This is a genomic window from Vibrio sp. 10N.261.51.C6, assembly GCF_041471785.1.
Taxonomy (GTDB): Bacteria; Pseudomonadota; Gammaproteobacteria; order Enterobacterales; family Vibrionaceae; genus Vibrio; species Vibrio crassostreae_C.
Genome location: NZ_JBFRPB010000064.1, coordinates 1 through 115343 on the forward strand (window position 1 = coordinate 1; position 115343 = coordinate 115343).

The following is a 115343-nucleotide window of genomic DNA, read 5'->3' on the forward strand; positions in this document are numbered from 1 at the left end:
ATTGTTAAAGAGCTTTGCTTGTCGAAACTTTCTTTTTACAAAGAAACCCTTGAAAGCGGACGTGAATTCTAGCGATTTAATCTTAAGTGTCAAACACTTTTTAAAATTAATTTCTTTCGAACTTTCCGTCTTACTGATTACCGCTGAAGCCTTATGGCATCTGCCGTGGCAGTGAGGCGGCATTATAGAGATCATCGAAAACATGGCAACCCCTTTTTTGATAAAAATTCAAAAAACTTGCTTAAGTGGCTACTTTTACGTCAAAAGGCTCTTTCGTAGCTCAAAGCTCATACAATAATGGGTGTATTACTTAAAACTTTGCGATTAGATCTTTCGAAAAAGCCTCTATATCTAGCTCAATGCTCCATTTCTCACTCACTTCTAGGATGTTATCTAGCGATTGCTGAACTGTTTTTATCGTCAATGTGTTGTTGTCTAGGTCGTATACCTGTTTTTGCGTGGTGTAATAGAAATAAAGGATGGTCAGCGCGTCTCGGTCGCCTTGCTCAGCTTTGGGTTGAATACGCTTGAGCTTACGATAGATTTGATTATGGATTTGTTTAAGGTTCCATACATAAAGCGCTTCTTTGAAGTAATCATGCCCTTTCACACGGCTCGCGATAAATGCATTCAATGCGACTGATAAGATCACACCTAATACGTTCAAGTGGAAATTACCTGTCGATTCGCCTGCGATTGATTGCCCTGAACCGAATAGCTCGATCAGTATGGTTCCGAATACAATGGCGAACACTGCGAGTGACCCAACCAACGAAACCAACAGCAGGTTCATCTTCTTTCTATATTCTTCTTTATTGATCTTCTGTAACTTCATCGACTACTTCCTTATGTAAGTCACCTAATAATTTGCGCATACTATCTACGTAAACATTGGGTCGCTTCAACCCTTACCATCTTGTAATGTGGTCATTCTCTATTTAATACGCAGAGTTCTTCTGGTTGGCGCTATACGCAACTCTATTTGACTTCATTAATAGAAAAGAGTTACATACCGCCACAATTTTGGTTATTCATCAATTCATGTTGATAAAGCCCGTTTCGCTTTATCACATACTGACAAGGTACATTCCATGCGTTCATTTGTATTACGCGCTCGCGCAGCCCCTACAGAGAGCAAACTTATCTTAGAAGGTGTTGGGCAAGATGCTCATACTGAGATTCTGGCTCATACTCTGATGAACACGATCTTCGTTGCTCAATCTCACCGTGAGAATGTCACCGTACACCTTGTATTAGAAAGTACTAAAGACTTTTCACGTACGATCACTTTCGATTCAAATGAGATCACCAACATTGGTGGCTTTCATGAATCGGCATTGTTATCAGCGGTAGTAAGAGCGGTTGATGCTTCTCAAGGTATGACCAAAGAGCAGACTCGTCAGGTTGAACCGGGAATCGTCGTTCGCACTATGAGCTTTGAAAAACTAGTCAAAGAACTGGCTGAAGACCACCAGCTATACATGATGGATAAGAAAGGTGACTTTATCCGTGATGCAGAGATTGCTGAAAACCCATGTTTCCTTCTTACTGATCACATCCCTATGCCGAAGAAAAGCTACAACAGCTTAAAGCGCTTAGGGACAGAAAAAATAAGCTTAGGCCCGAACATGCTGTTTGCTTCTCAGTGTGTTGTGTTGATCAACAATGAGCTTGATATTCGCGGTTTCTAATCTCCGAACTAATAGTCTCAACGCAAAAAGAGCTCAACTATGTGAGCTCTTTTTTATTATCTATCTCTTTGTATCAATGGTGTTATCTCGAAATCAGACCTGATTAACCAAAGATGAAGCTGTATAGGAAGCCTGCACCCATCGCCATGCTTAGGATAACGAATAGGAATGCTGCAATCATTTGGTTCTTGAAGATTGATTTAAGCAGGATAACTTCCGTCAAACTTGCACCTGCACTACCAATGATCAATGCCATAACTGAACCCAGCGCCATGCCTTTCTGTACTAGAGCTGCACTTAGTGGGATTACCGCTTCAGCACGAATATACAGTGGAATACCAATCACGGCTGCTACTGGAATCGCATACCACATACCTTCATCAGCGTACTGTGCAATAAGGTCTGTAGGAATGAAGCCGTAGATGAATGAACCAATCGCGATACCCATCATTAGGTAAGGGAAAACTTGTTTAAAATCTTTCCAAGTTGAGAACCAAATTCTCATCCAACGGCTAGGTTCTTTCTTCTCTACGATTTCAGCTGTTGCGCTTCCATCCGCTGAACAGCATGAAACCGTTACTTGTGGCTCTTCTTTTTTAGAATCGCAGCAAGATGTCTCTTTTGCCATTACTGGTGCAGGTTCGCCACATGCACTTGTACCACATGAAGATTCCGCTTTAACCGGTGCTGCTTTCTTAGGATCAGAATCACCACAGCTAGTGCCACAGCTTGAAGCTGAACCTGTTGATTCATACGCTTCAGGTTTTACGTAACGCTCAAAGCCAAGCTTCTCAAGTGCGTAACCAGCCACTACAGACACCGTCATTGCTACAAGGAAGTAGAACACAGCAACTTGCCAACCGAAGGTAATCACAAACAAACCAATGATCACTGGGTTCAATAGTGGGCTACCAAATAGGAACACCATCATTGGACCGAAACCCGCTCTTGCACGCAGCAATCCTTTTAAGAAAGGAATGGTCGAACATGAACAGAAAGGTGTAATTGCACCCAGTAGTGCTGCTACTACATAACCCTTACCATTACGTGAGCTCAGGATAGATTGAATCTTTTCTGGTGTAAGGAACTCTTGAAGAATCCCAACAATGTAGCTGATCGCTAAGAAAAGGATAATTAGCTCTACTGCTAAGAAAGCGAACATATCAAGTGCGTCTTTCAGCATTGTTAACATTTCATTGCTCATAATTAACTCCAAACTGGATTGAAGGTCGGGCTCTATGAGAAAAGTAACCAACCCTTAATTTCGAATATTATCGAATTATAGAAATAAACAGCTCCAGAACAAGAATTATTTCGATAAAAATCGAAATGATTTTCGAAAACACAGTTTTTCAATAACTTACACAGACACCGTTTTTAAATTTGAATTCGACATACATTTCGACTAACATCGAAATTAAATCTTGAGGAGTTAATATGAACTTAGAAGTCGTTGCGAAAGCACTTAAAGAGTTGGGGCACCCTATTCGCCTAACCATTTATAAGAGTGTCGTTAAAGCTGGCTACCAAGGCATTGCAGTTGGCGGCCTACAAGAAGAGCTAGGCATTCCCGGTTCTACCTTGTCTCACCACATATCAAGCTTGGCGTCTGCGGGCCTAATCAGCCAAAGACGAGAAGGAAGAACTCTATTCTGCGTGGCGGAGTATGAGTGCCTAGAAGGTGTGATTGATTTCTTACAAGACGAATGTTGCGTAAATGAACAGTGCAACTAATGCACCTTTGAAGATCGAACAAGTCTGGGCCGAGTATCAGCAAGCATTAAAGTCATTCCTGCATTCAAAGGTCAACAACTCTGCGGATGTAGACGACTTGCTCCAAGATATCTTGATTAAGACCTATCAGAACTTAGATAAGGTACAAGATGCTAGCAGTGTTAAGGCTTGGCTGTTCCAGTTAGCCAACAACACCATTATCGACTTCTACCGTAAGCATGCACGCCAACAACGTGATAGCCAAATTGATGCTGAAGATCTGTGGTTTACCGATTTAGACCACGACTCTGAATTTAAGCAGAAACTTTCATTGTGTATTGAACCTTTTATTCAGGCATTGCCAGAACAAAGTTCATCGCTACTGCTTGCGGTCGACATCAAAGGCCAAAGCCAAAAAGAGATCGCAGAAGCGCAGAACGTCAGCTATTCAACGGTTAAATCCCGCGTGCAAAAAAGCCGTGCTGATCTTAAGAACCTGTTTGAAGAGTGTTGTAACTTGTCCCTTGATCAACAAGGCAATGTGATTGATTGCGAGCTTAAGCCGAACGCCAGCTGCGGCAAGTGTTAATCGTTACATCGAATCCGTTATTTCAATAGAACAAAGCCAGCAATTAATGCTGGCTTTGTTGTTTTCATAATCTGCAAATCACTCTTTACTTAAGCAAATCTAGAGCTTGAGCGAACCGAACTATGCTGCTTCCGCTTTTACCACAGGTTGATAGCGCCCCGGTTTATGATTCATTGCTAGAATCAAGTTGGTGACTATCGCACCAAGCACAGACAGAAGAACCAATGACACATCAACAATGAACAGAGAAAGCACAACAATCGTGCAGTCTAATGCCATCTGAACCTTACCTGCTCGAATTCCAAAACGTTCTTGTAAGAACAACGCCAGAATGTTGAAGCCACCTAAGCTCATCTTGTGACGGAAAATCACCAGCATGCCGGTACCAATCAAGCCACCACCAAGTAAAGCTGCATACAATGCATGAATTTCGGCAATTTGAATCACGTGATACAAGTGATCCACGGCGAACGAAACAATCGAAACCGCGATAAACGTATTGATTGTGAAGCGCCAGCCCATACGAGCAACCGACAAAATATAGAAAGGTAAGTTAAGTGCGAAGAATACTTGGCCAAAGCTCAAATCTGTTACTTTGGTAATGAAGATCGCTAGACCAGCCGTGCCCCCGGTGAGCAAACCGACTTGGTTGAAAAAGATGACGCCGAGTGAAACCAATGCGCTACCTAAGATCAGTGCCAGTAAGTTTTCGCGAAGATTATGATCTTTATCCATGTGAATGACTCTCCCTGAATCTTTTAACATCGCGTTTCAGTAGTCTTGAAACGATTTATGCCCAAATTTACGATGTTTGACAGATAAGTCGAGTGAACGAGCAATGTTGCTTAGTGATTAGTTTGTATATTAGTTTTTACAGCTTTGTGAAACTTTAAATTAAACAGCTAGTTATAAGCCTTAATTTAGACTTTCATTCTTAATTAGATACTTGTTTCTATTAACTAACGAGCTTCAAGTTTTCTTATTTATTGAGCGCGTTTTATACCAATTCCAATCAAGCGACAATCTATGTATAAAACGCATAGACTACATCACAAATGGTCATTTGATACATACCCGACTCATCACTATGATGCGCGACTTCTTACAACATTGAGCGCATGTCAACACCGTATGTTTTCACAATCTCTTTTTGCCCAACTTGCCAGAATGACGTTATTCCTCGTCATTAGTTTGGTTATTGTGCATCACAGTCAGCCATTGATTGATCTCTTGGCTCAGCATGCCGTAAGCAGTGGTTGCCACCAGCAGTCAGGGCATGATCATTCTGGGCACGAACATCACCATGAGATGACTGACCAACACATGTCAGCGCAAGACCACTCACATCACCACCATTAATTTAAGAGTATTAGAATGAGCATTTTCCGTTTTCCTTTACTGGTATGGCTAGGGATAGGCACACTTATTATCAGTCTAGGGATCAGACAATCATTCGGCATTTTCATGATGCCAATTTCAGAGCATTTCGGCACGGGTCGAGAGTTTTTCAGCTTCTCTATTGCTCTACAAAACTTATTGTTCGGTGTGTTCCAACCTTTTGTTGGTATGGCCGCTGACAAATGGGGAGCAAGACGCATCATTATTGCTGGCGCATGTGCTTACGGTTTGGGTTTACTTCTTACCTCTATTTCTACCGAATCAAGCATGCTTTACGTTTCATTAGGCGCATTAGTTGGCCTTGGATTGAGTGCGACGAGCTATGTGATCGTGCTAGGCGCGGTAGCAAAAGTAGTACCTGCAGAGCACGCAGCGAAGGCATTTGGTTTAACCACAGCAGCAGGTTCATTTGGTATGTTCGCGGTAATTCCGGGCGCGCAATACATGTTGAACGAATTTGACTGGCAGAGTGCGATGCAAGTATTTGGCGTACTTTGTTGTTTCATGATCTCTTTTGCACTGTTTATGCGAGCGCCGAAATCGGCAACCAATAAACAAATTGAAGACAACCAGACACTGAAAGAAGCGCTGTCTGAAGCGTTTGCGAACAAAAGTTACTGGTTAATTCACGCGGGCTTCTTCGTGTGTGGTTTCCACGTGATGTTCATTGCGACGCACCTACCAAGTTACTTAGCAGACAAAAACCTACCGGCGAGCAGCGCAGCAATGGCACTGGCTTACGTTGGCATCTTCAACATCTTCGGGTCTTACTTCTGGGGTGTGATGGGCGATAAGTTCAGCAAGCGTCATGTAATGTCGGCACTGTACTTAGTGCGTACCGTGGTTATCGGAGCTTTTGTCACTTTGCCTGTTACTGAGTCAACCGCGGCTATCTTCGGTGCAGCGATTGGTTTTTGTTGGTTGGGTACAGTTCCGCTAACTTCTGGCTTAGTTCGTCAGATCTTCGGTGCTCGTTACCTGTCAACGTTGTACGGTTTGGTGTTCTTTACTCACCAAGTGGGTAGCTTCTTAGGCGCTTGGGTTGGCGGTCGTATTTACGATTACTACGGTTCTTACGAGCCAATCTGGTGGTCAACCGTGGTACTTGCATTTGCGGCAGCGCTTATCCATTTACCAATCAATGACAAGCCGATTGAGCGACTGAAATTGGCAATGGCTTAACGTTTAACACTGACTCCCCCACTAGTGTAAACAACAAGTCGTTCCAATAAAGCGAGTGAGTATTGAAAGGAAGCATCCTGAGATACTCACTCGCTTTTTTGTTGGTCGCGATAATAGAAACTATAACTAGCGAAACTGGCATAAAGCTCACTGAATAATAAGACTATTCTCTTGGTTTTCATTTATAGTATCCACCCGCTCCTTTAAAACTAATCCGCAGGCTTATGGAATACATGGATCAGACTGTCCTTATCGCAATGGCACTTATTTTTGTCGGCTCATTTGTGCAAACCGCAATCGGCTTTGGTTTGGCCATTGTTGCAGCTCCACTGCTGTTTTTGGTCTCTCCTGATTATGTACCTGCACCTATCTGTTTAATCGGTCTGTTTATCTCGTTATTCAACGCTTTTAAACATCGAGCAAATATCTCTATTGGCGGATTAAAAATCGCATTGCTGGGCCGCATTCCGGGGTCACTGGCAGGTGGTGCTTTGTTGGTGATGGTTTCAACGAGCGTGTTATCACTATGGTTGGGCTTATTGGTAGTATTTGCCGTGATTGTTAGCCTACTGCCCTTTAGACTCGAACCAACCCCAACTAAGATGGGTATTGCGGGGTTCTTCTCTGGGTTCTTTGGCACCAGTTCTGGTATTGGTGGTCCACCGATGGCACTGCTACTCCAACACCAAGATGCCAATCAGCTTCGTGGTAACCTTTCTGCGTTTTTCGTGTTTAGTTCGATCATTTCGTTGGTTGTACAGATCCCAATTGGCTTCTTCACGCTACACCACTTGATCATCACTATACCTTTGCTGCCTGCTGCTTGGTTGGGTTACAAAGTGGCGTTAATGACGACACAAAGCATCCCTAAAGAGAAGATACGCATTGGTTCATTACTGCTATGTTCTCTCAGTGGCTTTACGGCAATCTGGCAGGGTTTAGCTGGCTAGTTATTGGCGATAAAGACAAGAAGAAGAAAGACATCTTAGAAAACCAACACAAACACCCAGTAGATAAAAGGACGCTCTATGACTTACGACGAATTCAACGCATTCTGCGAGTCACTGCCTGCAACCAGTTATGTGATGCAGTGGAATAACTCGCACGTTTGGAAAGTGGGTGGCAAGGTGTTTGCGATTGGTGGTTGGGGACCGAAAGATGAGCCTGCGTTTATCTTCAAGGCGTCCGATCAGAATTTCGACTTTCTCAAAGAAGAGCCGGGCTATAAACCCGCACCCTACTTTGCTTCACGCGGTATGAAATGGATTCAGCTGTTTGAAAGCACGCCACAAAGGGATGAGGAGCTGAGATACTATCTCATTGAGTCACACCGAATTGTGTCCTTAGGTCTAACCAAAAAGAAGCAAGCAGAGCTAGGGCTCAATCAGTAGCGTTTATTACGTACTGCTAATCTGAGCCCTTCTTTTGCAGTGAGGACGGATCCCTAAGAAGTCTGTTTCAAAAATGCAGGTAAATAGCGTTCTATTTTTTGCTCTGAGATAAGCGGTACCAATAAATAGATCAAACCCGCAAAGGCAATAGATCCGGCTAAGTCTTCTGGTCGATGCATGCCAAGCCAAACACGGCTATAGGCGACACCACCAGCCCAAACCAGTAAACCGCCGACTAGATAAAAGCGTTTCGCCTCTAGGAGAAGACCACCAAAGAACGCCAAACACACACCGACGAAAATCATATGTCCAGATGGGAAAGAGTAGTCAGTTTCACCCAACCAGTGACGCGTTCGCCACTCGCTCACCTTATCTTGTACAGACTCAATCGCAGCATTCTTTTCAACCAATGGTAATTCGTAAAACACTTCCGGCATATCAACCACTTCCTGCGTCACCAAATACTCAGAATAAGGACGAGGGCTCTCAGTGGAATGCTTTAAGAAGGTTTTCGCTGCAAAGCTAAGCACCAACAACAAGCCGAGCTGCAGACAAAGACTGACTAACTTCGCTTTGGAAAACTTCATCGTGAACAATACTAAAGACAAAATCGCTAGTGTTACCAAGAACCCTTGATTGCCCGCAGAGTAAGTCACAAACGTTATGAAGGCGCCATAGAAAGGCAAAGCAGCACTTCCAAGGTCGAAGTCAGATCCAAAGATCAAAAAGGGTATGAGGGAATACAAACTTAGAACGAGCAGTAATAAGCCTTTGGATTTGTTAGAGAACAGAGAAGTCATGGCTAAGATCTTTTAGATAAAGTGGTCGGATGCTATCGCAGCTTAGCATCGTCAATATCAATTTTATGTCAAAACGGTCAGTCAGCCGTCATGGTGTAACAATATTCGATTAATGGACCTCTTGAGTATTGATTCGGTGAACAGCCACGCCAGCACCAATAATGTTCAACATCCATTTATGTTCATAGAGATAGCAAAAACCACTGAAACCAGACGAGACAAAGGCATCATCCCATTAATAGACTACCGGACGCGTTCTGCTGATAAAGTGAACACTTACCGGATTATAAGGCCAGAATCTTAAAAACTTTGCTGTCAGTCCTTTAAATCCACTATTGAAAGGATTACCATCTGGTCTGCTTTCAAAAGCAAAACAGATTATTAATTTTTATTCTCAGGGCGGGGCGAAATTCCCCACCGGCGGTATGTCCTTAGCAAAATCTAAAGATAAGCCCGCGAGCGCTCGATTCGTCGAGGTCAGCAGATCTGGTGAGATGCCAGAGCCGACGGTTATAGTCCGGATGAGAGAGAATGAAAACACACTCGTTTAAGTTGGAAAGGCGTACCCGCGTGAGTTGGGTTCGTACCTCCAACTTAGGCGGGTGCATTTCGTTTTGGATAAAACCATAATGAGCTAAAGTTGACTTGTAATGAGTAGGCTTTGTTGTGCTCGGTTGAGATCCCTCATACAGCCCTGATTCTGGTGATATTTTAGGAGTTTAACCATGAATCAGTCTTCACTACTTGCCGAATTTGGCGAACCAATCACTCGCGTTGAAAATGCACTGCAAGCTCTACGCGAAGGTCGTGGCGTACTTCTACTTGACGATGAAGATCGTGAGAACGAAGGCGACATCATCTACTCAGTAGAACACCTGACGAATGCTCAAATGGCGCTTATGATCCGCGAATGCAGCGGCATTGTGTGTCTGTGTCTAACTGACGAGCAAGCGAACCAACTTGAACTTCCACCTATGGTTGTTGATAACAACAGCGCAAACCAAACTGCGTTTACCGTCACTATCGAAGCGAAAGTTGGTGTAACAACAGGTGTTTCTGCCGCTGACCGTGTAACAACGATCAAGACAGCTGCAAATCCAACAGCTAAGCCTACTGACCTTGCTCGCCCTGGCCACGTATTCCCATTGCGTGCTCGTAAAGGTGGTGTACTTGCTCGTCGCGGCCACACAGAAGGTACAGTAGATCTTATGCAAATGGCTGGTCTTCAATCTGCCGGTGTACTTTGTGAAGTAACCAATCCGGATGGTACGATGGCAAAAGCGCCAGAGATCGTTGCTTTCGGCAAACTTCACAACATGCCAGTACTGACCATTGAAGATATGGTTATGTACCGCACTGAGTTCGACCTTAAGCTTGCGTAACGTTTAGTGCTAAACGCTTAGCTCTTAAGCTAACGAAACTCAGAAATGAACATTGAAAGGTCTCACTCTTACTGCTTTTTCTAGTTAAAAGTATATAAAGGGTGAGGCCTTCTTCATTTCCTACACAGAAATCTAAGTTCCATCTCATCGCCCACGACTAACCTCTCAAAAAATCCTGCAAAATATGAGAAACATTCACTAGAATGGTGAAGTCATGCACCATCATTGATCATCCATAATTACAGGGAAATCATAAGCAACTGAAATATAACACTTATTTATTTTGGCACGGTGTCTGCACTACCACTAAGTAGGTATACAAATATTAGGAGTTGAATATGTTTGTAGTTATTTCAGTGGGTTTATCCCTATTAGTACTTGCAGCCCTGTTTCATTTCTCAAGGAAGAGACAAACAGCGCTATCACACAGGTTTGAAACCTTAGTTCTGCTTAGAGAATTATTGTTGTTATCACGCAAACATCGCGCGGCAACGCACTATGCTCTAGCTTATAAGTTGTCTAGCGACTCGATTCGCAAAGTGAACAAGATTTACGACAACATACTTGAAGTATCTGAACTGCTTCAGTCCCATGTGTCGTTTGATAGCCGCCCTATGTATCGCATCTATCACCTCAAGCTCATCGCCATGCACAGCGACTGGCAAAACCGTAGCTTGGTGCGTAACCAATCGATTCATGGCAAAACGATACGTCACAGCATGTTCTTAATGGATGAAGTGATGATCATCTGGCTTATTCAGTCTGAGCGTGAAGACATGAGCCGTGAGTACCACATGAATTGGCAACAGATCTTAGATTGCATGGAGATCCTGACCAAATTACGAATGTGTATCCCTGATATGGAGAAGCCTGAGGAGTACGCGAGATTCAAATTCTACGCCTCTCAGACACACAGAAAACTCAACCAGTTATCGATTATCTGCCCTCTTAGTAGTGGGTCACCGGTTTGTACGCGAGCGATGCATGCACTCTCAGAGATCGCATCAAGTAACGAAGCGACCCAACCGGCAGATAGCATGTACGAATTAACCAGTGATATCTCTAGCGTCGTGTCGCAAGTTTACGACCAAGTATTATCCGACATTACGAGAAGCTTGTATCAGCCTTTACCAGACGTAAACGAAAAGGTAATAAATACCCGATTATCCGTACATCATTACATGTAAAGACTTCGTGAGAGGAGAGCGTGCTGGAACTCTGAATTATTGAGTTCAAATCCGATATCACCATTGATATCGGATTTTTGTATTTATGAGCTTTTAAAATTCTATCGCTATGTATCATTGCCTATGAAGTTTCAAACATCGCCAGATTTGATATCGCTAGACCAAGCTTCTGCGGCAAAATCAATGAACTGACGAACAACCGGCAGCTGATAACTACGAGACAAATACACCGCCCACAGCACACTACTCGGTGAAACAAACTCATCCAATATTCGTATCAATTTGCCATTCGCAATCAGTGGGTTGGCTAAGTCACAAGGTAAACGAACCACCCCTTTTCCATGCTGTGCAGCGCGAGTTAGCACTCCAACATCATTGGCCTTGATAGTGCCAGACACCTCAACCGAATAGTGCTGATTATCCTTAACGAAATCCCACTTCGAGACATTCAAATGACGAAAGCAATTGTGTTGTCGAAGCGCTTCGACCGTTTCAGGCTCACCATGTTTGTCCAAGTAGGCTTGCGAGGCACACACGACTGAATCAATTACCATTAGCTTTCGAGCAATCAAGCTATCGTCAGGTTGGTCAGTATAGCGAAGGGCAATATCGATTCTTTCATCCACCAGCTGCGCAAAACGATCCGATGCAAACAACTCGACCGTGATATTAGGGTGGCGCTCAGTGAACTGTTCAACCACATCCAACAGCATGTTTTGAGTTAAACCAATGGGTGCAGCAATTCGAATGGTTCCAGAAAGATCCTCGGTTTGATTAAGTGCAGTGACTTCTAGCTCTGCGGTTTCATGGAGAATTTTCTCACAGCGTTGCAGAGCGATTTCCCCTGCCGCGGTTAAGCTCACCTTTCGAGTCGTCCTATGTAATAGCCTCTGCTTCAGCCACCCTTCTATCTCTTGAACATGACGTGAAACCTGCAACCGACTCATGTCCAAATGCTCAGCTGCTTGGGTGAAGCTGGCACAATTCGCAACTTCAACAAAGCTACGCATTGCCGTCAACCTATCCATCACACTCTCCTTGAACTATTTCGCAGCTAATCGAACCTTATTAGATCACTATATAGATACAATCTACATCATTTTGCGATATTTATCGCAACCTAGTGAGCTATTAGACTGCAATGGCTGTCGAGAAAACGACTCAATAAATTAGATAATTGGAGAGACATTATGAAAATTGCAGTATTAGGTGCATCAGGTTGGATTGGTAGTCACATCGCTCAAGAAGCTCAATCTCGTGGTCACGAGGTCGTTGCTGTTGTAAGAGATGCAAGCCGCGTGGAAACCAAAGGCATTGAAGTTCGTTCATTTGATTTACAAGATGAAGCCGCAAGTCTAGCAAACGCACTATCCGGCGTTGATGCAGTCATTACTTCGATTGGCGGACGCGCTCTAGGTAATCACGACATCGTAAAAAGCACAGCAACTAAGCTGCTTGATACACTACCAAGCATTGGTATCGAACGTCTACTTTGGGTTGGCGGTGCAGGCTCATTAGAAGTAGCGCCAAACGTACCGCTAGTGACTGTTCCTGACTTCCCTGCGGATTACAAAAACGAAGCGCTAGCACAGGGCGAAGCTCTTGAAGTGTTCAAGCAATCTAATAGCGAAGTTAACTGGACGTTCGTTAGCCCTGCCGCAGAAATATTCCCGGGCGAGAAACTATCGACCTACCGCACTGGTGGCGATCAACTGCTCACCGACGAAGATGGTAACAGCAAAATTTCAGTCAGCGATTACGCTATTGCGATGATTGATGAACTCGAAGCTGGCAAATTCCCACGCCAACGTATTGGTGTTGCGTACTAGTCAGCTCATATATAAAAACTAAAAAAAGCCGCTTGTTCAAAACAATGCGGCTTTCTCATCTTTTACTGAGCATTCCTTTAATCCAATGGCAGATGCCCTGTTTTCACTAGGATAACCGTCTCTTCTTCCACATAAGGAAAATGCTCACTCATGTGTGGGCTGCGCATCCATGTGTGTTTTGGATACTCACCATGTTCGTCTTTAAAGGTGCCAGAAAGTACAAATATCTCTTCACCGCCAAAGTGGCGATGCGGCTGAAAACGTTCGCCAACCGGCCACTTCACTAACGCGACATGCTCGTGTTCGAACTCATGCAGTGGCATCACTTGTAAGCCGCCAATACCCTGAAGCCATTCTGTTTCCAAAGTATTAATACGAACTTGAGTTAAGTCTCTCGCGTCAAACTGGTTGAGCTTAACCAAGATCGTACAGCCATTTTTGCTGGATGGGGAATGCGCGCTGCCCGGCGGATTACGGATATAAGTGCCCGCTGGGAAATCTCCGGTTTCATCAGAGAACACACCCTCTAATACGAAGATCTCTTCACCTTGCGGATGTGGGTGCTCAGAAAACGAAGAGTCAGGATCGTACTTCACCACACTAGTCGTGTGGCCCGATTCTTTCTCTTCTCTTTCAAGTGGCTTACGCCATACCCCTTTTGCAGGGCTCGCGACCCAATCTAGTGGTTCGGTTTCTATAACCAGTCTCTTTGAAAAGTCCATGTTGAGCATAATGACGACCTTACTCTAAATATTGTTTTAATTATTATTGTTGTCTTTCTAGTTTCTATTCTACGCGAATACTCATCAAGGAGGCCATCTCGCTGCTATTTTGCCTACGCGACAGCCACCTAAAAAGAATCCTAATTAATTACGACCAGCAATCACACCGCCATCAACATCCCAGATTGCACCCGTTACCCAATCTGCACTGTCTGACAGTAAGAAAGAAATGCTATTAGCGATGTCTTTCGGCAAACCAACTCGACCAATAGGATGGAACGCGTTGAAGCCTTCTAGCGCTTGATCCACTTCTTCCGGTTTGATGAAAGATTCGTAAATCGGCGTTTTAACCACAGCCGGAGACACCGCATTTACACGAATGTTATGTTCAGCCAGTTCCATTGCCATGTGTTGTGTTAATGCGTGCAGGCCAGCTTTAGCCATTGAATAAGCAGAAGATGGCGTCGCTTTGATTGCTTGCTTGCCCCACATAGAACCAACGTTAACCACACTGCCACCGCCATTCTTGATCATCAATTTACTTATCGCTTGAGTAATGAAGAAGGTTGCCTTATTAAGCTGCATGTATTGCTCGTAATCCGATTCTTGGTGCTCAATAAACGCTTTAGGGTTGAAGTAACCCGCCGCATTAACAAGGTAACCAATACCTTCATCTAACGACTCAAGGTGTTCGATAAGGCGAGACACACTCGCATCATCATAAAGGTTAGCTTGCCAACCAGAAGCATGGCCTAGTGATTGAAGTTCTGACACCGCTTTATCTAACTTAGTTGGGTTATTGCCGACAACCAACACATGGATGTTTTGAGCGACTAATTGCTTCGCTGTTTCAAAGCCCATACCGCTCGTGCCACCGATTACTACTGCAATACCATTTTTAGTGAAGTTCATTTTTTTATCTCCTAAGTCATGTGAACGTGGTAATCTTAGGCCTTGAACTAACACTATGAATAGTAAGTACAAATCGGTTAGGTAGGTACTTATTGGTACATCTTTATGAAAAATCAGGAAAACTTTTTTTCAAGAAAATCAGCACCAGAGCGCTCAGCTCGCATGGTAGAAACCATCTACGGCTGTAAATGGTCGCTAACGGTTTACCAATTACTGGCAAATGGCATTAATCGCCCTGGTGAAATGGTGCGCTCAGTCGAAGGGTTATCAACCAAGGTATTGAATGAATGCTTGAAGCGAAATGTGGAGTTTGGGATTTTGGATAAGCAGATGTTCAACGAACTTCCACCAAGAGTTGAATACCAAGTGACGCCGTTCGGCGAGAAGTTTTTGTTGATTCTAGAGCAGTTGGAAAACCTACAAAACGAAATCGACGAGATGTAAGCCCACGCTAATCCGCTCTATTCCAAATAATGGACAGCACGCACTATTTAGCTGACTGGCATTTGCTCAAAACGGCCTTTCACAAAATCAATGAAGGTTCGAATTCGGCTCGGTTGATAGCGGTCTCGATGATAGATCGCTGAAAAGTCCACTTTCGGCACTATCCACTCATTAAACACCTGCTCCAATTGCCCATCATTGATCTCTTGCAAGCAATAGATGGTTGGAACACGAATAATCCCATTTCCCGACTTAGCGCCCTGCACCAACACTCGCCCATTTTTACATTGCAGTCTGCCCGTCACATGAACATCGAGTGTTTTCTTGGTGTCATCAAGCGCTTGAAAACTCCATTTACGCACCGAGCCAGTTAAGCAGTCGTGATGAATCAACTCTTTAGGGTGGTTAGGCTTTCCTTTGCGAGCAAAATACTCTGGGCTCGCGAGTGTTCCCATCTCTATGTCCAATAGCTTCCTCGCAATAAAGCCCGCATCTTCAAGGCTCCCCATACGAAAAGCGATATCGAAAGCGTCTTCAATCAAGTCGACTCGGTTACTACTGAAATCAAGGCTGATGCTGATATCTGGGTAGAGCTGCATAAACTCATTGACCAGATCCGCGATGATCACTTCGCCTAAATAACCGCCAACACAGTTTACTTTTATATCGCCGCGCACCTCTTCGACATCGTCCACCGCAGCAATCAAGGCTTGGTCTATATTATCTAAGGCTTGTTCACATCTCGCGTACAGATCTTGCCCCGCGTGCGTCAGCCTTAAAGTTCGAGTGGTGCGGATAAACAGGGTCACTCCCATCTGTTTTTCTAGGCTACTCACTTGGCGTGATACGTGGGAACGAGACACATCCAACTCCTCAGCCGCTTTGGTGAAATTACCTAAACGAGCGATCAGCACGAAAGAACGAATATCAGACAGGTTAATTTGATTAAGCATAGTCGCCAGCTTACTAATGGAGTTATGAGATAGACGCTTTATTGTTGCATCACAGCAACAGTGTTTCAAGTAAAGCACTATATATCAACAATGTTATTTTCCTTAATATACCTCCATCGCAACGAAGCAAGACAACAAACACTTGATTCGAATGCACTTAAACAATACGTCGTAGCCAACCGACGCAATAAAAGTACAGAGGAAATAAAATGAAAAAACTAATCGTAATTACAGGTGCAAGCTCTGGTATTGGTGAAGCAATCGCTCGTCGTCTAAGCGATGAAGGTCACCCTCTGCTACTTTTAGCTCGTCGTATTGACCGCCTTGAAGCGCTGAACCTACCAAACTCTCTATCTGTGAAAGTAGACGTAACAGACAAAGCGTCTTTTGATGCAGCTATCGCACAAGGTGAAGAGAAATTTGGCCCTGTAGATGCACTTATCAACAACGCTGGTGCAATGCTTCTTGGTCAAATCGATACGCAAGACGCACAAGAGTGGAAGACAATGTTCGATGTAAACGTAATTGGTCTTCTAAACGGCATGCAATCTGTACTTGCTCCGATGATGGAACGCAACACAGGTACTATCATCAACATCAGCTCTATCGCAGGTAAAAAAACATTCCCAAGCCACGCAGCTTACTGTGGTACTAAGTTCGCGGTACACGCTATTTCTGAAAACGTTCGTGAAGAAGTGGCCGCTTCAAACGTTCGTGTTACGACTATCGCACCGGGAGCTGTAGAAACTGAACTTCTGTCTCACACAACCTCTCAAGAGATCAAAGACGGTTACGATTCTTGGAAAGAAGACATGGGCGGCGTATTGGCAGCTGACGATATTGCTCGCGCTGTATCATTCGCTTACCAGCAACCACAGAACGTTTGTATCCGTGAAATTGCTCTAGCACCAACTAAGCAACAGCCATAGGCCTTTGCTATCGCGACTAAATCAGCGATGAACTAAAAAAGCGCCACGACTTAACAAGTTGTGGCGCTTTTATTTTGATTCAATCTAATTGCTAGCAGTAAGCGAGATTAGAACTCAACGCGGTAAACTGATGTGCTACCGCTCACTTCATTGCCGACAGCGATAAAGTGGCTACCTGAACGCGTAAAATACTTAATTGATTCAGGACCTAGGTCACCCGCTTTAAAGTTGTAAGTATCGTTGTCGCAATCACCGTCTTCATCAACCTTAGTGCACACTGGTTGTGTGAAGTCTCGGTTGTTCAAGTAGCTGATGAAACTTGCGTTTTTAGGCTGTGTTACGTCGTAAACCATGATGCCACCTTGGCGCTCAAGTCCAATAAAGGCATAGTGCTTGCCGTTGATCTCCGCCACTTCGATCGCTTCAGGTTCTACGCCTTTATCATCACTACGATCGTCACCGCTTTGGTTGTTATCATTGGTGCTGTTGAAGTTTGCAGGATCTTGCTCAAGTACGATTCGAGCAAAATCATCGCCGCTATCAAACACTAGCTCGCCTGACTCATCCCAGATAGAGAACGAGCGGCTGCCGAATGCTTGAACCTTTTGGTCAGCAGCGAGTGTCCCTTGTGGCTTAATCACTTTAAGACGTGCAAGTTGCTTGTTGTCTTTCAATGCGCCTGCTAATGGGTGGTTAGCGTCAACGTCTAACTTCTTGCCGCGTACTTCATCGACATGCGCGATACAAAAGTCTTTCTCTGTGGTGTAGTTTTCGGTGCCTTTATAGTCATCGCCATCCCACTCAAAGCCTTTATCGTCACACTCTTTATGCGTTGTCTTGATGCCATACTCGCGGCCGTCACCTTCGTTCGCCGTCACGATGTAGGTATTGCCATCGACACTGTAGCTGGTGATGCTGTCTGGCATGTAAAGCCCTTCTAACATCGCGTAGCTTTGTAGGTTGCCGATATTTTTGTCTTTATTCGACGCATCCAATTGCGCGCTATCCCAAGGTTTGCCGCCTAAACCAAGAATCGCATCCACCTCTGCAGTTGCGACATCAATCGCTGCTAGTGCGTTGTTCTCTTGCAGGGCAACGTAGAGTTTGCCGTTGTCAGTAAACGTTAGGTATTCAGGCTCTAGGTCTTGCGCAACGGTCGCATCCGGAGCTGAAATTCGAACCTTATCGGTTAATTCCTGGTGACGAGGCTGACCTTGGTTAAATGCCTTGAAATTAATCTGAGTGACCTTCGCTTGCATCGGCCCATTCGCTAAATCCACCAATGTCACCGAACCTTCAGGATCAATGCTGTAATCCGCATTCGGCTCACCTTCATTTGCAGAAGCAATGTAGCGACCATCTTTCGAGAAGCTCACCATGTCTGGCAGTGCGCCAGCTGTGTAAGTGGTGATCAGCTCTAGTGTGTCTGAGCGATACAGAGCAATAATGCCATTTTGTTGCTTGTCCGCATTCTCAATCACGACCGCAACTAATCCTTGATGAGTCGACACGCTGTTCGCTGCACCAATATCAATCCCAGAAGCTGTAGCGGCTGATTGAAGGTCGATAGAACCCTCAGATGTCGGTGCGCTATCAGCGTTCATCGACAACACATCGACTTTCTGAGCTTGAGCGTTAACCACATAAAGCTTATCGGTACATGAATCGTAGCTGACGATTTCGGCTGCAGACGTATCAAACGGAGCGTCGGCGATTGAACGGCCAACTAGGCTGATTCCAGTTACCTCAGTATTGGAAGCGCTTGGCTGCTCGATGGATTGGCATTGAAGGCTAAAAGCATCAAGTGATGTTTGAGATGGCGTAGCAGTCGTTCGTGATGTTGAAGTTGATTGAGAACACCCAACTAGAGCAGAACTTACGGCGATAGGCAGTAATAGTGTCAGCTTATTAAATTTACGATTCATATATCCTCCATAATTTGAATCGCGATCATAGAGGCCGCTTATGACAGTTATCTTTCCCTTTTGTTAACAATAGGTGACGACAATCGGTTTCTTTTACCCATAACAACAGAAGGTTAGAATGAGCATTTCATTAACAAGCACACAAAAAAAGGCGCACAAGCTGGCTGGTGCTTGAGCGCCTTTAGTAAACTGAATAGGGAGATTAGAAGTTGTAACCACCACCGATCATGAATACCCATGGGTCGATATCAACGTCTGTTGAGTACTGGTTACCCGCTGTATCTTTATACTTTGCAGTTGTATCTATATCTGCATACCAAACCGATGCGTTCAGAAACCAGTCTTCATTGATCATGTAATCCACGCCAATATTTGCTGCAAGCCCCCAAGAGTCATCAAGAGACAAATCACGTAGTTGAGCGTCTTTACCAGTTCCGTTAAATTTTTCATCAAAGAAGAACGTGTAGTTAATACCTGCACCTACATAAGGGCGAATTTCACTGTTCGCTTCACCAAAGTAGTACTGAACCATAAGTGTAGGCGGAAGGTGTTTAACATCTGCAATATCACCTAGTCCAAGTAAATCAGTAGATACCGTATGTGAAAATGGTGTTGCTGCAAGAATTTCTAAACTAACGTTATCAGTGAACATATAGCCAAATGTTAGGCCAAGTTGAGTATTTGAATCTACAGATAGCTCAGAACCTGGTGAGTTTAGTACATCACCACTGCTGTCGTTTGGAGATACCATTGCTGCACCTGCACGGATGATGAAATCACCTTCTTTATGAGCAAGAACATTGGTTGACATAAGAGCCGCAATAACCGCAATACCACATACTGTTTTTTTCATTATAATTTCCTTTGTAGGGCTTTCTTTACTTGGTGAATGAATAATCATTTCTTATTTTGCGTGCAAGGTAACATACAATAACCCTACTTTATTGATGGAAATCAATTTGTGAAAAGTTGTGATTATTTATGTAAATTTATATCGAGCCGATCACTTTATTCCTTCATTTTATTGACAGTTTTGTAATGCAGCTTTTCCGTGCGTCATTTTGTTAATCCAAACAATTCACTCTATTCGGATCTTTTTTGGATCAAAATAGAGCAAGCCAATATCTCACGCGCATCATTTTGGTGCAGAACAACAAGAATCAATCTCGCCTCGTATAATATTCAATGAGTTACATTTGGCTTAGTGCTTGCAAGTCTATGTTAATAATCATAAATACATTGAGGTTCTGACTATGCAAGACACTCTAACAATCGTTCTGGCCGGCGGTGTTGGCTCTCGGCTTTCTCCCCTCACCGATAACCGTGCAAAACCTGCGGTACCTTTTGGTGGCAAATATCGAATCATCGATTTCACACTCGCGAACTGCCTGCACTCCGGACTTCGCCAAATTCTGGTGCTAACTCAGTACAAGTCTCACTCTTTGCAAAAACACTTACGTGATGGTTGGTCGGTGCTTAACCCCGAGCTCGGCGAATACATCACCAATGTTCCCCCACAAATGCGAACCGGTGATAGCTGGTACAGCGGTACTGCCGATGCGATTTATCAAAACTTGTATCTGCTGTCTCGCAGTGAAGCCAAGCATGTGGTGGTGTTATCTGGCGACCATATCTATCGCATGGATTACGCGCCAATGCTCAAGCAGCACAAAAAGAACGAGGCCGACCTAACCGTGGCGTGCATGGAGGTTTCGATTGACGAAGCCAAAGAGTTTGGTGTGATGGAGATAGATGAGTCCCTACAAATCAATAACTTTACCGAAAAGCCACGTTACCCTGCATGTGTACCTGGAAGGCCAACTCGAAGCATGGCTTCAATGGGTATTTACGTCTTTGATAAAGAAGTACTGACACAGGCATTATTGGCAGACGCAGAAGATCCAGACTCAAGCCACGATTTCGGTAAAGACATCATTCCCAAGTTAGTCGGCAACAACAGTGTTTACGCGTATAAGTTTGGTGACGAAGAAGGTCGCGTAACCCAAGATGCTTACTGGAGAGATGTTGGTACTATCGACTCTTATTACCAATCGAATATGGATCTGTTAAAGCCAGCTTCGCCTATCGATTTATATCAACCTGATTGGGCAATTCGTACTTACGAACCGCAGCTGCCACCCGCACGAACCATTGCTTCGGTTGAAGGTAACCAAGGAATATTCATCAACTCGATGATAGCGAATGGCGTTGTAATTGAAGGCGGCTCGGCGCAAAACTCTATCTTCTTCCCTAAAGTGAAAGTCAGCAATGCCGCGATTGTGATTGATAGTATTCTGTTTGAAGATGTTGAGATTGGAAAAAATTGCCACATACAAAACTGCATCATCGACAAGAACGTTAAGGTGCCTGACGGAACCCAGATCGGTCTTGATGGCCTTGCCGATGCGAAACGCTTCCACATATCAAAACAAGGCGTGATTGTGGTGCCCTCTTCTTACCAATTTGAAGAGTAACCTTTAACGTGGGAATAGCTTTTCTTTAAACGAAAAAAGGCAGCGAATTCGCTGCCTTCTTATTTACTCACACAGCTTCAGTTAAGCCTTAACTGTCCATGTATTCGATTAAACAGAAACCTTAGAAAGGCCCTAACTCAATCATTTGAGCAATCACAACAGAAACCAAAGCGCCTACCGACCAGAACAAGAACAGTGGTAAGAAGAAACGAATCCACTTGGTGTAAGGTACTTTTGCTATAGCCAATACCGCCAACAAGCCACCATTGGTTGGGTAAATATAGTTAGAAATACCATCACCCAATTGAGAAGCCAGTGCCGCCACTTGACGAGTCACTTCACCAATATCTGCCAACGGAATAATGATTGGCATGGTGATCACCGCTTGGCCACTGCCCGATGGAATGAACAGGTTGATCGCAGCCTGCGAGAAGTAGATCCCTGCTGCTGCCACAAGTTTAGAGCTACCAGAAATGATCTGTGCAAGATAGAAGATAATAGAATCAACAATCTTCGCGTCTTCCATAATGGTTAGCACTGAACGAGCAAAAAAGATGATCAGTACCGCGATCAATACGTCGCTAACACCTTTGGTCCAATACTCACAGATCTTGTTCGGAGATAAACCCGCCACCAAACCCGGAATAATAGCCATCGCCACGAATGCACCCGCAATCTCGGTGAAGCCGAACCCCATCGTCAACGTGCCGAAGATCATGTATGCGAATACGCCCAAGAACGCGATGCCCGCAAGCTTTTCACGTGTGGTCAGTGTTTTCGCTTCAACATTTGATTCATAGTGGTAACCCGTGCCGTGTAACAAGCCTTTGGTCGGATCTTGCTTAACTTTGCGCGCGTAGTTAAGCACATACCATGCACCCGTTAACAACATGAACATACCAACAATAAAGCGGTACCACATGCCTGAATACATAGGCAGTTCAGCGATAGTGTGTGCAATACCCGTAAAGAATGGGTTAGCCAAAGCGGCCGCGAAACCGGCACAACTTGCCAGTAAAACAACGCCAAGTGCCGTAATCGCGTCATAGCCAAGCTTGATACAGATCGGGATCATCAAAGAGATGAAAATGACATCAAGTTCACGCATACCGGTGAAGGTAACGTTGAAGAAGATCGCCGTCATGATCACAGGCGCAATCACGTATAAGCCTTGCTTCTTTAGCTTAGTAGTTAGTGCAACAACGGATGCGTCTAACAGACCCATGTGTTTGATAATGCCAAAAGCACCACCCACAAATACCACAACGCCCATCACGCCAGAAGCGGATTTGAAGCCTTTAAAAAATGATTCGAAAAAAGAGGCTAATGTTGTTGGGTTGCTGGTCAATTGTGTGTAGCTGTCTGGGTCGATAACCGTGCGGCCATTCATGACCACTCGCTCGAATTCACCAGCAGGGATGAAGTAAGTTGCGATTGCAGCAACGATCACCATGATAACCAAAGAGAGAAACGGGTGGTTTACTTCTTTCTCTGTCGGCGCTGTGTTACCAGCTTGAGATGTAGGTACGGATGTGGATACCGTAGTCGTCATATAGACTCCTTATTTGTCAGCAACTAAGGTTCACTTAGCCGCCGAGAGGGATTTTTGGAAAAACGAAACCCTTCACGCAGAACATAGTTCACGCTAACTAGGCTGTTTCTAAAAGGCCTTTGATAGATGGTGCTCTCAAATGTACATAGTGAAGTAGTGAGAACTACTCTCTTTGCGTCCGAGCAAAATGCAGATGTTCGGCCAAGTCAGGCCAAACTGAATGAGGTCATTACAAGCAGATAAACAGAAAAAGACTGTTTGGGTAATGCGTTTTTTATCAATTACAAAGACAAGCGGCGCATACTAGCACAACAAGTCATTAATTGTCAGAAAAGTGTGAGTTTCGTCATGCTTTGGTGAGCAAAAGAAAAGCGCCCACTAATAAGTAAGGCGCTTTTCTGCAATCGAATCGAGTTACTTAGGTGCTAATTCGTAGTTTTCTTGCATCTCATGAGGGGCAATCCCGTACTCATAATCCGCTAAGTAGCCATCCTTATAGACCTTCATTCCCTTCTCATCCCAGCTCACTTTGATCATCGCCGTGTTGCCATCTTCACTGCCTAACAGCTCCAGCATTTCTGCATCAATCTTAATGGCTTTGATGGTTTTAATACGCTTAAACGGCTTAAATTCAGTGGCCGAGAATACGATGGCCGAGCGATAACGCTTAAGCTTGAGTCCAATCGCAAAGATTCTCGATTGTTGCTCAAACTGCAACATATTGATCTAGGCTCAATTGATGAGTCTCGCATTTCAGAACTTGTGCGATTCAAAGTCGAAACGCCGGTTCGCTATGAAGGTGACATTAATTATTGGCGTCAGGGCGTCGAATTTCCTGTCGATCAACTGGCATCCAATAAAGAAGTCGATATTCGAGCACGCATTACCATACCCGAGTCTCAACTCACAGCAGGAGAGTTTCACTTCAATATGGAGTGGGCAGTTGAGTGTCTATAAATTAGTAACTTAAGCTGAGTTTTTAATCAAAGAAAAAAAAGTGAGTGAGCTGGAAAGAAAATCAATGGAGTGACAAGTTCGGAATTATAAAACCGATAAAGAGAGATTCACTGGGAATTCGCTGTAGGTTAGCGCAAATTATCAAGGATGGAGTTTTTTTGAACATGTCTTTAAAACACGAAACATAATATGCGATCAGTTCATCGGACTTTCAAGGGAGTAACAAGAGAATATTTGATAACACTGAAGTCAATCACACATGTGCTAATTCTCAGTTGGTTAATCTATGCGATGTTTGCTACGTTTAAATGACACAGTCATTGGAAAGGTATGATTTATGAAAATAAATGTTCAAACACATCATGTATCAATTAACGACGAGTCACGCAAAGACATCGAAGGTAAATTCGAGAAGATATCTAACCATTTCCCATCACTGATCAGTTGCGACATCATCATTACTAAAGAACACGGTCAACATCAGGTTGAAGTATTCACCAACTACGAAGGTGTACGAGTAACAGCAAAATCGACAGACGATGTTATGTACCCAGCTATCGCTGCAGCACTTAAGAAACTTGAAGCGGGCCTAAGTAACCGTAAGGGACAATTGAAAGCCGACCTACACGAGAAACCAACAAGCACGAAGCCAGAGATTGCTTCGGACATCATCCAAGAGATGAAATTGGTATAAATCGATAAGTAGTTAAAGCGAAATAACGAATAGACACTTATTAAGAATTTCAAAGCCAGCACATGTTGCTGGCTTTTTCGATCTTAAAGCCAAGCAAACCTTCCCTTCTTTACCGTCTCTCGAATTCAGCTCAACCCCACATCATTACTAACGCCCTTAAGTTCTTAGCAGCTATAACAATCACTTGTGGTATTTGATACAGTTATAAGCAGAAATTTAGACCACAACGGAATGTTTATTATGAAGAAAATCGCGTTGATACTTTTCCTTGCTACTCAATTAATGGCTTGTACCGAGGTTGGCAGTGAAGCTTGGTGTGCGGATATGAAAGAAAAGCCTAAAGGTGACTGGACGGCTAATGAAGCGGGCGATTTTGCCAAGCACTGCATTTTCTAGGCGGGTTGTATTTAGCAGTTCAGTACACCCCACTCAATGAAGCAAGTGAGTAGTTGCAGTATGGTTTACTTATCTCTGTAAAACGGTACAAACAAAAAATCGCATAAGTTAACGCTTATGCGATTTTTGTATGGAGAGATTCCTAGCTAATTTGTTAGGAACTTAAAGAACAATCATCCCATCTCGATAAGTCAGTGATGGTGCTACATCTTGACCAAGTAAGACTGGGCCATCGAGGTCGACGATTTCAGATTGAACGGCGATAGGCAGAGCTGCACGCATCGCCAGCGATGTACCGAGCATACAACCCGACATCAGCGTAAATTCTAGCCTTTGAGCTTCTTCAGCAAGTACCAATGCTTCGGTCAAACCACCTGTTTTATCGAGCTTGATGTTGACCATTTCATATTTGCCTAACAAAGATGAAAGTTGCGAAGTGGTATGACAGCTTTCATCAGCACACAGTGGTATCGGGTGCTTGATGTGCGCCAATGAGGCATCGTGCTGTTGGGGTAACGGCTGCTCGATCATCGCAATATCAAATTCTACCAGTTGATTGAACAACTCTTCGAGATTCAATCCTGTCCACGCTTCATTCGCATCCAATACAATTTGAACATCTGCCGCAGCTTCTCGTACCGCGCGAACACGCTCTACCACCTGCTCGCCGTCAAGCTTCACTTTCAGAAGTTTCGCACCATTCGCGACATAGTCTCGAGCCTGAGTCGCCATGGCTTCTGGCGTGCCAATCGAGACTGTCATTGCAGTCACGATTTGAGCAGGCAACTCAAACAAGCTATTCGGAAACGTCTGGTCGTTCTGCTGAGCTTCAAAATCCCAAAGCGCACAATCGACCGCATTGCGCGCTGCCCCTCCGGTCAATAAAGACTGAAGATGATCTCTTAGCTCTGCCGGATCAGTAACGCCTCGTTCAAACATAGCTTCAAGTGCGCTAGACGCTTGTTGGATTTGCGCTAACACAGACTCCGATGACTCGCCGTATCGTGGGTAAGGCGTGCATTCGCCCTGAGCTCGTTTGCCACCATGTTCAATGTAAACACGAACAACGTGACACTCAGTTCGACTGCCACGAGAGATGCGAAAAGGCGTTTGCATCGCGATAATAATGGGTTCAGCTGTAATCTTCATAATTTCACTCGGTTGATGTTCACTTTAACAAATGGAAACGTAGAAATGATGAAGTCGTTAAAGTGAATGTCGCAAATGATCAGTAATGTGTTGTACACCAAAGCGCACTGGGTCCGTCACTGGCACTTGATAGAGTGTGGTCCATTCTTGGCACAATGTCTCAGCCTCTTCAATGCTAATCGCCGACGTGTTCAAGCAGATACCCACCAGCTTCGCGTCTGGATTAGTCAGTCGCGCCGCTTGCAAGTTGGCTTCAATCGTCTGTTCTATGCTTGGTAATTTAGCATGAGGAAGGTTACGAATATGTGGTCGCCCAACTTCATGACACAGCACTAAGGCATCAGCTTGTGCGCCATGTAAAAGACCCAAACTCACGCCTGCAAACGAAGGGTTGAATAAAGAACCTTGCCCTTCAATGATGTCCCACTCGTGGTCGGTAAAATCGGGGCTAATCGCTTCAACCGCACCTGAAATAAAATCCGCAACCACTGCATCAATCGCAATACCGCTGCCTTCAATCAAAATACCCGTCTGCCCTGTCGCTTTAAACTGAGCGGATGTACCTGACTCTTTAAGCGACTTTTCGATAGCTAAAGCTGAAAACATTTTGCCGACTGAGCAATCTGTCCCGACAGTAAGCAGGCGCTTACCTTGACGAAGCTTACCGTTACCAACATTAAGAACACCGTCAAAATGGCGTACATCATGAAGCTTAGTCAATCCTTGTTGCTGCATGTCAGCAAGCGGTGAAAATTCACTCAATCGTTGGTGCATGCCAGATGCAATCTCATATCCCATTTCTGCAGCGGCCATAATGGTTGACTGCCAAGAATCAGGAATAACACCACCCGGATTTGCGGTACCAATCACTAGCGTCTTCGCGCCCTGCGCTTGCGCCTCTTGCAGGGTCATATCCGTTAAGCCCAGTGAAACGGTATCACCCGTTAAACGCAGTTGACCTAGGCAGATTTCTGGTCGCCATTGATGAATACCGCGAGCTGTTTTTGCAGCGAGTGGGTCAGTAACATCCCCAAGAAAAAGAAGGTAAGGTTGAGCGATCGACATGAGTATTCCTAATTAATAAGCCCTTGTATGGGTTTACTTTAATTAAGAACTTCGAAGCTGCCGAATGCCTATTTATGGCGAGCCTATAACCTTAAGTTATAGGGTGAGTATGGATTTTCAATGAAGCGATAAATTGCTTAACGGAAATCGACTGAGGGGTGTGCTCTGCGCAAAGCATCGATACCGAAAATTGGATGTCTGGTTGAAGCGGCAACACACAGACCGCATCGTCATTTTGATATTGCTCTGCCGTCCACGGATCAACAATCGCAAACCCCGCTTGGTGCTTGACCAGTTCCGCAGCGGCGCTATACCCACGTACAGATATCGGGTGGTGATAATGCTGCTCACGTGCAATAAGGCGTTGATGTAACAGGAGGCCTAATGGATCGCGGCTATCGAGCCCGATGATTGGCAGCGGATAATTGATCAGATCATCTAACGTTAATTCCGCGGGGAAATGATCAACCGTATTGGAAGGAACCAAAACCTTTAGTGATTCGGTTAATAGCGTTTCACTTAATATCGCAGGCGGTGCTTCATCGCCAAACGCGATAGCAATATCAAGCTCATGCTTTAATAACCCAGCACACAGCTCATCACGGTTTGCAGTCAGCAACTCAAAAGAGAGCTCTTGCTTACTGCCATTTTGCTCGCGAGACATTTGGGCGATTACCGGAGTCAGTAATTTAGTCGCTAAAATCGGCGGCGCACCAATGCGTAAATGCTGATGGCCTTGCTTCACTTTGTTGGTCAGAGATCGAAATTGCCCCAATTGCTGATACACCTTTTCCGCTTCTGGCAGTAAGGTTTTTGCCTCAACCGTTGGCACCAACCGCCCTTTAACTCGTTCGAATAAGCCAAACCCAAGTTGTTGCTCCGTGTGCGCCAAAATACGGGTCACGTTTGGTTGCGACACATGCAAGCTGCGCGCGGCTCCAGATACGGTTCCGGTCTGCATAATGGCGTAAAAGACTTCCAATTGTCTTAGGTTCACATTGATGTCCTTATGGTTCGCGAAACAAATCTAGGGGTTGGCTTTTCTTGTATTAGCTAAGCTGTTTATCGGTCTAGCTAGCGTTTTGCGTGAGTCTATTTTAGTAGCTCAGCTATCGTAGGTTGAAGTATCTCAGCCCAAGTTTGATAAGCCTTCGCATTCAAATGCAGATCATCACACGAGTACTTGTTCGACAACAGCTTATTAGGCGACAATACTGAATTCACATCTAAGAACGCAATGCCTTGCTGTGTACAGTACTCGCTTAGCTTGCTATTGAGCAGTTCAACCGACGGATTTAAACCTTGCAGTTTAGAGCCAACATAAAGCGTTGATTGCACCAATATGCGAATCTCATTTTCTTGCCACACCTTAAGCATATCAATGTAGTTCTGGTAGATATGGTCGACATCATAACCCTGAGCTAAATCGTTTATCCCTGCCATAAAACACACCAGCTTTGGCTTCACATTCAACGTGGTATCAATACGGCGCAACATGCCAGTTGTGGTGTCACCCGCTAAGCCACGGTTGACCATCGAAACATCGCGAAAGATATCCGCCCACGGGGCCCATTCGGTGATCGAATCACCAAACATGACTAGGTCTGCACTTGGGGAAAAATGGCGGTGATTATCTGATGTCATGATGTAACGACTCATACTGTGGCCTCGTTGCTGAATCTCAGACTGAAGAGCGACTGCCTTGAGGATCTCGCTATCTGGCGTGGCGCTATCAAATTGAGCTAGCAATCCTTCGATATGAGGCTTAAAAGGGCTAAGACGAGTACTCAGTTGATGATGTTCTTTAAGGGAAGATAACCTCTCTAGTAATGCATACAAAGAGCAGTTTTGACCAACTTCTTGGAATAACTGATAGAGATCGAGGACAGAGTGTTGCTGTAGCGCGGCAAGTAATTGCTTGTCTTCCATGGTGTTATCTAACCCTTCAATTATCTGATGATGAACTCAAGATAATATCCGATTGCGTACGGGATAGATAACACTAGAAGCAGAGAATTACTTTTCTTTGATCAGCAGGTGATTACGGTTATCGCGGCTTTTCTTAATCAGCTCGTTGCTCTCATCCATTTCATCTGACTTAGCAAGGCGATCATAAAGCAGCACGTTAACTGTTGCAGCCAAGTTCATGCAGCCAACCGTTGGTACGTACACAACATGATCGGCTCTGTCGGCGACATCTTGAGAAATAGAGCCGTCTTCAGGGCCAAAGATATAAATGGCATTTTCTGGGTGTTTAAAACGCGGTAGTGGTGTTGCACCTTCTGCGAGTTCTACGCAAACGATCTTAGTTTCTGGATCAAGATTGTCTAAAAACGACTCAACACCAGTCAACGGGATAGTACGCGCAGCACTCTTAGTATCGGTGTGGAATTTTGCGGCTTTTTCGTAGCGTTGCCCTGTGTATTTAACTTCGTCGACTTGGTAACAACCAGCCGCACGCATAACAGCACCAACGTTTGTCGGGCTCTTTGGGTTAGTTAAACCAATAGTCACATGGCTTTTGTTCATGAATCTTTCTCACTTAACGAATAGACATAGCAGGGTGCTACAAAGCGTCGCATTCTAACAAAGCAGCGTCGAATTCAAAAGCATCGATACAAACTCACTTTTTCGCGCTTAAGCCTCTAGTTGCAAGGCTTCTCACCCCAAAAACCTAACCGTCATCATATTTATAAAACAAAAACACTCTAGGATAACAATTAAACAACAAGCCCATTTACATTTTGAAACCACATTAATAATGTGTTGAAAATTACATGAGACAATCACACAGGAAGCGTGACATGACCCTAACCATCAAAAACCGCCTTTATATTCTCTCTTTTATTCCACTGCTACTGATGGCAATTGGGATGATGAGCGTGACGTATATGAAGAGCACCGAGCTAACCGCACAACAAGTAGAATCGACGCGTAGCAATATGATGGCGATGAAAGAAAAGGAACTTAAAGCGTATCTGCAAATGGCTCAATCTTCTATTAGCCCGTTCTTGGAAAGAGGTGCAACATTAGAAGAAGCCTTACCGACATTAAGAACTCTCGAATATGGCGAGTCTGGCTACATCTTTGGCTACGACTCTAAAGGCGTTCGAGTAGTTGTTGGGCAAAATAACGATGGCATTGGTAAAAACTACTACGACCTGCAAGACAAAAAAGGCAACTACCTGATTCGTGACTTGATCAAGAACTCAAAGCTTGGTGAGTTCACCACCTACTACTTTCCAAAACTTGGTCAATCAGAAGCTCTACCGAAACTGAGCTACTCGATATTCGTTCCCCAGTGGGACTTGATGCTAGGCACAGGTTTTTATACTGACGACATCGATGCTGTAATCGCAGAGATGAAAGAGAGCTCGAATGTCGCGTTACAAAGCTCATTGACGGCGATCGCTATATTCTGTGGTTTGATTGCCCTAGTAGTTGCTGCGTTTGCCGTTGCCGTCAACCGCACAATCATGCGACCACTCGAGCAGTTTGATCGTTCAATCAGCGCATTCGCGAGTGGCGAAGCCGATTTAACCGCTCGAATGGAAACCTTCAAAGCGCCTGAGTTCACTAAGCTCAGCGAGAACTTCAACGCCTTCGTGGCAAGCCTTCAAACCATCATTCGCAGCGTAAGCGATGTCGGTCAGCAAGTCGTAGCCGAGACATCTAGCATGTCTTCTCGCGCTGCGCAGGTCGACGAGATTGCTACTGGGCAACGTGAAGAGACTGAACAAGTTGCAACGGCGATGACTGAAATGACCACAACGGCGCAAGAGATCTCGAGCAACGCTAGCCAAGCGGCGGATTCCGCTAAACTTGCAGAGGGCAATGCCAAAGAAGCGCAACAGATAGTAAACGCCGCTGCAGATTCGGTGGCAGGCCTAGCGAGCGAAGTATCAGAAGCCAACACTGTCGTGTCTCGTTTAGAAGGTGATGTGCAGAATATCTCCTCTTCGTTGGCGGTCATCCAAGACATTGCCGAGCAAACTAACCTACTCGCGTTGAATGCCGCGATTGAAGCTGCACGTGCAGGCGAACAAGGTCGTGGGTTTGCTGTGGTTGCCGATGAGGTTCGTAAACTGGCAAGCCGTACTCAAGAAAGCACTGGCGACATTCACAAGATGATTGAGCAACTTAAAGCTGCCTCAGATGCTGCTGTGAAAGCGATGGATTCAAGTCAAAACCGAAGTGCGCAAACCGTGGAAGAAGCGAATGCCGCAGCCAAAGCACTGGCGAAGATCCAAGCGTCGATTGATACCATCATGGACATGAACTCGCTTATTGCGACAGCCACTGAACAGCAAAATATTGTAGGACAAGAAATATCTCAACGCATCGTGGTGATTTCTGACCAAAGCTCACAATCGGCAGAACTCGCGAATCAAAACCGTACAGGTAGCCAAAACCTCAACAGTCGTGCAAATGAGCTGTATCACTTGGTGGATCGCTTCACCGTCTAATACATTTTCGGTCTAGTAAGCCGTAATCAAACGATAATTAATCCTAAAACACGTCGGGCTTCAGAATCTCTATTCTGAAGCCCGTTTTTATCGGTGGAGGTTTTAAGCCATACACTAATCCAATTGCTCAGAAAGGAAGTCCACCAGCAGGCGAACCTTTGAAGATAAGTTGCGGTTCTGAGGATAAAGCGCCCAGATCCCTTCTTTGTCATCTCGATAATCGGACAGCACCTCAACCAACTCACCAGAATCAAGGTCTTCACTCACATAGTATTCAGGCAACTGCACCAAGCCAATGCTCTGCTTAGCTGCGTCTAACAAGGCTAAACCACTGTTGCACTTAATGCGTCCGTTAACACGAACTGAGCGAGGGCGTCTATTTTCTTTGAAACGCCAATGTTCAAATCCACCGACTAAACATTGGTGATTATTTAATTCTGATAATGTATGCGGCTCGCCATAACGTTCAATATATTCAGGGCTTGCACATACATAAAGTTGGCGTTGAGACAGCCTCTTTGCCACAAGGCTTGAATCTTCCAAGCGGCCAAGACGAATCGCAACATCAACACCCGAATCGATAAGATCGAGCTTTTGATTGGTCAGCATCAGCTCAAGCTCTACTTGCGGGTGAAGCTTTAAGAATTGATGCAGTATTGGGGCGAGTTGGCGCTCACCATAAGTCACAGGCGCGGTGACTTTCAGTAAGCCTTTGGGTGTGGATTGCATCTGCGTGACCGCAAGCTCAGCAATTTCTAAACCTTCGACCAACAACTTACATTGTTGGTAATAGAGTTGCCCAGCCTCTGTAAGAGACACCTTTCGAGTCGTTCGATTGAGCAGTTTCACTGCGAGTCGTTCTTCGAGGTTTGCTACTCTACGACTGATTTGAGCCACCGACGTAGCGAGCTTCTGCGCCGCACCAGTAAAGCTTTCACGCTCTGCCACTGCAACAAACTCACTTACCCCTTCCCAATTGGCCATGCCTTTACCTTATGCTGAACTTTGGTTACCCATACAGTGTATTGAAGTTAGATATCAGTGTCACCTTGCTTGATATGCGCTGTGCATTAATCTTCGGCACCTATAGTCATTCCCTTACAGAACCATATTTTTGTCCTAACATTAACCTCATCCCCTATTGCTAGGGTGAGAATCTCTAAAACACTGGTACAACAAAGTAAGGTATCCCTTTGAAGAAGTTAATCATACTTGCATCAACTCTTGTACTCAGCACCACTGCGTTTGCAGCAACTAAAACAACAATTCAAGAAACAACGCTAAAATCTGATACATTTGTTACTGAAGCGGAAGCATACGATGCAGGCACCAACCTTATGGATGAGTTAAGCGCAAAAACACCTTTTGAGCTTTCAAGAGAACTGCCACAGTTCCAACAGACAACCAAATACGATTCGTTCAAGATTGATGATGCAAATATGGAAGTGAAAAAGATCACTAACATGAACGGCGACATCCACTACCAAGCGAACGTAAAAGTGGACTACCGTTACACATACAAAGACGGTCTTAGCAGCTAACACTGAGTGATTGATCAGGTCTAAAAACTGATCACCTAGTCAAAAAGAAAGTCCGCACTCATAGAGTACGGGCTTTTTTTCGTTCAGCGCTGATTAATGGAATTCAAACGAGCAACCATTATCGGCTCATATGCGTCTGTCTAATTTTGAAAATTACACTTCAAACTGAGACACAAGGCTATCTAGCGCTTCACACTGTTCAGCCAATGCCATACATGCATTTTCTGCGCTGCTTGCCATCTCAACCATTTGCATGGTGCTTTCAGCGATGCGTTGAACATTCTTATTCACTTCTTCAGACACTTGAGACTGTTGCGAAGCCGCCGTAGCAATTTGTGTGTTCATGTCATTCATCTTGCCAATTGAGTTTCGAATCTCACTCAATGAAGACGCTGCAGTTCCTGCTTGAACAATGGTTTTCTCGCCACTCACTTTGCTTTCAGTCATCACGCCAACCGCATGTTTAGCCCCCACTTCTAAGCGTTCAATCATTGATTGGATTTCGCCTGTACTGTCTTGAGTTTTGCTCGCAAGCGCACGAACTTCATCAGCCACAACTGCAAAGCCACGACCTTGTTCACCCGCTCGTGCCGCTTCAATTGCCGCATTCAAAGCAAGTAGGTTGGTTTGCTCTGCAATGCCTTTGATCACACCAAGGATTGAGGCAATGTTCTTCACGTCTGTGTCCAGCTCTTGAACAACACCGCCCGCGTTCTCGATATCTTGCGCAAGGCGTTCAATCGAAGTCACGGTCAAGCCAAGCGTGGTGTCTGCCGATTCCACTTCATGATTGGCAACATTACTGGCGGTTGCCGCATCTAATGCATTACCACTCACCACTTCACTGGTTGCTTGCATCTCATGAACCGCCGCCGCGACTACTTCACTTTCACGCTGTTGGTTCGATGAAAATTCAGCAACACTTTGCGTTAACGATTTAATGTTTTCCATCTCAGCGCGTACCGCATTCGATGTAAAAATAACTTGTTCGACGGTGACATGGATCTTGCCAACAAACTGGTTGAAAGCAGAACTTAAACGAGCGATCTCATCATTACCTTCGACCTTCATACGTTGAGACAAGTTACCGTCACCCGATGCGATCTCATTCATCGCTTTCTCTACGTTCTGGATTGGCTGAACGATAAACCGATTGGATAACCACATAGCGAAAAGTGCAGCGAAAACAGCAACGGCCATACCCACTTCAATGATCAACTTACTCGATTCAATAGAGTCATCGGCTTGCTGGCGAAGCTCTTTCTGTTTCAATTCGATCAGAGTTCGGATATCGCGCAGTTGAGTACGAATGATCGCAAACTCTGCGTCAAGCGCTGGCGAGTAATCAATATTGTATTGGTCTGCGTTTGCTGGATCAGCGAACATTGGCTCGTGCAGTGCCACCCACTTGCTCATCGCGTTAACAAGCTTTGCTAACTCGCCACGTGAAGATGGGTCCAACACGCCCGCTTGATACAAGGTTTCGACACTTTCAAAACGAGGAACCGCTTTGTAAGCGTTGTCTTTAAATTCAAATTTTTGGTACTCAATCGCCGCTTGGTCTTTCGAGAGTAATAGACCTTGAGCAGAAGCGATAACTTGATAAATGTCACGATACCCATCTTCCAAATTGTCTAACACGGGCTGAACCACATTATTGAGCTCATTATTAATCGCAGCTTGAGCATTTGATCTGATAACGTTGAGCACAGTAACGGTAGAAAAAACAATCACAATCACCAACAGCGGGATCGCGATTTTACTCTTAATCGAAAGATTATTGATATTCATTGGGATTAATAACCACACTTCAAATAGGGATGCGCGCGCAATATACAGCACACATATAAAATCCCGCTAAGCTTTTGTGAGCTTCATCTCATAGCAAACGATACCGTAAATTCGTGTGATGCTTTTTCAATCAAAGGTTAACTTTCGGCGACTAAAATACTCTCTGATTTAGACTTATTTGCCGCTGATACGCGCAAATACTGGAGAAGTGTTAGAAATAACACCATAATGTAGGGCTCTAAAATAAGTAGGTAAGAACATGAAAATTTGTGGTGTTGAAATCAAAGGTAACGATGCAGTCATCTGTCTTCTTTCTCTATCAGATGGTGTATTTAACATTCCTGATTGCCGAGTTTCTAAAGTTTCAATTAGCGACGCAAACGACACACAGAATATGAAAGACTTTCAATTCTCTTTTGCAAAGTTAATGGAAGATTACCAAGTAGACAAAGTTGTGATTCGTCAGCGCCAAACTAAAGGCAAATTTGCTGGCGGTGGCTTTGGTTTCAAACTAGAAGCAGCGATTCAACTGATCGACGGCCTAGACGTAACCGTTGTATCACCGGCTGACATCAAAGAGAGCCTTAAACGTAACCCTCTAATGATGAAGTTCAAAGAAACTGGCCTTAAACAATACCAAGAAGCGCCGTTTACTACGGCATACGCTTGCTTGATGAAGCGCTAATAAAAAGTCGCTAGCCAATATTTGATACAGAAAGAGCCTGAATATTCAGGCTCTTTTTTGTTTCTAGTAATCAGCTTTAAGTAGAATTAGTTTGCTATACAGACTACCTCTCTAACGCTGTTCGTCTGCGGACCTTAATTAACTCCGGCTTCCTCACCACCAAATACACAGCTGTTGCTGACAACGCGAAGCCCATTGCCCCGTAGAAGTCGAACGATTCCCCAAAGATGAGCCAGGCTTGAATTGCTGTCGTCGGTGGCACCAAGTAAAACACTGATGCCACACTTGAAGATGCACCGTGCTCTACCATGTAAAGCAGCAAAAGGATTGCAACACAAGACAGAACAACCACCAGCCAGATTAGAGTTAGCGTGAATTCTACAGTCCAGTTTACTTGCATGGTTTCATAGCGCATTGCGAACGGCAGAAACAACGCCGCAGAAGCCAAGTATTGCACCATCGCACCGCCGACCATATCTGTCCCCTGACAGAAGCGCTTCTGATACAGAGTGCCGCAGGTAATACCCACCAAAGAAACCAAACACAATAATGTTGCCAAGCCTTTTTGGTCGTCTGACTGCCATTCAATATTACCCATCAACACCAAACTAATACCCGCAAAACCAAGCGCTAATCCCAACCACTGTGCAAAATTAAAACGCTGCGAAGTACAGCTGATCATAATCAAGGCGGTCAGAATCGGTTGTAAGCCAACAAGTAGAGAGCTCAACCCGGCGGGCATACCCATATCAATCGCCAGATAGGTGCCACCAAGGTAGAAACCATGAATCAAGATGCCAACCACACTTGCGTGGAAGAATGCTCGACCACGAGGAATACGACGCTTAAGGATTGCAATCAAAACCAAGAACAGCGCCACGTTGGCCACCATCCTCAATGAAAGTAATGTTGCGGGTTCCGCGTATTCCACACCAAGACGTGCGCCGACAAAACCTGACGACCACAATATTACAAACACAAACGGAATCATTTTAATCAGCATTACAAACCTCTGGTCAACTCTTCATCAATGCTGTTACCTTAGTTGGGTACAGATAACTAATAAAGATACAGATATAACACTTTGAATGGTTACAGATTGAGAGTGAGCAACGAGGGAGAAAAACGTGGAAGCAGAACTCAGCGGCAATAAATACCTTGCTACCGAACAACATATTAAGGCTCAGATCGATAAGGGGCTCTTTCATCCAGACGATCGCCTTCCCTCGATCCGCCAGTTAAGCGAACAGCTTGGCGTAAGCAAAAATACCGTAATTCGCGCCTATCAAGAACTGGAAGCCACAGGCTGGGTTTATTCAGTACCTAAATCTGGCTATCGCGTGAAAGCACCGAACACCACCAGCTGGGATGCATCAAGCCAACCTCAAAAAGTCGATCTATTGTCTGTCACTAAATCGGTACTCTCTCGTCCAAAAGGTCGTCTGAAACTATTAGCAGGCTCGGCCCACCCGAATATCAACAACCCTGCGATTCGAAGTTTGTATGCCGAAATCGGTCGCCATAGCCGTTTACAAACTCAACTTCCCGGTTATTACCAACTGCCTCCTGGAGACGAACAATTAGTAAAGCAATTGTTAAAGATCACCCATGATCTTGGTGTGCCTGCGGGATCGAAAGAGATTGCGATTACTCATGGTGCTCAACAGGCAATCAGTTTGGCACTACGTGCGCTCACCAAGCCCGGCGACATCGTGGCGGTCGAGTCGCCCTGTTATTTCGGTAATCTACTTTTACTTGAATCACTTGGCTTGCAAGCCCTTGAAATCCCAAGCAGCGTTAGCCACGGTATTGATATCCCATCACTACAGAGTGCGTTGGACAAATGGGAAGTGAAAACCTTACTGCTAACGCCAAACTTTACTAACCCAACCGGCTCAAGAATGCCATTGGCGAATCGAAAAGCATTACTGGAGATCACCGGATCTTTACCAATTATCGAAGACGATGTGTTCGGTAGCTTGGCATTCGACACACCAATCGCGAGCCTCAAAGAGCTTGATGATCAAGATAGAGTCATCTACGTCAACTCACTGTCTAAAACATTAGACTCACGCTTGCGAATCGGTTGGTTACTATCTGGGCGCTACCAACCTTTGGTCGAAAAGTACCTTTTATGCGACAACATGGGCAGCTCAAATCTGATGCAATCCGCGGTAGGGCAATTCCTCACTACCGGTAAATATCGCAGCCACTTATCCAAAATGAAACGGCTCTACCAAACCAACCAAAAGCAATTCCAAAGCCTGTTAATACAAGCACTAGATAGCCACCCACACCTTGTCGGGCAATACCACCTATCAAAACCGGAAGGCTCTTTTTTAAACTGGATAACACTGCCTGAATCGGTCGATAGCTACGCGGTCTATCAAGACTGTTTAAAGCATAAGTTGGGGATTTTACCCGGAACAGTATTTGGCACCAACGACCAATATAAACACTGCTTGCGCTTTACTGTTGCCAACATTGAAGAGAGCAAAGAGTGGAAAGAAGGGGTTGTGACACTAGCGAAAATAATCGCTAAGCACGTGCGTTAGGTTACCTTTCTAATTACCATTTAGACCAAAACAACAAAGCCCCATTCAACTGAGTGGGGCTTTCATCATTATCATATCTTGAGTTGCTTAAATACGATGGTTAGTTAAATACGATTACCCTTGCCAAGCGAACTGTTCAAAAACTTTGTCGACTGGCGTTTTAGCAACGTGGTTTACGTAATTACTGATCACTTTCTGAGACAGGCCAAGAATCACTTCTAGCACTTGTTGCTGACCGTAGCCCGCTTCGAAAAATGCTGCCATTTCACTTTCAGGCACATTGCCGCGGTTACGTACCATGCTCAGCGTAAAATCATGCAGGGCTTGCAGCTTTTCAGTGGGTAAATCTGTGCGATTACGCAGTGCTTCGGTGATTGCAGGATCAACCTTCATTGAATGTGCAATGCCAGTGTGTGCAGGAACGCAGTAGTGGCATTCGTGTTCAACGTTGATGGTTTGCCAAACAACCGTTAGCTCTTCAGCATCGAAAGATGAGTCACTAAACGCCTGATGAAGCTGAGTGTAAGCCTTAAGTGTGTTTGGAGATTCAGCCAACACACCAAACAAGCCCGGCACTCTGCCCATCTGCTTTTTAGCGCCCTCAAGAATAGGTTGGCTTTGCTCTGGCGCGGATTCTACTGAGTGAATTTTGAAGTTGCTCATTGCTCTATCCCTATCAATTTTCGGTTCTAAAGTTATTCAATCACGGAGCAATTAATGAATGTTCTCCGTTGGTGTGAAAACAATATAGATCAAACAAGAACGATCGTTCAAGCGTTATTTTGAACACTCGTTCAAAATATACATTGAAGCCTGACGGATATCTTTTGTTCATAACGAGAAAGCCCAACAGGCAACACCTGATGGGCTTTCTCTTTTTCTCAATTTTTTGCAAGCGGCTACCAATATTCTGCGTGAGCCAAGCCTTTAACACAACTCGACTTGCCACTTGTTACTTGTTACTTGTTACTTTGATTTCACCACCAGTTAACAATTGAGCCAACCAACCGTGAGGGAAACTCAATTCAAAGGGCGCTGGGACCTACTCAACGGTAATTTGCCCAAAGCCCACTTTTGAATAGTAGTCAGGATCACCGTACGTCACTGCAAGCTCAATACCCTGCTCTTTTAGAAACTGCAAACCGAAGTTAATCAGGCGCTGACCAATACCACGCTTTTGCATCTGAGTGCTCACCGCCACTGGCGAAAGCAAATATGCCTTGGTTTCATCATCAAATGAAAGCGGCGTAAAGATAATCGCACCCACAATCGTGCTATCCGCATCCGACTCACTAGAATCGTCTTCAATTAGCTCATAAACATACTTCTTTTTAACTGAATTTTGCCAATTTCTAAATCATTCAATAATGGACGAACGTTAACTAAACGATAAATAAACTCACCGAGTGAATACTTAAATCAACCACACATATACACCAGAAATTCCTGCTTAAATTTTTTAGAAATTAACCCCTAACTTTACTGAGTATTTTGTTAGTCTTGGAAACAATTATTTACAATCCAAACAAAATTTAATTGGATCGCTTGAGGTTGTTTTTCTTGAATATGAAATTATTCGGCAGTTCTTTGATTCTGTCAGGAACTGCATTAGGGGCTGGCATGCTCGCTATTCCCATGGTGTTGGCCCAATTTGGCTTCATGATCAGCTCAGTGCTGATGCTACTTATCTTTATCGGCACCACATACTCTGCACTCCTCCTGGCAGAAGCATGCACTAAAACTAAAGACAACAGTGGCATGAGCAGTGTTGCTTACCTCACTCTGGGCAGCAAAGGTAAACACTTTATCAATGCACTCTTTTACCTGTTGCTAGTATGCATGTTGATCGCTTATATCTTGGGTGTCGGTGACATCATTCATAAGCTACTGCTCGACGTTGGTGTCGATGTATCAGCATCCGTTGCGTATACCATTTTCAGCCTATTGATGGGTGCTATCGTCGTCTCGGGCAAGTCTTATATCGACAAACTGAATCGCGGGCTATTCATCTTGATGGTCGTGATGCTGTTTATCGTTATCGCGTCGTTGTTTAGCAACATTCGCCTTGATTACCTTACTCAAACCAGCCAATACACAGCCAATGATGTGGTGCAATACAGCGCGGTTATCTTTACCAGCTTTGCCTCTATGGTGGTGATCCCATCACTGGTGATCTACAACCGTGAAGCGACTCAAAAGCAGATCCGCAATATGATTCTGCTTGGCTCAGTGATTCCATTAATTTGCTACCTGACTTGGTTATTCGCGATTATCGGCAACCTCGGCACAGACGCGATCAGCCAGTTCCACAATATCTCTGAGTTGATCTCTGCGTTCAGCGGCCAATCTGCTTGGTTGAAAGTGGTGATCGCTCTGTTCTCTGCTCTAGCCTTGGTGACTTCTTTCCTCGGCGTGTCGATGGCGCTTTACGACCAAAACAAAGATGCGGTGACCAACAACAAAGCGTTGGCTTATGCGCTAACCTTCATCTTACCTTTGGTATTAGCTGAGCTGTTCGCTAGCCAGTTTGTAAGCATGCTGGACTATGCAGGTATGGTGCTGGTGTTCCTAGCTATCTGGGGCCCACTCGCAATGGTAGTTAAGGTTCGCAGACCTGACTTCCCTCACCTACAAACCGAAGGCAGCTACACAGCAGCCGGTGGCGACACGGCATTAATGGCGACATTTGGTTTTGGTGCGTTGATTTTCGTGTCTTGGTTTATGGGGTAGATCCCCATTGAATGGACTATCTGTTGCCATTTAGAAGACAGCAGATACAAATAGCCCGTTAGTCCTGCTATTAAAAGTAGAGACTAACGGGCATTTTACTTCTTATTGAGTGCTTGCTAGTTAGCTCTTAAACGTACTCGCAATATCTTTCAATGAAGCTGCTAACTGAGCTTGTTCTTTGGCTGTTGCAGCTATTTGCGTTGCACCTGTCGTAGATTCTGTCGACTTCTGCTCTACTGCCATGACGTTTTGAGCAATATCTTGAGTCACTACCGCTTGCTCTTCGGTAGCGGTTGCGATCTGCTCAGTCATGCTAAAGATCTCGCTCACCGATGCTGAGATACCTTGTAAGGTGTGTTCCACCTCTTTTGAATCCTCAACCGCTTTAGACGACATCTTCTGACTGTTATCAATCACATTAAACGCGGTTTGCACATCAGACTGTAACGAGCTGATGAAACCTTCAATTTCAGCTGTCGACTGCTGAGTACGCTGTGCTAACGTGCGAACTTCATCAGCCACTACCGCAAATCCACGACCTTGCTCACCCGCTCTTGCCGCTTCAATTGCCGCGTTCAATGCTAACAAGTTAGTCTGTTCAGCGACGGACTTAATCACATCAATCACACTGTTGATGTTATTACTGCTCTCGTGTAAGTGCGTGATCTTTTCCGCTAGATCATTAATTTCAGATGCCAGTTTTTCGATAGAGTGGTAAGAGTTTTGAACCGTACTCAAACCTTCTTGAGACTGCTCATCGACCAGTTTAGCGGAACTTGCTGTCTGCTGAGTTTTAGTCGCCACCTCATTTACCGTTGCTGATAACTCTTCTGTCGCCGTCGCAACCAAGCCAATTTGGTCTTGTTGTTGCACTAGCGTGTTCGAATTGTAGTGACAGGTTTGTGAGGTTTCTTCAGCGGCTGAAGCTAAGGTCAGACTCGACTGAGACAGGTTGTCGATAACGTTTGAAAACTTCTCTAGCGTTTCGTTGAGTGCCGAAGAGATCTGTCCAAGCTCGCTGTTGCCAACGAACTTAGCGCGAACTGTTAAGTCGTTGTCATTACGAACCTTAGACAACATCACTGTAAGATCTTTTACTCTCATCGTCAGGTCGCTGATCGCCTTATAGCTCACGAAGGTCGCGAACAAGGTTATCAAAGCAAACAGACCAATACTCATCATCATCGCAGACTGCGCCTCTGACATTTTTTTCTCTGTCAGTGCGATAAGCGACTCTGCTAGGCGGTTTTCTGTTTTCTTTAGCTGAACAATACGAGCGGTAGATTGCGAGAACCAGTACACAGGATCAACATCAAAACCGCTCATCTTAGATTCAGCCAAACCACGAAGCTTTTCTACTTCTGCCACCGAACGATCATTCAATTGCTGTTCAAAGAAACGAACGTTATCTGGGTTACTCAATACCTCAAAGTTTGAGAAATAGGTATTTTGCTCAGTCACCAAAGAGATGAATTTAACCAACATGCCTGGGCCAAATTCATTTTTAGAGAAGGTATTATTTAGGACAGCACGCTCGATACCCGCTCGCTCTTTACCTTGTAAAAAGTTGTAGTAAGCGATGGTTTCAGTGGTGATGGCAGCATCAGAGCTAAGCTCAGCAATTAACGCCGATACGCTCAGCAGCTTTGCATTCAGTTTGGTGTAGTAACCCAAAGCTTCAGACAGAGGAATCGATTGAGAATCCACTCGATTTCGAATAGAAGTAATTTGATTTAGGCTTTGGCTTATTTCAGTGTTCAGCCGAGTGATCTGCGGTAAATCGATTTCAGCAGATTGCCAGTATTCAGTTTTCAGATTACGTCTATTATCTGCACTGGCTCTTTGTGCACGTAGTTCACTGACAAACTTAGTGCCCTGTGAGCCGATAAACCCAGCCGTCATTCCACGCTCTTTTTGTAACTCATGCACAAGTTCACTGTACACAACCGACAAACGGGTAAGTTGGTTTAATGAAGACAATTCACTGGTGGTTTCTACGCCTTTTGAAATCGCAGAAACGCTAAGCCATAGAAATCCCAAGATCGGTAAAATAAGCAAAGCGATGATTTTTTGCTTAAAAGACATATCGGTTAATTTCATTATCATTTCCCTAGCAGCTAACAAATCTTTTCAGTCATCTAACTCGCACACCCTTAATAAGATGCGCCTCAATTGTGACTGTATAATTATTCAACTTGATCAATGTGCATCAATTACCGTGCCACACAGATCGCGATGCGATGAAGGTAACATTTAACCTTACAAAATTCATTGATTTACCGATAAAACTGTTAGCTAAGCGACCTAACGATACCCAAAACACATGCGACAACATTTTATTGACGTAAGCGACTGAAATCTGACACACTTTAACTACCCAAAAGGGGTAGGCCTGCACCAATTATGTGCTCAGAGAAAACGATATATTCAGAACTAACTATAGATTCAACGCTCACCAGCGATTGATTCACAACTAATCAACTCCCTATTCTGCGCTGATTAACTGTCTATTCCTCGTTAACTAAATATGTATAATGCCGAATTATCAAAGTAGAGATTCGCAATAAATATGCGACAACAACTGAGAGATATTGTATGGATTGTCCCGCTTGCGAAGAACATATCGGTTGGGAATGGGTAGAAGAAGCGGCTATTGAACCCAATGAGGAATTCGATTGTCCAGAGTGCGAAGCAACATTGATGTACACCATCGATGAAGGCACCTACTACGGCGCTCAGCACAAGACCGTAGAAGTTATTGATGATTAAGATTATTTCCTGATGATCTGGATGTTTTATTAACTCTTTGATGTTCTAAGCCTGCGCAAAGCAGCTAAACACACCTTTACTAGAACGGGCGTTCAGCATAAAATATTGAACATATGTTCAGATTAATGAAGTAGATGTTATGGCTAAGACCGCTAAGTTCGATAGACAAGACGTAGTAGATAAAGCAACGAACCTGTATTGGGAAAAGGGCTTTCATGCGACTTCTATGCGCAACCTACAAGACGTGATTGATATGCGCCCGGGCAGCATCTACGCGACTTTTGGCAGCAAAGAAGGCTTGTTTAAAGAAACATTGGCTCGCTATACCGAACTTGGCATCCTTAATCTGAACCGCTTCCGCAGCGAAACGGGTTCTCCAATCAAAGCGCTCGAAAATTTCGTAAAACGTGCGGTTGTCGAATCAAAACAAAGTTCGCCAAATGGCATGTGTATGCTGGCAAAAACGGTAGCAGAACTGACTGATGAACACGCCGAATTATTAGAAGAAGCAAAGAAATCACTCAAAATCATGGAAGGTGAGTTCGCTAAGCTGATCGCAGAATCACAAGAATTGGGTGAGATAAGCAAAGAGCGTGAACCGACTCAGCTTGCTCGTCATGTTCAGGTTCAGATCGCAGGCCTGCGTACCTACGCCAAAACCTGTGACGATATCGATTTGCTTAATTCTATGGTTGAAGACGTATTTAAGTACCACCCTTTTTAAGGGTTGAACTTATAGATTAGTAAGCGATACAAAAAGACTCCACTTTCACCTTAACCAGCATGAGCGGAGTCTTTTTAGTTTTGATCTAGTTAATTTTATAGATGATAAACTTTGCGGTTTAAGGATTACACCTTTCTCATGATCAACGCCTGAGCATTAAGCATCGCTTCCTTAGTACTGACATCTAAGGTTTTCACGTTCGCAAAGCGTTCCACTTCTTTAATCGCCACATCGTGAGCAAAGATCACCAGCCTCGCCCTTTCAATATCTTTCTGCGTGATACGATTGCCTATTCCGTTGGCACCCTGCGTTTCGACTTTAATCCGAACCCCAAGATGATGCGCCGCCTTTTCTAAAGACTTCGCCGCTAAGAAAGTGTGGGCAACACCAGATGGACAAGAAGTGATCGCCAATACATCTGCTTGCCCTTCTTCCGTTACCGAACCACAGGTCAACTGATTAGAATTCACTTCACCTTCGACCACGTTCTTCTTCAGAAGAATCACGATCAGGGCTGTCGTTAGAGCCCCCGCTAGTGTGCCAACGATATAGCCAATCTTGCCATCAACCACTGGCAACACTATCCATCCACCCCATGGTGCATGGTTCACTACATGGAACATAAAGCCAACCACGTTACCGACAATGCCACCAGCAACAACCGCAGGCAGAACGCGCGCAGGATCGGCGGCAGCAAAAGGAATCGCACCTTCACTGATACCGATCATACCCATGATACCTGCGGCTTTGCCTGCTTCACGTTCGTCTCGCTTGAACTTCTTCGGTGAAAGGAAAGTCGCCAAAGCCATACCCAGTGGCGGCGTACAAATCGCAATGCCAACGCCACCCATCAACCAAGGCTGAGTATTCACCTGCGTTTGAGCAAACAGTGTAGCGACCTTGTTGATTGGGCCGCCCATATCAAAGGCCGTCATCGCGCCTAAAATACTACCGAGTACCATTTTTCCTGAGCCAGCCATACCCGTCAGCATTTGATTCATCTCAAGCATCACTTGGGCTATCGGGGAACCAATCACCCACATCACAGCACCACAGGTTACAAAGGTGCCAACTAACGGATAAATGAAAATAGAGCTCAGCGAGATCATGCTGTCTGGCAGTTTGATCTTCTTAAGTAGATTCACCACAAAACCAGCGAAGAAACCGACCACAATTGCACCGAGAAAGCCGGTATTGTATTGATTCACCGCAACCCAAGAACCAATCATACCGGGCGCTAAACCCGGTTTGTCGGCCATTGAATACGCGATGTAACCACCGAGCACCGCTGTAAACAGGGTTAACCCCGCGATGCCCATCTGTGCGATATCTGCTAACACACCGCTTTCAGGTACTGCACCATGACCCGAAATCATCACCGACAAAGACAAAAGCACACCACCTGCAACCACGAAAGGAATCATGTGTGAGGTGCCGTATAATAAGTGTTCTTTGAGGCGATTAAGAGATTGTGCCCAAGGGCTTAGTGGTTCGACATACACTTCATGATGGCTAGATGCGTAGCTATCGAACGATTCTGAATTGGCTTCAAGAAACAGCTCTTGAGCTTCCTCGACAGACTCCACCGCCTTTAATTTTGTAACAAAGCCATCTTCAATAAGCCTGGTCGAAATCTGAGCCAGTACCTCGATATGGTGGTCGTCGTTGTTGTCTGGTGAAGCGAGCATAAAGAACACATCCGACAGCTCGCCGCCGTCTGCGCCATAATCGATGCCAGAACGGCTGATACCTACCGCCACCGCAGGTTTAGCTACGGCAGCACTTTTCGCGTGTGGAATGGCGATGCCATCGTCAAAGCCAGTATTACCGATGGCTTCACGCTTCCAGATGTCGTCAAGGAATTCACGTTTATTAGAGAGCTTACCGGCACGGTCGAGCAGTTCAACAAGCTCTTCAAATACCGCCTGTTTTGAGTCTGCTTGTAAATCCAAACAGATAATCTCGGGCTCGATAATGTTGGTGATATCCATATGCTGCTCTGCCTCGCCTGATTTCAGACTGAAGTAATTACGTAAGTGATAAGGTTAATAAGATGAAAAGATTAACGGTGTGAAGGCACTCAATATATAGGACGAAAGGTGCATTAACTGAATTATTGTAACCAAGAACTCAGAGTGTGACTTTCACCTTGGAATAAAAAACGCCAATCCATAAAATCCACAGAACCCATAACAATATCGTCCCTCTCCCATGCGAGCTTTCCATACTGGAGTTCCCATGCAAGATAGCTTTTGCCGGGTAGCTTCTGAAAGGTAGCTTATGTAACGTAACAGGGACGAGATTAAGCCGAGAATAATAATGAGAATTGTAGCGGTAACTGCGTGCCCTACAGGCATTGCGCATACTTATATGGCAGCTGATGCTCTAAATAAAACAGCCCCTAAGTTCAACGTTTCAATCAAGGTTGAGACGCAAGGCGCTATGGGTATTGAAAACTTACTGACAGCCCAAGATATTACCCTCGCAGACAAGGTGTTGATCGTCTCTGATATCGACATTGAACAGCCAAGCCGCTTCGACCCAGCTAAAACCTTATTCATTCCCATGGAAGAGGTGTTGTTGAGTGTCGATAAAGTCTTTATTAAGCATTGTCGAACCTAAACCTTTCATGAACGAATATCAGATCACCTTCTTCGTTGACGATCCTGCCGCAAACTCACATGTCGCGCAGCCGCTGACTCGCTTAGCGAAGAAGTTCAAAAGCAACATCCGCATTATCAACATCACTCAAAATCGAACCGCTGATCTCTCCAAATCCGTTGCGATGCTGCAAGTAGGTTTACTTCGTGGTGATTTGTGTCAGATAACCGCGGTTGGTATTGATGCGGAGCTTGCCTGCTTCGTTCTCAAAGATGTCATTGCAGAGCATTACGACATGGTTGGTTCGCAAGTGAACCATGAGTTCTCTAGCGATCTAATCCAGCGAATGCCACAGATATGCCCACCTTGTGATATCAAATGGCACCACGCTAAGGCGCAAACCCAACTGACCAAATTTGAGTGCTTAAAAGGGCTCGCTCACCTTGTTTATCCAGAAGATCCAGATGAACTGATTCTAGCATTTATTAAGCGAGAAGAACGCTCTTCAACCTGCGTGTCACCGGGTATTGCACTGCCGCATGTGATGTTTGAATCGACTCAAGATCTCTCGATTGCGGTTATCGTCAGTGACGACCCGATTGACTGGGCATCACGTATCGGCGAAGTGCATGTAGCCATTGCTCTTGTTCTGCCAACCAAGCCACAGCGTGAACACATTGTCGCGGCGACCAACCTAACCAGAAACCTGCTTCACGATCAGGTCAATGAGCGTCTGCAAAAGACCCGAAGCAGTGTCGACCTGCAAGCTCTGCTGATGTACATCTCGTCACGCCTGATTTGATTACCAGCTCGTTAGTTCTAGATGGATCCTCGATATTCAGTCGGGGTTCTTCCGGTGCGGTTTTTGAATACTCGGCAGAAGTAATTCACATCCTTAAAGCCACAACGTACCGACACTTCATTGAGCTTGAAATTGTATTTCTTGAGCATGAACTTGGCGCGGTCGATTCGCACACGTGTAATATATTCAGCCAGCGTCATGTGGCCTTGTTGACGGAACATTCGCGATAAGTGATTGGATGAAATACTAAAGCGCGAGGCAATGCTGTCTCGGGTGATTTGGCGGTGGAAGTTCTCTTGAATGTAGATACAAATCCCCTGATACACATCCTGCACTCGGCTGTGAGATTTTTCGACAGGCGCTTCCAACATGGTTTTACTGTATTGCAGTAGAGCTTGCAGCAATAACTCATCCATCGGCTGCTTGTTACTCTCTCTCGCTAACGAACTTAGCGCCTCCAAAATGTTATCAATCGCAAACCCAGAACGAGTCTGAATACTGTGCTTTTGGATATCGTAGAAGCTCTCTTCCCCTTTGCGCTTGCTCACCAAGCTTAAACCAAGCTGACGACGCCCAAACAACATACTTAGCACTGAGCAATCAGTATCCCAATTAGGTTTATTCCAACAGTTAGGTGGGATGAAAATCGCATCTCCTGCTTTCGCAATAACGTTAGTGATCTTACGATCATGACTCTCCATCTCATTAATATACTCTCCGTCTAGCACCAGCTCTAAGCGCGGAAAGTTCACCTGATAACTGCATGCTGAAGGCGTATGAAAATCTCCAGCAAACCAGATGTTGTGAAACGGTTCTCGCTCGTTTAATACCGACGAGATTAGGTCATGAAATATCATTGTTTCGAACTCTTATGGGCAGCAATAAGGCTACGGAAATAGATATACCTGTAACTGAAACATAGCGCTATTGAGCAAAATCACAATTTGAGATCTAGGTTACAAAAATCCAGTAGTAGAAATAAATATCCAGTCTAAGGCCAGATTTAGAACACCGTTATCATGATAAGAAAATTGACCTAACCCCTTATCAATAAAAGCCTTACCACCTCATAAAAGCTGTCAACACTCCCCCAAAACAGCACTCCTAAACGATCAAAATCACACTCCATTTAGAAGGCAACAATCATCCAGTAAATGCGTTTTTTCTTCACTACAGAAGGCAAGCCGTAGATTCCAGAATACCCCTAACAAAATAAAAACAGAGTAGGGGTTCATTATGATCACGACATTGATCAATCAAAATTTGATTAAGCTTTCTCTTAGCGCTAATTCAAAAGAAGACGTATTTAAAGAGCTGATAGACGTGCTTTACGCACAAGGCAGAATCTCAGACAAAGTACAGTTTCTTGCCGACATTAAGGCTCGTGAAGAACAAGGTAATACCGGGTTTGAAGAAGGTATTGCTCTGCCACACGCGAAAAGCAGCGCGGTGGTCAAACCCGCGGTTGTTATCGGTGTCCATCAACAGGGTATCGAGTACGGCGCAGATGACGGCCAGCCATCAAAACTGTTCTTCATGATCGCTTCTCCTGATGGCGGCGATAATCACCATATCGAAGTATTAGCAGAGCTTTCTTCAAAACTGATTGAAGAAGGCTTTATCGAAAGCTTCATGAATGCTCAATCTGAACAAGAAGCATTAGAACTACTGCTTAGCAAACCTGAGCCTTCAGAAACGGAAAACAACGTTGAAAAACAAGGCTTCATCATTGGTGTGACAGGCTGCCCAGCTGGCGTTGCACACACCTATTTGGCAGCTGAAGCGCTAGAGAAAGGCGCAGCGGCTCTTGGCTACGATGTTAAGGTCGAAACCAACGGTTCTATCGGCGTTAAAAACAGCCCAACTCAAGAAGAAATTGAACGTGCCGACGCGATTGTGGTGGCTTGTGACAAGCAGGTCGACATGGCTCGTTTTGCTGGCAAACGCGTTATCAAAACCAACGTAAAAGCGCCAATCAAAGACGCACAAGGCTTGATCAAACAAGCACTCAACGCGCCAAGCTACCAAGCTGAACAAGCACCGACTAACCAATCTGTTGCAGAGAAAGCCTCGCAAGCACGTTCAGACCTTTATCGTTACTTGATGAATGGCGTATCTCACATGATCCCATTCGTAGTGACAGGCGGCCTTTTGATTGCCCTAGCACTGGCTATTGGTGGCGAGCCAAGCGAATCTGGCATGGCGATTCCTGCTGGCAGCATGTGGAACCAAATCCTAGAAGTGGGCGTGGTTGCCTTCACCCTGATGATCCCAATCTTGGCCGGCTACATTGCTTACGCGATTGCTGACCGTCCTGCTCTAACCCCTGGCTTGATTGGCGGTTGGATTGCCAACAACGGTTCTTTCTATGGCGCTGACGCAGGTACTGGCTTCATTGGCGCAATCATCGCCGGTCTATTAGTGGGTTACTTCGTTAAATGGATTACCTCGTTTAACTACCACAAGTTCGTTCAACCGCTTGTGCCTATCATGATCGCTCCGATCACTGGTTCTCTATTCATCGCAGGTTTGTTCATCTTCGTCATTGGTGCACCTATCGCTGGGTTGATGGATGGCCTAACTGCCCTACTTACTAGCATGAGCACAGGTAACGTGGTTCTGCTTGGCATCGTATTGGGTGGTATGGCTGGTTTTGATATGGGTGGCCCATTCAACAAAGTGGCGTTCCTATTCTCAGTCGGCATGATTGCCAGCGGTCAAACTCAGTTCATGGGTGCAATGGCATGTGCTATCCCTGTCGCTCCGCTAGGTATGGCTATCGCAACCAGACTTGGCCGTAAGTTTGACCTGTTCGAATCTTCTGAAATCGAAGCGGGTAAAGCAGCAGGTGCGATGGGCTTAGTAGGTATCTCTGAAGGTGCGATTCCTTTCGCGGCTCAAGACCCGATGTCGGTTATCCCAGCCAACGTACTTGGCTCAATGACTGCTGCGGTTATGGCGTTCTCATTCGGCATCACCAACAGCGTTGCTCACGGTGGTCCAGTGGTCGCTCTACTTGGCGCAATGAACTACCCACTGCTAGCACTGGTATGCATGGCGTCTGGTGCGGGCGTAACTGCGGTTACTTGTATCGCACTTAAAAACCTACGCAAAGCCAAGCTAGCAACAGCAGCGGCTTAAGCCATTTCAACTCCAATGGCTTGAGCCCACTCTACTCTCGCATTTCATTAAGCCGAGTAGAGCTCAAGCCATGTTTCCCTTCATGGTGATTTCGATGTCTGATTTTTCTTTAGCGAACGATTCGTTCGTACAACGTTTTTTCTACCCTATGACTAATGTGATTCAAAACTACGCATGGGGTAGCCCTTCTTCGTTTAGCCAACTGTTTGGCATAGATAACCAGTCTGGTGAGCCGCAAGCAGAGATCTGGATGGGCGCTCACCCTAATGGTTGCTCAATGGTAAACGACAACGGGCAGCAGACCACATTATCGAGCTTGATCTCTAAGAACCTAAACCTGTTTTTAAGCGAGAAAGTTGCAAGTCGTTTTGGCGAGCTGCCTTACCTATTCAAGGTGTTAGCTGCGGAGAAGGCACTGTCTGTTCAAGTCCACCCAAACAAGCAGCAAGCGGAATCTGGCTATGCTCTTGAAGAGCAGCAAGGTATTCCGATGACCGCAGGCAATCGTAACTACAAGGATCCGAATCACAAGCCAGAACTGGTGTATGCCCTAACCGACTACAAAGCAATGAATGGCTTTAGGTCGATCAGTGAGATCCTTGAGCATTTTCATTACCTCGACATTCCTGAGTTACATTCGATGGTAAACGATCTCGCGGGCGATCAAACACCCAATGGCTTAGCCTGTTTTTTTGCAAGCTTATTGTCTTTGGAAGGTGAACAAAAAGGCATGGCGCTGACCATGTTGATCATGAAGGCCAAGCTTTCTGATAAACGTGTATTCCAATTGATTTCAGAACTGGAAAACCAATACCCAGGTGATGTCGGCCTGTTTGCTCCGCTACTATTGAACGTGATTACGCTAAAGCCGGGGCAAGCCATGTATCTGGACGCTGAAACCCCTCACGCTTACATCAAAGGCACAGGCTTAGAGATCATGGCGAACTCAGACAATGTGCTGCGTGCTGGGTTAACGCCTAAGTACATGGACGTGAATGAACTGGTTTCTTGTACACGATTTAACGAAAAGCCCGCGGATAGATTATTGCTCAGCCCGATTGAGCAAGGTGATGTGATGGAATACCAAATCCCTGTCGAGGATTTTAAGTTCTCTATCGTGCAAAATTCGCATCAACGCCAGATCACGACCGAAGGTGCCGAGATCCTACTACCTCTCGACGAATCTATGGTGCTTACTCACCAGTGCGGCGAAACCTGCGTGATAGAGAAAGGCCAATCGGTATTCATTCCTGCTTATGCTGAGAGCTACAAACTGGACTGCGTTGGCCGAGTAGCGCGTGCTTACAGCTAGCTCCCTTAGAACTCAGTACAAAGTCTTACTGCCCTGCTCATGCGGGGCATTTTTGTTTCTGATGAGGCCGCTCGGCGTGTCAAAAACATAATCAAAAACACCATCAAATATGACCCATCTCACACTGGATGAATGATGCAAATCACACTTAATTTTGCTTGGTACAAATGTACAGTGAAGGGCTTTTATTTGCTATTTCGCGAATGCCGTTAATCTATTAATTTTAATTCAAGAACTTCAATAGTGAATGAGTTAATAAATGATCACACAGCTAACTAACGTCAACTTAATTAATAACAACCTTCAAGCGAATAATAAAAAAGAACTGTTTGAAGAATTGGCAAGCATGTTATTTGAAAACAACCGAATCAGTAATAAAGAAGCCTTCTTGGCAGACATTGAAATTCGTGAATCTCAAAGCATCACCTCAATGGACGGCATCGCTTACCCACACTCAAAAAGCAAGGCTGTAACTGAGCCTGCCATTGCTGTTGGTGTTAAGCGTCAAGGTATCGAGTATGGCGATGAAGACGGCATCAATCCAACCGTATTTTTTATGATTGCCTCACCCGATAATGGTGCTGACCATCATATTTATGTACTACAAGAACTATTTGGAAAATTCAGCGATGAATTTATTCAAGATATCCATAACGCAAAAAACGAACATCAAATCCTTAATATTTTAATTAATTCATAAGGCGTAGAAAATTATGAGCACCCTAACAACTCAAGCTACGAATACCAATAATAAGAATACTAGTAGCGACTATAAAAAAATCCTTAGTACCATGAAAGGTCACCTGCTTTTCGGAACCTCACACATGCTGCCTTTTATCGTAGCCGGTGGTGTTCTGCTGGCTTTAGCGGTCATGGCATCAGGCAAAGGTGCGGTTCCAGCAGACGGCTTACTAGCAGATATCTCTAACATCGGTATCAAGGGCCTTGTTCTTTTCCCAATCATTCTCGGCGGCTTTATTGGTTACTCAATTGCAGATAAACCAGCACTAGCACCTGCGATGATCTCTTCTGGCATCATGGCTGACATGGGCGGCGGTTTCCTTGGTTGTATCGTGGCAGGCTTTATCGCCGGTGGCGTGGTGTTCCAACTTAAGAAGATCCCACTTTCTGCGAACATGACGGCTCTAGGTGCGTACTTCATCTACCCGCTTCTAGGTACGTTAATCTCTGCAGGTATCGTACTGTGGGGCATCGGCGAGCCAATCAAACTGTTCATGTATTCAATGAACGAGTTCCTAGCTTCAATGGCTGGTGCATCTAAGATGGTTCTGGGCACAATCCTTGGCGGTATGACGGCGTTTGATATGGGCGGCCCTATCAACAAAGTCGCGACCCTATTTGCTCAAACTCAAGTAGACACACAACCTTGGCTAATGGGCGGCGTTGGCATCGCGATTTGTACTCCACCTCTAGGCATGGCGTTGGCAACTTTCCTATTCAAAAACAAGTTCTCTAAACAAGAGCAAGAAGCAGGTAAAGCAGCAGCAATCATGGGCTCTATCGGTATCTCTGAAGGGGCTATCCCATTTGCAGCGAATGACCCAATGCGCGTACTTCCTTCAATCGTTGCCGGTGGTATCGTGGGCTGTGTATTCGGCTTCATGACAGACGTTCTACTGCACGCACCGTGGGGAGGCCTAATCACTGCGCCAGTATCAAGCAACATTCCAATGTACGTGGTCGGTATTGCGCTTGGCTCACTAACCACAGCCGTTATCGTTGGCTTCTGGAAACCTGTCGCGGTTGAAACCGAAGAAGACATGATTGAAGCGCCAGTACAAGCTCAAACAGCTCCTGTAGCAGGTGAAGGCGAGTACGACATCGTAGCAGTAACATGTTGCCCTTCTGGTGTTGCACACACCTTCATGGCAGCGAAAGCACTAGAGAAAGCAGGCTTAGCCGCTGGTCTTAAGATCAAGGTAGAAACTCAAGGTCAAAACGGCATTCAGAACCGCATCACTGACCTAGATGTAGCGAACGCAAGACTGGTTATCTTGGCTCACGATATTCAAGTGAAAGACGCTCACCGCTTTGCTAACGCGAACGTGATTGAGTGTTCAACCAAGGAAGCAATGAAGAAAGCCGCGACTATGGTGGCTATCTAAAACCTAAGATTATTTAAAACCAAAGGTTATCTAAATAATCAATAAATTAGTGAATGTTCACTATTGATAAAGTAACTACCCCTAGTAACTAAAATCCCCATTCGTCTAGTCAACGAATGGGGATTTCTTTTTACAAAACAACTCGTAGGATCAACAGAATCAGCTCTTAGGATCGAGCGTCTCTTCTGTTTCTAAGTCGAATAAGTGACATTGGCTTGTGTTGAAATGCAGCACCGTCTCTTCACCACTTCTTGCAGTGCGATCGGCATCAAAAGGCACGCGAGCCACCAGCTTATCTACACCGAGTTTAAAGTAGAGATACAGCTCATTACCCATCGACTCGACCACATCAAGTCTGTGCGTTTGGGTATTCACTTCAGACAAAGGCGCATCGTGATTAGCCAGTTGAATGTGCTCAGGACGAACGCCAAACCACAGCCACTCATCGAGTTTCTCTCGCGCGATAGCTTGCTTGTCTTGTGGTAGCGTCCAACGTGCGCCACTTTCTGATACTACATTCATTACACCGTCAATCTCGTCGACTCTCACCTTGATAAGGTTCATGGCTGGCGAACCAATAAAACCCGCGACAAACTTGTTTGCTGGGTACTGATAAAGATTCATTGGCGTATCGACCTGCATGATCTCACCTTGATTCAGCACACAGATACGGTCGCCAAGGGTCATGGCTTCCACCTGATCGTGTGTCACATAGATCATGGTGGCGTTCTGCCCTTCTTGCTTCAGGTTATTGTGCAGCTGTGCAATGCTGACACGAGTCGAAACACGCAGCTTGGCATCCAAGTTAGACAAGGGCTCGTCAAACAAAAACACATCTGGCTTACGCACCATCGCACGCCCTAAAGCAACACGCTGCCTTTGACCACCCGACATTTCACCCGGCTTATTATTTAGCAGGTGTTCGATATCCAGAGTCTTGGCTGCATCTTCAATTCGCTCATTGATTTCATGCTTTGGCAGCTTCTGTTGCTTTAGGCCAAAAGCCATATTTTCATACACCGACATGTGCGGATAAAGCGCGTAGTTCTGAAACACCATAGAGATACCGCGATCTTTAGGTGGCAGCTCATTCACACGCTTATCGCCAATATAGACATCGCCTTCTGAGATATCTTCAAGGCCTGCGATCATACGAAGCGTGGTGGATTTTGCGCAGCCAGACGGCCCAACAAACACCATAAACTCTCCTTCGCGAATATTCAGATCGACACCGTGCACGGCCTTAAAACCATTTGGGTAGGTTTTCTCTACCCCTCTCAGTGTGACTTCAGCCATAACCTGTCCTTAAATCAATTCGTTAAATACTATCTTTGTAATCTGTCGTGAAACGTTTTAGCCACGTTCTTGCAGTTGATTGAGCTCAAAGTGGGCGACCGATGCGATAACCAGATCCGCCACTGGCTCTAACTCGCTGTGCTGCGCTGTGCCCGTCAACACACCGACATTGCTTGCGCCTGCGTTACGGCCAAATTCCATATCCGAAACCGTGTCACCAAACATGATCACCTCATGAGGCTCAATGCCACACTGTTCGCAGAATGCATTGAGCAGTGCGGGCGCAGGTTTAGGTTCGATATCACCATCAGAGTAACCAACATAATCGAACATCTCGCTCAAACCCGATTGCTCTAGCGTGTAGATGGTTGAGTCTTTGGTATCCGCAGTCGCAATGCCTAAAATCATGCCTTGCTGCTTAAACAGGCCAAGCTTTTCAGCCACTCCCGGTAGGGCTTCAATCCAGCTTGGATTCTCTTCGACTTCGTCATTGAAAGCCGCTTTAGTCACCTTAGTGAACTCAACGAGCGAGACATTAGGTTGCAGCATGTTAAACCACGCTGTTGCGGTATCTTCCACTGGGTTTGAGGCTAATAGTCCATAGTTATCAACCACATCACCTTTCACGCCGATGGCCAAGAGTAACTCAGCAGGTGTGACAGTTTGATTACCTTGGTGTTGGTCACTGTAAGATTTCACACGCTCACAAGCACCACGAGAAACGTTAAGCCACATCCTGTGGAACTCTAACAATGTGCCGTCTTTATCAAATAGCATCGCCTTAAACTTCATCACGGCTCATTCTCTCCATTAGTTCTCCCCAAGTACGCACTAGGGGTTGGTTAAATTCTGGTTGTTTGCCGTCGAATACGGCGTTGATGCAGCCTTCAAACTCACGTTCGTCAGATGTAAGTTGAGTGCTGTTGATTAATGCTGAAGAAAGCGCTCCGCGACGAATATCAACTCGGCACCAACGGTAGCCTTCATCAATATGGAGACTCTGCAGCTCATCACTCAAAGCGATTCGTTCAACAATCTCACCATCCACCACGCACTCCGCGTAGTAAGGGTTTTCTGAGTCAGAGACGGCAATTCGGTATGTTAGTGGTTGGCCTTGAGAGTCGTTGCCCGGTAGCAAGTCGCCTAAGTTGATGTCAAACTTCAGGCCGCAACGTCGCTCCAAATACACTTGCCCATTCCGCAAACCAGACAAGATGCCTTCGCCGCTCAAACCATGGCTGTAAACGAAAGTTGATGGGTCACCGTAGATAGAAGGTTCATCCGATTTTGGATTGCGTTCATGGGGTTCAAGGTGTGAATCACTGCCGCCAATCGCCGTAATGCGTTGGCCACAATTCCACATTTCATTGAGAACCAATAACGCCTCTTCGGTCGCTTTTGGCGAGGTCGACCACGTTGGGTCACAACACACTTCAAACGTAGACACTTGGCTAAGATCCACTTGATCGTAATGCCAATGCCACGGCTTCATCATCGGGTGATTAATGCCAAGGGAACTGTATCCACCATTGTGTCCACTTCTAGCTAAATTCAATCCGGCTTCCATCGTCGCTTGGCTGCTGTGCTCAACGTCTCTAAGGTCTAAAGACTTAACCGGGCCATGCACATTAAAATGCCCGAGATCGGTCGTGACTTCTAACGCTGGTAAAAACAAACATTGGTTTGATACAGGCAGCTTAGGCTGGCAGATGTTGTGCTCGGTGAAGAAGAAGAAATCGAGCACTTGTGATTCAACAATATCTTTGGCCGCGGCCAAGGTATTGTGACCATCAGAAAGCTGAGTGTGGGCGTGTAAGTCACCACGATACCAGCGAGAGTCAGAATTCAGCATATGGCTGTAATCAAACTCGATATCGTGCTCACTTGTCACTGTTGGGTTCAGTTCTAACTCACTCTCAATTCCGTCAGTATTTAGCTCATTAGAATGATTAACTAACTCATCAGAGCAATGCACATCGACTTGATACTGCATCGCACGTTCAGTTCGAAACTCACCTTCGAGATTGTAAAGCTCCAAGAACCATTCGCCCGATGGAATCGCGCCGTCAATCGCGCCTAGACCAGAGTTTTGCGGTTGAATCGTGAGTGACTTGTGCGCCTTTTCAAATAGCACTTTGCCACGAAATGCTTGGTTGGCATCATACGCCGATGCGTACAAGAATCCTTTTTTCACCGTTGTGCCGGTAATCGTTACGCTGTGAGAACCTGCTGGTACATCAAAGGGGATATGTACTCTGCCAAACGGCAGCTCACCTTGAAATTGGGTCATTGTCTTCACCAAATTCGTCCTAATTGAAGGACTGGGTCAAAAAGAGGCCCACCCGAAAAGATGGGCCTTTATGTATGCATAAGATAGTTTTAACCACTTTACCGATTAAGAACGATTCGCTCGGTCTAGTGCACGTTGTGCTTTCTTAGCTGCTTGTTTTAGCGCTTTATCAGCAGGCACGTTTTGGATTTGAATTTGGTCTGCAGCTACCTTCAGCGCATCCATGATCTTACCGTTGGTAGGGTCAAGGAAATCTTTGGTCGCCGTGTTTGCTTGCTTCAAAGGAATCAGAGCTTGCGGATTCTCTTTAGTGAATGCTTGGTATTCTGGTACTTCAGAAACGCTGTTACGCACTGGGATATAACCCGTGAACATTGACCATGCCGCCGTGTTCTTCGCATTGGTGTAGAACTCAACAAACTCGAACGCACCTTTTGCTGCTGCTTCGTCTGTGCCTTTTGGCATTACGTAAACCAGCGCACCCGCTTGTGGAGCAGAAGGGTTTGAACCCCAACCTGGTTGCGTAGTGGCAGAAAGCTTAGTGAAGTCCAAATCACCTTGGTCACCCGATGAACCGGTGTAACCCAACGCGTTGTCTTTCATTACGTCATCAATGGTTTTGTACCAGTATTCCCAACCTTGACCGCCGTAGTGAATACGCATGATTTGATCATCGTGGATCCACTTACGGAAGCTGTCCCACACTTCAACCCATTCAGCCGAGTCGATGAGCACTGTTTTGCCATCATCACTGATGATCTTCGCGCCGTTAGAGAAAGCCGCGTCAATCATGTTGTCTTGACCCCACATTGGCTCCCATCCGTAAAAAGTCACGTTGCCTTTGTCATCACGTTGGGTAACTTTCTCCGCGACCTTAGCCACGCCTTGCCATGTGTTTAAGTCTTGCTCGGTAAAGCCGTTATCTGCCAATACCTGCTTGTTGTAGTAAAACACTTGAGTCGTACCGTAAGCAGGTAAGCCGATGATGGTGCCGTCGTCTGCGGTCACTTGGTCTTTAAACGCACCAATGAAATCAGAGAAGTTAAACTCTTCATCCATGAAAGCCGTTAGGTCGCGACTCAAACCACGTCCGTGCATTGCTTCCGCACGACCTGAATCTAACAGCACAAGTTCAGGGGCTGTTCTAGATGCTAGACCGGCTTGCAGCTTCTGGTAAGTTTCTGTGTAGTTACCTTGCAATGCTGGCTTCACCACATACTCATCTTGGCTCGCGTTGAACTCTTCGATGAGCTTAGTCATCATTTGCTGTGGCTTAGTACCACCGGAATACCAAAAGTTAACTTCGGTTGCGGCAAGAACACTGCTAGAGAACATAGACGCGCTTGCTGCGCCAGCACACACTAGTGCGAGAGTTTTTAATTTCATTTCCGTTTACTCTTTTACGCCGTTATCGGCGATACCTGAAAGAATCGTCTTTTGACAAATGACGAATAGAATTAACAAAGGCAATACTGCAATGGTGCTCGCCGCCATGATTTGCGACCAGTTCAATCCATAGTTACCTTCGGCAATAAAGTAGTGACGAATCCCGGTCGCAATCAGGTTGAGTTCCTGAGTGGTAATAACCAAGCTAGGCCACATGTAGCTGTTGTAATTGGTAATAAAAGTGATGAGGAACAGTGTTGCGACTGCTGCTCGGCATTGCGGTAAGATGATTGCCCATAAGATTTTGAGCTCACCTGCACCATCAATTCTTGCCGCTTCAATCAGCGACGGATGCACCTTGATAAACACTTGGCGTAGATAGAACACTCCGAAAACTGATGCCGCGTTCGACGCCACCAATCCCATGTGTGAATCCAACAAGCCCAGTTTTGCCAAGGTGATATAAGACGGAATGTACGTCACTGCGCCCGGCAGCATGTAACAGCCCATCACGATAAAATAGAGCACCGTCTTCGAGCGAAACTTCAACTGCGTGAGTGCATAAGCAAACATCGCCGAGTTCACAATCACCAAAAACGTAGTGAACAAAGCCACGCTAAAACTGTTGAAGATGTACAAGCCAAACGGCGTGCTGTGAAAGGTTTCGACAAAGGTTTCCCAGCGGAATTGCTCTGGAATCAAATCCAGTGGGTTAGCAAAGATCTCATCGTTGCTTTTCAGTGAACCAGACAACATCCACAAGAACGGGAACACCATAATGGTACCGCACGTTGCCAAGAACAGGTGCTTAGCCAGTGCGAGGAACGAACGGCGATCCACTGAAATCTTCTTTGACGCAACCTCTGATTTGGTCGCTTTGGTTTGTGCTATAACTTTGGCTTTCGCTGCGCTCTGGTTTAATACTTGATTGGCATCCAATACTTGCGTGGTCATAATTCTGTCCTTTCAAAAATCGACTAGTAGTACACCCAGCGCTTGCCGATGTAGGTATTAATAAGTGCCAGCAATCCAGTAATCAGGAATATCACTAACGATGTCGCGGCCGCAGGTCCCATTTCGTAACGTTCAAACGCTTGTTGGTAGAACAAGTACAGCAAGGTACGTGTCTCACCACCCGGCCCGCCCTGCGTTAGGATCTGGAACTGATCGAACGCCTGCATTGCCGTAATAATATTGACCACCACCAAGAAGAACGTAGTTGGTGAAATCAGTGGCAGCGTTATCTTCAAAAAACGCGTTAAGCTGCTGCAACCATCAATCAAAGACGCTTCGTACAGAGACTCAGGAATCTTGTTGAGCGCACTGATGTAAAACAGCATCGTCCAGCCAATCGCCTGCCAAACCGTCACGATAATCACCGCAATCAAAGCCGTGTTTCCGTTCTCTAACCATGGAATCGCGCTAAACCCTGCCGACTCCAGTAAGTGGTTTGCCAAGCCCGATTTGGTCTCGAACACCCAAGACCACACGATCGAAACTGCTACCGTTGGCGTAATCCAAGGAGAGAAGATCACCGCACGATAAAACTGGCTGCCCTTGAAATTTTTGTGCAGCAGCATCGCAAACACAAGGCCAAGAATAATGGTGGGAATCACCACACCCACAGAGAACCAGAACGTATTGAGCATCGCTTGGATGAACTCGTAATCCTCAACCATGTACTCGTAATTTTCTAAACCGATGAACGAATAATCTGGCGAGATGTAATCCCAGTCGGTGAAGCTGATGTAAATCGAATAACCAAATGGTACGAGCCAAAAAGTAAACAGTGGCACCAACAACGGTGCAGTAAATAGCAGTACCTTTAAGCGGTTTTTCATTGGTTGTGAGAAAGCACTCATGGTGACCTCGTCCTTATTTGTATGCGGTTAAATTAAGGGGTTTGTGTGACAGGTTAGTAAGAGCGCCCTTCATTTTTTTTATGGCTATCCATAAGAAAATCTTTACTCCAGTTCACCGTCTTCCATCTGGTGATAAAGCCAATCACAAAAGAAATTCACCTTGGCACTGCGTCGGTGTTTAGTAATCAAATAGTGGGCAGATTCAGCAGGCATTGAGGACTCTGTCGCCAGAACCAGATCGTTTTTCTCTAACAGCTCAGACACCGCAAGCGAACGCACCAACAACACGCCAATGCCATGTTTGACCGCTTCTAAGGCGTGCAAAGAATTACTCACCTCCAATAACACCTTCGGTAGGGTCATCTCGAATTGGTTGTGACTCAACCATTGCAGCCAGTTCTCTCGGTAGCCTTTTACTTGCACGGTCGGCAGAGCAGAAAAATCATGCTCAACCAAGGAGTCTTGATATTGGTTTTTAAAGTCTGGGCTACACACCAACTGCCAATGCTCTTGAAAGAGTCGCTCACTATGAGTGTCTTCGCTTTCGACCTTGCCGTTGGTCAGCTCGATATCGACATTCTGACAAGGGTTGGTTGATGGCCAGTCCACCAGCTGAATATCGAGCCTGATAAAAGGGTATTTTTGATAAAAAGATGGCAGGCGAGGTAACAGCCAGTTATGACAAAAGGTGTGATTAACGCGCAGGCTCAAAACGTCGGTTTCTTTTTCCCCAAACAGGATTTGAGTCTGTAGTTTCAGATGAGCCAATGAGCCCGCAACAATCGGTTGATAATGTTGGGCAGCCGACGTCAGCTTTACGCCTTTGGAGCTTCGCTCAAACAATGTGGTATCGAGAAAGGTTTCTAAACTTTTGAGCTGTTGGCTAACCGCCGCTTGCGTGACACAAAGCTCTCGGGCAGCTGCACCAATGGAACCAAGACGAGCAACAGCTTCGAACGCAACAAGAGCACGTAGAGGGGGTAACATGGCTTCACCTGATTGAAATAAAAGTGAAAAATACTTCAATCAGGTTTCAGTTTTTTGCGGTTCTAGTTACAGATTAATGACGAAGGGACATTGATCAGATATTTATGATCAACGTCCCTTTTCTTTATTTCATGTTCTTAGCGGTGTGTCGCCGCGTGAATCAAACGCAATTACTCTTTAATGTAGAGATCCTTAGAATAGATACGCCCTTCTACATTGTTTTTCGCAAAACCACCGACATTTGGTCGTACTAGACGAGCCTGCATGTAGTAGTAGATTGGCGCGATCGGCATGTCTTCTACCAGCAACTGTTCTGCCCGGTCGTAGAAACCTTGGCGATCTTGTTCACTGGTTGCGGCTAGTGCACTATCCATTGCTGCGTCGTACTTTTCATTGTTGTAGCGAGCAAAGTTACCTGAAGAGCCAGAACGCAATAGGCTCAAGAAGGTTGATGCTTCATTGTAGTCACCACACCAAGAGGCGCGCATCACATCAAAATCACCTTGGCGACGCGATACCAAGTAAGACTTCCACTCTTGGTTTTCTAGTTCAACTTGTGCGCCTAAGTTGCCTTTCAGCATTGATGCAATCGCCACTGCAATCGACTTGTTCGATTCGCTGGTGTTGTAAAGCAGTTTGAAATCCAACGGGTTAGACGCATCGTAGCCCGCTTCTTTCAGCAGCTCTTTTGCTTTTTGATCACGTTCCTTTTGAGTCCAAGTACTGTATTCAGGTTGTGTCGCATCAAAACCAGCCGTGTACTCATGAGCAAAGGTATAAGCCGGTAAGTTGCCGACCTGAGTAACACCATTGGTGATAACGTCACGCATCATGGAATAAGAGACAGCCTTACGGACTCGTGCGTCATCGAATGGTGGTCGTGTTGTATTGAACGCATAGTAGTAAGTACACAGCAAAGGCACTGCGGTAAACGCATCTTGGTATTTGGTTTTTAGCTGCTGCGCCATATGTGTCGGCACGTCCGAAGTAATATCGACCTCGCCCACAGCATAACGGTTAATCGAGGCATTCTGGTTCTCAAACGGAATGTAAGTCACTTCGGTTAAATGCGTATCTGAACTGTCCCAATATTTCGGGTTCTTCTTCAGCTCAATGCGCTCGTTCACCACCCACTCGTCTAGCACAAATGCTCCATTACCAACAAATTGCTTAGGGTCGCTCCACGGCTTGTCGCTACTTTCTAGGGCTGATTGATGCACTGGCATCATAGATGTGTGGCCCGTCATTGCCACAAAGTAAGGTACTTGGCTGTCGAGTTCAAAACGGACGGTGTACTTATCAATAGCCGACACGCCTAGTTCTTCAATCGGCTTCTTACCTTCTGCCACATCAGCAATATTGTTGATTTTGGTGAGCTTCAGGTACCACACATTTGGCGATGCCGTTTTTGGGTCTACCGCGCGTCTTATCGCATACACGAAATCATCGGCCGTCACCGGATCGCCATTCGACCACTGCGCGTCTTTACGTAGGTGGAATACAAACGTTTTGTTGTCTTCGGTTTCCCAAGACTCCGCGACACCTGGGGTGATATTGCCATCGCGATCTTGAATCACTAAACCTTCAAATAGGTCACGTAGAATGTGCATTTCCGGCAGGCCTTCTGCTTTCGCAGGGTCAAGCGTCGCCGCTTCTGCATCGTTAGCACGAACTAAATGTTGTTCTTTCGCCAGAGAAGTTCCCGCAGGCAATGTGTCAGCAACGGCAGTTACTGAGATAAAAGGGGTCAATAGAGATGAAATGAGTAAAGCCGTTGAATGTTTCTTAAAATCCATATGTTTTTGCTCTCCTAGCCTATCTTTGAAGCAAGTAATAAAATTAACAATGCGACTGTTGACGAGTTTTAACGCTTTAGTTTATTTAAGTAAGTTTGTGTAATCGTTAATACTTGATAGTACTTGATCAATCAGGAGATTAAGGTGAGTTTAATTCCAAGAACGGAAAGAGCTGCATTTTCAATAAAGCCGCTGTCATATGGAAAATCAGTGTTGGGTGCGCCTTTGCTCTATTTCCCCGCGCAAATAGAAAGCGAGTCTCGCGGGCTGATCTTAGCAGGCACACACGGTGATGAAACCGCTTCTATTGCGGGATTATCTTGTGCGCTGAGAAGCTTGCCAGCCGCCAACTTGCGACACGATGTGATTCTGTCTATGAACCCAGATGGCAATCAATTAGGAACACGTGCCAACGCAAACCAAGTCGACCTGAACCGTGCCTTCCCAACTCAAAATTGGACAGCAAACGGCACTGTCTATCGCTGGAGCTCCCACACACCAGTCAGAGATGTAAAAGTGAAAACCGGCCAAGCCAACCAGCTCGAACCTGAAGTGCAGTCCCTCATCACACTCATTGAACAGCGTAAGCCAAAATTCGTCATCTCTTTCCACGAACCTCTCGCCATGGTCGATGACCCAACCCAATCGGAGCTTGCCACTTGGCTAAGCAAACAATTCAACCTACCGCTCGTTGAAGACGTGGATTACGAAACCCCAGGCTCATTCGGCACATGGTGTCAGGAAAGAAACCTACCGTGCATTACTGTAGAACTACCGCCCGTTTCTGCGGATTTAACTATAGAAAAGTATTTGGATGCGTTTGTCGCAGTGTTGGGGTGTGAGGGAAATTAGTCTGGAGTAGGCTACATATACACATGCGAACAGTAATTCATCCTAATTACTAGTGAATCATATATTCCGTCTACTGAATTAATCCCATTCATAATCTATGCCGAATTCTTCCTTTGCATCATTTCAACTTATCTTTAGAGAAAGGCAATCGACATGATTAGCGCGATGAAAACTTCACTATCAATGAACTTCGGGGCTCGTCGCTATGAATCTAACTCGTTATAAAAAATCATGACAAGTGTCTGGACAAAAATGTTCCAAGAAAATGATCCTAAAACAGCACTATTTCTAAACTAATATTTATCGTTAGAGGTGATGGCGATTGGGGTTTACACGCAAGTTACTACAAGTAGTGTAATAAAGGCTCCAGCAAAGCACTAGAGCCTTAAATACCATTAGAAATTGGATCTAATTAGTAGCCTCAAGCTCTTTCTCTGCAACCGACAGCATCTCAAACTCTTCCTCAGCGGTCGATGCGACCAATTTATTACGGCTATATAGGCCATAATAAGCACCACCAATCACAAAGAGTCCCATAGTCATAAAGAATGCAGATGGGTCAAAAGCATAAACACCCGTCATTGCAATAAGCGACAGCACTAGTGAAGTGCCGGAAGTCAGCATGCCACCCGGTGTTTTGTATGGACGGTGAAGCTCTGGTTGCTTGATACGCAACAATATATGGCTAAGCGACATTAATGCATAAGACACTGTCGCCCCCACTACCGCCATCGCCAAGATCAGGTCGCCTTCTCCGGTCAATGACACAGCAAAACCAAACACACCCGGCACCACTAAAGCACGAGCAGGCACTTTGTTTTTGTTTGTAAGCGACAAGCTTTGAGGCAAGTAACCCGCACGAGACAATGCAAACACTAAGCGGCTATAACCGTAGATAATCGAGAAGAATGAAGCAATAAGTCCTGCAAGTCCTAGTATATTAACAGCCGTTGCAACGGTTGGATTACCGGTCAACTTCAAGGCATCGACTAGAGGAACGGCACTATTCGCAATCGCTTCAGAACCCACAGCGCCCGCAAGCAGCAGAACGACTAAGGTAGCGGTGACCAGTAAGAATAACATTGCGCCGATAATACCTTTGGGTACATCCTTGGCCGGGTTTTTCGCCTCTTCAGCAGCCAGTGGAACCCCTTCTACCGCAAGAAAAAGCCACATTGCAAACGGTAGTGCCGCCCATACACCATACCAACCAAAAGGAAGTAGTTCTGTGGCTTGTGCGGTTGCCGGAGCGATATCAAACAGATTATTAGCATCAAACTCACTAACCAATACGCCTGCTGTCATAAGAATTGCTAGTATGGCTAACCCACTGATGACCATCATGACTTTCAGAGCTTCTCCTACCCCTGCCATATGAATACCGATAAAGATGGCATAAAAGATCGCGTAAACAAGAGGACCATCGATACCCATTAGTTCATTCACCGCTGAGCCAATAAAAATGACAATCGCGGCAGGTGCAAGGGCATACTCAATTAAGACGGATAAGCCGGTAAAAAATCCCCCCGTTGGTCCCATGGCTTGTCGAGCAAAACTATAGCCACCTCCTGCAGCGGGAATAGCCGCAGACATCTCCGCCAAAGAAAGGACAAGGGTAAAGTACATCACCGCCATAGCAATTGCAGCAATAAGAAAGCCTCCCCAACCAGCTTGACCGATACCAAAGTTCCAGCCTGCAAAGTCACCAGAGATCACGTATGAAACGCCTAACCCTGCTAGCAAAATCCACCCAGCAGTGCCCCTTTTAAGTTGTCTTTGCGCCAAATATTCCTGATGTTCTGACATTGTAAATCCCTCTATTTTTGTCTTTTATCCAATTAAAAAATTGCCTGTGTGCTTGTCTTCTAACTGCTCACCACCTTCTTCCTCGATACTCGAACGGTCTTTAAGGTTGACCCCAGAAAGCTCTAGCCGACGAGCTTCCTTCAATAGGTATACCGCTCGCTTACACGCATCTTCATAAGCCAACCCCTGTGGGCGAATATTAGAAATGCAGTTCCTATCAGAGTCTTTTGCTCCTCTTCTTGCCTGCCAAGTCAGGTACATACCCATGCTATCTGGAGAGGTCAGTCCCGGGCGTTCACCAATCAAAACCACCACCATCTTGGCTTGTAAGCACTCGCAAACATCATCTCCTATTGCCACTCGGCCCTGCCTCACAACAGTAATAGGAGCAACATGCCACGGCACTTCGTCTTCCCCTAATAAAGAAAGCAGATGCTCAATGACTGGATTTGCATGATTTTGAATGGCAATTGAAGACAAGCCATCAGCCACTACTATCGCGAGATCAAACGGGGGAGACTCTGAATGAAGAACGGCTTGCAACTGATTCCAACAGACGTCATCAAGCTCACGACCAAGATCCGGCCTTTGCAAATACATGAATCTGTCTGTCGCTTTGCTGTGCGCCTTAATTGGTGCCTGAGAAGTGTGTTGAATGACCGAGTTTGATTGAGCGATGAGCTCAACCAATGAATCCACATCTAAAGCACAATGAACGGCATCCATCGCCTGTGCATGGTCGAGTTGAAATGAAAGCAACTCTTTAGTTGGAACGCTATTTCCACTTCGACCCAGTGCAATACGTGCCGATGTAAAACCTTTAAGCTCGTGCCAAGGGTTTTGAGTTACCAACTTAGAAGCAGAATGTTTTGCCATAGAGACCACCTTACCCATGTGCGGGGCCTCCATTAAGTTGTGCTAGAGCGCCAGCAAATGAGCCGGAGAGTCGTTCATTTAGGCGCACATCTTTTACATCATCAAAAATCTGCATCTGAGTTAGCCACTCCTCAAACTCCGGCGCAGGTTTTAAACCCAACACCTTGCGTGCATAAAGTGCATCATGAAACGAGGTTGTTTGATAATTGAGCATGATGTCATCGGAACCCGGAATCCCCATAATGAACGAGCACTCAGCGACACCGAGCAATGTCAGTAAGTTATCCATATCATTTTGATCGGCATAGGCATGGTTGGTATAGCAGATATCACACCCCATCGGCAGGCCAAGCAATTTGCCACAAAAATGGTCCTCAAGCCCTGCTCGAATAATCTGTTTTCCATCAAAGAGATATTCAGGGCCGATAAAGCCGACCACGGTATTAACCAACAATGGATTAAAATGACGCGCTACGGCATAAGCCCGTGTCTCACAAGTTTGTTGGTCCACACCATGAAAAGCATTGGCAGAGAGAGATGTTCCTTGTCCTGTCTCAAAGTACATGACGTTACTTCCAACGGTGCCTCGGTTCAGCGAAAGCGCCGCTTCGTTTGCTTCTTTAAGGATCGAAAGGTTAATACCAAAGGTATCGTTCGTACCTTGAGTGCCACCAATAGATTGAAAGACGAGATCCACCGGAGCGCCCATCTCAATCGCTTCAATCGTGTTTGTAACATGGGTTAATACGCAAGATTGGGTCGGGATCTGGTAGTGTTGAATGACCTCTTCCATCAGATTCATCAACTTAATTGCCTGTGGTACATTATCTGTTGCGGGATTAATGCCGATCACAGCATCACCATTGCCATACATCAAACCATCAAAAATACTGGCGGCAATGCCATTGAGAGAATCGGTTGGATGATTGGGCTGTAAACGGGTGGATAAACGACTAGGCAAGCCAATGGTGTTACGAAACGCAGTCACTACCCGACATTTTTTGGCGACTTGGATCAAATCCTGATTACGCATGATCTTACTCACTGCAGCCACCATTTCTGGAGTTAAACCAGGACGCAGCTTTGCAAGCGTGAGACTATCGGCTTCATCACTTAGCAGCCAGTTCCGAAAGTCTCCCACTGTAAGGTGATCAATCGCTTTAAACGCCTCTCTATCATGGCTATCAATGATTAAACGAGTAACTTCATCACTTTCATAAGGGATCACCGCTTCATTTAAAAACGTCTTTAGGGGCAAGTCTGCCAGTGTCATCTGAGCTACAACACGCTCTGCAGCAGAAGTCGCAGATACACCAGCCAAAACATCCCCTGAACGCTCTGGCGTAGCCTTTGCCATCAGATCTGCTAACGACTCAAAGTTAAAAACCAGGTGCCCTTGTTGTCGGCGATAAGCTGCTGTCATAAATTCCCTCTTCATAAACTGGTTCAGTTCTTGCTCAATAACCTTTTGTATATATGAGTAATTAAGCGATTTTTGAACCGAATGAATATCAAGAATCGGCAAACATAAAAAAGCATTAATAAACATAAACTTAAAGACACACTGTACTAATATGGGTCACATGGGTAGGTCATGGAATGATGAGAAAGGATGAAGAATTGATGCGTTATGCACCTAATTTGTGCACATTCAACACATTTGATGCAAATCAGCAGGCAGCCAGCCTCTTTAACTGGCAGCAAGAATATGACCAACTGAGTCAAGGAAGTTTTCTAGGTCAGATCCGTGAACGAAAATTTTCTCACGTGCACCTATTTCGAGAAGACAGCAACCGAAAGCTTAAGCAGCAATGTCGTATTAATGAAGGGATTTGGTTAGGGATCAGTGCTAACGATAGACCTTTACACATCAATTACGCACAAGGTAATCCTGATAGTATTTTGATCCGTGAGGCTGGGGCGGATTTTGAGCTACTTACGCCAGAAACCTTTTCTATTTATGGGTTAGTCATAAGCCCTTCACTGGTTGAAATGATTCAGCAACAGCTAGAGATTGAATCATTAAACAGCAAGAGCCACTTTCTTGGTTGCTCTCAACACTACACCCAACAAATAAAAGCTTACTTGAGCTTACTACTCTCCCCGAGTCAATCTCGCTGGTCTTTTCAAACTCATCAATCCATTGTTCAAGATATGTTGGTCGAATTGTTCGCTCAATCGTCTAATCAAAATATGCAAAAAACCAATGCCTCACAGCGTGAGAACACAATGCGTCGAATTAGGCAGTACCTAGATAACTCGCAGTACCGTAAACCCGTCACCGTGTCTGAACTGTGCGATGCGGTTTATGTCAGTCGCCGTACGCTGCAATACACCTTTGAGTCCTGTTGTGACATATCACCAAAACAATTTATACAAAATGTACGTCTCAACCAGGTACGGCGCATTCTGCAAAATCCGAGCGAACAACGGTGCATCAATGAAATCGCCTTTGACTTTGGTTTTTTTCATCTGGGATATTTTTGCCAAAGCTACAAGCAGTTGTTTGGTGAGTCGCCCATGCAAACACGTTCTAATGTCTAAAACCCAAAAAGTGTCGAGGGACAACTTAAAAAAATGTAGTTAGACGATATGAAAGACGAATAGATTAGTTGACTATCCTGCCTCAAGATCACAACGCATGAACTTCACTTCAAGTGCCTGCCGCCATCAAGGTGCAAAGTCCTTCCTGTCATATAGTGACTAGCCAAAACAAACTTAATGCCATCTATTACTTCTTCAAAGCCTGCCTCTGCGGGAATCAGTGCTTTTTTCAGAGCTTTGGTTTTGTACGCCTCGTCATCATGTTCATTGAATTTTATCATGGCAGGAGAGACAGTATTGACTTTCACCTTGGGAGCCAACATCGCTGAGAACGACAGCGTCAGGTTGTTGAGTGCAGCTTTACTGGCCGCGTAAGCGATGTGTTTTTTACTGCCTTTTTCCGCAACGTAATCACTGATGTGGATGATGTCCGACGTTTTATCGCCAGACATTAATTGGTCTTTGAGCATTAAGTTAACCAGATAAGGCACGGTAGCGTGAACCGTCATCATCTGGTTCATGATTTGTAATGCGTTTTCACTGGGATTTTTTTTGTTCTCCGGTTGCCAGTCGGAAGCGTTATGGATGATGGCTCGAATCGCCTTATATTCTTGACCAACATAATGCAAAAAACCCTCTAAGCTACTTTGTTGATAAAAATCTACCTGTTGCAAGTCGGCTCCACTGTCGCGCAGTATTTTCAGCTGGGGATAGTCGCTTCGGTAAGTGCCAACGACTTTGTATCCGTCAGATATAAGTTGCTGCGCCAGAGCGAATCCTAAACGCTTCCCCACTCCAGTTATTAGAATCGTTTCACTCATCGTAAAAACTCAGCTCTAGTTTGAGGGTTAGTTTTGAAACTGCCACCAAGCGCGGTTGTGGTGGTTTCAGAGTTAGCGTCCATAACGCCTCTCGATTTAACGCAGTAGTGAGTTGCTTTAATCGTCACAGCCACATTTTCTGTTTCAACCAGAGCCTGTATCGCGACCAGGATTTGTTGAGTAAGGCGTTCTTGAACCTGCGGACGCTGAGCAAAGAATCGAACAATACGGTTTATTTTAGATAGCCCAAGAATCTTGGATTCTGGGATATAAGCCACTTGTGCTAAACCATCGATGGTGATGAAGTGATGTTCGCACGTCGAAGTTAAATCTATATCCGATACCTTAACCATTTCATCAACTGACATTTTGTTGTCGATAACACTAATTTTGGGGAAGTTATTGTAGTCGAGCCCTGAAAATATCTCGTGAACGTACATCTTTGCAATGCGATGAGGTGTTTCAGCGAGACTGTCATCGGTTAAATCCAGCCCGAGCGTACTGACAACTTCCGTCAAAAGCCCTTTGATGCGGTTGTACTTCTGGTCGGGGTTCATTTCGCTCGATGTCATCGGGGTTTCTAGTCCCTTTTCGAGCAAAGCTTCTCTTACTTTTTCAGCTTCTGTGGTTAGCATTGAGTCGCTCCTTATGAATTAATCTTCGAGTTCTGCTTCATAGCTCAGGGTGAGCGAGACGGAATCGGCGAAACGTAGAGCATGAGGCTTGTCAATTCTCACTTGAGCGTATCGGACCCATGAATGGTCGATACAAATACCGAGTACGTCGCTGGTTAACTTTTCTAAAAGCAGAAACCGTCCAGATTCAACATGTTCAATAATTTTTTTGCAGATATTTTTGTAGTTAAGTGCGTTCTCCACATCATCAGAGAGGCAAAGGTTGTTCGCGGGATAATGGATCTCCGCATTTATGACGATGTCTTGCTGCTTGGTTTTTTCTTCTTCGTTGAAGCCGATGAAGGTTCTTAATCTGAGATTTGTGATGGTGATAATCGCATTGTGATTCATAACAGTTTCCGATCCTTAGAAGGTAGAGTGAGTTACGTGCCTATTAGAGGAAAAGATCAATAAAGCTCAAGCGTTCTGTTTAAAGCAGTTACAGGGACTAAGTGAAGCTGACCTCGAACGGTATAAGTTCGGTTTTCTGACTCAGCTGATCGAAGTTGTTCCAGAGATGCTGAAAAGAGATATCTAGAGTGGGATGAAGTTCTTGCGCGGCAACATCAACTAACGGTCGAAGCACAAAAGCGTACTCGGTGATTTCACCTCGCGGCAGCTCTACTCGATCGATAGTGCCCACTTCGTTACCGTAAAGAAGGATATCGATATCCATCGTGCGCGAAGCGTATTCTTTAGTTTCACGCTTGCGGTCATTCTCTAATTCGATTTGATGCAGAACCTTAGCCAGTTCAGCGATAGAAAGGTCACATTCAAACCCAACGACTAGGTTTAGGAAGTTGTCTCCTTCAAAACCAACAGGCTCACAATCGTAGAAATTAGAAATGTTCAGAGGTGCAAAGTGACTATTCAACGCTTTGAGAGATTCTGTGATGTGATGTTCGCGGTTAATGTTGCTTCCGATGCTGACATAGACGGTGGACATATTGTTTTCTCCCTTTTAGCTAACCTCTTACGTTGTAAGTCGCTAGGAAGATCAGCTATGGATCCGTTTGATGTAGGGAGGGTAAAAGAAAATCTCCCGACAACTCATATAGAGTTCGGTTCTGAGTCGGAAAGGAGGACTTTTGAACTAGAAAATGCCACGGGCGAAAATTCAGCTTATGAAGGTTCTGGACAAAAGCTTGCTAGAGTTATTGTACTAGTCGATAGTAATACACATTAGATTTTGTAGGGGTAGTGAAGGAATCTAACGAATGCCCTCACTCCATTGACCATCACATGTGTTACCCGCAGTGGTTTAACCTTTTAATTTGTAGCCAAATTAACTATTTCACTACACCACGTCACAGACTATTGTAATATTTACATCACACCGCCAAAAAGAAAGTAACACGATGATTTAAAAAGAAAATCAAACAAGACTCCATAATGATACCCTTCCTTATACCCTGTAATTACTAAGATGCATAATATACAGGGGAATAGCATATTAAATACCACTATTTTAGGAAGCTACACTCTAAAACTATTTATGGTTACTTTTGAAGGCAGAGAACTCCAAACAACTGGTGGAATGTGACCGTAACAATTTACTCGCTAAGTCGCAATGGGGCACATTGCGAGATAGAAAATGTTGTTGGTTCACTCTAAATTAGTGGCCAAATTCACTTAGCCACAACATACCAACTTCGATTGGCTTAGGTAATGAAGGTAGTGACTTGGTTTAGGTGGCCAAGTCAGCTATCTTTCATATTGACGGACAATTTAACGCTGACATTTTGTGAGCCCCCGAAAAATAAGAGAGCAGATATATGCAAAGTAATTTCCTCAGTCACTTCATGTCCTTATTATCTATTACTAGCGATTACATCTACTTTAAGGATATGAATTATAGGTTCATATTGTGCAGTCAGAACTTTGCAGAGCTTGTCGGGAAAAACTCATGGAGGGAACTTCACGATAAAGATGACTTTGATCTGTTTCCTCATGAACATGCATTAATGTATCGTAAGGAAGATGAGAAAATAATCGAAGGTCGAATACAGAAAACAACCTCAATCGAACCTTATACAGATAATGAGGGAAATGAGGGCTGGGTATCTACCTGTAAATGGCCTCTTTACAAAGATGGAGGAAGTGAGTTGATAGGAATGTTCGGTATTAGTCGTGATATTACTGAGCAAGTAAAGCTTCAAAAACTTCTTGACCTTAAGGAAAAAGAATTAGTTGAGGCAAATATAAAATTAAAGGAGCTTAGCGAGATTGATCCTTTGACAGGGCTATATAATCGTCGTATTTATTCAGCATATTTAAAAAAAATTTCAGCCTTAGCAATGCGATCTGGTGAGCCCTTGTCACTTCTGATTATAGATATTGATAATTTCAAAAACTACAATGATAATTATGGTCATGCTGCGGGGGATACAACGCTAAAGATAATTTCTAGCCAATTAAGAAAAAATGTGTATAGAGATTCTGATCTACTAGTAAGGTATGGTGGAGAAGAGTTTGTGGCTGTATTGCCCAATACTAACCTCCGTGATGCAAAACATGTCGCAGAAAGAATAAGAAAAAATATACAAGCTGAAGCAATGACTCATGAATACTCTACCGATGCAGGTGTTGTCACGGTAAGTATTGGCATTTCTACTATCAAAGGAAAAGTTATTGATACCGATAACTTGTTTTTACAAGCTGACAATTCCCTTTATAAGGCTAAAACATCGGGAAGGAATAGGTGTGAAGCCTTTTGTTGTGGATTAGCAAATTTGGTTAGATAGTTAGAGTTCTAGGCATGAAAAAAAGTAAGTCAAATGATGCTTTAGTGAAGAGTTTGTTCAATCGGTCGAAACACACAATGGGGCACAAACGTTTTAGAGTCGTAGCACTAAGGTGTTCTTGTCCCAAAGCGACCTTATCAACATAAAAAACAGGTGAATGATCAGCACACCCGAAAGAATCAAAGCGATACCAATCACCGCGTAAATATCGGTTTTGCTCATATACCAGCCAAGACAACGCGACGTCCAACAACATGATTACCGCCATACTCGACGCACAAAAAAGCGCGAGAGACGGATGTCATTCTCGCGCTTTTTAGGACCGTATAACTTGAAGTTTACGGTTAGATCTTAGCAGTAAACGTACGGCTAATTACATCTTGTTGCTGCTCACGTGTTAGCGAGTTGAATCGTACTGCGTAACCCGAGACTCGGATGGTTAACTGTGGGTATTTTTCTGGATGTTCGACGGCATCCAACAACATGTCACGGTTAAGCACGTTCACGTTAAGATGTTGCCCACCCTCAATACGAATCGATCCTGCACTTTCTTCATGGTGGAAGTAACCATCCATTAGTGCTGCTAGGTTCACTTTTTGGCTTAGATCATCTTTACCTAGTGCATTTGGTACGATTGAGAAGGTGTAAGAAATACCATCTTTAGCGTACTCGAACGGCAGTTTGGCAACTGAAGAAAGTGAAGCCACCGCCCCTTTCTCATCACGACCGTGCATTGGGTTTGCGCCCGGGCCAAATGGCATACCAGCGCGGCGACCATCAGGCGTGTTACCGGTTTTTTTACCATATACAACGTTTGAAGTAATCGTAAGGATAGATTGAGTTGGAACCGCTTCACGGTAGGTGTTCCTTTTCTGAATTTTCTTCATAAAACGTTCAACCAAATCACAAGCAATATCATCGACACGTGAATCGTTGTTGCCGAATTTTGGATATTCGCCTTCAATATCAAAGTCGACAGCGATGCCATCTTCGTTACGTACTGGTGTTACCTTCGCGTATTTGATAGCCGCTAACGAGTCAGCAACAACCGACAGCCCTGCAATACCACAAGCCATTGTGCGATGAACATCGCGATCCATCAATGCCATTAACGATGCTTCATAGCTGTAACGGTCATGCGAGTAATGGATCACGTTCAGCGCAGTGACGTATTGCGTTGCAAGCCAATCCATCATGTCATCAAAGCGAGGCATTAAGCGGTCAAAATCGAGAACTTCATCTTCGATACGAGCAACTTGAGGACCAACCTGCATGTTAGATTTTTCATCAACACCACCGTTAATGGTGTAAAGCAACGCTTTAGCAAGGTTTGCACGAGCACCAAAAAACTGCATATGTTGGCCAACCACCTGCGGGCTTACACAACACGCAATCGCGTAATCGTCGTTATCAAAATCCGCACGCATTAGATCGTCGTTCTCATACTGAAGTGATGAGGTTTCGATAGACACTTTAGCCGCGTATTGTTTAAACGCGATAGGCAGTTGTTCAGACCATAGAACCGTCATGTTCGGCTCTGGTGCTGGGCCCATCGTGTGCAATGTGTGCAAGTAGCGGAAAGTCGTTTTGCTAACCAGAGTACGACCATCAACGCCCATACCAGCCATTGCTTCTGTTGCCCAAATTGGGTCGCCAGAGAACAATGAATCGTATTCAGGAGTGCGTAAGAAACGAACCATACGAAGCTTCATGATGAAATGGTCAATCAACTCTTGCGCTTGTTTCTCATCAATCAGACCAAGTTTAAGGTCACGTTCGATGTAAACATCTAGGAAGGTTGATGTGCGGCCTAGCGACATCGCAGCACCATTTTGAGACTTAACCGCAGCTAAGTAGCCAAAATAGGTAAACTGGATTGCTTCTTGCGCAGTACGAGCAGGAGAAGACATATCAATGCCGTACTTCAAACCCATTTCTCGCATTTCATCAAGGGCACGAATTTGATCAGTAAGCTCTTCACGTAGACGCAATGTCTTATCTAAATCACCACCCGTTTCAAGCATCTTCTGAGTCGATTTGAACTGCTCATTTTTGTCTGATTTTAGGAATTCGATACCGTATAAAGCAAGACGACGGTAGTCGCCAATAATGCGTCCACGACCGTAAGCATCTGGCAGACCAGTAATAATACCAGAACGGCGACATGCTTTAATTTCGTCGGTATAAAGATCGAACGCTACTTGGTTATGTGTTTTGCGGTACTCAGTGAAGATCTTTTCGATTTGTGGCTCTAATTCACGACCGTACACTTCGCACGACGTTTTCACCATTCGAATACCACCATTGGCGATGATGCCGCGTTTCAGTGGTTTATCGGTTTGTAGACCCACGATTTTTTCGAGGTTTTTTGCAATGTAACCTGCATCGTGTGAGGTGATAGTGGAAACGATATCAGTATCAAAATCGACAGGGGCATGAGTGCGGCTTTCTTCTTTAATACCCTCTAGCACCGATTCCCATAGCTGTGTCGTCGAGTCCGACACGTCCGCAAGAAAAGACTCATCGCCTTCATAAGGGGTGTAGTTTCGCTGAATAAAATCACGTGCATTAACGGATGTTTGCCAGTCGCCAGCTTGAAATCCCGTCCAAGCTTCCATCATATCGGTTGTCGGAATAGTCATAATGACCCCCTAAGTTATTGATAAAAAGATAATATCTATGATTATTTATAATCATTGGTTTCTGCTGGCTATACTAAACCGACCAATCTATGAGTAAAGTGAGCTGTTTTCATAAAATACATGCGCAAAATGCATTTATTGGAATTACTATATTATATTCAATACCTTAAGTTGAAGGCTAACTACTCTAGATTCCAATTAGTTTGTTCCTTCAGAAGTAGGAAATAGACTCTTAGTGACTCACCGACGTTGAAAACAGGTTAATGATCACCACACCAGACAGAATCAAAGCGATGCCAATGATCGCGTAGATGTCTAGCTTTTGCCCGTAGACCAACCAAGATAACGCCGCGACTAACACAATCCCTGCCCCACACCAAATCGCATAGGCGACACCCAGAGACATAGTTTGAACCGTGAGAGACAACAGATAAAAAGCAAAGCCATAACCGACGAGTACTGCGGCGGTAGCAGGAAGGGAAGTAAATTGCTGCGTTTTAGGCAATAAAGAAGTCGCGACAACTTCAAGCACGATGGCAAGTGACAGCATCACTGGAGGCGGAAGAGATAAAAGCATGTATGAGTCCACAACATTAAATACGGCGCTCAGAATATTGTAGTTTTATTTCCAATTCATGTGATTTTCAGTAAGCAATTATTATGACGTACCTTAAAAATTCTTAAGTGTGACTTTCGGTTAACACGAGGAACCTAAATGCTCTATTATTACAAATACGTAATAATCATTTTCTATTTAAGGGGATTATCAAAACATGCACTCACACCTATACTAGCTCCAACAAAACGAGAGAGCGGAAACAATTAAGCTCAACTACACTTAACGGGTTGAATTTAATTGCACAGTTATCCGCTGTACTGACATATATAGGAAACATCCAATGACAATCGAAATTAAACCTGGTCAAACGCATATCAAATCAAAAGCAATGGTTGCATGGGCAGCTGGCGAGCCACTAAAAATGGAAGAAGTTGATGTACAACTTCCTAAAGCTGGTGAGGTTCTAGTTCGCATCGTTGCTACTGGTGTTTGTCACACTGACGCATTCACATTATCAGGTGACGATCCAGAAGGTATCTTCCCTTCTATTCTTGGTCACGAAGGTGGCGGTATCGTTGAGATGATCGGCGAAGGCGTGACAAGTGTCGAAGTTGGCGACCACGTTATCCCACTTTACACAGCAGAGTGTGGCGAATGTAAATTCTGTAAGTCTGGTAAAACTAACCTATGCCAAGCGGTTCGTGAAACGCAAGGTAAAGGCCTAATGCCAGACGGTACAAGCCGCTTCTCTATCAATGGTGAGACAATCTTCCACTACATGGGTTGTTCTACTTTCTCTGAGTACACTGTACTTCCAGAAATCTCACTAGCGAAAGTAAGCAAAGAAGCACCACTTGAAGAAGTTTGTCTTCTAGGTTGTGGTGTAACAACGGGTATGGGCGCTGTATTAAACACAGCTAAAGTTGAAAAAGGCGACAACGTTGCTGTATTCGGCCTAGGCGGTATCGGTCTTTCTGCAATCATTGGTGCTCGCATGGCTGGTGCTGACCGCATCATCGGTGTTGATATCAACGAGAGCAAATTCGAGCTAGCTAAACAGCTTGGCGCGACAGACTGCATCAACCCAATGAACTTCGACAAGCCAATCCAAGAAGTTATCGTTGAGATGACAGACGGTGGTGTTGAGTACTCTTTCGAGTGTATCGGTAACGTAAACGTGATGCGTCAAGCGCTTGAGTGCTGTCACAAAGGTTGGGGCGAATCAGTCATCATTGGTGTCGCAGGTGCTGGCCAAGAGATCGCAACTCGTCCATTCCAACTAGTGACTGGTCGTGTATGGCGTGGCTCTGCTTTCGGTGGTGTTAAAGGCCGCTCTGAGCTTCCAGAAATCGTAAACCGTTACATGGCGGGTGAGTTTGGCCTTCAAGAGTTCATCACTCACACAATGGGTCTGCAAGACGTAAACGAAGCATTCGACCTAATGCACAAAGGTGAATCTATCCGTACTGTTCTACACATGGATAAATAATACCAATCGTAGTAAATAACTGGTCATTCTAGCTTGTTAAAACACTCGATAACGGCGTTAGAAATTTTGATTGTAGAATAACTACTTATCGAAAATTTCTGCCTTGTTCTCAAGCCTTTTTCCTGCGCTATTTATGACCATCTACTTACTGTGATTGGTATAACACCTCTTGGTCTCGATACTTAGGTGTCGAGGCCACAGCTACAAATGAATAGCAACAAACTGTCTTCACCACCTCCTGCCCGGTGGGTGGTGAAACTTTATGTAATATAGACAAATTTACTCCCAAACCATCAACCTAACGGAGCACAATAGATGACAATCGAAAACATTAGCCAAGCAAAGGTTGCTGGTGGTTGGCACAAACAATACACCCACTTTTCTGCAACGCTTGACTGCAACATGCGTTTTGCGATTTTCTTGCCACCTAACGCAAGCAAAGAAAACCCAGTTCCTGTTTTGTATTGGTTGTCAGGCTTAACCTGTACCGATGAAAACTTCATGCAAAAAGCCGGCGCTTTCAAAGCCGCGGCTGAGCAAGGCATCGCGATTGTTGCACCAGACACTAGCCCACGTGGCGAAGGTGTTGCCGACGATGAAAATTACGATCTCGGCCAAGGTGCAGGCTTCTATGTGAATGCCACTCAAGCGCCATGGGACAGCCATTACCACATGTACGATTACGTGGTAACAGAGCTCCCTGCATTAATTGAGTCGTTCTTCCCTGTTACATCCGTAAAATCGATTTCTGGTCACAGCATGGGCGGACATGGTGCCCTAACGATTGGCATTAAAAACGAAGATAGCTACCGTTCTATCTCTGCATTCAGCCCAATCACCAACCCAATGCAATGCCCTTGGGGACAAAAAGCCTTCAACCAATACCTAGGCTTGGATATTGAAGAGTGGAAACACTACGATGCCTCTGAGCTTCTAAAAACCAAAGGCACTAAACTGCCAATGTTGGTCGACCAAGGTGAAGCCGATAACTTCCTGATTGAACAGCTTAAACCTGAGCAATTAGTCGAAGCCGCTAAGGTAACCAATGCCGATTTAGATCTACGTATGCAGCCTGGTTACGACCACAGCTACTACTTCATCTCTAGCTTTATTGATGAACACATTGAGTTCCACGCTGCTTACTTAAACAAGTAGCCAGATGAATTTAGCCCGCACTTTGTAAACGCAAGGTGCGGGCTTTTTTATGCCTACTGATTTTATAACGGTTGCTTTTATAACTGCTTAATACGCTGCTTTAACGCTTCTAAATCTATATCATTGCCAACAATTCGTAATCGAACATACTCTTCAGTCATCGCGTCGCACGTAATAGCAAAATCGACACCCGAACATGTCTTAATACCGATACTCTCAAATAGCTTTGAAAGGTGAGTTCCTCTCTTTTTCAACAACATAATGGGCGTCGATATTGACGTGCCAACCACCTCAATATTGTTCTCAGACAACAAGCCGATCATTTGCTGCTTAAAGTATTCAGTTTTGCTGCGGTTCATTTCTAAGAAGTGTATTGCATTGGGTAAGGTCGCCGATGCGATTTTTATTGAGGGGTAAGTCGGCGTAAACACACTCACCGCAGCTTCGATTGCAGAAGTCAGGTTTTCACTGCTGGCTAAGTAACCGAGTCGAATCCCAGCGAGCCCTAAACCTTTAGAAAAGGTTCGTAAAACTATTAAGTTGTCCAAGACTAAGGTCTGATCGAGCATAGACTGCTCAGGGGTCAGGTATTCACCATATGCCTCGTCGACAATCAAAATAGCGCCAGAACGCTCACATACTCTCGCTATCTCGACCAGATAAGCTCTGTCGTAGATTCGACCCGTTGGGTTGTTGGGATTATCGATATACACCAAGGCAGGATTTTGACTGCTTATTTTTGATGCCAACACACCGAACAGATCCGACTCGTTTTGATAATCAAACATGTTGATGGACTGGTACTTCCCGCCCACCAAAGTGAACTCTGATACTGCTTCAACAAACTGAGGGCCAATGCCTATCATGGTGCGATTGTTGTGATCGATAAGTTTATTGAAGATAAGTTCTAGCGCCCCAAGAGAGCCCGTGGTGTACGTAATACGACAATCTTCAATCCCAATAAACTGGCGAGTCAGATAAGTCAGCTCCGAAAGCTCCCTGTGGCAATAGTACTTATCAATACCGTAGATAATATCTTTGATCACATGTTCAGGAATTTCTGGTGCGCCAAATGGATTGGAGCCAAGTGAACAATCGATACGAAATGAGTGATCGACATAAGAATGGTATTCGCCACTTAACCGTGGATTTAAATGCATAAGAAAACGCTCAAAAAATATTCATGCGCTATTCTTATCGTACTGAATTTTATCTATATAGGTCATTTCGCGACAGTTCTTCGCCTTGTTTCGAGAGACTGGTTAAAAACCAAGATTGGTTCAAATAACGAATTCTCTTAAGCCATAATCAAGAGTTAAGCACTCGTGTTTACATTTCGAGTTAACCGAACCGCTTTCTTTGCGCTAGATTAAGCTGAGATAAGATAGGGTAATAACAGAGCTTGCATCTTTACTCTCCCTAGTTACCATAGCCCCATTAACATCCCCCATATTTTGAAGGTTGCTATGAAAGCAATTAAGACTCTTTTCTTCCTGATGGTTTTATTGAGCGGTCTGTTTACCGCTTGGCTGTTTATTCCAATTCCAGCGACCATGGACAAGCAAACGCTCGACGTTCCATTAACGGAACCATTCAAGCTTGTTGCGTATCGCAGCAACCCGAATGATGCGAGCAAGCCGCTGACTTACCACTACTATGTGATTTCAGATGTGGTTGGTGTAGACGACATGGACCCATTCCTGATTACCACGGACCAGTTCGTGAAGCTTGGCGAATTCGACGAGAACACATTCAACCTTACGGTTAACGGCAAGATTGATAGCTACACCAACGATTTGTGGATCAAGAAATCTGATGGCAAGCTTCAACACTGGTACGTGAGTATTAACGCGAACTATATTCGTTAAAATCGAACTGCAATAAACCTCATTTTAAAACTGCGCTTTGGCTTCCAAGCGCAGTTTTTGTTTCTAGCAACACCCTCCACTTATCCCGACCCGTTCGACATAAACTGCATTGCCTACTTTTGATTCACTGCTGCCCTTGCTCTCAAGGTGTTATAAGCTCTTTAGATACGATAAGCTCAGACCATGCTCGACGCCCAATAAATCAAAATAATAAAGGATCACCCGTGGAATTTACGCTCGACAAATTTAACGGCATCATCATTGACCCAGCAACAGCCCCTCACGATGTTGACTCATTCAATGCCGAACTCAGCGAGATCACCGAATTTTCAAAGCAGAATAGCAAAGGCATTATTTGGATTAGCTTACCTATTTCACTCTCGCACCTTATTCCGGTGGCGACTGAGCTTGGCTTTGTGTTTCACAACTGCTTAGAAGACGAGATTACGCTGATCCACAAATCCGAGATTGTAGAGTTTGTGCCTTTCATTCCGACCCACACCTTGGGTGCTGGTGCGTTAATCACTAACGAACACAATCAAGTTCTGATGATCAAAGAGCACGGCATGACGGGTTACAAATTACCGGGCGGTCATATTGAGTTGGGTGAAGGCATTGAAGAATCGGTGGTTCGTGAAACCTTGGAAGAAACCGGCATCGAGGCAACGTTCGTTTCTGTGGTTGGCATGGCGACGAGACACCCGTATCAATTCGGAAAGTCTAACCTCTACTTTGTTTGTCACCTTATCGCTCAAACTCAAGAGATTGCGATTCAAGACACAGATGAAATTGCAGAAGCTAAATGGATTGATGTTGAAGAGTACATTAACAACCCCGACAGCTACCCGTTCAACCGCCAGTTAGTCGGCTCTTTGATAGGCAAACAAGGATTAGAACTCACTCAGTTAGAAGGCAACTATGGCCCAGTCAACAAGCCCGAGATCTTCTTTTCGCAAAACTAGAGCGATTCAAATATAAAAACGCCAAGCTCATAAGAACTTGGCGTTTTGCTTTTCATTTTACTTGTATTGTTTAAGCCATCTCGTTGCTAGTGACTTCCTAATAGACTGTTCTAGAACCTATCTATTTTAGAAAAATCCTAGTGGGTTAGTATCGTAGCTGATCAACAGGTTCTTAGTATTTTGGTAGTGATCGAGCATCATCTTATGTGTCTCACGGCCGATGCCGGATTTCTTATAACCACCAAACGCACGCGCTCCATTTCAGCATCGTGTGATTTGCACCATGGCGAGCAACAAATCGAACACGCTTGGCAGCAAGCCAACAAGGTAATCGATAAAGGGATCAGTTTGTTGATCTTAGGAGAAACAGGAGTTGGCAAAGGCGAGTTTGTTAAAGTGCTGCACAAGCAAAGCCAGCGTAAGTCTTCGCCCTTGGTAGCGGTAAATTGTGGCGCGCTGCCTAAAGACCTTATCGAATCTGAACTGTTTGGTTACGCGCCGGGCGCCTTTACGGGAGCAAGCCACAAGGGCTTCCAAGGTAAGATCCGTCAAGCAGATAAAGGGATTCTATTTCTAGATGAGATCGCCGACATGCCTTTAGAAGCTCAGTGCCGACTACTGCATGTTCTGCAAGACAAATCCGTGGTGCCAGTTGGTTCTAATCAAAGCTATCAAGTCGATTGTCAGATCATCGCTGCAACTCACAAAAACCTCGAGCAGTTAGTCGCAACAGGTGAGTTTAGGCAAGACCTGTATTACAGACTCAATGGCTTAGCCTTCACCTTGCCAAGCCTACAACACCGACAAGACAAGCACGCTTTAATCGAGCACATTCATCGTAAATACGCCGAAGACGAACAGACAATCTGCCCGCACTTGATGAGCTTACTGTGCGCCTATTCTTGGCCGGGTAATATCCGCGAATTAGACAACTTACTTAAGGTTGCTGCTCTATTAGCAAGTGATGAACCCCAACTCACACTCGAGCATGTGCCCAGCCACCTTGCTCAACATCTCACGTCATTAGCACACGATAATCAGCATCAGCTAATGACTCCTAATGCCATCAAAGGTACAGCGAGTAACGATTTAAGAAGTACCGTTGAAGAAACCTTGCTGCAAACCTATCAAGCCAACCAAGGCAACATAAGTAAGACTTCGAGAATACTCGGTATCAGCCGCAATACCATTTACCGAAAGCTAAAGAGCTTGGGGATTCTATAGTAGGACAAGGAATCTAAGCTACTCAGAATCCAACTCCACAAGTTGATTGAGCACTTCTTTATCCAATACCGGGTGATGCTTGGTCGCTAGGATCAGCACAATATCGACCGAAGGCAACGGTGGCATATCATCGAGGATTCTCAAATCTGAAGTCACGCTCAGCTTACCCATCGCGCCAATGGCTAATCCAGCTTTAACGATCGCTCGCTGCGCTGAAGCAGTATTGCTACACGCCAATAACTGATAAGGCGTGCCCTGCTTGGTTAAGCCATTCACTGCCGCGGCGTGGTACTTACAATCGGTCTGAAACAAAGCTAATGGCACTGGTTTAGACTCATCGAACACATAATCAGGGCTGCTTATCCATACTCCGATATCATGAGTGAGCCAGTAACCCTCTTCACTATCGGGCGCTCGGGTGACAATCGCCGCATCAAGCCTGCCGTCATCCAACCACTCTCTCAGCGTAATGCTGGGCAGGCTGAATATTTGGATTGAACAGGTGGGTTCTGCTTTCTGCAACAGGCGAATCACTTTCGGCAGAATGGTGTCATTGTAGTCTTCAGGGCAGCCGAGTCGCAGAGGTTGTTTGTCTTCGTAACGCTTTACTTGCTTTAGCGCGGTATTGTGGAGGGCGACCAACTGTTCGGCATGAGAACGCAACGCTAAGCCAGCTTCAGTCAGTATTAAATTACGTCCTTCTTTCTGGAAAAGAGTGACGTTGAGTTCTTCTTCCAGTTTGCGCATCTGAGCACTAAATGCCGATTGGGTACGGTTGATCTGTTTCGCGGCACGCGTAAAGCTACTGGTTTCTACAAACGCGAGAAAGCCTCGCAACGCATCAATGTCCATATTGAAATCACCACCCATCGTTTTTATTAATGTATTGCATCAAAATTATCCGTTAGTGCCTCGCAATACAATCCCCTAAGCTCAAAAGCATACTCACTACACGCAAGGAAGCCCCTATGCAGCTTTATATTGGAAACCAGAACTACTCAACGTGGTCACTGCGCGCATGGCTGATATTCGACAACTACAATCTCAATGCAGAGGTCATTAAGCTCAAGCTTTTCACCTCTGATTTCTACGACACTCTGGCGAAAGTGACACCAACGGCTAAGGTTCCAACCCTAGTTGATGGTGACGTTACTGTGTGGGATTCATTGGCCATTCTCGAATACGTTAACGACGCCCACTTGAACGGCGCAGCATGGCCCAGTTCAGTGAAAGAACGCGCCAATGCCCGAGCCATTTCCGCCGAGATGCACTCTGGATTTTTTGCCGTCAGAAATGAAATGCCGATGAACTGCCGCGCACAACGAAAGCTAAAACTCAGTGAAGACGCCTTGAAAGACATCGCTCGTATTGATGCCATATGGTCGACGCAAATGGAACAATACCCAGAGGGATGGTTGTTTGGTGAATGGTCGATTGCCGATGCGATGTTTGCACCTGTGGCTTTACGTGTAGAAACCTATGGAATACAACTTTCCGAAAAGGCATCACAGTATCAACAACGCGTGCTTAACAGCCCATCAATAGAAAAATGGTTGGCAGAAGCGAGCTTAGAAACCGATGTGGTTGAAGAGGACGAGGCAGGCGAGCCTGTATAAATAGTTAGCAATGAGTCTCGATAAGGGCATCGAGACTCGTTCATTATTAGATGATTAGAAAGCGATTTCCTTACCGGCTATTCTTCAGCAACGCTGTCTTGATGATCATTCGGTTCAAACTCCAAAATATCACCAGGTTGGCACTCTAAAACTTCACACAGCTTATCGAGTGTCGATAGCCTTACCGCTTTGGCTTTACCATTTTTTAATACTGATAAGTTGGCTTCAGTAATCCCAACTTCTTTTGCCAATGTCTTCAATCGCATTTTTCGTTTGGCCATCATAATGTCTAAATTAATGCGGATAGTCATGACAAGTCCTTTAAATGGTTTGGCTATGTTCGTCAGCCAGAATATAACCTTCTTTCATCACCCATGAGATGATCAAAATAATTATACCCAATATCAGTGTTAAAAAGTCCATACCAACAAAACTAATCTCAAAGATACGTTCACCTGGTGGATTATTGAACGACAGAATCACTGACATCAATGAACCATAGATAACTGAACCTAATACCCAATAAAACAGGCTATATCCGAGCTTCTGGTAAGACATTGCGTTTTCTAAAGAGAAGATTTCACCGCGCTCATAGTTACGGAATAAACGTATCAGAACCATCAGTGCGTACATAAGGATGCTCGACATCAATAAGCTTGTGAACGCAGCAACGATTCTTGTTGTCATAGTGAGCGGTAACATCGTGAAATACCCGATGTCGTAGGTAAGATAAAAAATGCCCGTCGCACTAATAAAGTCATAGGGAGTCTCAACTGTTAGCCAGAAGTAGCACACCATTATAGGGGTAAGTACAAAAAGGGATTGCAATAGCATACGTACACGTCGGCTTTGTTTTTGGATGTTGGACATACTTAGATTCCTGTTGAATTGACGAAGGGGATATTAAGATCAAAACAAATGATGATCAACAAAAAATTATCGATAAACGATAGTTTTATATCGATTTAAGTTTAGTGACATAAGGCTAATCTAGTGTGTATTCTGTCAATAAATTGAGATAACAACCGCCGGGTTCTAAAGCTTCAACCCAATAATCCATTTTCATCAGACTTCCATTTACTTCCTAATAATTTGATCGATTGTGATCACCGAATCACAATGTGCAGATGTAATTGTTTATATTCAACGAAACTCAAATCATTAAGATAAACATCATGTTACGAGCAACGATCGCATTACTCAGCGTGGCCAGTTTCACTGTATCTGCCAATGTCACCCTTCCCTCCGGAGAAGACTGGATCAATCATGCCTCTGAAGGACTGGCACCTTACTGGCTAATGCCTAGTGCTCAGGGAGAACCGATAGGCAACTTCCCGACATTTCGTTGTGATGATGGCACCTTGCTCGATGTGTCTGATGTGTGTCCTGAATTAGACAGAGGCTGGATCATTCCCCACTTCGGCAAAGAGTTTACGCGCATGAAATCACGTCAAACTTATGCCTATGGCGTGCTCTACCATCTTACCGGAGACAAACAGGCTTTAGCGCTTGCCAAACAAGGCGCCTACTACCTCATTGATCAACTAGAAGATAAGAAAAATGGTGGCTTTATTGGCTACACAAAAGAGGGCAAAGCTGGTCAGAATTGGCAGCAACGTACCTCTCAAGATCAAGCGTATGCACTAGTTGGCCTTGCCATGTACTACTACCTGACCCAAGACAAAAAGGTGGAAGAAGCTCTCATCGCACAACAAACTTTTATCTTTGATAAATATCGACTTAGCGACAACAGCGGTCTTGCTTGGGTACTCGCCGACGGTGAAGATGGCAGTGCAAAACGACGTGAACTGGTTGCGCAACTTGATCAAATAAACGGCTACCTGTTGTTAGTCGCTCCTCTGCTCAAAGAGCCCATCAAATCAAAATGGCTTGATGACTTAAACTGGCTCACGCAAACCATGATTGACCAATACCATTCTGAAGATGAACAACGCTTCTACGGCGCAATTCACGATAAAGCTGCGATGATGCCGAATGCTAATCACAACGATTTTGGGCACACCATCAAAGCGTATTGGATGACCTATCTAACCGGTCACGCATTAGAAAATACAGAATGGTCGCAATTTGGATTCGATGGCATGAAACACACTCTCGCTCTGGCGCAATATCAGAAAGAGTTCGTGAGTGTCTCCCAATATTATGGCGAGGAACTTCAGAAAGCGTGGAAAGGACAAGAGATAACTGGCTGGCAAAGCCGACCAAACACAAATTGGGCTTCATCATGGGAATGGGCGGAGCTTGATCAAGCAGCGATGACGGTTTCGCTGGTCGATGGTTCAATGAAAGACGTACTGCAATACACCCTACCCACCTTTCATGATGTATGGGTCGACCACAAATACGGCGGCGTGGGGCTTGATCCAAAACGCACCAAAGCTTTCCATTGGGGCAACGGTTATCACCAGTTTGAACATGCGCTGATTGGCTATCTATACGCACAGCAACTTGACGCGAAGCCAGCAGTATTGCATTACGCAAGGCCGACCAACAGCGAGATGCCAATGGAACCGTATTACTATCAAGGCGATGTGGTGGAGCTATTGAATAAAGATGACGGAACGCAGAAGGTCAGTTTCAATAACATTCGACCTTAGCGTTGGTTGTTTGTTCTAAATGGACTTGAGATTCAGGGCTACGGGGAATGGACAAGGTCAAAGAGTTAGCACAATAGTGATGTCGCAGACCAAACAAAAGCCGCTGTTGATCAGCGGCTTTCTTGATGGAGATAAGCGGAGGTTAGTTGTCCAACCCTTTAATTGGGTTCATCGAGTGATAAACGGTGTTCACGTCACCAGTCATCGACAATGAACTCAAGTCATCAATGAAGAAACGGCTGGTCATTGTGTGCTTACCGCCATTGATAAAGATTTCGATCACTGACTTATCAACATAAACCTCGATGGTTTGCTTGGTGCTCAACCTCGGTGCTTTTCTCACTGAGCCAAACTCTTCCGCGTAGAGCTGAGACATCTTACTGCGATCAAGCATGAACTCCTTTTCTGTAGCACTGAACACGATGTTATCACCCGCAACGTTAGCAAGTGTAAACTCAAACTCGTCAGTATCCGTTTCGAGCTCAACCATGAAGCTGGTTGTATCCAATTCAAGAGCATTTTCAACCACCACAGCTTCACCCTGTAGCGCTTTCAATTCAGGTAAAGCAGACTGAACAAGATAGCCATCTTGGATTTGAAGTTCGCGTGGTAACGACAACATGCCCGCCCACTGATACTCATTAGATGGTGTATTAATCTCAGGCAGACCAATCCAAGCAATCAGAATACGGCGGCCTGTATCATCTAAATAAGTCTGTGGTGCATAGAAATCGAAGCCATAATCTGGCTGCGCAATATCTTGGTGGTTTTCCAGTTCTACCGAATCGAGATTTAGGCGGTCACCGACGATATAAGCCACCGAGTAGATATTTTTGAAATCGTATGGATTTTCGCTAGACACACCTTGTGGAGAAAACAGCATCACCGACTGATTCTCTATTTCAAAGAAATCTGGGCATTCCCACATATAGCCAAGGTTGTTGTAACGAGTTTGAATTGGACCTTTGTGCTGCCAATTCATCAGGTCTCGGCTGCAATATAGCGCCATAGAGCCAGTATTTTGAGGCGTTTGAGCACCCACAACCATCAGATAATCGCCGCCCTGTTTCCACACTTTTGGGTCTCGGAAATGTTCGGTGTAGTGATCGTTTTCGATAACCACGCCGTGCTTTTCTATTTTTCCGTCAGCAGACATCTTGGCAAAACATTGAGTTGGCACTCGCAACCAATTTCCATCGCGCTTGTTACCTGTAAAAAACAACAATGCATTGTCGTTTTCAACCAATGCACCACCAGAGTAAACACCGTGAGAGTCGTAATCTTGGTCTGGGTGCAAGCCAATACCGTGGTCTTCGAAATGAACGAAGTCTTTGGTAGAAAGGTGGTACCAGTACTTCATACCATGGACGGGGCCAACTGGCGTCCATTGGTAAAATAGGTGGTGTTCACCATTAAAGAAACACAGACCATTCGGATCATTAAGCAGACCAAACTTAGGCGCAATATGGTAGCTTGGATAGCCAGAGTCTTGTTTGCGAAGCTCTACCATCGCATCAATACTCTCTAGAGAAATATCTTCTATACGGCGATATCTTTGCTCTACTGTCCAGTTCGAGTTCAAACTCATACACTCTCCTCTACGGCATTCGTATTTGAAGAGTCTTTTTGAATAAACTGAGTAAGAGCTTCTTGCGTTGGAAGTGCGGTCATTGCGCCTTTTTGCGTGGTCGCCAGTGCACCACACCCATTCGCCCACTGAATTGCAGAATCGACGACTTGTTGATTGTTCCACTCATCATCTTGAGAAAGCTTTGCAAGCAAACCGCCAACAAAAGCATCGCCTGCACCCGTGGTATCCACTGGCGTCACTGAGCGACCTGAAATCAACACACCTTGGTTTTCAAATACTCGCCAAACGCCTTTCGCGCCCTGCGTAACCAGAACAAGCGTGTTGTTAAGATCTGCAATGTTAGCCAAACCTTGTTCCATCGAAGTTGAATCGGTTAAGAAATCCAGTTCTTCTTCTGAGAATTTAACCACATCAGCCAATTCAACCGCTTTCATGACCACAGACTTAATTTCAGATGGGTTTTGCCACACTTCATCACGAAGGTTTGGATCGAAGCTGATGTAACCGCCCGCGGCTTTCATACGTCGGATCGCTTCGAAGGTACTGCTTCGGCTTGGTTCATTAGCCAAAGAGATCGAGCAGACGTGTAGCCACTCGTTTTTCTTAAATTCGGGAATGTCTGCAACAGACATAAACTGGTCGGCACTTGGCTTAACCATAAACGTAAAGCTACGCTCGCCTTGGTCATCAAGATCGACCACCACGGTTGACGTGCGTTGTTCAGGGTCCTTCACCAAACGCTCGGTATTCACACCTTCCTTTTGCAGAGTCACTTCCATAAAAGTGCCAAACGGATCGTTACCCACTCGGCCAAAAAATGCGCTTTTGCCTAAAAGGCGAGAAATCGCTACCGCGACATTAGCAGGCGCACCGCCCGGACATTTCAATAATGTCGCGTCAGTCTCCGGAATGAGGTCGACGACGGCGTCTCCAGTTACCCAAACTTGATTCATCTTTCTTACCTTAAAACTGAAAATCATGACAACCGAAAGCGATGGCAATCGAAAGCAGTAGCAACCAAAAGCAAGGTGACACTTCACGCTGTCATGTAAAAATATAAAAAGGCTAGCTAAGCCAAATCACCTAGCTAGCACCCCAAAGCTTAGGAAATGAAGTGAAAAGGGGGGCTTCACTTCTAGGGAGAAACGTTAAGCTGTTGCTTTAATGTTTTGCTTGCTGCGCTCGCGCAGACCTAAAACAACGGTCAGAGCAAAGGCAGTCACGAACGCGATAATCATACCTACCACGTAGTAGCCAATCTTTTCTGGTGATATTGAGATGATGCCAGGAATACCCGCCGCACCCAGTGCTTGTGCTTTCACATTGAACATCGTGATAAACGCGCTTGAAATCGCAGCGGCACAAACCGCAGCAATGAATGGATAGCGAAGCTTCAAGTTCACACCGAACATTGCAGGTTCAGTAATACCAAGCAAGCCAGTCACACCAGAAGGAATCGCGATACCTTTCATTTTCTTATCTTTACTCATGAAACCAACCGCCAGTGCCGCTGCACCTTGTGACACGTTAGACATCGCCGCGATAGGGAAGATGAACGTACCGCCAGTCGTTGCGATATCCGCAAGCAGCTGAGTTTCAATAGCAATAAAGCTATGGTGCATACCAGTAATAACAAACGGCGCATAAATCAAACCAAACACCGCACCGCCAATGAAGCTAGCACTGTTGTATAACCAATTTAGGCCGTCACCAAGCAGGAAGCCGATATCACGAGTAAATGGACCAACAATCGTGAATGTTAACAAACCAGTTATGAAAATCGCCAATAGCGGCGTTAGCAAGTTATCCAGAACCGAAGGAATAACTTTACGCAGCCCAAGCTCAACTTTCGCTAGAATAAACGCAGAAACAAGAACGGGTAGTACTGAACCTTGATAGCCTACTTTCTCGATTTCGAAACCTAAAATGTTCCAAACCGGAATGCTGCCCGACACTGATGCGCCACCGAAGCCCCAGCCGTTAAGCAAGTCTGGGTGAACCATCAACATACCTAAAGCCGCGCCAAGGTATGGGTTACCACCAAACTTCTTACTCGCTGAAAATGCTAATAAAATAGGTAAGTACACAAAAGGAGCATTAGCAAATGTATTGATCATGTTTGCTAAGTCGGTCAAACCCGGATTAGCGTCGATTAAAGATTTGCCATCAATGAATAAGCCTTGAGCCGTCAATAGGTTGTAGATACCCATCAACAAACCACCAGCAACAATCGCCGGAATGATTGGTACAAAAATATCAGACAGGCCTTTCACCGCGCGTTGCAGGATATTTTGGTTGTCAGCACCTGCAGACGCCACATCGTTGGTCGACATTTCCGTCATTTCAGTCAGCTTAGCCAACTCAGCATAAACTTGGTTTACGATGCCTGAGCCAAAGATGATCTGATATTGACCTGCCACTTTAAACTGGCCCTTAACCCCTTCTAGGTTATCAATCGCCTGTTCATCAATTTTATCTTGGTCTGCAACCGCAAGACGCAGACGAGTCGCGCAGTGTGCGAGTGCGGTGATATTACTTTTACCACCTAATAGAGAAAGCAGCTCTTTTGCTATTTTTGGATAATTCATTACATACCCCATTGGATTATCATTTGAGCTTTTGAATTTCCGGGAACGTTTGCAAAACAAATTTTTGCCTAGAAATAACAAATGATCAAAGATAACTGCTCAATAGTGTGAGAATGATCTTCAAATTATCTCCCTAGGATAAGAAGACAGGGTTAAAATCCCCTAATAACAGGTAAATTTGATGCTCTGTTTGCAAACAATCCCAAAACTAAAATTACAATTGGATAATGAATAATGGCTAGTCTTCATGATGTCGCTCGTCTCGCTGGAGTTTCCAAGTCGACGGTTTCAAGAGTAATCAATGATGAGTATGGCGTAAAAGACGCGACCAAGGTGAAGGTGCGTAAAGCAGTTGAAGAGTGTGGCTATCTCCCAAACCAAGTCGCTAAAGACTTAAAGTCCCAAAAAACCAACCTGGTTGGCGTGATTGTTCCTAGGGTTTCTTCCCATGCCACCTCTCAGGGTGTCGATGGTTTAACCGCCGTCTTAGAGCAAGCGGGCAAGCATGTATTATTAGCGAGCACACACCAAACACACCATAAAGAACTTGAATATATTCAGATATTTAACCAGAGGCGTGTTGAAGGTATCATCCTGTACGCGACCCACCTCGACAACCAATTAGTCAAAGCGATTCAAAGCTCTGCCGTACCCGTGGTATTGGTTGGTCAAGACGGGTCAATGTTTAACATCCCAAGCATTGTGCACGACGACACTCGCGTAGGGTTTGAAGCGGGTAATCGCCTCATAGCGAAAGCTTGTAAGCATATGGGATTCATCGGTGTGCAAGGTGATGATATTGCGGTTGATAAGATGAGATCGGAAGGCTTCGCTCAATCGCTTCAATTTAACGACCTCACACTGCAATTTCACGCCCGTGGCGACTTCACCATAGAATCAGGTTACCAACTGGCGAAGCAGTATCTCAAGGAGCACACCAAGCTCGACGGCCTATTCTGCGCCACTGACCGTATCGCAATCGGTGCGATCAGAGCCATTCAGGAAGCGGGGCTCGTTCCAGGAAAGGATATATTGGTGCTCGGTGTAGGTGACGATGAGCTCGCTTCAGTATGCACACCCACGCTGTCTACGTTTAACTATGCGTTTGATAAAGCGGGAGAAAATGGAGCCAAGCTGCTACTCGACCGTATTGAGAAAAAAGGCTTTGAAATGAGCAAGATGGTGTTGACCTTCACCACTATTGACCGAGAGTCTTGCTAGCGATTTATTTCAGAGATCAGGTTATCCCAAGATAAAAAATGCCAACCTTCGAGTTGAAACGATAAGGTTGGCATTTGGTGATGCGACTATCACATCATGAGTAACACTCTCTATCTAAACGATATATCAAGCAATTAGAACCAAGTTTCCATCTGCAGTGCAAACAGAACCTCGCCGCCCTCTCCCATCGTTGCAGCATCTGCTTCAGTGCTAATCGAGTAACCATTCAGGTCTTCACTCCAATCCACATAGCTCACAGCGAAACGCAGTTCAGGCCTATCAAAGAAACCAGTGCTAGTTGAAAGCTTCAGTGTTGGTGCAACTGTCGCTTTGTAGAAACCGCCGCTCGCTTGCTCTGTCGAGTTGTCTAAATCCATGTATTGCAATGAACCTTCGTAAACCATCTCAAAGTTCTCTGTGAACTCTTGAGCTAATCGAACGTTTAAAGAAGCCCATGTGAACTCGTCATTCTTCTTCAAACGGTCTTGGCTATGCTCTGCCATTAATGCAGGTGCTAAGCGCCAGTTGTCGCCAATGCGAGTGACACCGTAGCTAAACAGGCGAACGGCTTTCGCGTCATCCAGTAGATCACCATTTGAACCGATGCCTTTTAGCTCTGCACCTAGGCCACTACCCACTAACATACCCGTTTTTGAGAAGCCTTCGCTCAGACCAAAGAAGTTGTCTCCATGATACGCAAACATTGCGTGTACACCGCTTTCAGCTGCGCCATTTAGGCGGCTATCGTTGTCTGCTGAGGTCATACCGCTCAACATCACTTGCCATTGGCCAATGCGGTTATTCATGGTTGCAATGTAGTTTTCTACATCTGTTGACGAGCTATCAATCTCACCAAAATCTCGGCCATAAATAGAGAAATTCGCTTTCCAGTTGTCGCTCATCTGAACGTCATAAACGCCCGCACCAGTACCTGATAAGAAGACAATATCCGAATCGAAAAAGTGAATATCAAAGTTGTCGCGATCGAATCGTTTACCCGCCCAAAACGTTGCTTCAGAAAACGCTTCAGATTCAGAGAACATGCTCAGACGGTTCAGTTCTGAATACACTTGTCGCACATTCAACTGGCTTTCGCTGGCAGTCCACTCGTTATTTGTCTCAGTACTGTCGGCCAACATGATGCGAAACAAAGCACTAGAGCCATCGTCTGCAAATCGCTTATGAATCAAGTTCGCTTCAACGTAATGATCATCTTCAACACCAAGACGTCCAATTGGAGCTCCAATGGCACCCGCCGCTGTCATGTAAGGACCAGTACCTGTCGCGCCGTTTAGGTCGTCGTTGATCAATAACCCAGAACGAGCATAGCCGTGAAACTCAAACGAAGAAGCCTTTTCATTGGCCTCGGTAGAGACCTGCTCTGTTTGTGCAACCCTTTGTTCTAATTCATTAATACGTTGCTCTAATGCTGCAACGTCTTCACTTGCTAATACCGATGTAGTCATTAGCCCCATTGTTACAGCAACCGTTAAAATGTGTCGTTTCATTCTGATGTTCTCACGTTAATTGTTTTGGATTATTTGCAAACGTTCCCAAAACAATTCGTAAGCACATTTCGGCTTATACTTTTGATGTATAAGCTCTATATCGAAGAAGAAATAGAAATCAGTCGTGTTGATTACTTCACTTTTGTATCTGAGTGGATGATAGATCGATAATTTCGGGAACGTTACCGAAAATGCATAATTCTGATAACTTTGTCACAAGTGAAATTGATTAATGGGCGAAAAATAGTGTATCGCGCACATTAGATATCTCAGAAAAATAGAGAGAAAATCCAGTACGAGAATTAGGAAAGGCGCTAAAAAATGCAACAGGTTGGCTATAAAAATTAAAGCCTGAGAAGCGATTTTTCAGGCTTTAGAAAGGCGTTCATTGATAACAATAGGTCGTTTTTTGAAAAGTGTATGACATTAACTAACGTGACAGTTTATAGAAGAATAAAGCGTTTAAAAGACTACTTTCTCTTACCCTGCTCCACCAACTTTTCATTCCATGCCGTATTGCCGTCACGCTTAGAGACATCGTACTCCGCACAGAACTGAGATATGGTCATATTGTTATCGCCAGTGGCAAGCTTGAGAGCCAACTGAACTTGTTGAAGCTTGCTTTGCAGTCGCAAGATTTGACCAGCATTTGGGCTTTTCTCTTTGGCGTATTTTAAAGCCGCATGCTTACGTTCTGCCGCGCCCGCTCGGCGATCTGCTTCTGATAACAGATACTTGAGTTGAGCAACACTCTTGCCTTTCTTGAAGGCAGGATCAAGCAACTCAACGCATTCATCAAACGATGGATCGATAACGTATGGGTCAACTTTATGAGCTTGTTGGCGCATCCATTCGAGTGCGAGTTTTTCATCTGACATAATTACATCTTTACCAAAGAAACAGCCCTATATGGTATCGCTCAATAGCAAACCGCTGCAATAACAAATTGAGTGACTTTACGCCTTTTTACACTGTGCCGATTGACTAATTTAACAATCAAAGCTCCAATAGTTGGCTTTAACGCATCACAAACAGCTCTTCGTGGTAGTGCTTTTCAATATCAAATTGATAGGTGTCTAATTCTTTTTTCAGTGATGTAGAGAACAACTCCGGCCCGCAGAAATACATCTCGTACTCGTTGAGGTCGCCACATTGATTGACAATTCTTCCGGCATTTAGCCGCGGTGAGTGCAAGGTATCTATCACGGTCAACTTCACACCAACCGCGTGTGCTAGGTGCCACAACTCATCGATTAATTGCTTATCAACACCGCGAGTACAATAAAACAGTTGAATACGAGGATGATCTCGTTCTGTTTTGAGCGCTTCAAGTGTTGCAAAAAACGACGCTATCCCGACACCACCAGCAATCCAAATTTGTGGCTTGCTTAGGTCAAAATAAAGTCGACCATAGGGTCCTTCAACCGTAACCGCATCGCCCGCTTTCACTCGTTCATATAGGCCATTAGTAAAATCACCCAGCTCTTTGATCAAAAAGCGCAGCTCTGGATCATCACTGCCAGAAACAATGGTAAACGGATGCGGGTCTTCATTACCGAAACGCAAGTACGCAAACTGCCCAGCTTTGTGACCTTGCCAAGATGCCTCCGGTTTTAACACCAGCTCCATCACTTCAGCTTGTGGAAAATAGCGAGTCGAGATAATCGTCGCTGAGTGACGATTACGACGCCCAACCAAGCCCAACAAACTGTAAATCGCTGCGATAGACCCAGCCAAAGCAAATGCCACAGTTAGATAATAAATAGGTTCTCCCCAATACGCTCGTTTAAGCAGGATTACTGAGTGGAAAGCGATAAACAGGTACGCAACCGACATCAGACGGTGCGACAATTTAAACGGTTTGTACTTCACTGCCGCCCATAGTGACGCCACCAGTAAAATGAGCAACAAGTAGAAGCCCCACTCGCCAATACTCTGAGCAATACCGCGTAATTCATTGACCCATAACTCCCATCCAGTCAAAACAGCTTGCGGCCCTGAACCATCGTGTCGAACAGGCTTATCTAACACACCAGACACCACCAATGACTTAGGTATTTGGTACCACAACCAGTGTGTCACACCCAGTGCAACACCACCGATACCGAGCCATTTATGGACTCGATATGCTTTATCCATACCTTTCAGCCAATTCTCAACCATAGGCAAACGCATCGCCAAGATCATTGTGATGGACATTAACACCAGAGACAAAATACCTGAGTACTGAATCATGGCTGAGCGCCATTCAAAGACATCGCTTGAAGCGAATAATTGCGGTTCCATCGCAAACCAAAAGGCTGACATTGTGGCAATCATTGCCCAAATGATATTGCGGACTGTTTTCATTTGTTAACACTCATAAAGACGACATCATTACTTTAGCTCCTGTGATGTAAAGGGACGTCAACGTACGTAAATCTATGCAAAGGATCTCGTTCATTGTGCTGTAGCAGAGATAAAAGAGACAAACTGCCCACGGCCAATAAGCGCTCTTTGATCGATAAAAGCGGATTCTTCGTACATATAAGTCCGTTAGTGAGCATGCTCGAAGATAACAATAAATGAGAAGAAGAGAAGATATGAAGGATATGACCCTTTCTAAACAAGATATCCAAACAATGGACCCGCGCCACCGCATTCGTTTAGTTAATTCCCTATCTGGATTTAAAAGCGCCAACCTAATTGGCACTTGTGATAAACAGGGGTTTGAAAACCTTGCGATAGTAAGCTCTGTCATTCACCTAGGGTCTGATCCGGCGCTGCTTGGTTTTATTGTTCGCCCAGATAAAAGCCGCCGTCATACGCTAGAAAACATTCTAGAAACAAAGCACTTCACCGTTAACAGCATTGGTGCTGACTTTGTTAAAAAGGCCCATCAAACCTCGGCTCGCTACCCTAAACCAGTCTCAGAATTCAACGCGGTCGGCTTAACGGCCTATTATGACGACAAATTCCCCGCTCCCTTCGTCTTGGAGAGCAGTTTAAAGATAGGGTTAGCGTTCAAAGAACAGATAACAATCGAAAGCAATCAAACGCAAATGTTGATCGGTGAAGTTATAACGATTCACGCACCCAAACGCGCCGTGATGCCGGATGGCTACCTTGATTTAGAAGCGTTGGATTTGGTCACGGTATCAGGGCTTGATAGCTACCACGTAACTCAAAGACTGCACCGATTAAGCTATGCAAAACCACAACAGCCACTCTTTCCACTCACTCGTGAAGGTAACCCAACTTCATGGGAAGCTTTCGAACTCAATCTAAACTAATTTTGGTCGGCAATTTGCTATCAAAAGTGCTAACGTCCTTTAATTCCAAGAGATGCATCTCACACAGGCGCATCTCACTGAGCACACTATTCATTCTTACGTCTGTTTCCAAGGACCCTTTTGAAGTTAACTCACTTTAAATACAAAACGCGCGAAGGCCCAGACTACCGACATGGCGATCAGGTGTCATTCATGGACATCAAACAAACCTTCGGTATGGGCAGCATTCGTGTGGGTGCTTGGGTGACGAAAGAAGAAAAAGAGTTGGCCGCAAATCTGATATTCGATTCGCTAGCCGACTTGGCTTACATCTTGGCTTTGCCACCAGAAGCGATTGGCCTTCGCGGCACATTAGGCTTAGCGTTCGGCAGTGGCGGCAGAAAAGGCGTACAAGCACACTATGCCCCGAACCAACGAGAATTAGCCCTCGCGAAGAATGCCGGAGCTGGCGCGCTCGCTCACGAGTTTTGGCATGCATTTGACCACTATATCGCTGAGAAAGCGTTTGAAATCGGCGATACCTCTGGCCCTCGCAAGCAGATCCTGTTCGCCAGCGACTGTTGGTTGCACGATAGAACGGTGCGACCTCATCCATTAAACGAAAGTTTGATGTCTCTGTTTGATGCCACACTGCTTAGCGACAATAACTTGGACAAACACGATTATGTGGCTCGCAGTGTGATTGCCGACAAAGCGATGTCTGCCCGTTACTTCTCACTACCCACAGAGATGATGGCGCGGGCCTTTGAAGCTACGATTGAGTCTTGCTCAGATATCGAGAATTCTTACTTAGTCGATGGCACAACCAAGCCTGATATGTACCCCGTGTATCCTGATATGGCGCACCGAGAACAGATATACCAAGCCCTGCAAGGTTACTTCGCACCATTAGGCCGATCTTTGAGTAAATAGCATTTTGAGTCAGTAACTCTCTGCATATTTACAATGAATGACATGTACCATAAGTTGATCATGTGTAACCTCTGATATAACATGTACAACAAGCGGAACATGTAGAATAGTTAATTCATGAATAATTAACTATTCTGTGTATATAGAAAGATTAAACATATCCAAAAACAACAGGGTAAATGAGTGATGAATATTGTTTCTTTTACTGAGGCCAGAAATAGCCTTAAGTCTGTGCTCGATAGAGTGGTAGACGATTCTGATGTTACGGTAATAACCAGACGAGATTCAGAAGATGCAGTGGTCATGTCTCTTGATCATTTTAATTCAATGCAAGAAACCTTGTACCTAATGAGCTCGCCTAAAAACGCTGAAAGATTGGCTGAATCTATTGCTCAACTCGAAGCCGGAAATACAACCGTTCGAGAATTGAATAATGACGAATGATCGAAAGATTGTATTTACAGATAATGCTTGGGAAGATTACCTATACTGGCAAACCCAAGACAAGAAAACGCTCAAGAAACTAAATAAGTTGATTGAAGCCGCCAAAAGAACACCCTTTGAAGGGATTGGAAAGCCGGAGCCACTAGTCGGCAACCTGTCTAGCTTTTGGTCAAGACGAATCGATGACAAGAATCGATTAGTGTATAAAGCAGATGACGATAACTTTTATATAATTGCTTGTCGTCACCACTATTAAAAGCAGTAAGCAGCACATAGAAAGGGCAGTAATGATCAGTTGGCCATCTTTGGTAAAACTCGACGGTGATGATGAGCTTATTTACGTCGCGTCAGAACAAGATTTCCAGGTGGAATGCTCAGATATGATCTTGGGCGAAGATGATTACCTCATCGATTCAGTTGGCGACAGCTACTCGCTACAATCAAACTCAAACCAACTGGGTTTAGCTAAACGAGCTGAGCAGTATTCGGTTGAAAGCGTGACTAAACTGATTCGAAACCACGAGTTTCAAAAAGCTGAAGTGTGCCTGATGAAGATCCACTTCCTAACGATTGAAGAAGCAATTCAGTCGCTGGCTTTTGAGCCACGTTAATAGCTCTCCTGAAAGCTAATAAACGAAACCTGTTAAAACAAAACAGCGCCAATTTAGGCGCTGTTTTTGTTTGTTGTCTTAGCTATCTCAAAGAAAGCTAATACATTAAGCGATAAAAATCTGTGCCAGTGCGTAGCCTAAGCAACATGCGCCTACTACACCGATTAAACCAACCGACATGAATGAGTGGTTGAAGTACCACTTACCAATCTTGGTGGTGCCAGAGACATCGAAGTTCACCGTTGCGATATCTGATGGGTAGTTCGGGATGAAGAAGTAGCCGTAAACCGCTGGCATCAAGCCGATAAGCAGGGCTGGGTCTAGTCCTAATCCAAGCCCAACAGGCAGCATCATACGTGCAGTAGCGGCTTGCGAGTTCACCACAACCGATACAATGAATAGCGCTAGTGCAAACGTCCATGGGTAGTTGGTCACCATTTCCACGATGCCAGACTTGAACTGAGGCATTGCGTATTGGAAGTAGGTATCCGACATCCAAGCGATACCGAAGATAGCAATCGCCGCCACCATACCCGATTTGAATACCACGCCGTTTGGCACATCACGTGGGTCAGTTTTGGTCGCCAGCAAGATGATACCGCCGAAGCAGAGCATCATCATTTGGATGATCACCGACATCTTGATTGGCTTGTCTCCGTCAACGATGGTTCTGATTTCAGGCACCATCGCCACGATAACAATCACGACAATTGAAAGTAGGAAAATCAATACCGCATTACGAGCCGAAGTTGGCAGTACTTCATCCAAAGAGGTCGCTGTAGTGCTTTCAATGCGCTTTTTCCACTCAGGATCTTTTAGACGAGCTTGGTATTCAGGATCGTCGTTCAGTTCTTTACCACGTTTCAAGCTATACAGAGAAAGCAAAAGTGTGCCGAACAAGGTTGCAGGAACCGTCACCATCAGAATAGAAAGCAGAGTAATAGAGTGTTGGATATCAGAAAGTTGCGCGAGGTAATAGACCACAGCAGCAGAAATTGGTGATGCCGTGATAGCTAGCTGAGACGCAACAGACGCAGCCGCCATTGGGCGCTCAGGACGAATACCATTCTTCAACGCAACATCGCCGATGATTGGTATAATTGAGTAAACCGCGTGGCCAGTACCCAATAAGAAAGTCATCGAGTAAGTCACGAACGGAGCTATCAGGGTAACGCGTTTCGGGTTCTTTCTAAGCACCCTTTCCGCCACTTGCAGCATGTATTTCAAACCACCTGCCGCTTCGAGAATCGAAGCACAAGTAACAACGGCGAGGATGATCAGCATCACGGTGACAGGTGGAGACGTTGGTGGCATCTTGAAGACAAACACCTCGATAACCAAACCAATACCAGAAACAACACCTAAGCCGATACCGCCATACCGAGACCCGATATAAAGTACGACTAATAAAAATAGAAACTCAAAATACAACATAAGCAACCTTGCTAAAAATGTGGACTAATTATATTTTGTCCTTTAGTTCAGCCTTTTACTTATTACTTGGTCACACTATGATTGCAGGCTTCCGTTAATTGTTTTTTATAAGATTATGGTCACGCTAAACGACCTGTAAGTTTATGAATTGTAATAGGAAGCTAGGCACTCAACCTAGATTTGTTATGTATGATAGCCATTATTGTGTCTGTTAGAACCGCATGACCTATCAAACATCAGACTCATAACTGAACGATATTATTCCAACGCAAGTTAATCAGGTTTCGCCTCATCTAGAAGCATATTACCGAGACAATTCGTCATATTCTTGCTGAACACTGACTCGCCTATCTCCAGGCACTATGTCAAAATACTCGCCCTCACGACGACAACACAGAAAGAACCACGGATATGAATTTTCAAGCTGCTATTTTTGATATGGATGGACTGCTGCTCGACACCGAGCGACTTTGTATGCAGGTTTTTGAAGAAGCATGTCACGCGCAAGGCGTTCCGTTTTTGCAGGATGTTTACCTAGGCATCATTGGCTGTAACGCAAAAACCATCGAACAGATTTTTAGAAATGGCTACGGTGAAGGGCTAGATTACCCAGCGCTGAACAACGAATGGCGCACACGCTACAGTGCGATTGTTAAGCACCAAGCTATCCCAGTAAAAGACGGCGTGATTGAGCTTCTTGAGTGGCTGAAATCAAACGACATTCCAATCGCGGTGGCGACCTCGACTCAGCTTGATATCGCTAAAAAGAAGCTTGAGCTGGCTGGCCTAGATTCTTACTTCACCTCACTAAGCACAGGCTGTGAAGTCACCAATGGTAAGCCTCACCCCGAGATCTACCTGTTAGCGGCAGAACGCCTAGGTGTTGCCCCTGAAGCCTGCCTAGCGTTTGAAGACTCAAACAACGGTATTCGCGCATCAATGGCAGCCAACATGATCAGCTTCCAGATCCCTGATTTGGTTGAGCCTTGCGAAGAAGTAAAAGCGCTTGGACACACCATCAGCCCTTCTTTGCATCATGTGTTAGCAAAACTTCAACAAGCTGCAGCTTAGGCTCTTATTACCGTTGATAACGCTTTAATCAACACAGAATAACCTTTCTATTAAGCCGACTCACAGAGTCGGTTTTTTTGTGGGTATTCCTTTTATAAAAGATAAAAAATCACGCTAGAAACTGTTACAGTCGATGTGAAACTGATGCTAAGTGACAAGCAACATTGATAACGTCTAGAAAGGGAGAAAGAGACACGTGATTGAGAAAATTGAAAGCCAACTGCTTGATTTTGCACAGCAAGAGATGACACAAGATGCCGCGCACGATATCAGCCATATTAAGCGCGTAGTCAAAACCGCCAAGGCTTTATGTACTCAAGAACAAGCTAAGCTTGAAGTCGTGTTACCCGCCGCGTATCTTCATGATTGCTTCACCTTTCCTAAGAACCACCCAGACAGAGCCCAAAGCTCGCAAATGGCAGCAGATAAGGCGATCTCTTTCCTCAAATCTATCGACTACCCCGCGTCCTATCTTGATGAGATCCATCATGCCATTGTCACGCACAGCTACAGTGCCAACATCACACCTGAAACCTTAGAAGCTCAGATCGTCCAAGATGCCGATCGCCTTGATTCTCTCGGTGCAATTGGTATCGCTCGCTGTTTGTATGTGGGTCAGAGCTTTAACGCCGAGCTGTATAACCACGAAGACCCGTTCGCTGAACATCGTGACTTGGATGACAAGCATTACAGCGTCGACCACTTCTACGTGAAGCTGTTTAAGCTAGCAGAAACCATGAATACAGAATCAGCCAAGTTAGAAGCCAACAAGCGCACCGATTACATGCGTGGCTTTCTTGAGCAGTTGGGCACGGAAGTTTAGCGGTTTAGAAAAAGAGACACGCGATAAGGAAGAGACAAGGATATGGAAATAAACCGCTTTAAAGCCTCCGATGCCAATGAGATCGTCACTTGGTTCACATCACTCGAAGACTATGTACTGTGGGGCGGACGAACCTTTGGTTGGCCGTTAGAAGCCGCCTCCATCATTGAACGTTCTCAAGAGCCCCATGTCGAGCTTTACACATTCTCCACATCTAGCACTAACTCGAATGCTAATGACTTGCTCGGTTTTATGGAGTTTCAACGTATGTCAGACAGTGAACTTCGATTCTGCCGAGTGGCCATTCACCCAAGTCAGCGTGGTAAAGGGTTTGGGCAGTCCATGATAGAAAGTGCATTAGAAGCCGCAAAACAGATCCCTGATGTCACCACCATCAGCTTAGCGGTATTCCAACAGAATCACGGTGCGAAACGTTGCTACGACAAAGCGGGCTTTCAAGTGGTAGACAAAGAACCAAAATTCAAAGAATTCAATGGCAATACCTGGCCTCTATATCAAATGGAATTAAAGCTTAGCTAGTTCGTTTTAATTACTAGATTTGACCCCATATCATTAAGCATTGGCTACATACTCAAGATACACAGATGTAATTTGGAACCTTCATGACCCAAGAAAAATTCGATACTATTTACCAACGTGCAGCTCACCGCAAAGGCGGAGCGGCCGAACTCGAAAAAATTATTCGTGCGCCCCTTTCACAAGCCGAGCTATCACAAATCACCGACGATCGTTGGCTAGCCGCCTTTACTGAAAAAGTATTCCAGTGTGGTATTTCATGGAATGTAGTGAGGAAGAAATGGCCGCAATTTGAAGAAGTGTTCTTTGAATTCAATATCGAAAAAATGCTGATGCTGCCGAATGAAATGTGGGAACAAAAAGCGCAAGACCCGCGCATTATTCGCCACCTCACTAAGGTGATGACCATCCCTGCCAATGCCACCATGATCCACAATGCTAAGCGTGAGGCGGATTCCTTCTCACAAATGGTTGCCGACTGGCCATCAGAACGTATCACTGAACTTTGGGATTATCTGAAGAAACACGGCAAGCGATTAGGCGGTAACACTGGTGCCTACACTCTGCGCCAAATGGGTAAAGATACCTTCATCTTGTCATCAGATGTTGAAGCACACCTGCGCAGCACAAACGTGGTTGATAGCGGTCGTAACACCAAACGAGCACAAGTCGCGGCAAGTAAGGCTTTCAACGAGTGGCAGCAGCAATCAGGTCGTACCCTGAGCGAAATAAGCCAGATCGTCGCCTACAGCTGTGGCGATAATCGCGTCTAGTTCAATAAGAATGACTTAAAGCTTTAGAACGCACGCAGTTCACTGCAAACTAAATGTTATAAGTCATTAACAAATAAGCGTGCATCGCACTTTCATCCGGTGGCATTGTATAGATAAATGTATACAATATAGAGTAACACTCATGAATTATTCTCGACCAACCCAACTCGACTAAACAAGGGCCCTTATCTCTATGACAGCTCTCAAAAATTCTGTCTCCAAAGGTGTAAAAACAAAAGTAACAGGCCAGACTCAAGACGATGTTGTTTACTGCCATATCTTCGACGCGATACTAGAACAAAGGCTGCCACCAGCCACCAAATTAAGCGAAGAAGCGTTAGCAGAAATCTTTAGCGTTAGCCGCACCATTATCCGCCGTGCCTTACTGCGTCTTTCTTTAGAACAAGTTGTGGTGATCCGTCCTAACCGAGGAGCCGTGATTGCTGCGCCAACGGTTGACGAAGCCAAACAAATCTTTAAAGCACGTGAAGTGATGGAAATTGCTATCACTGAGCTGGCGGTGAAAAACGCAACCAAAGCTCAAATAGAAGAATGCAGAAAATTAGTCGCGAAAGAGAACTGTGCTTTCGACCAAGGCGATTACGGCTCTGGCCTACGTTTGTCTGGTGAGTTCCACATCAAATTGGCTGAAATGGCAGAGAACGCGCCACTGCTGGCTTTCCAACGCAGCTTGGTATCGCAAACTTCACTGCTGATCGCTCAGTACGAAACGGGCAACCACTCGAACTGTTCTCTAGACGAACACTCAGGCTTACTGGATGCGATAGAGTCAGGCAATGAACAACAAGCCGTAGAGTTGATGCAAGAACACCTAAGCCATATTCGCTCCAAGCTCAACCTAGACAGCAGCACAGCTTCTAGTGATCTGCATGTCGTGTTCTCAGATCTGCTTAAGAGTAAGTCATAGACGATTCAACAAACGATTGATAACCATCTGTTAACAGCTTTTTGTTAACAGCTTTTCGTTAACAAAATTGGAGAGAAGTAAGCCCCTGCGTTTGCTTCTCTTTTTTATGCCCTCTCACCTAAAAATAAAGACGACGATCGGCTCACATCCATCTAAAACACTGTCTATTCTAGCCTCAACAACGATCTTAGCCTCTACAGAATCACTCCCAACAGTGCCATAAATCTTGTCTTTATCTTGTATACATAGCTATCCATTCATTCACACCATAAAACTGTTCAATCTCAATCCAAACCCTTATAAAACAGACGACTATGACCAAAATTAAATTGTATACAATTCACGACAAGCCATCTTTGTTGCATTTTTGTAAATAAATAGTTGACCACAGGGTCAGGATGGATAATTATTGACCTAGAAGTCAAAAAGAATACACATGGAAATATGTCGATTTACAAGGAGGTCTCTTGATTACTTTTTTGCTCAATCAGGAAATAAGACGCGAAGATAATCTGTCGCCAAATATGACAGTGCTCAACTACCTTCGTACCAAGATAAATAAGACGGGTACAAAAGAAGGTTGTGGGTCGGGCGACTGTGGCGCATGTACGGTAGTTCTGGGTGAAGTGGTTGATGGACAACTGCAATACCGCTCGGTGAACTCTTGCCTTACGTTCGTTTCAGCGCTGCATGGCAAGCAACTGATCACAGTAGAAGATCTGCAAAATCGAGATCGCTCATTGCACCCAGTGCAAAAAGCGGTGGTTGATTTTCACGGTTCACAGTGTGGTTACTGCACGCCGGGCTTCATCATGTCGATGTTTGCGCTAGGCAAAAACAAACCCGATGCGAGCAAAGAAGACGTCATGGAATCACTGGCGGGTAACCTATGTCGTTGTACAGGCTACCGACCAATTGTTGATGCTGCGATGTCACTTTCAACAGACCAACCTTTGATCGACCAATTTGCTGAACTTGAACGCAACACCATCAAGAAGCTAGAAAGCATTCAAGACACTGAGGCCAACTTACGCCTTGGTCACCTCACCGCTTTTTCCCCAAAAAGCACCGATGAGTTGGCCAAGCTTTTTCAAGCCCACCCGAACGCTAAGCTGGTTGCTGGCGGTACGGATTTAGCGCTGGAAGTGACGCAATTCCATCGTGAGATTGAAACACTGATCAGCGTGAACCTTGTTGAAGACATGAAGGTATGTGAAGAGACCGACACCGATCTAATCATTGGTGCCAACCTGCCTATCAGTGATTCTTACTCACTATTGAAAAAACACTACCCAGATTTTGGTGAACTGCTGCATCGCTTTGCTTCACTGCAAGTGCGTAACCAAGGCACCATCGGCGGTAATGTAGCGAATGCTTCGCCTATCGGTGACACCCCTCCTCTGCTGATTGCCCTTAACGCAAAGATCAAACTTCGTTGCGGTGACGAGTCACGCACCATGCCGATTGAAGATTACTTCATCAGCTACAAAGTGACGGCGCAAAAAGAGAGTGAGTTCATTGAACAGATCATCATTCCTAAGCCAACTAACGACAGCTTCCGAGCTTACAAACTGTCTAAACGTTTAGACGATGACATCTCTGCAGTATGTGGTGCGTTCGATATTCAAATTGAAGATGGCAAGGTAACACACGCTCGTATCGCCTTTGGTGGTATGGCTGCAACGCCTAAGCGCGCAACCCGTTGTGAAAATACGTTATTAGGCAAACCATGGACAGACGCTAATATTAAGTTAGCGATGCAGGAACTGTATAACGACTTTGAGCCGCTCTCTGATTTCCGTGCAAGCCAAGAATACCGTTCATTGTCGGCAGCAAATATGTTGCGCCGTTACTTCATTGAACAGCAGAACAAAAACAACCAAATCGAAACAAGGGTAACGTCTTATGTCTAAATCAAATTCCTCTGTTCACAAGAGCAATGCGATGACCCACGAAGAGATGGTTACCATTGCAAAACAAGACCTAAAAACTGGCGTAGGTAAAAGCGTTAAACACGACAGTGCAGCCAAGCAAGTAACGGGCGAAGCGGTATACATTGATGACCGCCTAGAGTTCCCAAATCAGCTGCACGTATACGCACGCCTGAGCACTCAAGCACACGCCAACATCACCAAGATAGATTTATCACCGTGTTACGAATTCGAAGGTGTGGCAATAGCCATTCAGGCCAAAGACGTACCAGGTGAATTGGATATTGGTGCCATCCTTCCAGGTGACCCACTGCTTGCAGACGGCAAAGTTGAATACTACGGCCAACCGGTGATTGCTGTAGCAGCGAACGATTTAGAGACTGCACGCAAAGCTGCACACGCAGCCGTTATTGAATACGAAGAGTTACCTGCCATTCTTGATGTGAAAGAAGCGCTAGCAAAAGAGCACTTCGTCACAGAAAGCCACACTCAACAGCGTGGTGACTCGAAAGCCGCACTGGCAAAAGCGAAACACGTGATCTCTGGTGACCTAGAGATCGGCGGCCAAGAGCACTTCTACCTAGAAACTCAAATCAGTAGCGTGATGCCAACCGAAGACGGCGGCATGATCGTGTACACCTCGACTCAAAACCCGACCGAAGTTCAAAAACTGGTTGCGGAAGTGATTGGTGTACCGATGCACAAAGTCGTGATTGATATGCGTCGTATGGGTGGTGGTTTCGGTGGTAAAGAGACCCAAGCGGCCTCTCCAGCATGTATGGCTGCGGTTATTGCTCACCTTACAGGTCGACCTACAAAAATGCGTTTGCTGCGCAATGAAGACATGCAGCAAACTGGTAAACGCCACCCGTTCTACAATCAATATACGGTCGGTTTTGACGACAATGGTGTGATTCAAGGTGCCGATATTACCGTTGCAGGTAACTGTGGCTACTCGCCAGACTTATCAAGTTCTATTGTCGACCGCGCGATGTTCCACTCAGACAACGCTTATTATCTAGGCGATGCAACTGTGGTCGGTCATCGATGCAAAACCAATACCGCATCGAACACCGCATACCGTGGCTTTGGTGGCCCGCAAGGCATGATGACCATTGAACACATCATGGACGAGATTGCGCGTTACCTGAAAAAAGATCCTTTGGAAGTACGTAAGGCGAACTACTACGGCGAAGAAGGCCGTAACGTGACCCATTACTACCAAACCGTTGAAGACAACTTTTTACCTGAGATAACCGAACAGCTTGAACGCAGCAGTGACTATCACGCACGTCGTAAAGAAATCGCTGAGTTCAACAAGCAAAGCCCTATCTTGAAGAAAGGCCTTGCGATCACACCAGTGAAATTCGGCATCTCGTTTACTGCGACTTTCTTGAACCAAGCAGGTGCGCTCATCCATATCTACACCGATGGCAGTATTCATTTGAATCACGGTGGTACGGAAATGGGGCAAGGCTTGAACATCAAAGTGGCGCAAATCGTTGCACAGGAGTTCCAAGTCGATGTCGAACGTATCCAGATCACCGCTACAAACACAGACAAAGTTCCGAACACATCACCAACCGCAGCCTCATCGGGCGCCGACCTCAACGGTAAGGCCGCGCAAAACGCCGCAATAACCATTAAGCAGCGCCTGATCGACTTCGCTTCTTCGCACTTCAAAGTGTGGCCTGAAGAAGTGGTGTTTAAAAACGGCATGGTGCAGATCCGCGATGAGATCATGACCTTCAACTCATTTGTTGAACTGGCTTGGTTCAACCAAATCTCGCTATCAAGCACTGGCTTCTATCGCACTCCGAAGATCTATTACGATCACGAGAAGGCGCGTGGTCGTCCGTTCTACTACTACGCCTATGGTGCTTCTTGTTCAGAAGTCATCATCGATACCCTGACTGGCGAGAACAAGATTCTGCGTGTCGATATTCTGCATGACGTAGGCGCTTCATTGAACCCGGCGATTGATATCGGCCAAGTCGAAGGTGGCTTTGTACAAGGTGTCGGTTGGTTAACAACGGAAGAGTTGGTGTGGAACCAGCAAGGCCGCTTAATGACCAACGGCCCTGCAAGCTACAAAATCCCTGCGATTGCTGATATGCCAATTGATTTCAGAACGCACCTTTTGGAAAACCGCAGCAACCCAGAAGACACAGTATTCAACTCGAAAGCCGTGGGTGAGCCACCTTTCATGTTGGGTATGTCGGTATGGAGTGCATTGAAAGATGCGATTAGCTACGTGGCCGTTGATGGAGCGATTCCTAAGCTCAACACACCAGCAACGCCAGAGCGTATTTTGATGGCGATTCAGGAAGTCACTGAAACGGCTCCGACTTCGGTCGATGCTCAATCAGAAACGGCTTAGAGCGTAATGAACAGCTAGGAAGCACAGAAGGGATTTAGGAGGACGTATGTTTAAGGATAATTGGATTCACGAACTGGCAAAACTGGAAGAGAACTACGAACCATGTGTGATGGTGACAGTACTTGAAGACAGAGGCTCAGTGCCGCGTGATGCGGGTACCAAGATGCTTGTCACTCGTGACCGAATCATCGCTACGATTGGTGGTGGTCACCTTGAACATGTGGCCACTAAAATGGCGCGCGAGATGCTGATTGCCAGCGAAAAATCGCTCAAAGTGGAACGCTTCAACCTAGGCGCTCGTCTAGGCCAATGTTGTGGCGGAATGGCGACGTTAAGCTTTGAACCAATTGGCACTCAGCAGAATCACCTTGTGCTGTTTGGCGCTGGGCACGTTGCCAAAGCGCTGCTGCACATTGTCGCGACTCTGCCCTTCCGTGTGACCTGGATTGATGAACGTGAAGAAGTGTTCCCTGAAACGCTGCCACACGGTGTTAAAAAGCTTGTCTCAGACGACCCAGTCGGTGAAGTGAAACACATGCAACCAAACAGTTATTACCTTGTGATGACCCACAACCACCAGCTCGATTTTGACCTAACCAAAGCCATTATTGACCGTGAAGACAGCCGTTACTTTGGCATGATCGGCTCGCTTACCAAGCGTAAGAAGTTCGACTTCCGCTTAGAGCAGCGCGGCTACAGCCAAGAACAAATCGAAACCATGCTTTGCCCGATTGGCATTAGCGCCGTGAATGGCAAACATCCTGCCGAAATTGCGGTATCGGTTGCGGGTGAACTGATCGCACACTATCAAGGCCAAGCGCTTGAACAAAAGCGCCCAACCAAACAATATCGAAATCAGGGTTTGACCGATCAACACAGTCAACCAAGCGACGTAGGCGAACCACCATTGGAAGAGAAGATCGCCTAACACAAGTCGCAAAGCTTCAGTGGCCATAACGTCGCTGAAGTCATTAAAAGGAAGTAAACATGACAACGCAACGCAAAGCTTATCGCGCCAGTATTTTACACAGCGTCGCCGACCCAAAAGACGTCGGCATCGATGAGTCTTACGACTATTTTGAAGACGGTGTTTTAGTGGTTGAGAACGGCCATGTCGTCGACTTGGGCCATGTCGACGAGGTATTGGCTCGCCAACCTAAAACACTCGAAGTCAAAGAATACAAAGACAAGCTGATCACCTCTGGCTTTATTGATACGCACATCCACTACCCTCAAACAGGGATGATCGCGTCTTACGGTGAGCAACTTCTTGATTGGTTAGAGAACTACACCTTCCCAGAAGAAAAGCGCTTCAAAAACCCAGTCTACGCACACAAAGTGGCGAAGCTATTCCTAGACGAACTAGCAAGCAACGGCACCACCACTGCACTCGTATTTGGCACGGTACACAAAGAGTCGGTTAACGTATTCTTTGAAGAAGCCGAGAAGCGTAACCTACGTATGATCGCGGGTAAGGTTCTGATGGATCGCAACGCGCCTGATTACCTCACCGACACACCAGAATCTGGCTATGCAGACTCAAAAGAGTTAATCGAAAAGTGGCACAAGCGTGGTCGTTTGCACTATGCCGTAACGCCTCGCTTCGCGCCAACCAGTACACCAGAACAATTGGCTACCGTTGGTAAATTGCTAGAAGAGTACCCAGATGTGTATATGCACACGCACCTTTCTGAAAACGAGAAAGAGATTGAATGGGTAAAAGAACTGTTCCCAGAGCGCGACAGCTATTTGGATGTGTATGACCACTATGGCCTACTGCACAAACGTTCGGTTTTCGCCCATGGCATTCACTTGTCTGATTGCGAATGTAAGCGCCTAGCCGACACGGAATCTGCCATTGCTTTCTGCCCGACCTCTAACCTGTTCTTAGGCTCAGGTTTATTCCGATTACCAGAAATGGAAGAGCACGGCATTCGTGTTGGTATGGGGACTGATGTCGGCGCAGGCACTAGCTTCTCAATCCTACAAACCATGAGTGAAGCCTATAAGATCATGCAGCTTCAACATAAGAAATTGCACCCAGCTAAGTCGCTATTCTTAGCCACATTAGGTGGTGCACGTTCACTGCATTTAGAAGACAAGATTGGCAACTTGGAAGTAGGAAAAGAAGCCGATTTCGTGGTGTTGGACTTACACGCCACACAATTGATGCGCTTTAGAATGGAACAAGCGACCAAGCTTGAAGAGAAGCTATTTGTATTGATGAGCCTGGGTGACGACAGAACCGTCAGCGAGACTTACATCTACGGCGAGAAAGCCTACGATGTGAATTTCAAAGATTATCAAAAGCTCGTTAGCTAGACTGAAAACCGAGTAACAATCGCTAGACAGCGACAGCCGTCGTTAATTAAAAATCCGTCCAGATTTATCTAGCCTTGAAAGACCAGTTGCTGATGCCACTGGTCTTTTTTGTGCTTCATTCAAAGAAATATAAATTAACCGTTCACAAACAACGATCTTCGGTGACGCCAAGTCATTATATTGATAGGTTAATGTTTATACATATCGACTTCATACTTCACTTTAGCGTCTCTCTAAAACATTCGTTTCTCAGCTAAATGGAAGCACTCAATCTAGAAAGGAATTCTATGTTCGAACAGGTCGTCAGCATTCTGTTTCCCGTTTTTGCTTTAGCCAGTGCTGGCTTTGCGGTGGGTCGTTGGCTCAAGCCCGATTTCAAACCGATCAATCGCATCAACATGGATGTGTGTATTCCTGCGCTAGTGTTTGCCTCGCTGACCACCATGCCTCTCGACACCGAACAACTGCCACTCATCACCGCCTCTTTGGTCGCGGTGTTGGTGCCCGCTTTATTGATGATACCAATCTGTAAGATCTTTAAGCTCAACTTCAAAGCTTGGGCGCCGCCACATATGTTCCGCAACAGTGGCAACCTGGCCATTCCCCTGTTCACCTATACCTTTGGTGAGAGTGCATTAGCCCCTGCGGTATTGCTGTTTGTGGTATCGGCATGCGTGCACATTAGTGTCGGTTTAGCGCTACTAAGCGAAGGTAATCCGATCAAACAGATCCTCAAGATGCCGATATTCTTAGCCGCAGCATTAGCGATGACGCTCAACCTGTCTGGCATTGCAGTATGGAATCCAATCTACGAAGCAACATCGCTACTCGGCCAAGCAGCCGTGCCCATCATGCTGTTGTCGTTGGGTTCGCAAATGGTGAACTTGAAGCTAAGCGGACTCAAAGTTGGCTTGCTGTGTACGGCTCAATCGCTGTTTACTGGTGCCATCGCCTTCGCCATCATCTACTTCTTTATCCCGCTGCCAACGCTGCACCTACAAATGATGGTGCTGTTCACCATGCTGCCACCTGCCGTGATGAACTACCTGTTTGCAGAAAGGTTCAATGTCGAGCCTCCCAAGGTCGCATCTATGGTGTTGTTCGGCAACTTCCTGAGTGTGGTGACTTTACCTATCTTGCTGTCATTCGCGCTGTCTTTGTCGAGTTAATTTTTTACGCACTTATCCAGTTTAAGCTCTGCCGTCACTTTAGTAAGGCGCAGCGCTATTGCAAAGCAGACTAAGTAAGGGCTCACATACCAGAAGATACTTTCTAACGGTTGCTTCACCTGCGCTTCTCTGGTTTTTATGTATTGGTTTTTCTGCTTCTCATACTGACTCAGCATGCCACTCACCCACACGGCATCACTTTCCACCAGCGAGACACTAGGCGCAGGAACCGTAAAATCCGATGCATTGGGTAACAAGGTGAAATCGACATCTTTGAACGTGATCGCCGTATTCAAATACCACAAACACGCTTCATGATGCTGAGCCTGGTTATCTAAAGATGGTTGACCTGTGCAGATATCACTTCTCAGCTTATCCAAAGAAAACTGCTGAACCGATTCTAGAATCACCACTGCTCTGGTTTGTTCTGTTTCAACCCAGTCACCCGCCACTTTCGCACGAATCTCAGACACCGCACCCAACATCCCAATACCCGCTAAGAACGGCCATAAATAATCCATGAGCTTCCACTTTCGTCGGCTCAAGTTGAACCCACACCAAATCGGAAGATGAAAAAGGAGCGTTAGCCCAAGCGATAGCAAAACGAAATTCAAGGAGCTAGAGAGCATGAGTTCGCTATCAAAGAAGTTCTTCATAATGAGAGACTTGCCTGTGTAACAAAGAGAAATTTGATACTAGGTTCGATATTTGAAAAGAGTGTAAGAGGAAAGTAAAAACAGCACAAAAAGTTTGGATTTGGATGAATAATATCCAATCGAAACTTGTCGTTATTTCAAAGCCAGCACATGCTCGATAAAAGTCGACTTCTTTTCACGGTACTCTTCTTGCGGCCAACCTTCGCAAGACATTTTGAGGGTGTTGTATTGCTGAACTAATTCCGGATTCGCACGTAGCTTGTCACGAAACCTTAGAAAGCATTCGAACTCAGAACCGTTGGCGACCACTTGCAACGCCACATCATCAGCGGATGTAGATTCCAACATACACAGTTCGGGTGTTCTTAACGTATCGAGTTTCTCTGTAAAGGCGAGTGTTGTGAGTCTCTCTATTACATCCTCAAGTTCGCCAAGCTCAACACCTACGAAGATATCCAAATCGCCTTTAGACACGGCAAAAGGAATAGAAGATGCGCCTACATGCTCAACTCTCGCATTAGGGATTAG

General features: G+C 45.2%; 109 protein-coding genes, 3 pseudogenes and 1 riboswitch (1 of these 113 running past the window's edge). Of the genes and pseudogenes, 55 read left to right on the forward strand and 57 right to left on the reverse strand.

Annotated elements, in window-relative coordinates:
• Positions 1-310: 310 nt before the first annotated feature.
• The gene (locus tag AB4375_RS16700) at positions 311-835 is read right to left on the reverse strand and encodes a DUF3087 family protein (RefSeq protein WP_065584102.1); all 525 of its coding nucleotides are present in this window, start codon (positions 833-835) and stop codon (positions 311-313) included.
• A 256-nt stretch (positions 836-1091) separates the two neighbouring features.
• Between AB4375_RS16700 and trmY the strand changes: the two genes are divergently transcribed.
• Positions 1092-1691: a tRNA (pseudouridine(54)-N(1))-methyltransferase TrmY gene (gene trmY, locus AB4375_RS16705; RefSeq protein WP_017061702.1), complete on the forward strand. Its 600-nt coding sequence runs from the start codon at positions 1092-1094 to the stop codon at positions 1689-1691.
• A 103-nt stretch (positions 1692-1794) separates the two neighbouring features.
• Here trmY and AB4375_RS16710 read toward each other — a convergent pair whose 3' ends face one another.
• Positions 1795-2895 carry a permease gene (locus AB4375_RS16710; protein WP_372052058.1) on the reverse strand — a complete coding sequence of 367 codons (1101 nt, stop codon included), beginning with the start codon at positions 2893-2895 and terminating at the stop codon, positions 1795-1797.
• A 233-nt stretch (positions 2896-3128) separates the two neighbouring features.
• Here AB4375_RS16710 and AB4375_RS16715 point away from each other — a divergent pair, with 233 nt between their 5' ends.
• Both AB4375_RS16715 and sigZ read left to right on the forward strand, forming a co-directional pair.
• On the forward strand, positions 3129-3425 hold the full coding sequence (locus AB4375_RS16715) for a helix-turn-helix transcriptional regulator (RefSeq protein WP_004733042.1): 297 nt from the start codon (positions 3129-3131) through the stop codon (positions 3423-3425).
• Entirely contained in the window at positions 3409-3993 is a 585-nt protein-coding gene (gene sigZ / locus AB4375_RS16720; protein ID WP_229648219.1) for an RNA polymerase sigma factor SigZ, read from the forward strand. The genes AB4375_RS16715 and sigZ overlap by 17 nt, the downstream gene beginning before the upstream one ends.
• Before the next feature lie 120 nt (positions 3994-4113).
• Here the strand turns inward: sigZ and AB4375_RS16725 are convergent, their stop codons facing one another.
• Positions 4114-4728 (reverse strand): YitT family protein, encoded by a 615-nt coding sequence (locus AB4375_RS16725; protein ID WP_017065874.1) that lies wholly within the window; start codon positions 4726-4728, stop codon positions 4114-4116.
• Positions 4729-5188: 460 nt separating this feature from the next.
• Positions 5189-5338, reverse strand: a complete 150-nt coding sequence (locus AB4375_RS16730; protein ID WP_017061698.1) for a hypothetical protein — start codon at positions 5336-5338, stop codon at positions 5189-5191.
• Between the two features lie 29 nt (positions 5339-5367).
• Here AB4375_RS16730 and AB4375_RS16735 point away from each other — a divergent pair, with 29 nt between their 5' ends.
• From AB4375_RS16735 to AB4375_RS16745, 3 genes are all read left to right on the forward strand, one after another.
• Complete coding sequence (locus tag AB4375_RS16735; protein ID WP_372052060.1) at positions 5368-6573, forward strand: MFS transporter; 1206 nt, start codon at positions 5368-5370, stop codon at positions 6571-6573.
• 224 nt (positions 6574-6797) lie between these two features.
• On the forward strand, positions 6798-7523 hold the full coding sequence (locus tag AB4375_RS16740; protein ID WP_170963358.1) for a sulfite exporter TauE/SafE family protein: 726 nt from the start codon (positions 6798-6800) through the stop codon (positions 7521-7523).
• A gap of 78 nt (positions 7524-7601) precedes the next feature.
• Positions 7602-7964, forward strand: a complete 363-nt coding sequence (locus AB4375_RS16745) for an MmcQ/YjbR family DNA-binding protein (protein ID WP_017061695.1) — start codon at positions 7602-7604, stop codon at positions 7962-7964.
• A gap of 53 nt (positions 7965-8017) precedes the next feature.
• Here the strand turns inward: AB4375_RS16745 and AB4375_RS16750 are convergent, their stop codons facing one another.
• Positions 8018-8764, reverse strand: coding sequence for a phosphatase PAP2 family protein (locus tag AB4375_RS16750; RefSeq protein ID WP_372052061.1), 747 nt, complete (start codon positions 8762-8764; stop codon positions 8018-8020).
• A gap of 386 nt (positions 8765-9150) precedes the next feature.
• Positions 9151-9301: riboswitch (FMN riboswitch) on the forward strand.
• A gap of 188 nt (positions 9302-9489) precedes the next feature.
• Between AB4375_RS16750 and ribB the strand changes: the two genes are divergently transcribed.
• On the forward strand, positions 9490-10146 hold the full coding sequence (gene ribB / locus AB4375_RS16755) for a 3,4-dihydroxy-2-butanone-4-phosphate synthase (protein WP_017054827.1): 657 nt from the start codon (positions 9490-9492) through the stop codon (positions 10144-10146).
• 338 nt (positions 10147-10484) lie between these two features.
• Positions 10485-11333, forward strand: a complete 849-nt coding sequence (locus tag AB4375_RS16760; RefSeq protein WP_372052062.1) for a hypothetical protein — start codon at positions 10485-10487, stop codon at positions 11331-11333.
• A 131-nt stretch (positions 11334-11464) separates the two neighbouring features.
• Here AB4375_RS16760 and AB4375_RS16765 read toward each other — a convergent pair whose 3' ends face one another.
• On the reverse strand, positions 11465-12361 hold the full coding sequence (locus AB4375_RS16765; RefSeq protein WP_372052063.1) for a LysR substrate-binding domain-containing protein: 897 nt from the start codon (positions 12359-12361) through the stop codon (positions 11465-11467).
• 162 nt (positions 12362-12523) lie between these two features.
• Between AB4375_RS16765 and AB4375_RS16770 the strand changes: the two genes are divergently transcribed.
• A complete protein-coding gene (locus AB4375_RS16770; RefSeq protein ID WP_372052065.1) occupies positions 12524-13162 on the forward strand; it encodes an NAD(P)-dependent oxidoreductase in 639 nt (212 codons plus the stop codon).
• A 77-nt stretch (positions 13163-13239) separates the two neighbouring features.
• Here AB4375_RS16770 and AB4375_RS16775 read toward each other — a convergent pair whose 3' ends face one another.
• Both AB4375_RS16775 and AB4375_RS16780 read right to left on the reverse strand, forming a co-directional pair.
• Positions 13240-13893, reverse strand: coding sequence for a cupin domain-containing protein (locus AB4375_RS16775; RefSeq protein ID WP_372052066.1), 654 nt, complete (start codon positions 13891-13893; stop codon positions 13240-13242).
• Between the two features lie 135 nt (positions 13894-14028).
• On the reverse strand, positions 14029-14796 hold the full coding sequence (locus AB4375_RS16780; protein ID WP_102285119.1) for an SDR family NAD(P)-dependent oxidoreductase: 768 nt from the start codon (positions 14794-14796) through the stop codon (positions 14029-14031).
• Between the two features lie 105 nt (positions 14797-14901).
• Between AB4375_RS16780 and AB4375_RS16785 the strand changes: the two genes are divergently transcribed.
• A complete protein-coding gene (locus AB4375_RS16785; RefSeq protein WP_017103534.1) occupies positions 14902-15240 on the forward strand; it encodes a helix-turn-helix domain-containing protein in 339 nt (112 codons plus the stop codon).
• A gap of 47 nt (positions 15241-15287) precedes the next feature.
• Here AB4375_RS16785 and AB4375_RS16790 read toward each other — a convergent pair whose 3' ends face one another.
• Positions 15288-16193 carry a LysR substrate-binding domain-containing protein gene (locus AB4375_RS16790; protein ID WP_372052068.1) on the reverse strand — a complete coding sequence of 302 codons (906 nt, stop codon included), beginning with the start codon at positions 16191-16193 and terminating at the stop codon, positions 15288-15290.
• A 209-nt stretch (positions 16194-16402) separates the two neighbouring features.
• On the opposite strand from AB4375_RS16790, the gene AB4375_RS16795 reads away from it, so the two are divergent.
• Positions 16403-17122, forward strand: coding sequence for an SDR family oxidoreductase (locus AB4375_RS16795; protein WP_008216572.1), 720 nt, complete (start codon positions 16403-16405; stop codon positions 17120-17122).
• Between the two features lie 107 nt (positions 17123-17229).
• On the opposite strand, the gene AB4375_RS16800 is transcribed toward AB4375_RS16795, so the two are convergent.
• Positions 17230-19047 (reverse strand): choice-of-anchor I family protein, encoded by a 1818-nt coding sequence (locus AB4375_RS16800; protein ID WP_372052069.1) that lies wholly within the window; start codon positions 19045-19047, stop codon positions 17230-17232.
• 202 nt (positions 19048-19249) lie between these two features.
• A complete protein-coding gene (ompW, locus tag AB4375_RS16805) occupies positions 19250-19900 on the reverse strand; it encodes an outer membrane protein OmpW (protein ID WP_372052070.1) in 651 nt (216 codons plus the stop codon).
• A 400-nt stretch (positions 19901-20300) separates the two neighbouring features.
• Between ompW and glgC the strand changes: the two genes are divergently transcribed.
• On the forward strand, positions 20301-21521 hold the full coding sequence (gene glgC / locus AB4375_RS16810; RefSeq protein ID WP_372052071.1) for a glucose-1-phosphate adenylyltransferase: 1221 nt from the start codon (positions 20301-20303) through the stop codon (positions 21519-21521).
• Between the two features lie 121 nt (positions 21522-21642).
• Here the strand turns inward: glgC and AB4375_RS16815 are convergent, their stop codons facing one another.
• Positions 21643-23073: a YfcC family protein gene (locus AB4375_RS16815; RefSeq protein WP_372052072.1), complete on the reverse strand. Its 1431-nt coding sequence runs from the start codon at positions 23071-23073 to the stop codon at positions 21643-21645.
• 414 nt (positions 23074-23487) lie between these two features.
• Positions 23488-23715, reverse strand: a pseudogene (locus AB4375_RS16820) (hypothetical protein); the annotation flags it as partial.
• A 57-nt stretch (positions 23716-23772) separates the two neighbouring features.
• On the opposite strand from AB4375_RS16820, the gene AB4375_RS16825 reads away from it, so the two are divergent.
• The 3 genes from AB4375_RS16825 to AB4375_RS16835 all read left to right on the forward strand — a co-directional run bounded on the left by AB4375_RS16825 (position 23773) and on the right by AB4375_RS16835 (position 25120).
• Complete coding sequence (locus AB4375_RS16825; protein WP_229648214.1) at positions 23773-24030, forward strand: hypothetical protein; 258 nt, start codon at positions 23773-23775, stop codon at positions 24028-24030.
• Between the two features lie 337 nt (positions 24031-24367).
• Positions 24368-24724 carry a ribosome hibernation-promoting factor, HPF/YfiA family gene (gene hpf, locus AB4375_RS16830; RefSeq protein ID WP_017061680.1) on the forward strand — a complete coding sequence of 119 codons (357 nt, stop codon included), beginning with the start codon at positions 24368-24370 and terminating at the stop codon, positions 24722-24724.
• A 240-nt stretch (positions 24725-24964) separates the two neighbouring features.
• On the forward strand, positions 24965-25120 hold the full coding sequence (locus AB4375_RS16835; protein ID WP_017061679.1) for a DUF3012 domain-containing protein: 156 nt from the start codon (positions 24965-24967) through the stop codon (positions 25118-25120).
• A 162-nt stretch (positions 25121-25282) separates the two neighbouring features.
• Here the strand turns inward: AB4375_RS16835 and dgcA are convergent, their stop codons facing one another.
• The 5 genes from dgcA to AB4375_RS16860 form a co-directional block, all read right to left on the reverse strand.
• Positions 25283-26269, reverse strand: a complete 987-nt coding sequence (gene dgcA / locus AB4375_RS16840; protein ID WP_372052073.1) for an N-acetyl-D-Glu racemase DgcA — start codon at positions 26267-26269, stop codon at positions 25283-25285.
• Between the two features lie 57 nt (positions 26270-26326).
• Positions 26327-27334: an N-acetyltransferase DgcN gene (gene dgcN / locus AB4375_RS16845; protein WP_372052074.1), complete on the reverse strand. Its 1008-nt coding sequence runs from the start codon at positions 27332-27334 to the stop codon at positions 26327-26329.
• A gap of 91 nt (positions 27335-27425) precedes the next feature.
• Complete coding sequence (locus tag AB4375_RS16850; protein ID WP_102393446.1) at positions 27426-28331, reverse strand: LysR family transcriptional regulator; 906 nt, start codon at positions 28329-28331, stop codon at positions 27426-27428.
• A gap of 95 nt (positions 28332-28426) precedes the next feature.
• On the reverse strand, positions 28427-29263 hold the full coding sequence (locus AB4375_RS16855) for an SGNH/GDSL hydrolase family protein (protein ID WP_017069800.1): 837 nt from the start codon (positions 29261-29263) through the stop codon (positions 28427-28429).
• Between the two features lie 87 nt (positions 29264-29350).
• Positions 29351-29863 carry an RNA methyltransferase gene (locus AB4375_RS16860; RefSeq protein ID WP_017061674.1) on the reverse strand — a complete coding sequence of 171 codons (513 nt, stop codon included), beginning with the start codon at positions 29861-29863 and terminating at the stop codon, positions 29351-29353.
• Between the two features lie 275 nt (positions 29864-30138).
• On the opposite strand from AB4375_RS16860, the gene AB4375_RS16865 reads away from it, so the two are divergent.
• Positions 30139-31800: a methyl-accepting chemotaxis protein gene (locus tag AB4375_RS16865; protein ID WP_017064932.1), complete on the forward strand. Its 1662-nt coding sequence runs from the start codon at positions 30139-30141 to the stop codon at positions 31798-31800.
• Between the two features lie 114 nt (positions 31801-31914).
• Here AB4375_RS16865 and AB4375_RS16870 read toward each other — a convergent pair whose 3' ends face one another.
• On the reverse strand, positions 31915-32784 hold the full coding sequence (locus AB4375_RS16870; RefSeq protein WP_017064933.1) for a LysR family transcriptional regulator: 870 nt from the start codon (positions 32782-32784) through the stop codon (positions 31915-31917).
• Between the two features lie 209 nt (positions 32785-32993).
• Between AB4375_RS16870 and AB4375_RS16875 the strand changes: the two genes are divergently transcribed.
• A complete protein-coding gene (locus AB4375_RS16875) occupies positions 32994-33341 on the forward strand; it encodes a DUF3316 domain-containing protein (protein WP_017069799.1) in 348 nt (115 codons plus the stop codon).
• Positions 33342-33494: 153 nt separating this feature from the next.
• Here AB4375_RS16875 and AB4375_RS16880 read toward each other — a convergent pair whose 3' ends face one another.
• On the reverse strand, positions 33495-35132 hold the full coding sequence (locus tag AB4375_RS16880) for a methyl-accepting chemotaxis protein (RefSeq protein WP_017069798.1): 1638 nt from the start codon (positions 35130-35132) through the stop codon (positions 33495-33497).
• Positions 35133-35391: 259 nt separating this feature from the next.
• On the opposite strand from AB4375_RS16880, the gene AB4375_RS16885 reads away from it, so the two are divergent.
• Positions 35392-35817, forward strand: a complete 426-nt coding sequence (locus tag AB4375_RS16885) for a DUF3010 family protein (protein ID WP_017069797.1) — start codon at positions 35392-35394, stop codon at positions 35815-35817.
• 103 nt (positions 35818-35920) lie between these two features.
• Here AB4375_RS16885 and AB4375_RS16890 read toward each other — a convergent pair whose 3' ends face one another.
• A complete protein-coding gene (locus tag AB4375_RS16890) occupies positions 35921-36820 on the reverse strand; it encodes a DMT family transporter (RefSeq protein WP_372052075.1) in 900 nt (299 codons plus the stop codon).
• A 124-nt stretch (positions 36821-36944) separates the two neighbouring features.
• Between AB4375_RS16890 and AB4375_RS16895 the strand changes: the two genes are divergently transcribed.
• A complete protein-coding gene (locus AB4375_RS16895; RefSeq protein ID WP_171732861.1) occupies positions 36945-38372 on the forward strand; it encodes an aminotransferase class I/II-fold pyridoxal phosphate-dependent enzyme in 1428 nt (475 codons plus the stop codon).
• A 114-nt stretch (positions 38373-38486) separates the two neighbouring features.
• On the opposite strand, the gene AB4375_RS16900 is transcribed toward AB4375_RS16895, so the two are convergent.
• Both AB4375_RS16900 and AB4375_RS16905 read right to left on the reverse strand, forming a co-directional pair.
• Positions 38487-39035, reverse strand: a complete 549-nt coding sequence (locus AB4375_RS16900; RefSeq protein WP_017069794.1) for a carboxymuconolactone decarboxylase family protein — start codon at positions 39033-39035, stop codon at positions 38487-38489.
• Positions 39036-39271: 236 nt separating this feature from the next.
• Positions 39272-39684 (reverse strand): annotated as a pseudogene (locus AB4375_RS16905) (GNAT family N-acetyltransferase); the annotation flags it as partial.
• 254 nt (positions 39685-39938) lie between these two features.
• Here AB4375_RS16905 and AB4375_RS16910 point away from each other — a divergent pair.
• Complete coding sequence (locus AB4375_RS16910; RefSeq protein WP_017061663.1) at positions 39939-41102, forward strand: amino acid permease; 1164 nt, start codon at positions 39939-39941, stop codon at positions 41100-41102.
• 120 nt (positions 41103-41222) lie between these two features.
• Here AB4375_RS16910 and AB4375_RS16915 read toward each other — a convergent pair whose 3' ends face one another.
• On the reverse strand, positions 41223-43202 hold the full coding sequence (locus AB4375_RS16915; protein WP_372052076.1) for a methyl-accepting chemotaxis protein: 1980 nt from the start codon (positions 43200-43202) through the stop codon (positions 41223-41225).
• Positions 43203-43697: 495 nt separating this feature from the next.
• Here AB4375_RS16915 and AB4375_RS16920 point away from each other — a divergent pair, with 495 nt between their 5' ends.
• Together AB4375_RS16920 and AB4375_RS16925 are read left to right on the forward strand one after the other, a co-directional pair.
• On the forward strand, positions 43698-43871 hold the full coding sequence (locus AB4375_RS16920) for a hypothetical protein (RefSeq protein ID WP_017061661.1): 174 nt from the start codon (positions 43698-43700) through the stop codon (positions 43869-43871).
• A 139-nt stretch (positions 43872-44010) separates the two neighbouring features.
• Positions 44011-44595: a TetR/AcrR family transcriptional regulator gene (locus tag AB4375_RS16925; protein ID WP_372052077.1), complete on the forward strand. Its 585-nt coding sequence runs from the start codon at positions 44011-44013 to the stop codon at positions 44593-44595.
• A 125-nt stretch (positions 44596-44720) separates the two neighbouring features.
• On the opposite strand, the gene AB4375_RS16930 is transcribed toward AB4375_RS16925, so the two are convergent.
• Positions 44721-46586, reverse strand: coding sequence for a fructose-specific PTS transporter subunit EIIC (locus AB4375_RS16930; protein ID WP_017069789.1), 1866 nt, complete (start codon positions 46584-46586; stop codon positions 44721-44723).
• A gap of 328 nt (positions 46587-46914) precedes the next feature.
• Between AB4375_RS16930 and AB4375_RS16935 the strand changes: the two genes are divergently transcribed.
• The gene (locus tag AB4375_RS16935; protein ID WP_017069788.1) at positions 46915-47217 is read left to right on the forward strand and encodes a PTS fructose transporter subunit IIB; all 303 of its coding nucleotides are present in this window, start codon (positions 46915-46917) and stop codon (positions 47215-47217) included.
• 7 nt (positions 47218-47224) lie between these two features.
• Complete coding sequence (locus tag AB4375_RS16940; protein WP_017069787.1) at positions 47225-47998, forward strand: PTS sugar transporter subunit IIA; 774 nt, start codon at positions 47225-47227, stop codon at positions 47996-47998.
• A 17-nt stretch (positions 47999-48015) separates the two neighbouring features.
• Here the strand turns inward: AB4375_RS16940 and AB4375_RS16945 are convergent, their stop codons facing one another.
• Positions 48016-48855 carry a helix-turn-helix transcriptional regulator gene (locus AB4375_RS16945; RefSeq protein ID WP_017069786.1) on the reverse strand — a complete coding sequence of 280 codons (840 nt, stop codon included), beginning with the start codon at positions 48853-48855 and terminating at the stop codon, positions 48016-48018.
• 379 nt (positions 48856-49234) lie between these two features.
• Between AB4375_RS16945 and AB4375_RS16950 the strand changes: the two genes are divergently transcribed.
• The 4 genes from AB4375_RS16950 (at position 49235) to AB4375_RS16965 (ending at position 54577) form a co-directional block, all read left to right on the forward strand.
• Entirely contained in the window at positions 49235-51139 is a 1905-nt protein-coding gene (locus AB4375_RS16950) for a fructose-specific PTS transporter subunit EIIC (RefSeq protein ID WP_372052080.1), read from the forward strand.
• A gap of 94 nt (positions 51140-51233) precedes the next feature.
• Positions 51234-52451 (forward strand): mannose-6-phosphate isomerase, class I, encoded by a 1218-nt coding sequence (gene manA / locus AB4375_RS16955; RefSeq protein ID WP_372052081.1) that lies wholly within the window; start codon positions 51234-51236, stop codon positions 52449-52451.
• Positions 52452-52710: 259 nt separating this feature from the next.
• Positions 52711-53151 (forward strand): PTS sugar transporter subunit IIA, encoded by a 441-nt coding sequence (locus tag AB4375_RS16960; protein ID WP_372052083.1) that lies wholly within the window; start codon positions 52711-52713, stop codon positions 53149-53151.
• Between the two features lie 13 nt (positions 53152-53164).
• Positions 53165-54577 (forward strand): fructose-specific PTS transporter subunit EIIC, encoded by a 1413-nt coding sequence (locus AB4375_RS16965; RefSeq protein ID WP_372052085.1) that lies wholly within the window; start codon positions 53165-53167, stop codon positions 54575-54577.
• Between the two features lie 159 nt (positions 54578-54736).
• On the opposite strand, the gene AB4375_RS16970 is transcribed toward AB4375_RS16965, so the two are convergent.
• The 8 genes from AB4375_RS16970 to AB4375_RS17005 form a co-directional block, all read right to left on the reverse strand.
• Positions 54737-55873 carry an ABC transporter ATP-binding protein gene (locus AB4375_RS16970; RefSeq protein WP_372052086.1) on the reverse strand — a complete coding sequence of 379 codons (1137 nt, stop codon included), beginning with the start codon at positions 55871-55873 and terminating at the stop codon, positions 54737-54739.
• Between the two features lie 57 nt (positions 55874-55930).
• Positions 55931-56665 (reverse strand): HAD family hydrolase, encoded by a 735-nt coding sequence (locus AB4375_RS16975; RefSeq protein ID WP_372052133.1) that lies wholly within the window; start codon positions 56663-56665, stop codon positions 55931-55933.
• Positions 56655-58163, reverse strand: a complete 1509-nt coding sequence (locus tag AB4375_RS16980; protein ID WP_372052088.1) for a CehA/McbA family metallohydrolase — start codon at positions 58161-58163, stop codon at positions 56655-56657. The genes AB4375_RS16975 and AB4375_RS16980 overlap by 11 nt, the downstream gene beginning before the upstream one ends.
• Before the next feature lie 105 nt (positions 58164-58268).
• The gene (locus tag AB4375_RS16985; RefSeq protein ID WP_372052090.1) at positions 58269-59549 is read right to left on the reverse strand and encodes an extracellular solute-binding protein; all 1281 of its coding nucleotides are present in this window, start codon (positions 59547-59549) and stop codon (positions 58269-58271) included.
• 6 nt (positions 59550-59555) lie between these two features.
• Positions 59556-60503: a carbohydrate ABC transporter permease gene (locus tag AB4375_RS16990; protein ID WP_372052091.1), complete on the reverse strand. Its 948-nt coding sequence runs from the start codon at positions 60501-60503 to the stop codon at positions 59556-59558.
• A 23-nt stretch (positions 60504-60526) separates the two neighbouring features.
• Positions 60527-61411 carry a carbohydrate ABC transporter permease gene (locus AB4375_RS16995; RefSeq protein WP_132764339.1) on the reverse strand — a complete coding sequence of 295 codons (885 nt, stop codon included), beginning with the start codon at positions 61409-61411 and terminating at the stop codon, positions 60527-60529.
• Positions 61412-61513: 102 nt separating this feature from the next.
• Positions 61514-62398, reverse strand: coding sequence for a LysR substrate-binding domain-containing protein (locus AB4375_RS17000; RefSeq protein WP_372052092.1), 885 nt, complete (start codon positions 62396-62398; stop codon positions 61514-61516).
• A 170-nt stretch (positions 62399-62568) separates the two neighbouring features.
• A complete protein-coding gene (locus tag AB4375_RS17005) occupies positions 62569-64194 on the reverse strand; it encodes an ABC transporter substrate-binding protein (protein WP_372052093.1) in 1626 nt (541 codons plus the stop codon).
• Between the two features lie 144 nt (positions 64195-64338).
• Between AB4375_RS17005 and mpaA the strand changes: the two genes are divergently transcribed.
• Positions 64339-65046, forward strand: coding sequence for a murein tripeptide amidase MpaA (gene mpaA, locus AB4375_RS17010; RefSeq protein ID WP_102320878.1), 708 nt, complete (start codon positions 64339-64341; stop codon positions 65044-65046).
• Between the two features lie 408 nt (positions 65047-65454).
• On the opposite strand, the gene eat is transcribed toward mpaA, so the two are convergent.
• The 3 genes from eat to AB4375_RS17025 are packed head-to-tail and all read right to left on the reverse strand — an operon-like array spanning position 65455 to position 69151.
• Complete coding sequence (eat, locus tag AB4375_RS17015; RefSeq protein WP_372052094.1) at positions 65455-66852, reverse strand: ethanolamine permease; 1398 nt, start codon at positions 66850-66852, stop codon at positions 65455-65457.
• A gap of 24 nt (positions 66853-66876) precedes the next feature.
• Positions 66877-67746 (reverse strand): ethanolamine ammonia-lyase subunit EutC, encoded by an 870-nt coding sequence (gene eutC / locus AB4375_RS17020; RefSeq protein WP_017067008.1) that lies wholly within the window; start codon positions 67744-67746, stop codon positions 66877-66879.
• The gene (locus AB4375_RS17025; RefSeq protein ID WP_017061645.1) at positions 67739-69151 is read right to left on the reverse strand and encodes an ethanolamine ammonia-lyase subunit EutB; all 1413 of its coding nucleotides are present in this window, start codon (positions 69149-69151) and stop codon (positions 67739-67741) included. The genes eutC and AB4375_RS17025 overlap by 8 nt, the downstream gene beginning before the upstream one ends.
• A 200-nt stretch (positions 69152-69351) precedes the next feature.
• Between AB4375_RS17025 and AB4375_RS17030 the strand changes: the two genes are divergently transcribed.
• The gene (locus AB4375_RS17030) at positions 69352-70272 is read left to right on the forward strand and encodes a helix-turn-helix domain-containing protein (RefSeq protein ID WP_017067657.1); all 921 of its coding nucleotides are present in this window, start codon (positions 69352-69354) and stop codon (positions 70270-70272) included.
• 104 nt (positions 70273-70376) lie between these two features.
• On the opposite strand, the gene folM is transcribed toward AB4375_RS17030, so the two are convergent.
• From folM to folK, 4 genes are all read right to left on the reverse strand, one after another.
• Positions 70377-71093 carry a dihydromonapterin reductase gene (gene folM / locus AB4375_RS17035; protein ID WP_372052096.1) on the reverse strand — a complete coding sequence of 239 codons (717 nt, stop codon included), beginning with the start codon at positions 71091-71093 and terminating at the stop codon, positions 70377-70379.
• Positions 71090-71728 (reverse strand): GTP cyclohydrolase I FolE, encoded by a 639-nt coding sequence (gene folE / locus AB4375_RS17040; RefSeq protein ID WP_048611743.1) that lies wholly within the window; start codon positions 71726-71728, stop codon positions 71090-71092. The genes folM and folE overlap by 4 nt, the downstream gene beginning before the upstream one ends.
• Positions 71729-71746: 18 nt before the next feature.
• The gene (gene folX / locus AB4375_RS17045; protein WP_017067658.1) at positions 71747-72118 is read right to left on the reverse strand and encodes a dihydroneopterin triphosphate 2'-epimerase; all 372 of its coding nucleotides are present in this window, start codon (positions 72116-72118) and stop codon (positions 71747-71749) included.
• Between the two features lie 97 nt (positions 72119-72215).
• Positions 72216-72713, reverse strand: a complete 498-nt coding sequence (gene folK, locus AB4375_RS17050) for a 2-amino-4-hydroxy-6-hydroxymethyldihydropteridine diphosphokinase (protein WP_372052097.1) — start codon at positions 72711-72713, stop codon at positions 72216-72218.
• 57 nt (positions 72714-72770) lie between these two features.
• Here folK and AB4375_RS17055 point away from each other — a divergent pair, with 57 nt between their 5' ends.
• Positions 72771-72953: a hypothetical protein gene (locus AB4375_RS17055; protein WP_017069772.1), complete on the forward strand. Its 183-nt coding sequence runs from the start codon at positions 72771-72773 to the stop codon at positions 72951-72953.
• 589 nt (positions 72954-73542) lie between these two features.
• A complete protein-coding gene (locus AB4375_RS17060; RefSeq protein ID WP_017069771.1) occupies positions 73543-74511 on the forward strand; it encodes a GGDEF domain-containing protein in 969 nt (322 codons plus the stop codon).
• 93 nt (positions 74512-74604) lie between these two features.
• On the opposite strand, the gene AB4375_RS17065 is transcribed toward AB4375_RS17060, so the two are convergent.
• The 3 genes from AB4375_RS17065 to AB4375_RS17075 all read right to left on the reverse strand — a co-directional run bounded on the left by AB4375_RS17065 (position 74605) and on the right by AB4375_RS17075 (position 77730).
• A complete protein-coding gene (locus tag AB4375_RS17065; RefSeq protein WP_277815076.1) occupies positions 74605-74733 on the reverse strand; it encodes a hypothetical protein in 129 nt (42 codons plus the stop codon).
• Positions 74734-74855: 122 nt separating this feature from the next.
• A complete protein-coding gene (gene pflB, locus AB4375_RS17070; protein ID WP_017069769.1) occupies positions 74856-77153 on the reverse strand; it encodes a formate C-acetyltransferase in 2298 nt (765 codons plus the stop codon).
• Between the two features lie 232 nt (positions 77154-77385).
• Complete coding sequence (locus AB4375_RS17075; protein WP_017069768.1) at positions 77386-77730, reverse strand: multidrug efflux SMR transporter; 345 nt, start codon at positions 77728-77730, stop codon at positions 77386-77388.
• A gap of 322 nt (positions 77731-78052) precedes the next feature.
• On the opposite strand from AB4375_RS17075, the gene AB4375_RS17080 reads away from it, so the two are divergent.
• Both AB4375_RS17080 and fghA read left to right on the forward strand, forming a co-directional pair.
• On the forward strand, positions 78053-79201 hold the full coding sequence (locus tag AB4375_RS17080) for an S-(hydroxymethyl)glutathione dehydrogenase/class III alcohol dehydrogenase (protein ID WP_017069767.1): 1149 nt from the start codon (positions 78053-78055) through the stop codon (positions 79199-79201).
• A gap of 315 nt (positions 79202-79516) precedes the next feature.
• On the forward strand, positions 79517-80356 hold the full coding sequence (gene fghA, locus AB4375_RS17085; RefSeq protein WP_017061633.1) for an S-formylglutathione hydrolase: 840 nt from the start codon (positions 79517-79519) through the stop codon (positions 80354-80356).
• Positions 80357-80433: 77 nt separating this feature from the next.
• Here fghA and AB4375_RS17090 read toward each other — a convergent pair whose 3' ends face one another.
• A complete protein-coding gene (locus AB4375_RS17090; RefSeq protein ID WP_372052098.1) occupies positions 80434-81516 on the reverse strand; it encodes a pyridoxal phosphate-dependent aminotransferase in 1083 nt (360 codons plus the stop codon).
• A 306-nt stretch (positions 81517-81822) separates the two neighbouring features.
• Here AB4375_RS17090 and AB4375_RS17095 point away from each other — a divergent pair, with 306 nt between their 5' ends.
• From AB4375_RS17095 to AB4375_RS17105, 3 genes and pseudogenes are all read left to right on the forward strand, one after another.
• Positions 81823-82224 (forward strand): hypothetical protein, encoded by a 402-nt coding sequence (locus tag AB4375_RS17095; RefSeq protein WP_017061631.1) that lies wholly within the window; start codon positions 81823-81825, stop codon positions 82222-82224.
• A 224-nt stretch (positions 82225-82448) separates the two neighbouring features.
• A complete protein-coding gene (locus AB4375_RS17100) occupies positions 82449-83186 on the forward strand; it encodes an NUDIX domain-containing protein (RefSeq protein ID WP_372052099.1) in 738 nt (245 codons plus the stop codon).
• 237 nt (positions 83187-83423) lie between these two features.
• Positions 83424-84410 (forward strand): annotated as a pseudogene (locus tag AB4375_RS17105) (sigma-54-dependent Fis family transcriptional regulator); the annotation flags it as partial.
• Positions 84411-84428: 18 nt separating this feature from the next.
• Here the strand turns inward: AB4375_RS17105 and AB4375_RS17110 are convergent.
• Entirely contained in the window at positions 84429-85280 is an 852-nt protein-coding gene (locus AB4375_RS17110; RefSeq protein WP_371724915.1) for a LysR family transcriptional regulator, read from the reverse strand.
• A 98-nt stretch (positions 85281-85378) separates the two neighbouring features.
• Between AB4375_RS17110 and AB4375_RS17115 the strand changes: the two genes are divergently transcribed.
• The gene (locus tag AB4375_RS17115) at positions 85379-86026 is read left to right on the forward strand and encodes a glutathione S-transferase family protein (RefSeq protein WP_108122783.1); all 648 of its coding nucleotides are present in this window, start codon (positions 85379-85381) and stop codon (positions 86024-86026) included.
• Between the two features lie 77 nt (positions 86027-86103).
• On the opposite strand, the gene AB4375_RS17120 is transcribed toward AB4375_RS17115, so the two are convergent.
• The gene (locus AB4375_RS17120) at positions 86104-86337 is read right to left on the reverse strand and encodes a helix-turn-helix transcriptional regulator (RefSeq protein WP_017054877.1); all 234 of its coding nucleotides are present in this window, start codon (positions 86335-86337) and stop codon (positions 86104-86106) included.
• Between the two features lie 10 nt (positions 86338-86347).
• Positions 86348-86896 carry a DUF2975 domain-containing protein gene (locus AB4375_RS17125; protein ID WP_017075204.1) on the reverse strand — a complete coding sequence of 183 codons (549 nt, stop codon included), beginning with the start codon at positions 86894-86896 and terminating at the stop codon, positions 86348-86350.
• A 305-nt stretch (positions 86897-87201) separates the two neighbouring features.
• Between AB4375_RS17125 and AB4375_RS17130 the strand changes: the two genes are divergently transcribed.
• Positions 87202-88644 (forward strand): N-acylglucosamine 2-epimerase, encoded by a 1443-nt coding sequence (locus tag AB4375_RS17130; protein WP_372052100.1) that lies wholly within the window; start codon positions 87202-87204, stop codon positions 88642-88644.
• 142 nt (positions 88645-88786) lie between these two features.
• On the opposite strand, the gene AB4375_RS17135 is transcribed toward AB4375_RS17130, so the two are convergent.
• From AB4375_RS17135 to AB4375_RS17145, 3 genes are all read right to left on the reverse strand, one after another.
• On the reverse strand, positions 88787-90232 hold the full coding sequence (locus tag AB4375_RS17135; RefSeq protein ID WP_017069759.1) for a sucrose-6-phosphate hydrolase: 1446 nt from the start codon (positions 90230-90232) through the stop codon (positions 88787-88789).
• The gene (locus AB4375_RS17140) at positions 90229-91188 is read right to left on the reverse strand and encodes an aminoimidazole riboside kinase (protein WP_017069758.1); all 960 of its coding nucleotides are present in this window, start codon (positions 91186-91188) and stop codon (positions 90229-90231) included. Before AB4375_RS17140 ends, AB4375_RS17135 begins: the two co-directional genes overlap by 4 nt.
• Before the next feature lie 195 nt (positions 91189-91383).
• Positions 91384-92823: a sucrose-specific PTS transporter subunit IIBC gene (locus AB4375_RS17145; RefSeq protein ID WP_017069757.1), complete on the reverse strand. Its 1440-nt coding sequence runs from the start codon at positions 92821-92823 to the stop codon at positions 91384-91386.
• Between the two features lie 234 nt (positions 92824-93057).
• Between AB4375_RS17145 and AB4375_RS17150 the strand changes: the two genes are divergently transcribed.
• A complete protein-coding gene (locus tag AB4375_RS17150) occupies positions 93058-94044 on the forward strand; it encodes a LacI family DNA-binding transcriptional regulator (RefSeq protein WP_017061622.1) in 987 nt (328 codons plus the stop codon).
• A gap of 134 nt (positions 94045-94178) precedes the next feature.
• On the opposite strand, the gene AB4375_RS17155 is transcribed toward AB4375_RS17150, so the two are convergent.
• The 3 genes from AB4375_RS17155 to AB4375_RS17165 all read right to left on the reverse strand — a co-directional run bounded on the left by AB4375_RS17155 (position 94179) and on the right by AB4375_RS17165 (position 97901).
• A complete protein-coding gene (locus tag AB4375_RS17155) occupies positions 94179-95552 on the reverse strand; it encodes a carbohydrate porin (protein ID WP_017069756.1) in 1374 nt (457 codons plus the stop codon).
• A gap of 470 nt (positions 95553-96022) precedes the next feature.
• A complete protein-coding gene (locus AB4375_RS17160; protein ID WP_017054885.1) occupies positions 96023-96430 on the reverse strand; it encodes a hypothetical protein in 408 nt (135 codons plus the stop codon).
• 139 nt (positions 96431-96569) lie between these two features.
• Positions 96570-97901, reverse strand: coding sequence for a ferric reductase-like transmembrane domain-containing protein (locus tag AB4375_RS17165; RefSeq protein WP_017064979.1), 1332 nt, complete (start codon positions 97899-97901; stop codon positions 96570-96572).
• A 233-nt stretch (positions 97902-98134) separates the two neighbouring features.
• Here AB4375_RS17165 and AB4375_RS17170 point away from each other — a divergent pair, with 233 nt between their 5' ends.
• From AB4375_RS17170 to AB4375_RS17190, 5 genes are all read left to right on the forward strand, one after another.
• Entirely contained in the window at positions 98135-98824 is a 690-nt protein-coding gene (locus tag AB4375_RS17170; protein ID WP_372052102.1) for a flavin reductase family protein, read from the forward strand.
• 120 nt (positions 98825-98944) lie between these two features.
• Positions 98945-99736: a CLCA_X family protein gene (locus AB4375_RS17175; RefSeq protein WP_372052103.1), complete on the forward strand. Its 792-nt coding sequence runs from the start codon at positions 98945-98947 to the stop codon at positions 99734-99736.
• A 186-nt stretch (positions 99737-99922) separates the two neighbouring features.
• Positions 99923-100180, forward strand: a complete 258-nt coding sequence (locus AB4375_RS17180; RefSeq protein ID WP_017061616.1) for a type II toxin-antitoxin system Phd/YefM family antitoxin — start codon at positions 99923-99925, stop codon at positions 100178-100180.
• Positions 100170-100436, forward strand: a complete 267-nt coding sequence (locus tag AB4375_RS17185; protein WP_017061615.1) for a Txe/YoeB family addiction module toxin — start codon at positions 100170-100172, stop codon at positions 100434-100436. The genes AB4375_RS17180 and AB4375_RS17185 overlap by 11 nt, the downstream gene beginning before the upstream one ends.
• 31 nt (positions 100437-100467) lie before the next feature.
• Entirely contained in the window at positions 100468-100791 is a 324-nt protein-coding gene (locus tag AB4375_RS17190) for a DUF4144 domain-containing protein (RefSeq protein WP_108194370.1), read from the forward strand.
• Between the two features lie 105 nt (positions 100792-100896).
• On the opposite strand, the gene AB4375_RS17195 is transcribed toward AB4375_RS17190, so the two are convergent.
• Entirely contained in the window at positions 100897-102225 is a 1329-nt protein-coding gene (locus AB4375_RS17195; protein WP_372052104.1) for an anaerobic C4-dicarboxylate transporter, read from the reverse strand.
• Between the two features lie 411 nt (positions 102226-102636).
• Here AB4375_RS17195 and AB4375_RS17200 point away from each other — a divergent pair, with 411 nt between their 5' ends.
• From AB4375_RS17200 to AB4375_RS17245, 10 genes are all read left to right on the forward strand, one after another.
• Positions 102637-103296, forward strand: coding sequence for an HAD family phosphatase (locus AB4375_RS17200; protein WP_076644829.1), 660 nt, complete (start codon positions 102637-102639; stop codon positions 103294-103296).
• A 196-nt stretch (positions 103297-103492) separates the two neighbouring features.
• Complete coding sequence (locus tag AB4375_RS17205) at positions 103493-104119, forward strand: HD domain-containing protein (protein ID WP_372052106.1); 627 nt, start codon at positions 103493-103495, stop codon at positions 104117-104119.
• 42 nt (positions 104120-104161) lie between these two features.
• On the forward strand, positions 104162-104659 hold the full coding sequence (locus tag AB4375_RS17210; protein ID WP_372052107.1) for a GNAT family N-acetyltransferase: 498 nt from the start codon (positions 104162-104164) through the stop codon (positions 104657-104659).
• 83 nt (positions 104660-104742) lie between these two features.
• Positions 104743-105429, forward strand: a complete 687-nt coding sequence (locus AB4375_RS17215; RefSeq protein ID WP_372052108.1) for a DNA-3-methyladenine glycosylase I — start codon at positions 104743-104745, stop codon at positions 105427-105429.
• 193 nt (positions 105430-105622) lie between these two features.
• On the forward strand, positions 105623-106357 hold the full coding sequence (locus AB4375_RS17220) for a GntR family transcriptional regulator (RefSeq protein ID WP_017071662.1): 735 nt from the start codon (positions 105623-105625) through the stop codon (positions 106355-106357).
• 467 nt (positions 106358-106824) lie between these two features.
• Positions 106825-108270 carry a xanthine dehydrogenase small subunit gene (gene xdhA, locus AB4375_RS17225; RefSeq protein WP_137002185.1) on the forward strand — a complete coding sequence of 482 codons (1446 nt, stop codon included), beginning with the start codon at positions 106825-106827 and terminating at the stop codon, positions 108268-108270.
• Positions 108263-110668: a xanthine dehydrogenase molybdopterin binding subunit gene (gene xdhB, locus AB4375_RS17230; protein WP_372052110.1), complete on the forward strand. Its 2406-nt coding sequence runs from the start codon at positions 108263-108265 to the stop codon at positions 110666-110668. Before xdhA ends, xdhB begins: the two co-directional genes overlap by 8 nt.
• A 46-nt stretch (positions 110669-110714) precedes the next feature.
• Positions 110715-111596, forward strand: a complete 882-nt coding sequence (gene xdhC, locus AB4375_RS17235) for a xanthine dehydrogenase accessory protein XdhC (RefSeq protein ID WP_136982330.1) — start codon at positions 110715-110717, stop codon at positions 111594-111596.
• A gap of 59 nt (positions 111597-111655) precedes the next feature.
• Entirely contained in the window at positions 111656-112990 is a 1335-nt protein-coding gene (gene guaD / locus AB4375_RS17240; protein WP_372052111.1) for a guanine deaminase, read from the forward strand.
• A 287-nt stretch (positions 112991-113277) separates the two neighbouring features.
• Positions 113278-114159 carry an AEC family transporter gene (locus AB4375_RS17245; RefSeq protein WP_372052112.1) on the forward strand — a complete coding sequence of 294 codons (882 nt, stop codon included), beginning with the start codon at positions 113278-113280 and terminating at the stop codon, positions 114157-114159.
• Here AB4375_RS17245 and AB4375_RS17250 read toward each other — a convergent pair.
• The gene (locus AB4375_RS17250; RefSeq protein ID WP_372052113.1) at positions 114156-114680 is read right to left on the reverse strand and encodes a hypothetical protein; all 525 of its coding nucleotides are present in this window, start codon (positions 114678-114680) and stop codon (positions 114156-114158) included. The two genes, AB4375_RS17245 and AB4375_RS17250, sit on opposite strands and share 4 nt — an antisense overlap.
• A gap of 267 nt (positions 114681-114947) precedes the next feature.
• Positions 114948-115343, reverse strand: partial view of a GrpB family protein gene (locus AB4375_RS17255; protein WP_372052114.1) — the 3' portion only. Its footprint extends 78 nt past the window's final position; only the last 396 of its 474 coding nucleotides appear in the window; its start codon lies off the right edge, out of view — the gene reads right to left on this strand; it ends in the stop codon at positions 114948-114950.

What these genes read in the sequence shown, in the direction of transcription:
- folM (WP_372052096.1), bottom strand. Translation starts at nt 71,093, where the DNA reads ATGAGTGAAACGATTCTAATAACTGGAGTGGGGAAGCGTTTAGGATTC.
- AB4375_RS16800 (WP_372052069.1), bottom strand. Translation starts at nt 19,047, where the DNA reads ATGAATCGTAAATTTAATAAGCTGACACTATTACTGCCTATCGCCGTA.
- AB4375_RS16995 (WP_132764339.1), bottom strand. Translation starts at nt 61,411, where the DNA reads ATGAGTGCTTTCTCACAACCAATGAAAAACCGCTTAAAGGTACTGCTA.
- AB4375_RS17155 (WP_017069756.1), bottom strand. Translation starts at nt 95,552, where the DNA reads ATGAAACGACACATTTTAACGGTTGCTGTAACAATGGGGCTAATGACT.
- AB4375_RS17165 (WP_017064979.1), bottom strand. Translation starts at nt 97,901, where the DNA reads ATGAAAACAGTCCGCAATATCATTTGGGCAATGATTGCCACAATGTCA.
- AB4375_RS16765 (WP_372052063.1), bottom strand. Translation starts at nt 12,361, where the DNA reads ATGGATAGGTTGACGGCAATGCGTAGCTTTGTTGAAGTTGCGAATTGT.
- AB4375_RS16925 (WP_372052077.1), top strand. Translation starts at nt 44,011, where the DNA reads ATGGCTAAGACCGCTAAGTTCGATAGACAAGACGTAGTAGATAAAGCA.
- AB4375_RS16735 (WP_372052060.1), top strand. Translation starts at nt 5,368, where the DNA reads ATGAGCATTTTCCGTTTTCCTTTACTGGTATGGCTAGGGATAGGCACA.
- AB4375_RS16920 (WP_017061661.1), top strand. Translation starts at nt 43,698, where the DNA reads ATGGATTGTCCCGCTTGCGAAGAACATATCGGTTGGGAATGGGTAGAA.
- AB4375_RS16870 (WP_017064933.1), bottom strand. Translation starts at nt 32,784, where the DNA reads ATGGCCAATTGGGAAGGGGTAAGTGAGTTTGTTGCAGTGGCAGAGCGT.
- AB4375_RS16985 (WP_372052090.1), bottom strand. Translation starts at nt 59,549, where the DNA reads ATGAAATTAAAAACTCTCGCACTAGTGTGTGCTGGCGCAGCAAGCGCG.
- eat (WP_372052094.1), bottom strand. Translation starts at nt 66,852, where the DNA reads ATGTCAGAACATCAGGAATATTTGGCGCAAAGACAACTTAAAAGGGGC.
- AB4375_RS16855 (WP_017069800.1), bottom strand. Translation starts at nt 29,263, where the DNA reads ATGGAAGACAAGCAATTACTTGCCGCGCTACAGCAACACTCTGTCCTC.
- AB4375_RS16835 (WP_017061679.1), top strand. Translation starts at nt 24,965, where the DNA reads ATGAAGAAAATCGCGTTGATACTTTTCCTTGCTACTCAATTAATGGCT.
- AB4375_RS16790 (WP_372052068.1), bottom strand. Translation starts at nt 16,193, where the DNA reads ATGCTTAATCAAATTAACCTGTCTGATATTCGTTCTTTCGTGCTGATC.
- AB4375_RS16715 (WP_004733042.1), top strand. Translation starts at nt 3,129, where the DNA reads ATGAACTTAGAAGTCGTTGCGAAAGCACTTAAAGAGTTGGGGCACCCT.
- AB4375_RS16940 (WP_017069787.1), top strand. Translation starts at nt 47,225, where the DNA reads ATGAACGAATATCAGATCACCTTCTTCGTTGACGATCCTGCCGCAAAC.
- AB4375_RS16950 (WP_372052080.1), top strand. Translation starts at nt 49,235, where the DNA reads ATGATCACGACATTGATCAATCAAAATTTGATTAAGCTTTCTCTTAGC.
- AB4375_RS17135 (WP_017069759.1), bottom strand. Translation starts at nt 90,232, where the DNA reads ATGAGTTTGAACTCGAACTGGACAGTAGAGCAAAGATATCGCCGTATA.
- AB4375_RS17185 (WP_017061615.1), top strand. Translation starts at nt 100,170, where the DNA reads ATGACGAATGATCGAAAGATTGTATTTACAGATAATGCTTGGGAAGAT.
- AB4375_RS17125 (WP_017075204.1), bottom strand. Translation starts at nt 86,896, where the DNA reads ATGTCCAACATCCAAAAACAAAGCCGACGTGTACGTATGCTATTGCAA.
- AB4375_RS16865 (WP_017064932.1), top strand. Translation starts at nt 30,139, where the DNA reads ATGACCCTAACCATCAAAAACCGCCTTTATATTCTCTCTTTTATTCCA.
- AB4375_RS16795 (WP_008216572.1), top strand. Translation starts at nt 16,403, where the DNA reads ATGAAAAAACTAATCGTAATTACAGGTGCAAGCTCTGGTATTGGTGAA.
- AB4375_RS17160 (WP_017054885.1), bottom strand. Translation starts at nt 96,430, where the DNA reads ATGTCAGATGAAAAACTCGCACTCGAATGGATGCGCCAACAAGCTCAT.
- AB4375_RS17030 (WP_017067657.1), top strand. Translation starts at nt 69,352, where the DNA reads ATGCGTTATGCACCTAATTTGTGCACATTCAACACATTTGATGCAAAT.
- AB4375_RS16725 (WP_017065874.1), bottom strand. Translation starts at nt 4,728, where the DNA reads ATGGATAAAGATCATAATCTTCGCGAAAACTTACTGGCACTGATCTTA.
- glgC (WP_372052071.1), top strand. Translation starts at nt 20,301, where the DNA reads ATGCAAGACACTCTAACAATCGTTCTGGCCGGCGGTGTTGGCTCTCGG.
- AB4375_RS16960 (WP_372052083.1), top strand. Translation starts at nt 52,711, where the DNA reads ATGATCACACAGCTAACTAACGTCAACTTAATTAATAACAACCTTCAA.
- AB4375_RS17150 (WP_017061622.1), top strand. Translation starts at nt 93,058, where the DNA reads ATGGCTAGTCTTCATGATGTCGCTCGTCTCGCTGGAGTTTCCAAGTCG.
- AB4375_RS16740 (WP_170963358.1), top strand. Translation starts at nt 6,798, where the DNA reads ATGGAATACATGGATCAGACTGTCCTTATCGCAATGGCACTTATTTTT.
- AB4375_RS16900 (WP_017069794.1), bottom strand. Translation starts at nt 39,035, where the DNA reads ATGAGCAACTTCAAAATTCACTCAGTAGAATCCGCGCCAGAGCAAAGC.
- pflB (WP_017069769.1), bottom strand. Translation starts at nt 77,153, where the DNA reads ATGACTATTCCGACAACCGATATGATGGAAGCTTGGACGGGATTTCAA.
- fghA (WP_017061633.1), top strand. Translation starts at nt 79,517, where the DNA reads ATGACAATCGAAAACATTAGCCAAGCAAAGGTTGCTGGTGGTTGGCAC.
- AB4375_RS17245 (WP_372052112.1), top strand. Translation starts at nt 113,278, where the DNA reads ATGTTCGAACAGGTCGTCAGCATTCTGTTTCCCGTTTTTGCTTTAGCC.
- AB4375_RS16890 (WP_372052075.1), bottom strand. Translation starts at nt 36,820, where the DNA reads ATGCTGATTAAAATGATTCCGTTTGTGTTTGTAATATTGTGGTCGTCA.
- eutC (WP_017067008.1), bottom strand. Translation starts at nt 67,746, where the DNA reads ATGGGTAAGGTGGTCTCTATGGCAAAACATTCTGCTTCTAAGTTGGTA.
- xdhC (WP_136982330.1), top strand. Translation starts at nt 110,715, where the DNA reads ATGTTTAAGGATAATTGGATTCACGAACTGGCAAAACTGGAAGAGAAC.
- AB4375_RS17110 (WP_371724915.1), bottom strand. Translation starts at nt 85,280, where the DNA reads ATGGGTGGTGATTTCAATATGGACATTGATGCGTTGCGAGGCTTTCTC.
- AB4375_RS16975 (WP_372052133.1), bottom strand. Translation starts at nt 56,665, where the DNA reads ATGAAGTTTAAGGCGATGCTATTTGATAAAGACGGCACATTGTTAGAG.
- AB4375_RS17075 (WP_017069768.1), bottom strand. Translation starts at nt 77,730, where the DNA reads ATGCTTTTATCTCTTCCGCCTCCAGTGATGCTGTCACTTGCCATCGTG.
- AB4375_RS17095 (WP_017061631.1), top strand. Translation starts at nt 81,823, where the DNA reads ATGAAAGCAATTAAGACTCTTTTCTTCCTGATGGTTTTATTGAGCGGT.
- AB4375_RS17115 (WP_108122783.1), top strand. Translation starts at nt 85,379, where the DNA reads ATGCAGCTTTATATTGGAAACCAGAACTACTCAACGTGGTCACTGCGC.
- AB4375_RS17215 (WP_372052108.1), top strand. Translation starts at nt 104,743, where the DNA reads ATGACCCAAGAAAAATTCGATACTATTTACCAACGTGCAGCTCACCGC.
- AB4375_RS16710 (WP_372052058.1), bottom strand. Translation starts at nt 2,895, where the DNA reads ATGAGCAATGAAATGTTAACAATGCTGAAAGACGCACTTGATATGTTC.
- AB4375_RS17190 (WP_108194370.1), top strand. Translation starts at nt 100,468, where the DNA reads ATGATCAGTTGGCCATCTTTGGTAAAACTCGACGGTGATGATGAGCTT.
- AB4375_RS16885 (WP_017069797.1), top strand. Translation starts at nt 35,392, where the DNA reads ATGAAAATTTGTGGTGTTGAAATCAAAGGTAACGATGCAGTCATCTGT.
- AB4375_RS17130 (WP_372052100.1), top strand. Translation starts at nt 87,202, where the DNA reads ATGTTACGAGCAACGATCGCATTACTCAGCGTGGCCAGTTTCACTGTA.
- AB4375_RS16945 (WP_017069786.1), bottom strand. Translation starts at nt 48,855, where the DNA reads ATGATATTTCATGACCTAATCTCGTCGGTATTAAACGAGCGAGAACCG.
- AB4375_RS17180 (WP_017061616.1), top strand. Translation starts at nt 99,923, where the DNA reads ATGAATATTGTTTCTTTTACTGAGGCCAGAAATAGCCTTAAGTCTGTG.
- AB4375_RS16770 (WP_372052065.1), top strand. Translation starts at nt 12,524, where the DNA reads ATGAAAATTGCAGTATTAGGTGCATCAGGTTGGATTGGTAGTCACATC.
- manA (WP_372052081.1), top strand. Translation starts at nt 51,234, where the DNA reads ATGTCTGATTTTTCTTTAGCGAACGATTCGTTCGTACAACGTTTTTTC.
- AB4375_RS16965 (WP_372052085.1), top strand. Translation starts at nt 53,165, where the DNA reads ATGAGCACCCTAACAACTCAAGCTACGAATACCAATAATAAGAATACT.
- AB4375_RS17120 (WP_017054877.1), bottom strand. Translation starts at nt 86,337, where the DNA reads ATGACTATCCGCATTAATTTAGACATTATGATGGCCAAACGAAAAATG.
- AB4375_RS16990 (WP_372052091.1), bottom strand. Translation starts at nt 60,503, where the DNA reads ATGACCACGCAAGTATTGGATGCCAATCAAGTATTAAACCAGAGCGCA.
- AB4375_RS16930 (WP_017069789.1), bottom strand. Translation starts at nt 46,586, where the DNA reads ATGGATATCACCAACATTATCGAGCCCGAGATTATCTGTTTGGATTTA.
- ompW (WP_372052070.1), bottom strand. Translation starts at nt 19,900, where the DNA reads ATGAAAAAAACAGTATGTGGTATTGCGGTTATTGCGGCTCTTATGTCA.
- folK (WP_372052097.1), bottom strand. Translation starts at nt 72,713, where the DNA reads ATGTCCACCGTCTATGTCAGCATCGGAAGCAACATTAACCGCGAACAT.
- AB4375_RS17000 (WP_372052092.1), bottom strand. Translation starts at nt 62,398, where the DNA reads ATGTTACCCCCTCTACGTGCTCTTGTTGCGTTCGAAGCTGTTGCTCGT.
- AB4375_RS17195 (WP_372052104.1), bottom strand. Translation starts at nt 102,225, where the DNA reads ATGTTGTATTTTGAGTTTCTATTTTTATTAGTCGTACTTTATATCGGG.
- AB4375_RS16860 (WP_017061674.1), bottom strand. Translation starts at nt 29,863, where the DNA reads ATGAACAAAAGCCATGTGACTATTGGTTTAACTAACCCAAAGAGCCCG.
- AB4375_RS17005 (WP_372052093.1), bottom strand. Translation starts at nt 64,194, where the DNA reads ATGGATTTTAAGAAACATTCAACGGCTTTACTCATTTCATCTCTATTG.
- dgcA (WP_372052073.1), bottom strand. Translation starts at nt 26,269, where the DNA reads ATGAAGATTACAGCTGAACCCATTATTATCGCGATGCAAACGCCTTTT.
- AB4375_RS16775 (WP_372052066.1), bottom strand. Translation starts at nt 13,893, where the DNA reads ATGCTCAACATGGACTTTTCAAAGAGACTGGTTATAGAAACCGAACCA.
- AB4375_RS17145 (WP_017069757.1), bottom strand. Translation starts at nt 92,823, where the DNA reads ATGAATTATCCAAAAATAGCAAAAGAGCTGCTTTCTCTATTAGGTGGT.
- AB4375_RS16745 (WP_017061695.1), top strand. Translation starts at nt 7,602, where the DNA reads ATGACTTACGACGAATTCAACGCATTCTGCGAGTCACTGCCTGCAACC.
- AB4375_RS17060 (WP_017069771.1), top strand. Translation starts at nt 73,543, where the DNA reads ATGCAAAGTAATTTCCTCAGTCACTTCATGTCCTTATTATCTATTACT.
- AB4375_RS17200 (WP_076644829.1), top strand. Translation starts at nt 102,637, where the DNA reads ATGAATTTTCAAGCTGCTATTTTTGATATGGATGGACTGCTGCTCGAC.
- AB4375_RS17220 (WP_017071662.1), top strand. Translation starts at nt 105,623, where the DNA reads ATGACAGCTCTCAAAAATTCTGTCTCCAAAGGTGTAAAAACAAAAGTA.
- AB4375_RS16910 (WP_017061663.1), top strand. Translation starts at nt 39,939, where the DNA reads ATGAAATTATTCGGCAGTTCTTTGATTCTGTCAGGAACTGCATTAGGG.
- AB4375_RS16915 (WP_372052076.1), bottom strand. Translation starts at nt 43,202, where the DNA reads ATGAAATTAACCGATATGTCTTTTAAGCAAAAAATCATCGCTTTGCTT.
- AB4375_RS16750 (WP_372052061.1), bottom strand. Translation starts at nt 8,764, where the DNA reads ATGACTTCTCTGTTCTCTAACAAATCCAAAGGCTTATTACTGCTCGTT.
- AB4375_RS16815 (WP_372052072.1), bottom strand. Translation starts at nt 23,073, where the DNA reads ATGACGACTACGGTATCCACATCCGTACCTACATCTCAAGCTGGTAAC.
- AB4375_RS17055 (WP_017069772.1), top strand. Translation starts at nt 72,771, where the DNA reads ATGGATCCGTTTGATGTAGGGAGGGTAAAAGAAAATCTCCCGACAACT.
- AB4375_RS16935 (WP_017069788.1), top strand. Translation starts at nt 46,915, where the DNA reads ATGAGAATTGTAGCGGTAACTGCGTGCCCTACAGGCATTGCGCATACT.
- sigZ (WP_229648219.1), top strand. Translation starts at nt 3,409, where the DNA reads ATGAACAGTGCAACTAATGCACCTTTGAAGATCGAACAAGTCTGGGCC.
- AB4375_RS16780 (WP_102285119.1), bottom strand. Translation starts at nt 14,796, where the DNA reads ATGAACTTCACTAAAAATGGTATTGCAGTAGTAATCGGTGGCACGAGC.
- hpf (WP_017061680.1), top strand. Translation starts at nt 24,368, where the DNA reads ATGAAAATAAATGTTCAAACACATCATGTATCAATTAACGACGAGTCA.
- guaD (WP_372052111.1), top strand. Translation starts at nt 111,656, where the DNA reads ATGACAACGCAACGCAAAGCTTATCGCGCCAGTATTTTACACAGCGTC.
- AB4375_RS17170 (WP_372052102.1), top strand. Translation starts at nt 98,135, where the DNA reads ATGAAGGATATGACCCTTTCTAAACAAGATATCCAAACAATGGACCCG.
- dgcN (WP_372052074.1), bottom strand. Translation starts at nt 27,334, where the DNA reads ATGTCGATCGCTCAACCTTACCTTCTTTTTCTTGGGGATGTTACTGAC.
- AB4375_RS16785 (WP_017103534.1), top strand. Translation starts at nt 14,902, where the DNA reads ATGAAAAATCAGGAAAACTTTTTTTCAAGAAAATCAGCACCAGAGCGC.
- AB4375_RS17065 (WP_277815076.1), bottom strand. Translation starts at nt 74,733, where the DNA reads ATGAGCAAAACCGATATTTACGCGGTGATTGGTATCGCTTTGATTCTT.
- AB4375_RS17090 (WP_372052098.1), bottom strand. Translation starts at nt 81,516, where the DNA reads ATGCATTTAAATCCACGGTTAAGTGGCGAATACCATTCTTATGTCGAT.
- AB4375_RS16760 (WP_372052062.1), top strand. Translation starts at nt 10,485, where the DNA reads ATGTTTGTAGTTATTTCAGTGGGTTTATCCCTATTAGTACTTGCAGCC.
- AB4375_RS17025 (WP_017061645.1), bottom strand. Translation starts at nt 69,151, where the DNA reads ATGACAGCAGCTTATCGCCGACAACAAGGGCACCTGGTTTTTAACTTT.
- AB4375_RS16980 (WP_372052088.1), bottom strand. Translation starts at nt 58,163, where the DNA reads ATGACCCAATTTCAAGGTGAGCTGCCGTTTGGCAGAGTACATATCCCC.
- ribB (WP_017054827.1), top strand. Translation starts at nt 9,490, where the DNA reads ATGAATCAGTCTTCACTACTTGCCGAATTTGGCGAACCAATCACTCGC.
- AB4375_RS16880 (WP_017069798.1), bottom strand. Translation starts at nt 35,132, where the DNA reads ATGAATATCAATAATCTTTCGATTAAGAGTAAAATCGCGATCCCGCTG.
- folE (WP_048611743.1), bottom strand. Translation starts at nt 71,728, where the DNA reads ATGCTAACCACAGAAGCTGAAAAAGTAAGAGAAGCTTTGCTCGAAAAG.
- folX (WP_017067658.1), bottom strand. Translation starts at nt 72,118, where the DNA reads ATGAATCACAATGCGATTATCACCATCACAAATCTCAGATTAAGAACC.
- xdhB (WP_372052110.1), top strand. Translation starts at nt 108,263, where the DNA reads ATGTCTAAATCAAATTCCTCTGTTCACAAGAGCAATGCGATGACCCAC.
- trmY (WP_017061702.1), top strand. Translation starts at nt 1,092, where the DNA reads ATGCGTTCATTTGTATTACGCGCTCGCGCAGCCCCTACAGAGAGCAAA.
- AB4375_RS16970 (WP_372052086.1), bottom strand. Translation starts at nt 55,873, where the DNA reads ATGGCTGAAGTCACACTGAGAGGGGTAGAGAAAACCTACCCAAATGGT.
- AB4375_RS16700 (WP_065584102.1), bottom strand. Translation starts at nt 835, where the DNA reads ATGAAGTTACAGAAGATCAATAAAGAAGAATATAGAAAGAAGATGAAC.
- AB4375_RS17250 (WP_372052113.1), bottom strand. Translation starts at nt 114,680, where the DNA reads ATGGATTATTTATGGCCGTTCTTAGCGGGTATTGGGATGTTGGGTGCG.
- AB4375_RS17080 (WP_017069767.1), top strand. Translation starts at nt 78,053, where the DNA reads ATGACAATCGAAATTAAACCTGGTCAAACGCATATCAAATCAAAAGCA.
- AB4375_RS17140 (WP_017069758.1), bottom strand. Translation starts at nt 91,188, where the DNA reads ATGAATCAAGTTTGGGTAACTGGAGACGCCGTCGTCGACCTCATTCCG.
- AB4375_RS17210 (WP_372052107.1), top strand. Translation starts at nt 104,162, where the DNA reads ATGGAAATAAACCGCTTTAAAGCCTCCGATGCCAATGAGATCGTCACT.